Below are 113,271 nucleotides of genomic sequence, written 5' to 3' on the forward strand. Positions count from 1 at the left end.
CTCCTCGGTGATGATGCGGTCGAAGGTGGCGACCTCGGTGCGCCGGAAGGCGGGGGCGCACTGTTTGCGCTGGCGGGCCCAGTCGGCTCCGTTGCTGGTGAGCAGCCCGTTTCCGAGGAGGGGCCGCAGCATCGCGTCGTCGGGGGTGCCGGCCTTCGTGTAGTTGGCGGTGTTGTCCTTCAGTACGTGCCGGGCCAGCTCGGGCCGGTGCAGCATGACCACCCGCTCGCCGTCGCCGACATGGCTGGTGATGTCGCCGTGACGACGGTTCATCCCGGTCACGAAGGCCAGTGGGTCGGCACGCATGAGTGCCATGTCCACAGGGGTGTCCGGCCCCGGTGGGACGGTGCCCGCCGGTGCGGTGGTGGCTGTCACGTGAACCTCCGTGGATGGCTTGATCCGGTGTACGTACGCCCTCTACGCACACCGGTGCCGCGCTACGTACCGGCTGTCGGTAATTCCGTAATCGCGGCGGGAATTAACCCGGTTGTGCTCCCGGCAGGCGCCGTGCGGCACCCTGCGTGAGAACATGCCTACGCAGGCGGGGCAACCGGGCCTGCGGGCGCGGGTGGTTCGGTCACAGTAACTCTCGGAAAGATAAGCCTCAATGCTTATTGAGGGCGGCCGGATACTCATCGGCAGGGGGTCTTCGGATTACGTTTCCTTGCGTCTTGGCCGGGTGGTCGCCGCCGTGTGAATCTTGCTTCGTCGCCGGCTGGGCGATCGCACCGAATCCGCAGCAATTCGCATGGAACGGAGAGTCCACATGGCACTCGACCCGCAGCAGCGCGCTGAGTTCGTGAACTCCTACACCCGGGTTCTCATCAGCGCCTGGTCCGACGAGGCGTTCTCCGCCAAGCTCGCCTCCGAGCCGCGGACCGCGCTCGCCGAAGCCGGACTGGAGCTCCCGGCCGGCGCCGAGGTCGTCATCGTCACCCAGGCCCCCGAGGGCCACGAGCAGGGCAACCTGGACGTCCAGGTCGACCTGTGGGAGAAGGGCCTGGAGACCGGCCGCTACGAGTTCCACATCCCCGCGACCCCGACGGTCGACGCCGTGGAGCTCAGCGAGGGCGACCTGTCCGACGTCGCCGCCGGCGTGCTCGACGCCTGCAACTACTGCTGCTGCCCCTGCTGCTGCTGCACCTGACAGGTGCGCGCACCCATTCCGACTTCGCTGGAGCGTCCCATGCCCCCTGCGCCGACGGCACATCCCGTATCCGTACGCGGACTTTCCAAGCGGTACGGTGACGTCCAAGCCGTTCGCGACATCAGCCTCGATATTCATCGGGGCGAAGTCTTCGCACTGCTCGGGCCCAATGGCGCTGGAAAGACCACGACCGTCGACATTCTGACGGGAGTACAGAGGCGTACCGGTGGAGACGTGCGGGTCCTCGGCTGTGATCCGGCCGAGGACCCGCGGGAATGGCGGGCGAAGATAGGGGTGGTGCCCCAGACGTCGGGCGCCTACTCCGATTTGACCGTGAAAGAAGTCGTCACGCACTTCGCCGCCATGTACCCGGCCCCGCTGCCGGTCGGCGAGGTGCTGGGGATGGTGGGGCTCGGCTCCCTCCACTCCCGCCAGGCATCCGCGCTGTCCGGCGGCCAGCAGCGCCGTCTGGACGTCGCGGTCGGCGTCGTCGGCGATCCCGAACTGATCTTCCTGGACGAGCCGACCACCGGACTGGACCCGGTGGCCCGCCGGGAGGCGTGGGAGCTCGTCCGGTACTTCGCCGACCGCGGCCGTACGACCGTCCTGACCACGCACTACCTCGACGAGGCGGAGGAGCTGGCCCAGCGGGCCGGCGTCGTGGTGGGCGGCCGGCTCGTCGAGTACGGGCCGCTGGCCTCGTTCGGCGGCCGCGACCAGACCCCCTCCACCGTCTCGTTCCGCCGAGGCGAGGCACTGGCGGGCGTCGCGCTGCCCGCGCTGCCGCCCGGCACCGAGGTGGTGCCGTCCGGACCGGGGACGGTGACGCTGCGCACCGCGGCGCCCTCGCACGCGCTGAGCCTGCTGCTGCCCTGGGCGCGCGAGGCGGGCTCGCTGGAACTCGCCGACCTGCGCGTGCACCGGCCCACCCTCGAAGAGATCTACCTGAATCTGATCGACAGGGAGAGCAGGGAGACCGCCGCATGACCGCGACCGTGTCCGAAAGCAGTACCGAGACCCCGGACTTATCCGGTGACGGGGCGATGCACCCGGCCGAGTCCGCGCGCCCGGCCGCGCGCGGTGCGAGAGGGTACGCGCGGGCCTGCGCGGCGCGGTCGTCGGTGGAACTGAGAGCGTTCTTCCGCAACAAGCAGTCCCTGGTGTTCACCCTGTTCTTCCCGGTGATCCTGCTCGTCGTCTTCGGGTCGATCTTCGAGGGGAAGGTCGAGGGCACCGACACGGACTTCCGGCAGGTCTTCATGGCCGGGGTGATCGCGGCGGGCGTCATGAGCACCGCGTTCTCCGGTCTGGCCATCAACGTGGCCATCGAGCGGGACACCGGCACCATCCGCCGCCTGGCCCTGACCCCGATGCCCAAGTCGGCCTATTTCGTGGGCAAGATCGTCCGTGTGGTGGTCACCACCGTGCTGGAGACGATCCTGCTCATCGGCATCGCGGTGACGGCGTTCGGGCTGCCCCTGCCGCAGACCGCCGAGCGGTGGAGCACCCTCGTGTGGTGCCTGGCGCTGGGCACCGCGGCCTGCGCGCTGGCCGGCACCGCGTACAGCGCGCTGATCCCCAACAGCCGTTCCGCCGCGGCCGTGGTGACGCCCGTCTTCATGGTCATGCAGTTCATCTCGGGCGTGTTCTACCCGTTCGATCACCTGCCGGTCTGGATGCAGAACACCGCCGCCCTGTTTCCCGTGAAGTGGATGGCGCAGGGCTTCCGTTCCGTCTTCCTGCCCGACGGCTTCACCGTCGTGGAGCCCGCCGGTTCCTGGGAGCTGGGCCGCATCGCGCTGGTCCTGGCGCTGTGGGCGGTCGGCGGCCTGCTGGCGACCGGGTTGACGTTCGACTGGCGCGGCCCGCGGGTGCGCTGAGCGGGCGGGGCCCTCCGGGAACGGGGACAGCGGCCGGGCGGGAGCCGGGCGAGAGAAGTGCCGTGATGAGGAGAACGCGTACATGACCAAGGCTGCCGGGCTGCCCGCCCACCTGGCCCATCCCTTCAGCCCCGCCGGGCGGATCGACCCGTACCCGGCGTACGCGTGGCTGCGGACCCACGATCCCGTGCACCGCGATCCGATGACCGGCATGTGGCTGGTCACCGGGTACGCCGACTGCGCGGCCCTGCTCAAGGACCCGGCCTTCTCCGCGGCCTCGGGACAGCGCGAGCGGTCCCGGGACGACGACCTGCCGGTGTCCATGCTGACCACGGACGGCCTCGACCACACCCGGCTGCGCGCCCCCGGCGCCCTGCTGCTGGGCCCGGCCGCCCTGGCGTCCGTGGCGGACGCGATCGCCGCCGACGCCGACGCCCTGCTCGACCGGGCCGTGGAGCGCGGCGTGCCCGTCGACGCCGTGGAGGAGCTGGGCGCGCCGCTGGCCACCGCCGTGCTGGCGCGGCTGTTCGGCCTGTCCGAAGACGGGCGGGCAACGCTGGCCGCACTGGCCCGTGCCGCGTCCGTCAACCTCGATCCGCTCGCCCCGCCGCAGATCGCCCGGGTGGGCCGCGCCGCCATGGGCGAGCTGACCCGGTTCCTCGACGCCCACACCGACCGGGCGGACCCGCACTGCCCGCTCGGCCGGCTCGCCGCCGACACCCGGCTGACCCGGCAGGAGATGCTCGGCGTCCTCGGCCTGGCCGTCGTAGGAGGCTGGCAGCCGCTGGCCGAGGCCGTCGGCAACGCCCTGTACTGGCTGCTGCCGCGCCCCGAGGTACGCGCCGCGCTGCGCGCCGGCGGCCGGGACGCGGCCGACACGGCCGTGGACGAGCTGCTGCGCCTCGAAGCGCCGATCCCCTTCACCGCCCGCGTCACCGTCCACGACGCCGAGCTCCCCGGCGGCCGCGTCCCCGCCGGGCAGCGGGTCCTCGCGGTGCTCGCCGCCGCCAACCGGGACCCCGCCGTCTTCGCCGACCCCGACGGCCTGGTGTGGGACCGGCGGCCCAACCCGCACCTCGCCTTCGGCGGCGGCCCGCACTTCTGTCTCGCCGCCCGCCTGGTCAAGCAGTCCGGCGCGACGCTGCTCGGCAGGATCGTCCGCCGCTTCCCCGAGGCCGTCATCGCCGGCCCGGACCCGCGCTGGGCGCCGTCCCTGATCCCGCGCCGCCTCACCGCCCTCCCCGTCGACCTGGGCACGGACGTGCCGGACGCGGGCTCACGGGACGCGGGCGTGCCGGACGCGGCAGGGCTGCAGGACGCACATGCCTGAGGTGATCGTGATCGGAGCCGGGATCGCCGGGCTGGCCTGCGCCCAGCGCCTGGCACAGGCCGGCGTCGACGCCCTCGTCCTGGAGGCCCGGCCCCGGATCGGCGGCCGCGTCCGCACGTTCCGCCCGGCCGACGGCGGGCCCGCCCTCGAACTCGGCGCGCAGGTCGTGCACGGCGACCGGAACCCCGCCCACGCCGTCCTCGGCCCGCTGCCCGCCGCGCCCCGCCCGTCGGCGGCCTACGTCGTGACCGGGCGCGTCGCCCGCCCCATGGGCCTCCTCGTCCGCGGCGCGAACCCGCCGTGGCTGCTGGAGGGCCGGCTCGCCGGCTACGACCCGGCCCCCGGCGGACCCGACGCCGGGCTCAGCGTCGGCGACTGGCTGGCGGCGAGCGGCGCCGCGCCCGCCGAGGCGGCCACGGCCCGCGAATGGCTGCGCCAGACCTGGGCCGCGGACCCCGACCGGCTCGACGCCGCCGGGGTGGCGGCCGCGGTGCGCCGGGACGGCGGCGGCCGCGGCGAGTTCACCGTGCCCGGCGGCCTGGACCTGCTGCCCCGCGCCCTCGCCGATGGGCTGGACGTGCGCACCGGCACTCCCGTCCGCCGGATCGCGGCCGACCCCGGAGGCGGCGTGCGCGTCGTCACCGGCGACGGCGAACTCACCGCGGACCGGGCGGTCCTCGCCGTACCGCCCGCCGTGGTCGCCGGCGGCCTGCTCGCCGTCGACGGGCTCGGCCCGGAGAAGACCGCCGCCGCGAAGACGCTCGTACCCGGCGACGGCTTCTGCGCCGTGCTGACCCTGGCCGGCCCGGCCCCCGAAACGGCCGCCGTGTTCGACGCGGACGGGGTCGGCGGATTCGTCTCCTGCCGGCGGGGCCGCCCCGAGGTGCTGATCGTCGCCAAGTCCGCCGCGGCCGCGTGCGTCCGCGAGGCGGCCGGGTCCGCGGTCCACCTCGCCGGGCTGCTGGCCGTGGCCCTGCCGTGGACCAGGGGCGTGGCGGTCGTGGACGTCGAGACCGCCGACTGGGCCGCCGACCCGTACAGCGGCGGCGCGTTCTGCGCGCCGGGACCCGGCACGGACCGGGCGGCCCGGGCATGGGCCCGTCCCCTGCACGGGCCGGGCGGGCGGCTGTTCTTCGCGGGAGAGGCCGCCGTGACCGGGCGGGCGCTGCCGTGGCTGCAGGGCGCGTACGCCGACGGGCGACGCGCCGCACAGGAAGTTCTGGAGGCGGGAAAGCAGTGAGCGTGAACGTCCATTCGGGGTGGTACCTGGCCGCCTTCGCGTCCGAACTGGTCGGCGAGGTGGTTCCGTTGGACATCGGCGGGCGCCGTCTGGTGGCCGTGCGCACGGCGGGCCGCCTGCGCGTCCACGACGCCGACTGCCCGCACCGCGGCGCCCATCTCGGCTACGGCGGCCGGGTGGAGGGCGGCTGCCTGGTGTGCCCCTTCCACGGGCGGCGCATCGGGCTGGGGCAGCCCTCGGGCGAGGGCGGCCGGCCCTGGGTGCGCGAGCACGAGGTCGTCGAGTGCGGCGACGCCGTCTTCGTGCGCCTCACCGACGGGCCGGACGACGACCGCGGGCTGCGCACCGTGCTCAAGGAACTGGCCGGCTCGATGCCGCTGGTCAAGGCGGTGGAGCGGCCGGTGGCCGCGGCCGCGGACCTCGTCGTCGAGAACGCCTTCGACACCGACCACTTCACGGCGCTGCACAAGGTCCACCGGCTCCGCGGCATGCGGCACTCCACCGGTGTGCACGGCGAGTTGGTGATGGACGGGGAGTTCCCGATGTCGGCCTCGCCCTGGTCCGGCCGCGGCGCGCCGGCGCAGCCGTACGTCCCGCGCTTCCACGCGCGCGCGTACAGCCCCGGCGTGGTGGTGACCGAGTTCGGGCCCGCCGACGAGGTGCACGTCATCGTCACCGGCGCCGTGCCCGACGGGCGCGGGGGCTGTGTCGCCCGGGTCGCCGTCGGCGTGCGCGAAGGCCGCGAGAACCAGCTGCCCATGCTGGTCGCCGGCAGCGAGCGGGCCCTCGCCGAGGACATCACCGTCTGGGAGCACCTCAACCCGCGGGTGACGCCCCGCTACGACGCGGCCGACGCGGCCGTCGTCGCGTACCGCGAGTTCTGCGCGGGCTTCGCCGAACTCGGCGACGGGGAGGCACCGTGACCGGGACCGGGACCGGGACCGGGACGACGGCCGGAGCCGACCACCGCGGGGGCCGCACCGGCGGGGCCGGCGACGGGCGCCACGTCTCCCGCGAGCCGCTGCCCGGCGAGCGGGAGGGCGCGTACGACGGACTGCGCACCCTGACCTACGGCAGCGGCCCCACCGTGCTGTGGGTGCACGGCTACACCATGGACGCCACCCTGTGGCGGCCCCTGTGGCGGCTGCTCCCCGGGCTGCGCCACGTCGGCGTGGACCTGCCGGGGCACGGCGGCTCCGAGGCGCTGCGCCCCGGGCTGACCATGCCGGAACTCGCCGCGCGCGTGCGGGGACTGGCCCGTGAGCAGGAGGCCCGGCGGTGGGTGGGCCTGTCCTTCGGGTCGACCGTCGCGCTGGAGATGGCGCTCGCGTACCCCGACGAGGTCGACCGCCTCGTCGTGGGCGCGCCGACCCCGGCCGGCGGACCGCCCGACCCGGCGGCCCGCAAGCGGTACATCGAGATGCTGATGCTGCGCCGGATGCGCGGGGCGGAGGCGGCCGAGCTGCTGGCCGATCTGTGGATGGCGGCGCCGCCGGACATCTTCCGGGGCACCGAGGCCCATCCGGTGCTCCGCGCCGAGCTGCGGTCCGTCGTGGCCCGCCACTCCTGGGCCGAGCTGGACAACGGGGCGATGGCGGGGCTCAGCGGGCACGTGCACTCCGGGGAGGACCTGGCGCGGATCACGGCTCGTACGTTCGCACTGACCGGCAGCGCCGACATGCCCGTGTTCCACGACAATGCCGCTCTGTTGTCCCGGACGGTGCCCGGCTGCCGCGTGCAGGTGGTTCCCGACGCGGGTCATTTGCCCTTTCTCGAACAGCCGTGGGCCGTGGCGCCGCTGCTGCTGGAGCACCTGTTGGCCTGTTAGCCACTTAATGGCCCTCTCGGTGCCCGTATAAAGTGACCAGGGGAAGCAAATCGGGGGGCGGGGACATGCCGATATTCACGCTCGAGTTCTTTGGGATGATCCTCCAAGTTATGGGGCTGGTGGAGGAGTCTGACCTCGCCTTCTACTTCGGCCGCCACCTGCTGGAGGAACGGGCGGAGCCGGTGCGGACCGCGGTGAGCCTGCATTTCGCCCCGCACACCGGGGTGGGGCAGGTAGGGCGCGAGGTGCGCGTGCTCGACGGCGAGGGGCGCGTGCTGCGCCGCTGGGCCTACCACGGCATAGGCGGAATCCCGCCAGTCTTGCCGCCGTTCGCCGTCTTGGAGCACCCGTACGCGGTCGTCCAGGCAGCCGTGCTGGCCAAGGGAGCCGGCGTGGTGGCGCTGGTCGGCGGCATCGGATCGCCGCGCAACTCCGTGGCGCTCGCCCTGGGCGCACGCGGGTGGCGCATGGTTTCCGGCCAATACCTGATCGTCGACCGCGTCACCGGGGAGACACTTCCCTACCAGTTGCCCCTCGAACTGCGCGGCGCCGCCCTGGAGGCCGCCCCGGCCGCCGGCCTCACCGACGGCTCCGGCAGTGACGTGCGAACGGTCTGCTCGCCGCTGACCGGCCCCTCCGTCCAGGTCCGCCCGGAGCGGCTGATCGCCACGGCGGGCATCCGCGAACGGTTCGGCCCGGCCACGCTGGTCCGGCTCTGCAGCAGGGGCACGCAGCGGTCCCGGCTGGAGGACTGGAACTTCGCCGCCTCGGTCTGGCCCCCGGACGCCTCGGCGGACCCCGCCTTCGCGGCCACCCCCCGGATGCGCCTCCTGCTGCCCGAATCCGGCGCCGCCGAAGAGGCCGCCGACGTGCTCGACCGACGACTGACCGCGACCACCCCGAAGGGAACCGCGCCGTGCCCCGCCGCACCTCCTACGTTGACGGAACTCCTTGCTGGATCGACCACGTAGGCGTCGACCCCACCGGTGCCAAGGACTTCTACGCGGCCCTCTTCGGCTGGGAGTTCCGGCCCGAGGGCGGCCGGGGCTACCACCTGGTGCTGCTCGGCGGCGAGATCGTCGGCGGCCTCGGACCGAGCCCGGCCGGGCCGCGGTTCGGCTCCGCGTGGACCGTGTACCTCGCGGCGAAGGACCTCGACGCCGCGGTGCGGCGGGCCGAGCGGCACGGCGGCCGCGTGGTGGTGGCGGGCGTCCCGGCCGGCGGCAACGGCCGCCTCAGCCTCGCCGTGGACCCGCTGGGCGCGGCCTTCGGGCTGTGGCGGGGCGCCCACGACGAGGGCGTGGTGGTGGTCGACGAGGCCGGCGCGCTGACCGGCGCCGCCCTGCACACGCCGCGGCCGGGCGAGTCGGGCGACTTCTACCGGGAGGTCTGCGGCGCCCGGCCGGAGACCGAGGAGGCGGCGGCGGGGACCGACGCACGCTGGGTGCCGCGGTTCGGGGTGGCCGACACCGGTGCCTTCGAGGACCTCGCCCGCGCGGCGGGCGCCCGCGTCCTCGCCCCGGGACTGCTGGGCGATCCCTGGGGAGCGGTGTTCGGCGTGACGGACGGCTTCGGCGCCGCCTAGAACCGGTCCCCCGGACCGCCCTCACCGGCCGCTCCGCACCGGCCGCTCCTGACCGGCCGCCGCCTACGCAATCCGCCGGATACGTAATCCCTCGCTGCGCATCGCCTCCTGTTCATTCGTCCCGCCCGTCGTGCGAAGGTCGATTCGGCCGAAGAAATCCGATGCGAGACATCCGCTGTGAAGGATTCCCGCGCTCGCGCGTGACGCGTGGAATGCGGTGGAATTCCGTCGGGGGAACGGAAAGGCAAAAGCGATGGCATCCGAGATCGTGGTCATGGGCGGTGGGCCGGCCGGCTCCATTGCCGCGGCGCTGCTGGCCCGCCAGGGCGCGCGCGTGAAACTGCTGGAGCGCGCCCATTTCCCGCGCTACCACATCGGGGAATCCGTGGCGACGTCCTGCCGGTCCATCATCGAGTTGGCCGGTGCGCTGGAGAAGGTGGAAGCGCGCGGCTACCAGGTCAAGGAAGGCCTGCTGCTGCGCTGGGGCGCCGAGCGCGACTGGGTCGTCGACTGGCCCGAGATCTTCGGCACCAACGCCCAGACCTCCTGGCAGGTCGACCGCGCGGACTTCGACGAGGTCCTGCTGCGCCACGCCGCCTCCCAGGGCGTCGAGGTCGTCGAGGGGGCCCAGGCCCGCAGGGTGCTCTTCGAGGACGGCCGCGCGGCGGGCGTCGAGTGGACCCACGAGGGCCGGGAGCACACCACCCGCGCCGACTACGTGATCGACGCGACCGGCCGGGCCGGCCTGCTGTCGGTGCGCCACCTCGACAACCGCACCCCCCACGACGTGTTCCGCAACGTGGCCGTCTGGGGCTACTACCAGGGCGGCGCGCTGCTGCCGCGCACCCCCCGCGGCGGCATCAACGTCATCTCCGCCCCCGAGGGCTGGTACTGGGTCATCCCGCTCAAGGACGACGTGTACAGCGTCGGCTTCGTGACCCACCAGGACCACTTCCTCAAGCGGAAGCAGGGCTACCCGGCGGGCGCGGCGGGCATGGAGGCCCTGTTCCTGGACGCCGTGCAGGAGTCGCGGACCGTGCGCGAACTGGTGGCGGAGGGCGTGTTCCAGCACGACGTGCGCGTCGAGCAGGACTTCTCGTACACGGCCGACAGCTTCTGCGGGCCCGGCTACTTCCTCGCCGGCGACGCCGCGTGCTTCCTGGACCCGCTGCTGTCGACCGGCGTCCACCTCGGCATGTACAGCGGCATGCTCGCCGCCGCGTCGATCACGGCGGCCGACGCGGGCGACGTGACCGAGGAGGAGGCGCTGTCCTTCTACGAGGCGCTCTACCGCAACGCGTACGCCCGCATGTTCTCGATGGTGGCCGGGTTCTACGAGCAGTACCGCGGCAAGTCCACGTACTTCTGGCTCGCCCAGCGCCTCGCCCGCGGCCGCCACCCCGAGCTGATGGGCCGACGGGAGAGCCCGGACCCGATGCGCTCCGCGCCGGACAGCGAGGCGTTCGCGGCGCTCACCGCCGGGGCCCTGGACCTCGACGACGCGCAGCGGGCGGGCGGCGCCGGTCCGCTGCCGGCCGACGTCCTGGCCGACCGGATGTCCGGGCAGCACGACATCGGCGGCCACGACACGGCGACGGGGCTGTACCTGACGACCGCTCCCCGGCTGGGCATAGGCCGGGCCGGCCGGTCCGCGGAGGCGGCGCCCGCCTGACGCGGCGGGCGGGCCCGGCGGCTGCGTCCACCGCCCGGTGTCACACCGGCAGTTCCTCGCCGATCGCGCCCGCCAGCTCGTGCCGGCTGTGGATGCCGAGCTTGCGGTAGATGCGGCCCAGATGGGTGTCGACGGTGCGCTTGCTGAGGAACAGCTTCTCCGCGACTTCCAGGCTGGAGCTGCCCCGCACCACCAGCTCGGCCACCCGCTGCTCCGCCGGGCTCAGCAGGGTGCGCGCGCGCTCCGGCTGCCGGGGCTGCGGCCGGGGCCGCGGCGCCGTGCCCCGCTGCCGGGGCGCGCCGTCCAGGATCGTGGCCGAGGCGGCCTCCTCGCCCAGGGCCCGGTACGAGGCGGCCGCCTGGGCCCGCCAGGTCACGCAGCCGGGGTGGGTGATGCCGCGCAGTGCGAGCCGGTGGCCGCAGTCGAGGAACAGGCGCACGGCGGCGGTGTGGTCGCCGAGGGCCGCGGCGACCGTGCCGTGTGCCTGGAGGGACAGCGCCTTGATGAACGGGTGGGCGTCCCCGGCCGCCGGTTCGCCGGTCAGCAGGGCGGCCGCTTCGGCGACCCGGCCCAGGCCCACGAGGGCGCGGGCCGCGGCCGCGGCGGCCGCGCCGGCCAGGGCGGGGGCGTTCAGCCGGCGGGCGAGGTGCAGCGCGGCCTCGGCGTCGGTGTGCGCGTCGGTGTGCGCGTCCCGGCGGTGCCGGACCTCGCTGCGCACGAGGTGGGCGAGCAGGGTGGTGGCGTGGTCGTCGGAGGCGCGGGACATGCTGATCAGCCGGTCGGCGAGGGCCGCGGCCCCGTCGAGGTCGCCGGTCCAGGTCAGGGCCAGGGCGGCGCCGACCGGGCCGGCCGTCGACGCGGGCGCCGTCCCCTCCGGCGCGCCCGCCGGGCCGGCCGCGACCCGCAGGGCCATCCGGCGCGCGGTGCCGAGCCGGCCGCTGGCGGCGGCGGCCGCGGCGAGCGCCCCGGCGAAGACGTGCGCGGCCGGGTCCCCGGGGTCGGCGGCGGCGAGCCGGGCCGCCCGGCGCAGACCGGAGCGGTGCCCGGTGAGCAGGGTCTGCGCGGTGAGCCGCAGCAGGTGCTCGCGCGGCGGAGCGGGCAGTGCCGCCAGCTCGCCGCAGACCCGGACGAACGGCTGGGCGCCCTCGATCCGGGAGACGAGCGCGGGAGAGGCGAGCCGGGCCAGGGCCTCGGCGCGCCGGACCGGGCCCAGCGGGCTGTCGGCCGCGGCCGCGGCCTGCCGGGAGCAGGAGTCGAGGTCGCGGTGGAGTTCGACGGCGCCGAGCCGCACCGTCAGGTCAAGAAACGATTCTTCGCGTTCCCTGGCCTCCTTCGCCGCGTTCTCGTCGCCCTCCGCCCCGGGCGCGCCGCGCTGCTCCAGCAGGGTGAGCGCGCGCCGCAGGTAGCGGGCCGCGGACTCGTGGTCGCCGACCCCGGCCGCCTGGATGCCCGCGCCGCGCAGCACGTCGATCCCCCAGTCGCAGCCCGCCAGGATCAGCTGGTCCGCGGTCTGCCGGGCCGGGGCGCCGAGCCGTGCCAGTACGGCCGCGGCGCGCCCGTGCAGCACCAGCCTCTCGTGCGCCGACACCCGGGCGAGGACCGCGGGCCGGACCGCCGTGTGCGTGAAGCGGCCGGGCGCACCGGCTTCCAGGAGCCCGGCCCGCACCAGCGTTTCGCGGGCCTGCTGGTCGTGCACCTCGCCGTGCTTGGAGAGCGCGGCGGACACGGCCGGCTCGGTGTCGGGGCCCAGGACGGCGAGCTGCGTGAGCAGTTCGCTCGCGCACGGGTCGTCCTCGTCGAGCCAGGCCAGCACGGTCTCCGAGAGGGCCTGCGCCCCGATCGGCAGCACCTGCTCGGGGTCGGGCGAGCCGGGCGGCACGTGGGTGCGCCGCAGCCGGGTCACCAGGTCGTGCAGCACGAGCGGGTTCCCGTGCGCGAGGGTGTGGCAGAGCGCCGCCAGCTCCTGGTCGACGGGGCTGTCGAAGGCGCGGTCGACCAGCTCGGTCGTACAGGTCGGACACAGCGGCTCCGGCCACAGCCGCAGCAGGTAGGGAAGCGGGCCGAGCTGCTCCGCCACCTGCGCGGCGGCCGAGGCGGGCAGCGTGGCCACCATCAGCACCGGCAGGTCGTCGAGCCGCCGGGCGATGTAGGAGAACCAGCGCAGCGAGTGCGGGTCGGCGTTGGTCAGGTCGTCGACGAGGATGGCCACCGGCCGGTCGACGGCCAGGGAGCGGGTGGTCCGCAGGAGGCCCAGCAGGGCCTCGTGGGTGGGGCCCGCCTCCCCGAGCCCGGGTCCGGGCGTGCCGGGGCCGCCGGCGCCGCCGAGGACCGGGTCGAACAGCTGGCTCACCATGCTGTAGGGGAACTGGCTCTCGCTCGGATGGCAGCGCGCCCGCAGCACCAGCGTCCCGGGGGGCAGCAGCCGGGGCACCGCGTTCAGCAGGGCGGACTTACCGATTCCGTGCGGCCCGTGAATAGTGGCCACCGTCGGCCGTCCCAGCGCGAGTTCACCGACGGCACCCTGGAGGAGGCCCATCTCACGCTCGCGGTGGTACAGATCCCCGTTGGGTGAATGCATGGGGTCAATGTCGCATTCCGCTGGGTGCAGATCAAGCCAAAGTGCAGTCCTGCAAGCCCAGTTGGGCCGACGTTCCCGCGAGGCAACCGGACGATTGAATTCCGTGCGCGCCGCCTCGCGCACCGCCTCGCGAGCCGCCTCGCGTCCCGGTACGTATGAAACACCGCCGGGCTACGTATTCGGGGGCCTTCCTGCGTATCAGGTGAAGCATTTACCCGGGGTCGGCCCCGTGTTTTGGTTGCCGCGGTGATGCCACGTCAGGGCTGACCGCGAGAAGCAAGGGGGACAGATGGAAAAGCCGCGCCTCAAGGCCCACTTCCACGTCGAGGTGGTGGAGGGCGAGCGGGTCTTCCTCTACGCGGAGGGCCAGGACTACCTGGTGCCCGGCAAAGCGGCCGCGGCTGTGCTCCCGCACCTGGACGGCCGCAAGACCGTCATGGAGATCGTGCAGGCGCTCGCCGGCACGCTGCCCATCCCCACCGTGCTCGCTGCGCTCACCCGCTTCGGCGCCGCCGGTCACCTGGCCGAGGGCCGGCCGGACCTGCCGGAGGCCACCCTCGCGTACTGGGACGCCCTGGGCATCGATCCCGCCCGTACCCTCGGCACCGCGCCCGTCACGGTCTGCGCGGCCGCCGGCGTCGACCCCGAGCCGGTCCTCGCGGCGCTGCGCGCCCTCGGCCTGGACGCCCGCACCGGCGCCTTCGACACCGTGCCCGAAGAGGGCATCTCGGTCGTCCTCGTCGACGACTACCTCGACCCGGTCCTCGAAGCCCGCAACGAGCGCCAGCTGGCGGCGGGCAAGCCGTGGCTGCTGGCCCGCACCGGCGGCATCTCGCCCTGGATCGGCCCGTTCCTCGACCCGGACCACACCGGCTGCTGGACCTGCCTGGCCCAGCGCCTGGCCGGCAACCGCCAGCTGGAGCGCTACCTGGCCGGCAAGCGCGGCGACGGCGTGCCCCGCCACCCGTCCCGCGCGGGCATCCCCGCCGGACCGCTGGCCGCCGCCGGCCTGATCGCCGCCGAGGCCGCCCGGATCGCCGCCACCGGCGAACCCGGCGCCCTGTGCGGGCAGATGGTCACCCTCGACCTCGCCACCCTCACCACCGACCGGCACCCACTGGTCCGCCAGCCCCAGTGCCGTTCCTGCGGAGACCCGTCCCTGGTCGGCGAGCGCAGCCCCAAGATCGTCCTGGCCTCCGGCGACGCCAGCCACACCAGCGACGGCGGCTACCGCGTCACCAGCCCCGAGGCCACCCTCGCCCGTCTGGAGCGGCACATCAGCCCGCACCTCGGTGCCATCACCAAGCTGGTGTCGCACACGCCCGAGTCCAACACGCTGACCTACAGCTACGCCGCGGGCCACAACTTCGCGATGGTCAACGACAGCATGGACCTGCTGCGCCGCAACCTGCGCGGCCAGAGCGGCGGCAAGGGCCGCTCCGAGATCCAGGCCAAGGTCAGCGCCGTCTGCGAGGCCATCGAGCGCTACGCCGGCGTCTGGCGCGGCGACGAGGCCGTGCGGCGCACCGCCTACCGCGACCTCGACGCCGACACCGTCGTCCACCCCGCCGCCCTGCTGCACTTCTCCGAAGCGCAGGTCGCCGCCCGCGACACCTGGAACCAGGACCCCGCCAACCGCCTCCACAAGGTGCCGGACCGGTTCCCCGAGGACGTCCCGATCGACTGGACCGCCGGCTGGTCCCTCACCCACGACGAGGAGCGCCTGATCCCGGCCGCCTACGTCTGGTACGGCCACCCGGACCTCCAGGACCACTTCTTCTGCATCGCCGACTCCAACGGCACCGCCGCCGGCAACTCCCTGGAGGAGGCGATCCTCCAGGGCCTGTGCGAGCTGACCGAGCGCGACGCCGTCGCCGTGTGGTGGTACAACCGGCTGCGCCTGCCGGCCTTCGACATGGACTCGCTCGAAGACCCGTACGTGGACCAGCTGCGCGCCTACTACGGAGCCATGGACCGCGACCTGTGGATGATGGACCTCACCACCGACCTCGGCATGCCGGTGTACGTGGCCGCCTCGCGCCGCCGCCACAGCGTCGAGGACATCATGGTCGGCTTCGGCGCCCACCCGGACCCGCGCGTCGCCGCCTTCCGCGCGCTCACCGAGCTCAACCAGTTCCTTCCGATGATCGAGAACCGCGACGCCGACGGGAACACCTCCTACCTCGTCGGTGACCTGGAGACCCTGACCTGGCTGAAGACGGCCACCGTCGCCGCGGAGCCCTGGCTGCTGCCCGACCCGGAGCTGCCGGCCACCACGGTCGGCCCGCAGGCCGGGTTCGATCTCGCCGCCCGCATCCGCGAGCAGGTCGAGCGGATCAAGGAGGCCGGTTCCGAGGTCATCGTCGTCGACCAGACGCGCCCCGACCTGGAGCTCAACGTGGTCAAGGTGATCGCCCCGGGCCTGCGCCACTTCTGGCGGCGGCTGGGCCCCGGCCGGCTCTACGAGGCTCCGGTCCGCATGGGCCGCCTCGCGGAGCCGCTCCCCGAGGCCGGCCTGAACCAGTGGAACGTCTTCTTCTGAGCCGCCGAGCCCGCTCCCCGCGGGTGGATCGCGCTGATCGTCCGTCACACCCGCGGGCCGGACACGCTCCGGCCCGCGCCTCATCAGGGCTGGAGCCATGACCAGTACGAGCACACTCCCGGGCGAGGCGCCGCCGGCGTCCGCGGCGTCCGGCACGTACACCCTGACCAGCCGACTGGCCCGGGGCGGCGCCTTCCGGGACGGGCAGCTCACCACCCGCTACGGCGCCGTGCGCCTGGGCGCCCTCACCCCGGGCGCCGAGGCCGCGCTGCGCGCCCTCGGCGAGGACGACCACGACGAGGCCGCGATCGGCGCGCTCATCGTGGCCCACGACGGCGAAACGGGCCTGCTGCGCTGGCACATCCTGCGCTCCAGGCTCGAAGCCGCGGGCCTCGTCGAGCACGCGGTGGCCGGCCCGGACGGTGCCGCCGTCGCCCGCCTGGTGACCGTCGGCCGCGGCGCCACCACCCTCAAGCCCGCCCCGCGCGGCCCCGTACGGCTGAGCCGGCACGCCCTGCTGTCGCCCGCCGAGGGCACCCTCGCGCTGCGCGCCCCCGGCAGCCCGCTCGCCGTGGAACTGGGCGCCGGCGCCACCGCCCTGCTCCCGCTGCTGACCACCTGGACGCGAGAGGCCCCCGCCCCGCTGGTGCGGCTGCTCGCCACCGCCGGCGCGCTGGCCCCCGGCGGCCCCGACGCCGACCCGCAGGCCGAGGAGCGCGGCAGCGTCCAGTGGCACCCGCTCGACCTCGCCTTCCACGCCCGCACCCGCGTCCCGGCCTCCGCGCCCGGCTACGGCGGCACCTACCGGCACAGGGAGCGCTTCGGCCCCGAGCCGGTCGCGGCGCCCGCCGCCGACGGCCCGCGCGTGGCCCTGCCCGTGCCCGACCTCGAAGCCATCGCCGCCCGGGACCTGAGCCTCACCGAGGCCATCGAGCAGCGCACCTCCACCCGCGCGCACGACCCCGAGCACCCGCTGACGCTGGCCCAGCTCGCCGAGCTGCTCTACCGGACCGTCCGCATCCGCGGCACGTTCACCGGAAGCGACGGCCAGGAACTCGCCGACCGCCCGCTGCCCAGCGGCGGAGCCGTGCACGAGCTGGAGGTCTACCCGCTGGTCACGCGCTGCGAGGGGCTGGAGCCGGGGCTCTACCGGTACGCGCCCGACCGGCACGAACTGGAGCGGGTCGGCGCGCCGGGCCCGGCCACCGCGACCCTGGTCAAGGAGGCCCGCGGCGGCACGATGATGGACGGGGACCCGCAGGTCGTGCTGCTGGTGGCCGCCCGCTTCGGCCGTGTGATGTGGAAGTACGAGACGGTCGCCTACCCGCTGATCCTCAAGCACGTCGGCGTGCTCTACCAGACCGTCTACCTGGTGGCCACCGCCATGGGCCTGGCCGTGTGCGGACTGGGCGGCGGCGACACCAGCGCGTTCGCCGCCGCCACCGGCCGCGACCCGCTGCTGGAGGGCACCGTCGGCGAGCTCGTCATCGGCAGCCGCCCGGCCGGGCCGGCCGCCACGGACACGGACACGGCCGCCGCCACCGCCGCCGCCACCGGAGCCGCCGCGGCCCCGGCCGCCGAGCGCGCCACCGAGCCCGCCGCAGCGGACTTCTGACCCGGCAAGGGGGGAACACCACCATGAAGTTCCGCTACCAGGCGCTCCAGCGCAAGCGGGAGCCGGACGAGCTCGACGCCGCCGTCATGCTCGCGGCCCCGCGCGGCTGGATCGCCGTCTTCGTCGTGCTCATCGTGATGGTCGGAGCCTGTGTGTGGGCGGTCCTGGCCCGGCTCGACGTCACCGTCTCCGCGCCGGGCGTCCTGACCCACCCCGGCGGCACCAGCCAGGTCCAGAGCCCGTACACCGGCATGGCACAGGACCTCCTGGTCCGCCCCGCCGACGAGGTCCGCGCCGGGCAGCCCGTCGCCCGCCTCGCCGACCCGTCCGGGGAGATCCGTACGATCACCAGCCCGTTCGCCGGCAAGATCATCAGCGCCACGCTCACCACCGGCCAGTTCGTCCCGGCCGGCGCCACCGTCGCCACCGTCGAACGCACCGACCTCCCCGGCGACCGCCTCGTCGCGCTCGTCTTCGTACCCGCCGACCGGGCCGCCCGCCTGGTGCCCGGCCGCCCCGTCGACCTGAACGTGTCGACCGCGCCCCCGGCCGTCTACGGGCTGCTGCGCGGCACGGTCACCCGGGTCGACCCGTACCCGCTGACCCGCGAGGGCCTCGCGGCGATCGCCGGCGGCGAACTGGCCGCCCAGAGCTTCCAGCAGGACCAGGCCCCGCGCCTGGTCACCGTCGACCTGATCCCCGAATCGGGCTCCGCCTCCGGCTACGCCTGGAGCTCCGCCAAGCCTCCGCCCATCCGGCTCAGCTCGCAGACCTCCGTGTCCGCATCCATCGAGCTGCGCACCCAGTCGCCGTTCGACCTGGTGCTGGGGCGCTGAGCGGCGCCGACGCCGAGCCACCCGACGACAAGCTGAGGAAACGGCAGCCATGAGCGACACGAAGACCCGACCCCCCGTGGCCGCCTCCCGCCGGGACGCCCGCCGCACCAAGCGCACCGCGGCCCGCAACCGCCGCTGGGCCCGGCGCCGCGCGCACCGGGTGCCCACCGTCCTGCAGATGGAATCGGTGGAGTGCGGCGCGGCCAGTCTGTCGATGATCCTCGCCCACTACGGGCGCCACGTCCCGCTGGAGGAGCTGCGCGCCCTGTGCGGCGTCTCCCGGGACGGCGCCCGCGCGAGTTCCGTGCTGGCCGCGGCCCGCTCGTTCGGGCTCGTCGCCAAGGGCTTCCAGGCGGAGACCGACCAGCTGGAGGAGAAGCTCCGCAGCGGGCCGGTCATCATCTTCTGGGCATTCCAGCACTTCATGGTGGTCGAGGGCATCACCACCCGGTTCGGACGCACCCAGGTCGCCGTCAACGACCCGGCCAGCGGCCCCCGCCTGATGGAGTGGTCCGCGTTCGACTCCGGGTACACCGGCATCGTCCTCACCTTCGAACGCGGCCCCGACTTCACGCCCGGCGGCCGCCGCAGCAGCACCGCCGCCGCCCTCCTGGACCGCCGCCTGCCGTCCGGGCGCGCCCTGCCCCTGGTCCTGCTGGCCAGCCTGCTGCTGGTGGTGCCGGGCATCGTCGGGGCCGCCTACTCGCGGGTCTTCCTCGACCGCGTGCTCGTCTCGGACTCGCCCACGGCCGTGCTGCCCCTGATCCTGGCGATGGCCGTCACCGCGCTGATGGTCTTCGTCCTCACCTCCGTGCAGCAGCACTACCTGCTGCGCATGGAGATCCGTACCGGGCTGGTGGCGTCGGCGCGCTTCTTCCGCCATCTGCTGCGGCTGCCCATCGAGTTCTTCCTGCAGCGCCGCCCGGCCGAGGTCGCCCGGCGCGTCGCGAGCAACGACACCGTCGCGATGATCCTCTCGCGCGACGTCGCCGCCACCACCATCAACATCGCGCTCGTCGTCTTCTACGGCGGCCTGATGGTCCGCTACGACGTCCTGCTCGGCCTGCTGGGCCTGGCCACCGCCGCCTTCAACGTGCTGGTCCTGCAACTGGTGTCGCGCTCCCGCAAGGACGCCGTGGACGCGCTGCGCGCCGACCGCGGCAACCTGATCGGCACCACCTTCGCGACCCTCTCCACGATCGAGTCCGTCAAGGCGACCGGCGCCGAGCCCGACGCCTTCACCCGCTGGGCCGGCTTCCTCGCCAAGGTCACCACCGCCCAGCAGCGGCTCGGACAGACCACCGCGGTACTGACGGTCCTGCCGCCCCTGCTGGCCGTCGTCAACATCGGCGTCATGCTGCTCGTCGGCGGCCTGCGGGTGGCCGACGGCACCCTCAGCGTCGGCATCCTCGTCACCTTCCAGACCCTGCTGGCGGCCCTCAGCCGCCCCGTCACCCAGCTCACCAACCTGGGCAGCCGGCTCCAGGAGATGAACGCCGACCTCAAGCGCATCCACGACGTGGAGAAGTACCCGCAGGCCCGGGGCTTCCAGCCCGCCGCATCCGCACGGGGCGCCCTGACGGACGACGCCACCGCCGGCCGGCCCGACGCCCCGGCCAACCGGCTCGACGGCGAACTCACCCTGAACGAGGTCACCTTCGGGTACGGCCCGCTCTCCGACCCCGTCGTCACCGCGCTCACCCTCACCGTCACCCCCGGTTCCCGCACCGCGATCGTCGGCGGCTCCGGCAGCGGCAAGTCCACCGTGGGCCGGCTCGTGACCGGCCTGTACGAGCCGCGCTCGGGGCAGATCCTCATCAGCGGACAGCCCCGCGAGGAGATCCCCCGCACCGTCCTCGCCGCCTCCATGGCCTACGTCGACCAGGACGTCGCGCTCTTCGCCGGCACGGTCCGCGACAACCTGACCCTGTGGGACGACACCGTGCCCGACGAGGTCGTCCTCGCCGCCCTCCAGGACGCCGCCGTCTTCGACGAGGTCATGTCCCGGCCCGGCGGCATCAACGCCAAGGTGTGCGAACAGGGCAGCAACTTCAGCGGCGGCCAGCGCCAGCGCCTGGAACTCGCCCGCGCGCTCGCCGCCCGCCCCACCCTGCTCGTCCTCGACGAGGCCACCAGCGCGCTCGACCCGGCCACCGAGCGCACCGTCATGGACAACCTGCGCCGTCGCGGCTGCGCCTGCCTGATCATCGCCCACCGGCTGTCGGCCGTGCGCGACGCCGACGAGATCATCGTGCTCGACCGGGGCGTCATCGCCGAACGCGGCACGCACGACGAACTGCTGACCGCCCAGGGCCGCTACGCCGCCCTGTTCGACTCCAGCCGCTCCGAGGAGAAGGACACCCTGTGAGCACTCCCTCCGCCGCGGCCGGCCCCGCCCGGACCGTCTGCCTGGACGACCCCGCGACCCTGCTGTACGTGGAATCCGGCGCGGCCGACCTGTTCGCGGTGGACCGCGGACGGGACGGCGGCGACGGCGAGGAGCACGGCCGGCGCTACTTCCTGTGCCGCGCCGAGGCCGGCATGCTCGTGGTGTGCGGCACCGGCGGCGAGAGCCGCCACACCGTCATCGCCCGGCCCGTGCTCGACGCCCGGCTCACCCGGCTGCCGCTGTCCCTCCTCGACCAGATACGCCAGGGCCGGGCCACCCTGCCCCGGTCGGCCGGCGACGGTCCCGCCGGGCTCGACCACGCCCGGCTCCTCGCCGGCCTCACCGCCGGGCTCACCGCCCTCGCCGAAGCACTCCCCGGCGCCCTCGCGCCCCGCCAGTTCACGTCCCTGAACACCACCGACGCCACCGCACTCGACAAGGGCGACGTGGCCCGCTCCGTCGACGGGGTGCAGTTCGTCCGCGTGGAGTCCGGCCTCCTCGACCCGGGCGACCCGGCCACCGAGGGCGCCGCCGAGGGCCCTGACGGGGAGGAGGACACCGGTGCGCTGGAGCCCGTCGGCCCCGGCGCCGAGCTGGTCCTGACCGAGCAGGACTGGGTCCGGGCCCGCGGCCCCGCCCGTCTCGCCACCGCCTCCCTCCTCTCCGTCTACCGGGAGGGCCGGCTGACGGAGGCGCTGACCGAGCACTCCGCCCGGCTGCGCGCCACCGTCGACCACCGCATCGCCGTCCATCGGGCCCGCGAGCGCGCAGAGCTCGCCGCGCGCCGCGCCCAGGACGGCAGGGTCCTGTCGTCCGCCGTCCGCACCTTCGACGCGGTCCTGCACGACACCGGCACCCGTCTGAAGCTCGCGGACGTCGCCGACGACGAGCCGATGCTCGCCGCGGTCCGGCTGGTCGCCTCCCGGCAGGGCTTCTCGGTCCGCCCGCCGCTCCGGAGCCCCGGCCCGGGCCGCCGCAGCCCCGCCGCGGACCTGCGGGCCATCGCCCTCGCCTCCGGCTTCCGCACCCGGGGCATCCGGCTGGAGGGCCGCTGGTGGACCCGCGACGTGGGGCCGGTGGTCGGCTACCACGTCACGGGCCGGCCCGTCGCGCTGCTGCCCCTCGGCCACGGCTACGTCCTCGTCGACCAGGGCAGCGTCTCCCTGCTCGACGCCGAGACGGCCGGCCGGCTGCGGCCCGCCGCCGTCGTGCTGTACCGGCCGCTGCCCGCGGCCGTGCGCGACGTCCCCAGCCTGCTGAGGTTCGGCCTCTCGCCCTCCCTGGGGCACGGCCGGGACCTGGCCCGGCTCGCGCTCACCGGCGTGCTCGTCGCCCTGATCGGCCTGATCATCCCGGTCATGACCGGCAAGGTGCTCGGCGAGTTCGTGGCCGACGCCAACCGGAACCTGATCGTGCAGGGGTCCCTGGTCGTCATCGGCTCGGGCCTGGTGACCGCCGCGCTGTCCGTCGTACAGAACCTCGCCGTCCTACGGCTGGAGAGCCGCACCGGCGCCGCCATGCAGGCCGGGCTGTGGAACCGGCTGCTGTCCCTGCCGGCCGCGTTCTTCACCCGTTACTCCACCGGCGAGCTGGGCACCACCGTGCTCGGTGTCACCGCCGCCCAGGAACTCCTGTCCGGGATGCTCACCACGGCCACGCTGGCCCTGCTGACCGGCCTCGCCAACCTGGCCCTCGTCTTCTGGTACGACCTGACGCTGGCCCTGGTCGCCGCCGGCCTCACGGCCGTCGGCGTGCTGTTCGCCGCGGCGGCCGGCCGGCTCCAACTGCGGTGGGCGCGCAACGAGTACACGCACGAGCAGGCGATGTCCGCGATGGTCTTCCAGATGCTCACCGCCATGCCGAAACTGCGGGTGGCCGCCGCCGAGGAGCGGGCCTTCGCCGAGTGGACCCGGCTGGCCGCCCGCGGCCACGGCCTGTCCGCCCGCGTCCGCCGGGTGCAGAACAGCGTGACGACCTTCAACGCCGGCTTCCCGCTGGTGTGTTCGGCGGTCGTCTTCGGCGTGACCGCGGGCCCCCTGCACGGGGAGGTCCCGCTCGCCGTCTTCCTGCCGTTCTTCGCGGCCTTCAACCTGCTGCTCTCGGCGGGCCTGCAGTTCACCGCCTCCGCCGTGACCGCCATCGGCACCGTCCCGATGCTGGAGCGGCTGAAGCCCATCCTCGAAGCGGAGCCGGAGAACGACGGCACCAAGGTCGACCCCGGCGACCTGTCGGGCCGGATCGCCGTCTCGCACCTGTCGTTCCGCTACGGCCAGGACGGTCCGCTCGTCCTCGACGACGTCAGCCTCGCGGTGTCCCCGGGCGAGTTCATCGCCGTCGTCGGCGCCTCCGGCAGCGGCAAGTCCACCCTGCTGCGGCTGCTGCTCGGCTTCGAGACCCCCATGTCCGGCAGCCTGCTGTACGACGGGCAGGACCTCGCCGAGCTGGACGTCTCGGCGGTCCGCCGGCAGTGCGGAGTGGTACTTCAGAACGGCGCGCTCCAGGCCGGCGACATCCTCGCCAACATCGTCGGCTCCGGCGGCCACACCCTCGACGACGCCTGGGCGGCCGCCGAGATGACGGGCCTGGCCGACGACATCCGGGCCATGCCGATGAGCATGAACACCGTGCTCTCCGAGGGCACCAACACCCTCTCCGGCGGCCAGCGCCAGCGCCTCATGATCGCCCGCGCCCTGGTGGCCCGGCCGCGCCTGGTCTTCTTCGACGAGGCCACCAGCGCCCTCGACAACCCCACGCAGGGCCTGGTCGCCGAGAGCACGCGCCGCTTGAACGCCACCCGGATCGTCATCGCGCACCGGCTGTCCACCGTGGTCGACGCGGACCGCATCGTGGTCATGGACCGGGGCCGGATCGTCCAGCAGGGCACGTACGAGGAGCTCATGGCGGACGCGGACGGACTCTTCGCCCGGCTGGCGGGCCCGCAGATGTCCGATGCCGCCAACAGGTCCTGAGACAAGGAGATGTGACGGACAATGAGCCAGGACGGCGGTGGCGGTCGAAGGGTGCGGAGCGCCTCCGTCCGACCGCCCGCGGCAGCCGCCGTCAGGTGAGATGATCCTTCCGGAACGATGCGCCCCACGACCAACCCGCCCGCCGCTCACCTGGCGTGCGGACGGGTACGACCGATCCACCGAACCACCGAGCAGGGGGACCCACCCATGTCACAAGGCCCGAAGACAGCCGCCACCAACCTGAACGTACTGCTGCCCGTGGCGTACGCCCTGGCCGTCGTCGTCACCGCGACCCTCGCCTCCGGCAAGGTCACCACCGTCGTCGCCGTGGGCGGCGGAGTGCTGCTGGGCCTCTGGTTCGCCTTCGGCCGCCGCGCCGCCCGCGGCTGACGGACCCCTTCCACGGCGGAGCGGGCCCGGCGCTGACGCCGGCCGCTCCCCCCGCTCCCCAGAAGGCCCGGGCCGACGACCTGGGCCTTCCACACCGTACGGACCCGTCCGGCGGTCCGGCGCCGCCTCCGCACCCCCGTTGCCGGCACCTCGGTCACGCCGGGCCCGGTGCGGGGGTCACGTCACGCGTCGAATTCGCCGCGCCAGGCGAAGTCCAGGAGCGCCTCGGGGAGGTAGCCGGACTCGGTCTCGACCGCGATGCCGTTCGCCTTCGCCAGGCAGGCGATCGCCAGGGGGGCGAGGGCCACGACGCCCTGGATGTTCTGGGAGCGGTCCTCGTCCGCGGTCCAGTACTCCTTGTGCCAGCGGACCGCGTCGGCCAGGGCCTCGTTGAAGCCGGCGGCGTCGTTGCGCAGGTAGCGGTAGAGCATCATGATCGGCGGGTACCGGAGCTTGCCCATGGTCTCCGCGTCGACGACGCGTGCCTTCTCCGGCGCGCTCAGGTCCACGGCGCGGACCAGGTGCGTGCGCAGGTCGTCGCGGCGGAGCCAGAAGCTCTGGAGGGTCTCCACCCAGGCGTAGGTGTACTCGTCCAGCGCGCCGCCGAAGTCGCGCAGCAGCGACACCGGGATCCGGGCCAGCATGTCGAGGCGGGCCGCTTCGCGGCAGACGACCGCCAGGTAGAAGGCGTCGAGCCAGGTGTCCGCGTTGAGGTAGGTCTGCGGCCCGGTGGTGGCGAGGTGGCGCTCCTCCTGGCGGATCTTGCAGGTGACCGCCTCCCCGCCGGGTACGGCCGCGGCGAAGACGGCCGTGTGGACCTGCATGGCCAGCAGCCAGGACTCCCAGGTCTCCAGCATGACGGCGTCCGGGTCCCCGACGCAGCGCACCAGGGCGACGTTCAGCGACTCCGCGAGCGCGCCCGACCGGGACACGTGCGAGGTCTCGATCTCCTTCAGGGAATCGGACAGCGACACCTCCATGACGGGCACCACCGCCGCCATCGCGTCTTGCGGATAGTCCTGGCGCAGCACGATCACGGACGCCGTCTCCTTCGTCAGATCTTGAAGTGTTCGAGGACGGCCCCAGCGTACTGAGCGCCGCCGTCCTTGGCCTTCACCATGGCGTACTCCAAGTTTCCACCGTCCAGGGCGGTCTTGAGCTCCAGGGCGAGCTCCGCGTTGGTCCACACCCTGCCCCCGGCGTCGGTCACGTGGAGGGTCGGGCGCAGCTGCATCTCGGCGATGATCGTCCGGAGGTACGGTTCGGTGCCCTGCTTCACCATGAAGCCCTTGGCCGGCCCGACACCCTTGCGCCACATGAGGCCGGAGGAGGGCGCCTTGGCTTCGATGATCACCAGCTTGCCGTCCGGGGTGCGGTACATCTGGTCGAACATGTTGGCGCCGTTGGGCGTCTTCGGCAGCACCTGCTCCACGGCGCCGGGGAACCGTTCCGGTACGACGTGCAGGCGGGCCGCGTCCTCGCCCAGGCGTTCCGAGAAGGAGGTGTTGTTGGAGGTGTTCTCGCCCCACCGCGGGGTGATGCGCTCGTCGAAGCGCTTCTGTGCGTCCGCCAGCCTCTCCAGCGTCTCGGCGGTGGGAGACGCCTTGTGCAGGCGCTCGGCGTTGGCGAGATCCACCGAGGCCTTGCGGTCCCTGGCGACGTCGTCGAGGTCGTCGATCTTGGGAAGGGTCTCGCTGCGGCCCAGTTCGGCGCGGCCGAACCTGGTCTCGGAGGTGGCCGAGGGGAGGCTGTTCTTGGAGATCCAGGACCCGTCGCCGTCCTTCGCCAGGATCGGCAGCTCGACGTCGTCGATCTTGGTCTGGACGCTGAGGCGGTGCCCGTCCGACCGGTAGTACTGGTTGAACCAGGTCTTGTCGGGGTCGTTGGCCCGCTGTACGAACCCGTCCTGCTTGGCCTTGACCTGCTCGGGCGTCAGCTGCGAGCCGGGCGTCGGGTGCGCCGGCTGCCCGTCGTGGCCGCCCGCCGGGTTCGTTCCGTCGCCCGCGCGGGCCGCGTCGTCGCCGAGGCCCGGGATGTCGTCGAGCCCCGGAATGCCGTCGAAGCCGCCGGGTCCGTGGCCGCCCAGGGGGTTGTGCGCGCCGCCCGAGCCCGGTCCGTCGGGGTGGCCGCCGCCCGAGCCCGGTCCGTCCGGACGGGAGCCGCCCGGGCCCTGGGAGTCGGTGCCGTGGGTGGCGGGGGTGGCCGGGGAGTCGCCGTGGCCGCCGCGCGGGGGCTGGTTCAGGTCGTTGCGCGGTGTTCCCTCCGGGGCGTGGCCGCCCGGGGTGGCGGGGTCGCCCGCGCGGCCCGTGGGGGTGTGGTCGACGCCGTGGGCGCCGTTGTGGGCGGCGTTGTCCACCGTGTGCACCGGGGCCTGGGCGTCGCTGCCGAGGCGGATGACGTCGTCGCCGCCGCGGGCGCCGACGCCGGCCAGCACCGGGACCTCCCGGCGGACCGGCGCCTGCGTCCCGGGGGTGTGCGCGCCCGCCTCGGGCTTCGGGGAGGGCTCGGGCCTGGCCTCGTCGGCCCGCTGGTAGAGGCTGCCGTCCTCCTTGTAGAGGTTGCCCGCCTCGTCCGCGTACGTCGCGGGGCCGTCGAACGGCAGCTTCACCGTGCCCGGGGGCAGCGCGGCGGTGCCCTCGGGGAGCCTGATGGTGTCGTCGGAGACCTTGACGGCCCCCTCGGGTATCGGGGTGTCCTTGGGCAGCTGAATCGTTCCGTCGGGCAGCTCCACGGCGCCCTCGGGAAGGCTGAACGCGCCCTCGTCGATCCGCGGGACCTCGACCCTGCCCATGCCCTTCAGACCGGCCATCACGTCGCCGATCTTCGAGATGCCGGCGCCGGCGCCCTTGAACACGTACGTCATCGGATCGATCGCCCGACCCGCCTTGCCCGCCAGCGAGATCGCCTTCGCCGCGATCCCCGCCTTGCCCGCGCCCGCCGCCGCGCCGCCGGCGCCGCCGGTGAACACCGTCGTCAGCACGTTGAACGTGACCGCGCCCGCCGCGCGGGACGGGTTCGAACCCCACTGGTCCCAGGCGAGGAGCGCCTTGCCGGTCTCCTTCATCGCCGTCCGCGAATCGCGGATCCACGACGGCAGGTCCTTGTCGTCCGCCGCCCAGAACACCGCCGCCGCAGGCGTCGCGGTGATCACCAGGCCCGTCGCGAGCTTCCCCAGCCCCGTCCACGCCTGCCCGGCCGCGTCCCAGCCGTCGAAGCCGACCAGCGTCCCCAGGCCCTTGATCGTGCCCCAGACGCCGTCGACGATCAGACCCTTGCCGAAGTCCCAGGCGTGCTCCCACACCTGCCACGCCGGAACCGACTCCTCCACCGCGTCGCCCCACGGCAGGGACTTCGCGTGCTTGAGGGCCTCGGCGTCGTAGCCGTACATGCCCTCGGCGTTGGAGCCGTCGTTCACCTTCAGCGGCGCACCGCACACCAGCGCCACGATCTTGTCGTGCGCGGTCCGCTCCGCCGCCTGGAACCGCGTCCACACCTCGGCGATCTCGTTGCGGCGGTCGAGGTTCTCCTCGATGAGGTCCCCGTCCTCGATCCAGTCCTCGTCGTGCGAGACCTTCGACCGGAACGCCGCCGCGTCCGCCTTCAGCTCCTCCAGCTTCTTCACCAGGGGCCGGATCTCCTGCGCGTACGTGCCCAGGGCCCCCGCGATGGTGCACATGTCGCCGCTGAACGACAGCGTGATGTCCACGACCGGCTTCGTCACCGCGAAGAGCTGCTCCGCCTCGGGAGCCTGGTAGTACGCCGACATCCCGCCGAAGGTCGTGTGGACCGACGAGCCGGCGTTCGCCAGCGCGCCGCCGTCCGCCGACAGGGCCTTGACCTTCTCGTCCAGCACCGACAACTGGCCGGTGAAGACGGGCACGTTGGCGGGATCGACCGGTGCGTTGCTCACTTGGCGCCTCCCGCGGCGTCCTTCAGCTGGTCCAGGCGCACGCTCTTCGCCGCGTCCTGGGCCTCCTTGGCCGCTTCCAGGTCGCCCTGGACGTACTCGTTCGTCGCCTTGGCCGCGCCCAGGACCGCGGCCTGGATGCGGTTGACCATGGCCGTGAGGTCCGTCTGCCGCTTCTCCAGGTACTGGCTGAGCGCCGCGCCCACCGGGCCCGTGCTGCCCCGGTGCGACAGGGGCACCTGCCCCGTCGCCACCGGCCCCTGCATGGCGGGCGAGGGCACCTTGGCCGCCGAGCCGGGAATCGCCGTGCCGGCCGCGTACGCGGCCTCCGACATGTCCGACATCAGCTTGTTCAGCGCCTTCTCCAGATCACCCGCCCGCTCACCGGTGAGCTTGAGCTGGCTCTGCACACCCTGCGGCTTGATGTCCCACGACGTCATGGCTCCCCCGAAGCTCCGACAACCCGCTCAGCCGATGTTGTCGACCGCGGCCTTGGCCCGCGCCAGCGTCTGGTGCGCCGTCGCGTCGTTCTTCTCCAGCGTCGTCTTGAGCAGCCGGATGATGTTCTTCACCTCTTGCGAGGCGTTCTTCCACCGCAGTTCCTTGGCGTGGTAGTCGTCCGCCACGCCGTCCGCGGCGAAGTCCGACATCGCCGCGGTCACCTGCGCCTCGCGTGCCGCGATCACCTGCTCCAGCTGGCCGATGACCACCTGGATGTTGCCCTGTGCCTCGGTCGACGCACCCACGTCGTAGGACCGACGGTCCGTGTCACCGGCCATCACGCATCACACTCCCCGTGTGGTTGAAGGGTTTCGGAAGGCGGTCAGCGGCCGGAGAACCGGGCCGCGTCGAAGTTGCCCGCGCCCATCTGCGTGCGCGCGTTGTCGCCCTGCTCCTGGTCGCCGGTGCCGAAGGCCTGCTCCATGCCGGACTGGCCGCCCAGGATGGCCGACAGCGAGGCGTTCAGTTCCTTCGTGATCGCGTCCGAACGCAGCTTGAAGGAGTCGAACGCGACCTTGCCCTGGCCGTTGAACTTGCCCTCCAGGGGCTGCGCCGCGTTGATCAGCTGCTGGATCAGCGTCCCCAGGTCGGTACTCGAGTTCCGCGAACCCGACATCAGGCTCGTCAGCACCTGCGTCCCCATGTCGAACTTCATTCCACTCCCCCGCACGCTCGAACGATCGTAAGTATGTTCATTTCTATCAACTCTCATCGCTAGTGCAACCAGCAACCGCACGGCTGTGACAAAGACCTGACAAACTCTCGGCCCCCTCACTCGCCCTTCAGATGGCGCACCAACCGCTCGAAGTCGCTCCACCCCGACAGGTCCGAGGGATCCCCCGGGAACGGGTAGTAGAGCGCCGGGCGGGTCTTCGGTCCCAGTGTGACCGGCCCCACCGACAACGGGGTGCGCCGGGCGCGGTCGCCCGGCATCGCCCGGACCTCCTCGCTGCCCAGGACGAAGGCCAGCGGCACCCCCGGCCCCTCGAACCGGGCCGGTACCGCCAGGTCACGGCGGGCTTTGCGGAGCTGTACGAGCATGGAGCGCAGGGGGTGGCGGGTGGCGAGCACCTCCGCGAGCCGCGGCAGCGCGTCCACCGGCGGCTCCTCGTCGGCCCCGTAGCCGAACGCGAGCGTGACGTCCTCCTCCACGCCCGCCTTGGTACGGGTCACCCGGACCCCGGCGAGGCCCGGCCGCTCCGGGCTCCCGACGACCACGAACCAGCTCGGCTCGGGCGAGCGCGCGTGGGCGACGTCGGTCAACCGGGCGGGCGACCACGGCAGGTTGGCGGGCTCGGCGGTCGACCAGCCGGCCGGCGCCGCACCGGTGAGCTCGCGCCAGACCGTCTCCAGGGCCCCGCCGAGCACCAGCCGGTCGTCGGCGGGGTGCAGCGTGCGGAAGGAGACGGCCAGTTGGCGTTCGCCCGGGCCGCGGAACCGCTCCGGCGCGACCTCCCGGAACGCCGCCGCGACCGGGGTGCGCGGGTCGTCCGCGGTCGCCTCCGGGTGCACGACGGTGGAGAACATGCCCTCCTGCCAGCGCAGCACGGCGCCCGTGCGGCCGTCGTAGTAGCCGTCCCGTTCGTCCTGCACGACCCAGCGCGAGGGCCAGCCGGGCAGGGCGTCGCGCACGGCCGGGGTGAGGGTGCTGCCCGCCGGGCTGACGATCTGCAGTCCGCGCCCGGAGGCGGCGGCGGCCCGGAAGGCGTCCGAGAGCCAGGCCGTCATCGCGACGGCGGGCCGGTCGGTGATGACGACGGCGACCTTGTCGGTGAGCACGTCCACGGCCGGTTGCGCGGCGGCCGGCGCGGGGGCGACGCCCACCCCCTCGGACGGGACCACGGCCACGGAGAGCGCGGCCCGCGGCGGCCAGGCCGTGCCGCCGTTCAGCGCGGCGACCCGGGCCGCGAAGGTGCCCGCGAGCCGCTCGGCCTCCGCGACGCCGGTGGTGGCGCGGGCCTCGGTCCACCAGAACGGCACCGGCGGCTCCACGGCCCCGAACAGCCGCGCGGCCTCGCCGGGCACCTGGACGAGCACCGGCGCCTCGACGGCCACCAGCGGCCGGCCCCGCGCGTCGCAGAGCTGGACGACGGCCCCCTCGCCCGTGGTGTCCACCAGCTTGTCCGGACCGCCGGAGAGCAGCCCCGCGAGCACGCTCCAGGCGTCGGGCATCCGCGGGGTGAGGGCGATGACGTCCTTGGTCATGGGGTCGTACGGTCCTTACTGGCCGGCGGTTTCATCAGGCGGGCGTGTAGACGGTCTGGATCAGGCGGTTGCCCTGCCCCCGGCGGACGAGCACACCGCGTCCGGCGGGCTGCTGGGCGGCGTACACGCCGGGGAGGAGCTGGCCCTCGCTCCGGTCGCCCGCCATCACCACGGCCGAGGCACCCGATTCGCGCAGCGCCTGCACCAGCGGCTCGTACATGCCGCGCGAGGCGCCGGCGACGCGCCGCGTCAGCACGAAGTGCAGGCCGATGTCGGCCGCCGACGGGACGTACGGCAGGAAGGGGGCGAGCGGCGACTGCCCGGCGGTGGTGAGGACGTCGTAGTCGTCCACGAGGACCACGATCCGCGGGCCGCCGCCCCAGCTGCCGGGTTCCAGGTCGTCCAGGGGTGCGCCGTCGTCGGGCATCCGGCGTTCCAGCTCGGTGGCGATGCCCGCGGCCAGGCCCGCGCACATCCGCGTGTTGTACGCGTAGCCCCCGTTGAACTCCTCGGGGACCGCGCCGCGCAGGGAGCGGCGCGGGTCCATGACGGCGAAGACCAGCTCGTCCTCGCCGTAGCGCTCGACGAGTCCGGCCGCGATGGTCTTCAGCAGGTTGGTCTTGCCGCACTCGCTGTCCCCCAGGACCAGCAGGTGCTGGTCGTGCGCGAAGAGGTCGAGCAGGACGGGCGCCAGCGCCGTCTGGTCGAGGCCGATCGGCACCCGGCGGGGTTCGGCGGCGGGTCCCGGCAGCAGGTGCGGCTCCAGGACGTGCGGCAGCACCCGTACCGGCTGGGCGGCCTCTCCGCTCCAGGTGGCGCGGATCTGGCGGGCCGTGCGCTCCAGTACGGCGCCCAGCTCGGCCTGGTCGGCGAGGCCGTCCGTGCGGGGCAGCGCCACCTGCGCGAACAGCTTGCCGTCGGTGAGGACCCGGCCGGGCTCGTCGGGCGAGAGGGTCTGGGCGAGCTTGCGCTCGATGCTGGACTCGCCGGGGTCGTTGAGGCGCAGCTCGACCCGGGTGCCGAAGTTCGACTGGGTCGCGATGCGCACGTCGTTCCAGCGGAGCATGCCCGCGACGACGTGGATGCCGTAGCCGCCGCCGCGCTTGAGGATGTCCGCGACGGCGTCGTCGAGCGGCTCGAAGTCGTCGCGCAGTGCTCCGAAGCCGTCGATGACCAGGACGATCTCGGCGGAGGCCAGCTGCGGCAGCCGGCCGGCCGCGTGCAGGGCGCGCAGCTGCTCGACGGAGTCGATGCCGTGGTCGCGGAAGAGGTCCTCGCGGGTGGCGAGCATGGTGCGCACCTCTTCGACGGTGCGGGCCGCGCGCTCGCGGTCGGCGCGGCCCGCGATGCCGCCGACGTGCGGCAGCCCGGACAGGGCCTGCAGCCCGCCCCCGACCAGGTCGAGGCCGTAGACGCCGACCTCGCGCGGGGTGTGGGTCAGCGCGAGGGACAGGACGAGGGTGCGCAGCAGGGTGGTCTTGCCGGACTGCGGCCCGCCGATGACGGCCGCGTGGCCGCCCGCGACGGTCAGGTCGAGGTACCACTCTCCCTGCCACTGCTTCGTGGGGTCGTCGAGCAGGCCGAGCGGCACGCTGAGCCGGCCCCTGCGCCTGGCGAGCTGCATCCCGCGCGGGCCCGCGTCCAGCGGGCCGGCGACCGTGTCCAGCGCGACGGCGGTGGGCAGCGGTGGCAGCCAGATCCGGCGCACGGGTGGGGCGGCGTGCTCCAGCTGCCCGACGACGACGCCCAGCTCGGTGGGGCCGGTCTCGCGGCGCCGGGCGGACGGCTCCCGCGGTCCCTGGTTCTCCGGGCCGGCGAGGGTGTTGAACGCCTCGTACTCCAGGGCGAGGGGACCGGTGTCCTCCTCCTCGGTCCGCCGGACGGGCCCGCGGTAGCCGCCGGACACGTAGCTCGCCTTGAAGCGCTCGTAGTGGGTGGTGTCGACCTTGAGGTAGCCGAAGCCGGGCAGCGGGGGGAGGTGGAAGGCGTCGGTGGTGTCCAGGACCGTGCGGGACTCGTCGGCGGAGAAGGTGCGCAGGCCGAGCCGGTAGGAGAGGTAGGTGTCCAGGCCCCTGAGCTTGCCGCCCTCGATGCGCTGGCTGGAGAGCAGCAGGTGCACGCCGATGGAGCGGCCGATCCGGCCGATGGACAGGAACAGGTCGATGAAGTCGGGCTTGGCGGTAAGCAGTTCGCCGAACTCGTCGATGACGACGAACAGGTGCGGCAGCGGTTCGAGGTCGGGCCGCCGGTCGGCGCGCAGCGCGGCGTAGTCGCCGATGTCGGCGACGTTGCCCGCGTCCTTGAGGACCTGCTGGCGGCGCTTGACCTCGCCGGCGAGGGAGGCGTGGACGCGTTCGACGAGGCCGGCCTGGTTCTCCAGGTTGGTGATGACCCCGGCGACGTGCGGCAGGTCCGCGAACGGGGCGAAGGTCGCGCCGCCCTTGTAGTCGACCAGGACGAGCGCGAGGTCCTCCGGCGGGTGCGTGGCGGCCAGGGCGAGGACCAGGGTGCGCAGCAGTTCGGACTTGCCGGAGCCGGTGGCGCCGACGCACAGCCCGTGCGGGCCCATGCCCAGTTCGGAGGACTCCTTGAGGTCGAGCAGGACCGGCTCGCGGGAGTCGCTGACGCCGATGGGCACGCGCAGGAAGGCGCGGTCGCCGCGCGGCGCCCAGAGGCGGTCGAGGTCGAGGCGGGCCACGTCGTCGATGCCGAGCAGGTCGGCGAAGTCGACGGGGCCCGAGAGCGGGGCGTCGATCAGGGACTCGGCGGACAGCCGCAGCGGCGCGAGCATCCGGGCGAGCCCTTCGGCGAAGGGGATGCCGGCCTCGTCGACGGTGCCCCGGGCGCTGATCGGCTCCTGCTCGCGCAGGTCCTCGATGAGGACCCGGTCCCCCTCGACGGTGATCCGCACGCCGACGTGGCCGGGCTCCTGGATCCGCCGGTCGAGCAGGTGCAGGACGGTGACGCCCATCTCGCGCAGGCCGACGGCCTCGTCCGGGCGCGGCAGCTCGACGGCGTCCTCGCCGTGTCCGTCGGCGACGACGAGCAGCCGGGAGGTCATCGACAGCGCGTCCTTGCCGGACAGTCCGCGGCGGACCTCGGCGGCGTAGGAGGCGCGGCGGCGCAGTTCGGGGCCGAGCCGGCGGGCGAGCTGCGCCGTCGAGGGGGCGATGCGGCGGGCGGCGACGGGGCCGTCGAGCTGCTCGGTGTCGAGCAGGTGCGGCAGCCACTTGGCCCATTCCCAGTCGTCGAGCCGGTCGCCGGGCACGGCCAGGGCGAGGGCCACGTCGTCGGGGGCGTGGGCGGCGGCGGTCTGCACCATCAGGGCCCGGGCGACGCGCAGGCAGTCCTCGCGGGGGCCGATGACGGTGACGTTGCCGACGCGGTCGAGGGGGACGGTGAGGGGGAGTTCGGTGCCGTTGCGGAACCGGGTGGTCAGGGCCGAGGCCTCGTTGAGCATGAAGAGGTCGGGCGGGGTGAGGACGGTGGAGCCCTGCTCCGCGATCCGCAGGTCGCGCACGGGCATCTCCCCGGTCCCGACGCGCACGCGCAGGAAGTCGGCGTCGACCCGGCGCCGCTCCCACAGCCGGGCGGGGTCGCGCACGATGTCGTAGAGCGCGTGGGGCGGCGGGTTGAGCACGTCGGCACGCTCGCCGCGGGCGCGTTCCTCGGCGGCGAGCTCCTCGCGGAGGTCCTCCAGGTAGGCGAGGTAGGCCTCGCGCTGGGTCCGGCGGGTGCGCTGGGCCTTGCCGCGCTGGGAGAAGACGAGCCCGACGGAACCGACGACGGTGACGACGAGGATGAGGGCGCCGAGGGCGGCGAACTGGCTGTTGCGCACGACCGTCATCATCACGACGGACGACATGACACCGGCCACGGGCAGCAGCGACATGGCGATGTTGCCCGCCTTGCCCTCGGGCAGGTTGGGCGGTGCCTCTATGACGCGCGCCTCGGAGGCGGCGGGCGGGCGGACCGTCCGGGCCGGGCGGTGGATCAGTCGGGTGGTCATCTTCGTCGTCCGTCGTCGTCCGTCAGTGGCGCTTCTGGGAAAGCCGGAACGCGTCCGCCGCGATGCGGGTGGCGGCCGTCCTGGTCGCCCGGGCGAGCAGGTCGGTGCGGATCGGACCGCCGTCGGCGAGGTGGCGGTCGTACGGCAGGACGTGGACGCTCGTCCCGGTGGACCGCAGCGTGCGCACCGCCTCGCCGGTGTCGATGCCCGAGTGCGGGGCCTGCTCGGTGAGGACCACGACGGTGCCGCCGATCACGTGCGGGGGCAGGCCCCGCATCCACTGGAGCACCGCGTGCGTGCTGGCGATGCCGTCGAGGGTCGCGGGGGTGGTCAGGACGCAGGCCTGGGAGGCGGTCAGCGCGACGCGGGCCACCTCGGCGGGGAGCGTCTCGCAGTCGACGACCGTGACGCCGAAGTAGCGGCGCAGGGCGACCATCGCGCGTTCGTACGCGCGGAAGTCCAGCATGGCGCCGATCTGGCCCTGGCTGCCGGGCAGCAGCCAGGCGTTGTCGCGGAGCTGGACGAGGTAGCCGGTGACGTCGAGCAGCGACATCTGCGGCTGGACGATGTCGGCGACGTCCCCGGTGGTCCAGCGCAGGGACTCGGCGCCGAGCCGGATGGGCAGCGATCCGAGGGCGGGGTCGGCCTCGACGAAGAGGACCGGGTCCTGGCGGTAGTGGGCGTACGTGGTGCCCAGCAGGGCCGCGACGGTGGACTTGCCCGCGCCGCCGCGGATGGAGGTGACGGCGATCTGGCGGCCGGTGGTCACCGGCTGCTGGAGCGCCTCGGCGATGCGGGAGAGGTCGGCGACCTCGCGGGCCACCGACGAGGAAACGATTCGCCAGACCGCCCGGGCGGCCCGCGCCGCCAGGGGTTCGCCGCTGCGGGGCTTGCGGCTCGCGCCGGCGAGGCTCGGATCGACCGCGGGCCGGGAGTCGGGGGTGCGGGGGGCGCGGGCCCCGGCGGCGGCATGGCCGGGTCCCGGGGCGCGGCTCTGCGGCTGCCGGGGGGCGGGCGCGGCCTCGGGATGCGCGGCCTCGGGATGCGGGGCCGCGGGATGCGGGGCCGCGGGGTGCGAGGGGGCGGGATGCGGGGCGGGGTGCGTGGGGTCCGGGCCGGGGGCCACGGGCGGGGTGCCGCCCCGACCGGCGGGTCCGGGTACGGGTACAGGTCCGGGTACGGGTACGGGTCCCGACGCGGGCCCCGACGCGCCCGGGCCGGCGGGCTGCGGGCCGGCGCCCCTCAGGTCCCGCAGGACGTCGCCCTGCCAGTTGTCCGCGTTCGACATGTGCCCCTGCCCTCTTCTTCCGACCTGCTGCACCGCGCGGAGCGCCCCCGCGTGGAGCGCCCGCGCCTGGACCTCAGAATTTGTCGAGCAACTGCCCGTAGATGCCGAACACCCCGACGGCCAGCGGGAACAGCCCCACCACCCCGACGGACTCGACGAAGTCGGCCGTCCTGCGCAGCCGTACCTGTACGTGGTCCGGCGGCTGCATCGCGAGCCCGAGCAGCGGCAGCAGCGCGGCCGCGCACAGGACGGCGAGGGCTCCCGCGCCGCCGCCGTGTCCGAGCCACAGCACCACCAGGCGTACGAGGAGCAGCCCGGCCGCGGCGATCAGCGCGACGACCTCCGCGAGCAGCGGGAACGCCCGCGCCCTCGACAGCAGCACCACGGCGACGAGCGCCGGCAGCACCACGGTCCACGCGCTCGGTTCGCCGGCCAGCGTGAGCAGCCAGCCGGCCGCCGCGGCGGAACCGGCCGTCGCGATCGTGGCGAGGGCGAGGCCCCGGTGCGTGGCGGCGAGCGCGTTGCCCACCTGGTGGCGGCTCACGGAGGTACCGCCGGAGCGCCGGTCGTCGAGCGCCGTCAGCCCCGACCCCATCAGCGCGAGGCGGGGCAGCAGGCCGAGCAGGACGACGGAGAACACGGCCATGACCGCACCGAGCCGGGCCGGGTCGCCTTGGACGGCGGCGGCCGCCTCCCACACCGCGGTGATCGTGGCCACGGCGGCGGCGCCCATGAATCCGCCGCGGCCGAGCGGCGAGAACCAGCCGAGCATGAGCAGGGTGAGGACGACCGCGGCCGCGACCGCGGCCAGTCGGGCGGTCCACGCCCACTGGTGGGCGTCGGCGGCCGTCCACGCCGTGAGGACGCCGAGTCCTCCGGAGGCGAGCAGGAGGGCCGTGGCCAGGCCGCGGTTCCCCACGCCGACGCGGGCGCCGACGGCGCCGGCGGCGAGCAGGAGGACGGTGACGGCCAGCAGCGCGCCGGCCAGGGCGTCGAGTGCGAACTCGCGGCGGGCGAGCAGGGCGGCGGTCACCGCGAAGGCGACGGTCGCGACGCCCGCACTGCCCCGGCGGGCGGCGGGACGCCAGCGCCAGGCCCGGAGGTCGAGGTCGTCGGCCACCAGGTCGACGACGTCGTGGACGACGGGGGCGGGCGGCGCGGAGTGGGTCCTGACCAGCCGCAGGACCGCGCCGTCGGCTATCCCGGCGCCGGCCAGCGTGCTGTCCTGCGGCAGCGCCGAACCGTCCGGCGTCACCAGCTGACGGGTCATGGGGCGTGCGGCGGCCCGGTCGTCGAGCAGCTGCAGGACGTCCGGGAGCAGCTGACCGATGGGCGTGTCCGAGGGCAGGACCACGTCGGCGCGGCGTCGCTCGCCGACCAGGGTCACCCGGGACAGTTGCGCTCGGGACGTCTTCGCTGTGCTCACCACGTGCGGGAACCTATCATCGCGGCGTTGCGGCCCTTCGGCGTCGAGGTCTCTGTGAACGGGGCGGTCCGGGCGGCCCGGTGTCCTACGGCGGCGGTGACGTGGGGGCCTTGGACGGGCGGGGCGACTTCGACGCGGCGGCCGGCCCGGCCGGGGCGCCGGCCTTCGGGTGCGCCGCGGACGGCGACCCCGACGCGTGCCCGGACGCGTGCCCGGACGGCGCCCCGGAGGCCTTCTTCGACGGGGCGGACGCCTGCGGGGAGGCCGGGTCCGGAGTCGCCGACGCCGACGACTGCGCGTACGGCTGCACGAGTCCCTGCTGCTGCGTCTTCTGCTGCTGCTGTTCGGCCTTCTGCTTCGCCAACGTGGCCTGGATGAAGGACCATCCGACGCATCCCGCGCACAGGACGGCCGCGATGGCCAGGCCCGCGAACACCTTCCCGAGCCGTTCGTCCGCGGTGCGCCGGGCCCGCCCCGCCCCGAAGAGCAGCGCGTCGCGGATCCTGCGACGGCGTACCGCCACCGACTCCAGCAGCTGACTGTCGTAGTCCCGTGCCATGTGCCGTCCGTCGCCTCCCCCGCCGTTTCGCCACTGCAACATAGAACATCTGTCGGGTCGCGGCACACCCCGAGGGCTCCGCGCGTCAGGTTGCAGGTCACGCCGGGGAGGTGCCGGCCCGGCCGGTATACGCCGCGACGGCCGCCCCGGACCTCCCGCCGCGCTGACACCTGCCCGGACTCCGCGCCGGAAGCCGAGCCGTACGCGGGTCGGCCCGGCTCCGGGTGGACGTCGGAGCGGCGGGCGTCCCGCCCGTCCGACGGGACCCTCACCGGCTGCGTACGGTCGGCCGGCCGCGGAGGCGGATCAGAGCCAGCCCCTGTGGGCGGCTTTGATCCCCGCCTCGAAGCGGCTGCTGGCGCCCAGCCGTTCCATGATCGAGGACATGTGACGCCCGACGGTGCGCGAGGAGGAGCCCAGTCGCTGGCCCACCGCCTCGTCGGTGAGACCGGTGCCGAGGAGGCGCAGGATCTCGCGTTCCGTGGCCGTGATGCTGGTCCGGTGATCCTCCGGGCGGGTGGCTCCGAGCGGTACCGCGGTGGTCCATGCCTGGTCGAAGAGGTCGAGGAGCGCCGCGATGATGCCGGGTTCGGCGACATGCAGGGCGCCCTGACGGGTGTCGGCGGGGTCGATCGGGACCAGGGCCTGGACGCGGTCGACGACGACCATGCGCTGGGGAATCGTCGGTGCGGTTCGTACCTCGCCGCCCTGGCTGAGCAGCCAGTGGGCGTAGGTGGCGATGTGGGGCTGGTTGCGGGTGGAGTCCTGGTAGAGCGTGCGCATCGCGATCCCGCGGGCGAGGGCCGCGGCGTCGGCGGGCCGGCTGGCGGCCAGGTCTTCGGCACGCTGGATGCCGGGCTGACTGCTGAGGACCTCGACGGTGGCCGCGCGGCCCATGAGTTCGAGACGGCCGTGTATGGCATCGATGCCGCGGAGGCGCTCCCCGTGGTGCGCCTGCTGCTCGGCCCGCTCCGCGACCATGCGGGTCACGACCGCGCGGGAGGCGGCGAGACGGGCCTGGCGGGCTGCGAGTTCGGCCTCCTGCCGGGCGAGGATGTCCGCGAGCCCGACCTCGGGACTCACCGCGCGCATGCGGCCCGGCCGCTCGGCGGAGGCCCGTACGAGGGTGTGCCGGCTCAGTTCGTCGAGGTGCTCGTGCACCCGTGTCGGCGCCAGTCCACAGTGTGCGGCGATGTCCCCGACGCCGTATTCCGGATGGTCCAACATCACCTGATACACCGACATCGCGGCACGGGTCAGTCCCAGTACTTCGAGCATTCGGATCCCCCCAGATCACCGGCCGTATCTCGCTAGGCCGTTGGCTCCCATCCAAACAGGACCGCACCGAACGGATCAAGAACCGTCCCGGACATCACACGACGGCAGACCAGATCCCGTACCTGGCAGGTACATGACATGTCGTCCGGATCGCGACAGGCCGGTAGGAGACACCGTCAACTCCTTCCGCTGCCGACGACAGGCGGCGAGGCTGTGGATCGCCGCCAGGGAGGAAGACCAGGGCCGGCAGCCGGACGGGGCGTCAACCGCGGGGCCTCCGAACGGTGCAGGAACCCATTCCGTCAGCAGCTAAGGAAGCCCGTCGTGATCCGCACCCGCATCGCTCAGGCCGTCGCGGTCGTCTCCCTCTCCCTGACCGGGGTCATCCTCGTGAGCGCCGCCGCGTCGGCCGCTGCCGCCGAGGATCCGTCCGCCGCGGTCACCGCCCGGGTCTCCGACAGCCTCGGCTGGGGCTGAACGGCCCACGATGGAGATCGTCTACGCCAGCCTGACCCGCAGGCACACCGGCAATGCCCCGCACGAGAGCGATGCGGCCCGGGTCGTAGACGCCCTGTGGGCCCACGCACTGCCCGGCGACGGACTCCAGCACGCCAGCGCGCGCCCCGAACACGACCGGATCGACCTCCTGCTGTACCTCATGACCAAGGACGCCTCCACCGCGCCCGCCGCCCTGTGCCGCGCCCACGCCCTGATCGAGCGCAGCCGACGGAACTCACTCGGACTCCGACGGCGCTACCTGGCCTCGCCCCCGCACTCGCGGGAAGCGGACCACACCTGCTCGTGACCGGCGGTACCCGAGGTGGCCGCGGGCGCCCACCTCGACCCCGATGACGGCCCGTTCGGACGGAAGGGCCGCCCGGCGGCCCGCTCCTGGCGACCGACACGCGGCACCCGGCCCTGAGGCCCGGAACCGAGGGCGCGGAAGACCCGTACGACCCAGCTGTCTCCTCTGTCACCTGTCTCATCACCAGGAGTTGTGTTGCCCGTCAAGAACCCGGCCCTCCGTGCCGCGAGCATCGTCACCGCCGCCTGCGCCGCCTCGCTCGTCCTGACCGCCATGCCGGCCCACTCCGACCCGGTGCAGGCCCCGCCCGGAGCCACGGACACCGTGTCGCGGGAGACCTCGGCCGTCGAGCACCCCCAGGGCAAACCGGGCCCCCTCCAGGGCCCGCGCTCCGGGCGCTCCTCCGGCGCCCCTGCCGCGCAGACCCTCTCCCCGATCACCCGCAGCACGGTCATCGCCCGAGCCAAGACCTGGGTGGACGCCCAGGTCCCGTACAGCCAGAGCGACTACCGCGACGGCTACCGCACCGACTGCTCCGGTCTGGTGTCGATGGCCTGGAACCTCGGGACCAACGCCTGGACCGGCGACCTCGACACCTACGCCAACCGGATCACCAAGAGCGAGCTGCGCAAGGGCGACATGCTGCTCTTCCACAACGCGGCCAACCCGGTGAACGGATCGCACGTCGTGCTCTTCGAGAGCTGGACCGACTCCTCGATGACGTCCTACATAGGCATCGAGCAGACCAGACCGCACGGCCTGCGCCGCGTGATCCCCTACGCCTACTTCAGCAATTCCGGCTCCTACATTCCGTACCGGTACAAGAACATCGTCGAGGACGTCGTCACTCCCGGGGATGCGCCGGTGGCGGGGAACTGGGACGGCGGCCCGGCCGCGAACGTCGGCGTCTTCCGACCCTCCACCGGACAGTTCCACCTCCGCTACGACGACGGAACCCTCACCACCATCGACTGGGGACAAACCGGAGACCTCCCCGTCTCCGCCAACTGGGACGGAACCGGACCCGACAACCTCGGCGTCTTCCGACCCTCCACCGGACAGTTCCACCTCCGCAACGACAACGGCACCCTCACCATCCTCGACTGGGGACAAACCGGAGACCTCCCCGTCGCCGCCAACTGGGACGGCGGCGCTGCCTCCAACATCGGCATCTGGCGCAACGGAACCTTCCACCTCCGCAACGACAACGGAACCCTCACCACCATCGACTGGGGACAAACCGGAGACCTCCCCGTCACCGGCAACTGGGACGGAACCGGACCCGACAACCTCGGCGTCTTCCGACCCTCCACCGGACAGTTCCACCTCCGCAACGACAACGGCACCCTCACCACCCTCGACTGGGGACAAACCGGAGACCTCCCCGTCGCCGCCAACTGGGACGGCGGCAACGGCGCACCCGCCGCCAACATCGGCATCTGGCGCCCCTCCCAAGGCCGCTTCCACCTCCGCAACGACAACGGCACCCTCACCACCCTCGACTGGGGCCAGCCCAGGTGAGCACTCCCGGGAGTGCAGCCGGCCGCACCCCCGGGGCCCCAGCCTGATGCACCGTCATCGCCGTCCCGTCGAAGCGGAAGAGAGCACTCCCGTGAACCGAACCAAGCGCAGACACCTGACCGTGGCCGTCACCGCCGTCGCAGCACTGACCGCAGGCCTCGTCACCTCGGCCTCCGCGGCCGAGAAGCGCGAGGGTGACCGCCCCGCCCTCACGGCCCCGGCCGCCGACATCGCCGCGGCCCGCTCGCCCAACTACTCCTGCGGCACGGAAACCGGCTCCGACCGCGCCACCGCCGACCGGCTCAGCAGCGAGCTCACCGGGACCCTGCGCGGTTACCTGACGTCCTACCGGGTCTCCTGTGCTCGCGCGATCGTCAACGCGGTCCAGGCCCGCGGTCTCTCCCAGCGGGCCGCCGTCATCGCGGTGACCACCGCCATCGTGGAAAGCACCCTGTACAACAACCCGAACATGATCGACCTCGACAGCGTCGGCCTGTTCCAGCAGCGGGCCAGCTGGGGTTCGTTCGACCAACGGATGAATCCCGCCTGGTCGACCAACGCATTCCTGAACCAGCTGGTCAAGCAGAACAACTGGCAGACGCGCCCGATCGGAGAGCTCTGCCAGGCCGTGCAGATCTCGGCCTACCCCGACAGGTACCAGACCCAGGCCGCCGACGCCCAGCGCATCGTCGGCGATCTGTGGAGCCCGCAGACCTCCGGGGATGCGCCGGTGGCGGGGAACTGGGACGGCGGCCCGGCCGCGAACGTCGGCGTCTTCCGACCCTCCACCGGACAGTTCCACCTCCGCTACGACGACGGAACCCTCACCACCATCGACTGGGGACAAACCGGAGACCTCCCCGTCTCCGCCAACTGGGACGGAACCGGACCCGACAACCTCGGCGTCTTCCGACCCTCCACCGGACAGTTCCACCTCCGCAACGACAACGGCACCCTCACCATCCTCGACTGGGGACAAACCGGAGACCTCCCCGTCGCCGCCAACTGGGACGGCGGCGCTGCCTCCAACATCGGCATCTGGCGCAACGGAACCTTCCACCTCCGCAACGACAACGGAACCCTCACCACCATCGACTGGGGACAAACCGGAGACCTCCCCGTCACCGGCAACTGGGACGGAACCGGACCCGACAACCTCGGCGTCTTCCGACCCTCCACCGGACAGTTCCACCTCCGCAACGACAACGGCACCCTCACCATCCTCGACTGGGGACAAACCGGAGACCTCCCCGTCGCCGCCAACTGGGACGGCGGCAACGGCGCACCCGCCGCCAACATCGGCATCTGGCGCCCCTCCCAAGGCCGCTTCCACCTCCGCAACGACAACGGCACCCTCACCACCCTCGACTGGGGCCAGCCCAGGTAGTCCCGGCCTTGCCCAGCCCGCGCCCGGCGCGCCCACCAGCGGGCCGCCGGGCGCCTGCGCACGCCGACGGCGCAGCAGCCATACCCGTGCCCGTGCCCGCCGACCTCGTCCACCGCCGAATCTGCGTGCCGTCCGGGCACGAGGTCTACGCTCGCGGCATGGACCAGAACGAGGTCATCAAGAAGGTCGTCGGCATCCTGACCGAGGCCTACGCCGACGTCCGCCCGCGCGAGGGAGAGGACGAAGCCGACGCCGAGGAGCCGGGTCTGATCGGCCAGTTCCTCACCGAAGCCATGCCGAAGATCGAGCTCTCGCCCGACGACTCCCTGGAGGAGCTCGCCGACCAGGTGGGCCGCGAGATGGGCCAGGCGGTCACGCAGCTGGCCGCGGCCTTCGCCGCGGCGTACATCGAACTCGCGCTGGTCCACGACGACGGCGACCCGGCGGTGTCCTCGGCCGACGTGCTCCGCAACCTCGCCATCCGGGCCGAGGCCCAGGCCGCCGGCGACTGACCCGTACCGCCGCGCCGGACGACCCGCTCGTGCGGACCTCCGCACCGGGCGCGGCGGCTACGCGGCGCTGTCCTCGGCGAGGGTGTGCGCGACCAGGGCGTTGGCGTGCCCGTGTCCCAGGCCGTGCTCGGACTTGAGCCAGGCCACGAGTTCCATGTGCCGGGTCAGCGGCGAGGCGCGGATGAGGTCCTTCCACTCGGCGACCGGGCGGCCGTACTTCTTCTCGATCGACGGGAAGTAACTGGCAGGGCCCTTCACGGTGTCGGTCATGTCGTGTCCCGTTCCCTCGGTTCGGTGTGGCCGTTCGACGCGATGCGGTGCGGTACAGATGGTGTCGACCATGTCGATGATCTTGGCTGTGCCGATGATGGCCGAAGGATCAGCGGCCGGCCACCCGTTCGCCCCCTTCGCCCACGGCCGCCGGTCGGGCCGCCATCGCGGTCCTCGCCGTCATCGCGGTCAGCGCCGTCAGCCAGACGAGACCGAGTCCCGCTCCGGCGGTGAAGGCCAGGACGGACGCCGAGGAGCCCGCGAACCCGGCGAGCACCCCGACCGGCACGATCCGGGAGGCCACGGCCCGACCCCGTTGGCCCCGGGCGGTGAAGGCGCGGGCCAGGACGACGGACGCGGCGCAGAACGCGAGGTAGCCCACCATGCCGGCGACCATGTGGACGGCGCCGTGCGCGCTGAGCCGGGCGGCGTCGGGGGCCCCGACGGGGAAGCCGGCCCCGGCGTCGGCGCGGAACACCGCGGCCACCAGGAACGAGGCCCCGAACACCCCCACCAGGCGCGGACCCCAGGTCCCGCCGGGGCCACCGCCCAGCACCCGGTGCATCCCGACCGCGCCGGCGAGGACCGAGGCACCGGTGAGCAGGAAGCTCACCACCTGGATCCACCCCGGACCACCGAGGGCGAGCTGGCTGATGGCATTGCGGGTGAAGTCGAACCCGTCGCGCGAAAGCCCCTGCGCGACACCCGCCCCGAGGAACAGCGGCCCGGCCACGAGCCCGCCGGCGAGCAGACCCCGCACCCGCGGCACCGGCCGCGGCAGGGACAGGGCGCCGGAGCACCCGGATTCGGGGGCGGGGGCGGCGGGGGCGCTGAGCGTGCGGGCCATGACGAGCCTTCCTCGGTGGGGTTGGTGTCACTCCCTATGACCGGCCCCGGCCGGCGAAGTCATCGACCCGCCACAGTGACCCGGGTCACATGGCCGCGAGGGCGGCCGACGACGTGCGCGGCCGTCCGAAAATGCCTGCTCACACCGGTCAGAACCGGCCGGACGGGCGTAGAGTGAAAGCACCGGGAGCATTCCGCACACCGGCTTCCACGCGGGTGTCGTTTCCGGCGATCGCCGGAAAACCGGGCTGCCGACGGGCGGCCCGGGGGCAGGTCCACTCCATGACCAGCACCCTCGACCGGACCGCTCCCCGCGACCTCGCCGCAGCCCTCCCGGCCCGCTTGTCCCTCACCCCGAAGTCCTCGCTCGCCGGGCAGCTGGACGGGGCCTGGTGGCCCCGCTCCCGCGATCTCGCGGCCGAAATCCCCCCGCTCGCGGCCGCGCTGGCCGAGCCCTGGGGGCGCATCACCCGGGTCACGGTGAACCCCGCCCACTGGCCCTCCGTACCGCGCACCATCGCCGCGGGCGGGCACACACTGCACGTCGGCTGGTTCACCGAACAGCACCCCGACAAGCTGATCCTGCTCTCCTACACCGTCGGCCGCTGGGACCTCCTCGTCGTCCCGCCCGAGACCGAGCCGGGCGCCGCGGCCCGCCTGATGGTCGCCGCCGCGATCCCGGGCAGCGTCCTGACCGCCGGAGCCCTGATGGCCGACGAGGCCGCCATCGGGCGCGGCGTGCGCGACGCGGTGCGCCGCGAAACCACCTGGGAGAGCGAGGGCGGAGCGTGCATGTCCCCCTTCGGCGATCCGCTGCGCGGCGGTGCGCACCCCCTCGCCGGAAACGGCCGGTGGTGAGCTCCCGCACCGGCCGCCGCGGCGCCGCTGCGAAAAGGCTTCCTCGCGGGACGGGCAATATCTGTAGCCGCGGTATCAGAAAGAGCCGCGAGGCGCCGTGAGGGAATCTTGCGCACCAGTCGGAATGAATTTCGTCGCCGCGCAATGCCGCTGGGGCCGTGCTACTGTCGATAGAAGTTGCAGTTGTGGTTCCCAAAAACTTCAAGTGCCCCCGCCCATTCACATCGGCGGGAGCACTTTTGTATTTCCGGTCATTTCCGGGCGGGGCATCATCGCGGCGACACCGGAGTCCGCACGGTGCGGTCTCCGGGTACTGCCCCGAAGGAGATTTGACATGGCATCTGGCACCGTGAAGTGGTTCAACGCCGAAAAGGGCTTCGGCTTCATCGAGCAGGACGGCGGCGGCGCGGACGTGTTCGCCCACTACTCGAACATCGCCGCCCAGGGTTTCCGCGAGCTGCAGGAGGGCCAGAAGGTCACCTTCGACATCGCGCAGGGCCAGAAGGGCCCGACGGCGGAGAACATCGTTCCCGCCTGATGCACTGACGCGAAAGCGCACGGAGCCGGGGCCCGCACCACACGGTGCGGGCCCCGGCTCCGTCGTGTCCCCGGCCCTTCCCGTCGGCTCCCGAAAGAGACGGCCTAGCGGGCGAGCAGGGCCCGTACGGTCTTTCCGCCCGCCGGACGGCGGGTGACCACGGTGGCCCGGGCCAGCTGGTTGACCATCTGCCAGCCGAACCCGCCCGTGCCGCCCGTCAGGTCGGGGGTGCGCATCCGCGGCGGCCGGGAACTGGCGTCGTGGACGGCCACCTCGATGGCGCGCGGGTGCGCGGTCAGGCGCAGGGTGCAGGTGCCGCCGCCGTGGCGCAGGGCGTTGGTGACGAGTTCCGACACGACCAGGACGACCGTGTCGGCGGTGTCCGGGTCCACCGCCGGCTGCCGCAGGCCCTCCAGAAAGGTGCGGGCGGTGTCCCGCGCACCGGCGACCGCCGTCGTGGGGCAGACGGTCGCCGTGTCGAAATCGGCCGCGGCGTCGAAGCCCGCCGGGTCGTGTCCGGTCGTCGGCATCAGGCTCATCGGACTCATCGGGCTCACCCTGCTCTCTGCGTCGGCCACGCGTGGCGGCCGGTCAGCCGGTGGTGCGTCGGTAGGGGCCGGTACGCGGCTCGGGCACGGTCGTCAGACGGTGTGCGCCGCGCCGCGGCCGACGGGTCGTGAAGCGCTCGCGCCGCGTCGCGCGGCCGCCCTGCCGGGGAGGATTGACCGACGGAGCGAGTACGAGAGCGGCGACGATCGCCACGACCAGGCTCAGGATGATCACGGTACCCACGGACATGTGTCCCGCCTCTCTACGGTGACTGAGGTCTCTCCTCACCCAGTGTTACCGTTCGTCACCCGACTAAACACTTTCCGTGATCTCGGGCCCGGCCCGCGGGGCCGGCGCGGTCCGTCGGGGGCTCCGCGGGGGACCGCCGCGCGGAGAACCTGCGTTGAGTCGTCATTTCCTCTGGTGACGGTGCGTGCCGTCCGTGTAGCGTGCCGGTAGCTGTCGTGGTTCGAAGTGCCCGCTGCCCGCATCCGTTGGTGTGGGCAGTTCTGCTGAGTCGTGCCGATGGACCAAGGCGATCACCTCCGTCTCCCGCACCGGTGGGAGACGTTCATCGACTGGAAGGCATGACCATGGCCACCGGAACTGTGAAGTGGTTCAACGCGGAGAAGGGCTTCGGCTTCATCGCCCAGGACGGCGGCGGCCCGGACGTCTTCGCCCACTACTCGGCGATCAACGCCACCGGCTACCGCGAGCTCCAGGAGGGTCAGGCCGTGACCTTCGACATCACGCAGGGCCAGAAGGGCCCGCAGGCGGAGAACATCACCCCCGCCTGAGCTCCTTCCCCGTAGTGAACCGGCAGGGCCGCGCAGCACACGCTGCGCGGCCCTGCCGTGCTTCCGGGCGCCCGGACCCGCCCGGCCGGGGCGATGGTGTTGAATTTCCCCCGGGGCCGGTGCCGGACGGCGGCGCGCGGCCCTCGACGCTTTCCCACGAAGAGGTGCAGATGACAGCGGATGACGGGCTCGGCGGCCGGCTCGACGACGACGACTACCCCGCCTACACGATGGGCCGGGCGGCCGAGATGCTCGGCACCACCCCCGGTTTCCTGCGGGCCATCGGCGAGGCCCGCCTGATCACCCCGCTGCGCTCCGAGGGCGGCCACCGCCGCTACTCGCGCTACCAGCTGCGCATCGCGGCCCGCGCCCGCGAACTCGTCGACCAGGGCACTCCCGTCGAAGCCGCGTGCCGCATCGTCATCCTGGAGGACCAGCTCGAAGAGGCCCAGCGGATCAACGCCGAGTACCGCCGCGCCGCCGGGCGCCCGGACCGGGGCGGGGGCGCCGAGGGCCGGGGCTCCGACGGCTAGGGCTCCACGTTCTGGTTCAGGTGGAAGAGGTTGCCCGGGTCGTAGGCCCGCTTGACCTCGACGAGCCGGTCGTAGTTGCCCTTGTAGTTGGCGCGGATCCGGTCCTGGTCGTCACCGGCCATGAAGTTGACGTAGCCGCCCTCCTCCGAGAGCGGCGCGGTCGCCGCGTAGTAGTCGCGCACCCAGGCCGTGTTGGCCTCGTTGTCCGCGGGGTCGGGCCACATGCCCGCGATGACCGTGGCGAAGGCGGCGTCCCGGTAGGCGAAGGCGGTCGCGTCCGGCGCCACCCGGTGGCAGGCGCCGTCGACGGGGTAGATGTGCACCGCCGAGTTCACGGCCGGCACCAGCGGGCCGTGCCTCAGGTGGGCCTCGATCGCGGCGTCGCTGAGCTCGGTGACGAAGTTGGCCTTCCAGTAGTGCTGGAGGCCGGGCGGGACGAGGGCGTCGAAGGCGCTGTTCAGCGCCGGGTACGGCAGCGGGCCCACCTGCTCGGCGACCACGGGCGCGAGCGCGCGCAGCGGCCGCAGCGCCCGCTCGCCCTCCTCCACCGGTCCGGCCCAGCACGCGACGATCAGCAGGAAGGGCTCGCCGTGCCGGTCCTCCGGGATGAACGGGAGGGGCGGGGCGATCTGGAAGGCCGGGAAGGCCCCCAGCTCCTGCGGCGCCCCCGCGATGAACTCGCGGTAGCCGCGCAGCACGGCGCCCGCGTCGCGGAGCTCGTAGAGGATCGGTCCGCCGTAGACGTCCCCGACCGGTGCCAGCCGGAACTCCAGCGAGGTCACCGCGCCGAAGTTGCCGCCGCCGCCGCGCAGCGCCCAGAACAGGTCCGCGTGCTCCTCCTCGCTCGCGGTGAGCCGGCGCCCGTCCGCCGTCACCACCTCGGCCGACAGCAGGTTGTCGCAGCTCAGACCCTGTCCGCGGCTGAGGTGTCCGATGCCGCCGCCGAGGGTGAGCCCGCCGACTCCGGTGGTGGAGATGATCCCGCCGGTGGTCGCCAGACCGTACGGGTGGGTCGCCGCGTCGAAACCGCCCCAGGTCGCCCCGCCCCCGGCGCGCGCCGTGCGGCGCGCGGGGTCGACGTCGACGGTGCGCAGCGCGGTCAGGTCGGCGACGACGCCGCCGTCACAGGTTCCGAAGCCGGGCACGCTGTGGCCGCCGCCGCGGACGGCCAGGTCCAGCTCGTTCTCCCGGGCGAAGTCCACCGCGGCCGCCACGTCGCCCGCGGTGGCGCAGCGCACGACGAGGGCCGGCCTCCTGTCGATCATGGCGTTGTAGACCGTGCGCGCCGCGTCGTAGTCCCCGTCCCCGGGGGTGACGACCTCGCCGCTCACCCGTTCGCGCAACTGGTCGGTCGAGAGCCTGCTCATGGCCATCGCTCCTCGGCGCCCGTACGCGCACCGGCCGGGCCGGCCGGGGGGACCGGGCCTGCTCTTCACGCTACGCCGATGACGCGGGACCGGGGAGCGGGGAGCGGCGGCGGGGAATTCCTCCCGGCTCGCCGCGGCCGGTCCGAACGGAAATCGAGACCGGCCATCCGGCGGAAAACAATCCGACCGGCGAAGAAGTTGCCGCGCTCCTCCGGAAGAAAAGCTGCGATGGCGAGAGTAGACATGCCCGGGCATCGGCGTTAGCGTCTCTCGGGTGACCTCTGAGAAGTCCCCGCTCGCCGGCAGTCTCGACGACGACGACTACCCCGCCTACACGATGGGCCGGGCAGCGGAGATGCTCGGTACCACCCCCGCCTTCCTCCGCACCCTGGGCGAGGCCCGTCTCATCACCCCGCTCCGCTCCTCCGGCGGCCACCGCCGCTATTCCCGCTACCAGTTGCGCATCGCGGCCCGGGCCAGGGAGCTCGTCGACGGCGGTACGCCGGTCGAGGCGGCCTGCCGGATCATCGCGTTGGAGGACCAGCTGGAGGAGGCGCTCCGGCTGAACGAGGAGATGACCCGCCACCGCGCCGGCTCCTGAGGCGGCCGGTGCCGTTCGTATGACTTCGAGGTTCGGATACCTGTTCTTGCAGGTACAGAATTTCGAATGACCCCCGAAGACATTTCCTGAACCCACCCCGATCGCGCTGTCCCGCGCCGAGTGATGCGACAGGCCCGGCGAAGTAAATCTTCCGCGGTCCGCGGCGACCCCTGTGCTACTGTGCTGTCAGTTGCAGTTGTGGTTCCCAAAAAAACTTACAAGTGCTCTCACCGGTTTTTTCGGCGGGCGCACTTTTTCTTTACCGGATTTTTCCGGCGGGGCAATCATCGCGGCGACTCCGGTTTTCGCACAGTGCGATTCCGGGCATTGCCCCAAAGGAGAATTCATATGGCATCTGGCACCGTGAAGTGGTTCAACGCGGAAAAGGGCTTCGGCTTCATCGAGCAGGAGGGCGGCGGCGCTGACGTCTTCGCCCACTACTCGAACATCGCCGCCTCCGGCTTCCGTGAGCTTCAGGAAGGCCAGAAGGTTACCTTCGATGTCACGCAGGGCCAGAAGGGCCCGCAGGCCGAGAACATCGTTCCCGCCTGACGCTGACGCGTACACGCAGCTGGGGCCCGCACCTTGGGGTGCGGGCCCCAGCTCGTTGCTTTTCCCCTCCCGTGCCCTGCCGGTTCCCACCGGCCCGCACGGCGGCGGGTGACGGCGCCTCCGGCAGCCGGCCCGCCTCACCGTCCGGCCGGGCGGCCGCCCTTCCCACCGGGCACCGCCTCGCCCACCGCCCCGCCGACCGCCCGCCGTTTCCGGCAGGCCGGTGCGCAGCGCGGCACGCACTCCGCAGCAGACCGTCCCCGTGTGCGCACGGCACGGCTCTGCCCCGTCTTTTCTTCGGCTCGTTCTGGCGAATCCCCTTCCGGGAATTCCTCGATACGCGCCGCATCGAGGAAGGTTCTGCATGAACCGCACCACTCGCACGAACGACCGATCCTCCGCCCGCGGCCGCACCGGCGGCTCCGGCTCCTCCGGGGGCTCGGCCTCGTACGGCGGCTCCTCCGGGGGCTCGTACGGCGGCTCCTCCGCCCGCGGCAGCCGCTTCGGCTCGCCCGCGTCCGGCCGCTCCGGCGGGCCGGCCCGCTCCGGCGGCTCCGGCCGCTCCGGATACGGCGGACGTCGCCCGGCCGCCGTGCAGGGCGAGTTCGCGCTGCCGAAGACGATCACGCCGGCGCTGCCCGCGGCCCTGGCCTTCGCCGATCTCGACATGCCCGAGCAGCTGCTCGCCGCCCTCACCGCGCAGGGCGTGAGCGTCCCCTTCCCGATCCAGGGCGCCACCCTGCCCAACACGCTCGCGGGCCGCGACGTGCTCGGCCGCGGCCGCACCGGCTCCGGCAAGACGCTCGCCTTCGGCCTGGCCCTGCTGGCCCGCACCGCCGGCCAGCGCGCCGAGCCGCGCCAGCCGCTCTCGCTGATCCTCGTCCCCACCCGCGAGCTCGCCCAGCAGGTCACCGACGCCCTGACCCCCTACGCCCGCTCGGTCAAGCTCCGCCTGGCCACGGTCGTCGGCGGCATGCCCATCGGCCGCCAGGCCACCGCGCTGCGCGGCGGCGCCGAGGTCGTCGTGGCGACGCCCGGCCGGCTCAAGGACCTCATCGACCGCGGCGACTGCCGGCTGAACCAGGTCGCCATCACCGTCCTCGACGAAGCCGACCAGATGGCCGACATGGGCTTCATGCCGCAGGTCACCGCACTCCTCGACCAGGTGCGCCCCGAAGGCCAGCGGATGCTGTTCTCCGCGACCCTGGACCGCAACGTCGACCTGCTGGTCCGCCGCTACCTGACCGACCCCGTCGTCCACTCCGTCGACCCCTCGGCCGGCGCGGTGACCACGATGGAGCACCACGTGCTGCACGTCCACGGCTCCGACAAGCAGGCCACGACCACGGAGATCGCCGCCCGCGACGGCCGCGTCATCATGTTCCTGGACACCAAGCACGCCGTCGACCGGCTCACCCAGGACCTCCTCAACAGCGGCGTGCGGGCCGCGGCCCTGCACGGCGGCAAGTCCCAGCCCCAGCGCACCCGCACCCTGGCCCAGTTCAAGACCGGCCACGTCACCGTGCTCGTCGCCACGAACGTCGCCGCCCGCGGCATCCACGTCGACAACCTCGACCTCGTGGTGAACGTGGACCCGCCCACCGACCACAAGGACTACCTGCACCGCGGCGGACGCACCGCCCGCGCCGGCGAGTCCGGCAGCGTCGTCACCCTGGTCACCCCCAACCAGCGCCGCGACATGACCCGCCTGATGGCCGCCGCGGGCATCGTCCCGCAGACCACCCAGGTCCGCTCCGGCGAAGCCGAGCTCCAGCGCATCACGGGTGCGCAGGCCCCCTCCGGCGTCCCCGTCACCATCACCGCACCGGTCTCGGACCGCCCGCGGCGCAGCTCCGCCTCCTCGCGCGGGCGGCGCAGCCGTCCGGCGCAGGAGCGCCGCCGCTCCCAGGGCCTCGCCGCCTGACCGGGGGTCCGGCCGCCCGTCCGGCCGGGGGTCCCGCCCCCGGCCGGGCGCACCGCCGCTCCCCCGTACGCCCGGGGCCGCGCCCCGGCGTCCGCGTCCGCTCCCGCACGTCCCGTCCAGTCTGTGAGGCATCATGCGCTTCGTCATCGCCCGATACCCCTTCGACCTCGAGAAGAGCGAGGTCGAGCAGTCGATGAAGGGCGTCAAGCCCGAGCCGATCACGGGAGCGTCCGTGATCATCAGCCGCCGCTCGTACCCCGTCAAGCAGGTCGGCGAGGTCATCACCCGCCAGGACCGGCGCGACTTCACCGCCGCCGAGGTCACCCGGGCGCTGACCCGGCTCGGTTTCACCTGCCGCGACGTCAGCGCCCCCGTACCGGTGCGCGCCCTGACCCCGCTGCAGGAGGCCTCGGCGCTGCTGGGGAGCCCGGCCGGCGCGTGAGCGCTTGCTAGAGTCGCTGCCCATGTCGATCCCTGATGACCTGCTCGTCGATATCGCCGCCATGGTCGAGTCGGAGCAAACAAATCAGATGTCCCTGACCGTCGTGGTCGGCGGCGCCGTCCTCACCGGCCGCCTGGCGCCCGAGGGCGTCTGGCGCCAGCGCGTGGCCGAGGTCCTGCGGGACTCGGACCAACTGGGCCCGTTCGCCGACGTCTTCGGCTCCGCCGCGCGGTCCGCGGCCCCGTCCGCTCCCGCGGACCGGGCCGCTCCGTCGCACCTGCACTTCCACGTGGCGCGGATCCTCCAGGGCACCCTGGGCATCCCGGAGACCGGCGGAATGTACCGGATCGCGCTGGCGGACGTCAGCGCCTGGACCGTCGGGGACTTCAGCTACTCCGACAAGTGACCCGCCCGCGCGGCGCCCCGCTCCGGCGGGCGCTGCCGGTCCGAGCCCTTCCCGAGCCCCGCCACGGCCCCCGCCGTGGCCCCCGGGAGGGGCTCTGCCGTTCTCCGTCTGCCGTTCTCCGACCTGATACTCGGGTGACTCTTGGGTAGGGTATGGGTGAGTACGAGGGGGTATATCCCTTTCGAAACGCGACACCGCGCTCCGGGCACCCCGGAGCCCACCGTCGGGAGGCGCAGCGCCATGAACCGTACGGAATTGACGGACGTCGCCACCGACGAGGCCCGGGCCCTGTCCGTGGCCCTCTTCCAGCGCCTGTCCCTGCTGGAGCAGGGCGGCGCGGAGTACTCCTACGTCCGCAACACCCTCGTCGAGCTCAACCTCAGCCTGGTCAAGTACGCCGCCCGCCGCTTCCGCGGCCGCAGCGAGCCGATGGAGGACATCGTCCAGGTCGGCACGATCGGCCTGATCAAGGCGATCAACCGGTTCGACCCCGCGCGCGGCGTCGAATTCGCCTCCTTCGCGATGCCGACGATCAGCGGCGAGATCAAGCGGTTCTTCCGGGACACCAGCTGGGCGGTGAAGGTGCCGCGCCGGCTCCAGGAGCTGCGGATCGACACCGCCAAGGCCCACGACGCGCTGGAGCAGGACCTCGGCCGCGAGCCGACCGACACCGAGCTCGCCGGGCGGCTGCACGTGACGGCCGAGGAGCTCGCCGAGGGCCGCAAGGCCGCGCACGCGTACTCCGCGCGCTCCCTCGACGCCCCGGCCCAGGACGACGGCGAGCGCGACGCGCACGCCGCCCCGACCGTCCTGAGCACGGAAGAGGGCGCCTACGACCGGATCGAGTGCCTGGAGTCGCTCAAGCCGATGCTGGCCGGGCTCCCCGAGCGGGAGCGGACGCTGCTCGCGCTGCGGTTCGGGCAGGAGCTGACGCAGGCGGAGATCGGCGACCGGCTGGGCCTGTCGCAGATGCACGTGTCGCGGCTGCTGAACCGCACCCTGACCCGACTGCGCACCGGCCTGCTCACGGACGAGCTGCCGGAGGACGCCACCGAGGCCCCCGCGCACGCGGCCCACACGGCCCACACGGCCTCGGCGGCGTAGCGGGGCGTAACGGGGCCCAGGAGCGCCCCCGCGGGGCGTACGGGGCCCATGGGAGCCCACGGGGCGTACGGGCGGCCCGAGCGGGCTACGGCGCCCCCGGCGGGCCGGACGCTCCCGGCGCTGCCGTACGGCCGGCTCCGGCCGTCATCCCCGGGTCCCGTCCGACGCGATCTCCAGCCACACCGTCTTGCCGGGCCGCTCTCCCGCGAACGGCTCCGCGCCCCAGCTCCGCGCGAGGCGTTCCACCACGATCAGTCCGTGTCCGCCGGGCAGCGCCCGGTTGCCGGGCGGACGCCGGTGCGGGAGCTCGGGGCTGTCGTCGCTGAGCTCCACGCGCAGTCCGCCGGCCCCGTGCCGCAGCACCAGTTCCCGCGGCCCGCCGGCGTGCAGGCAGGCATTGGTCACCACTTCGGAGACGAGGAGCAGTACGTCCTCCACCGCCTCCGGCCCTCCGGGCCAACCCCAGTCGGCCAGCGCCAGGCGCGTGAAATCGCGGCAGCGGGCCACGACTCCGGTCGTGGCGCCCCCGAGGATCAGCCTCCGCGTCTGCTCGGCCACCGCTTCTCCCGTCTCCGCGCCCGTCCCGGCCGCACCTACCCCCGCCACAGTCGACCAATCTCGATGCCCTGACCCATTACACCCTCCAAGATTCCGCATCTCGAAAACCGCGCTCCGAGATGCGGCACAGCAAGATCCGCTCGTCGAATAGGACCAAGAAGTGCGGGAGGAGCGCAATGGCCGGGGCCCGCGTCCGCGGAGCGCGGCGCGGCGGACGCGGGTTCGAGGCCCCCGACCGCCGCGCCGACCGGAGGCGGCCCCGGGTCCACATCCTGGACAACTACCCTCTTTTCATGAACCCAGAAGCCGCTGCCCTCGCCGCCGTGAAAGACGCCGACCGGAAGCATGTCTTCCATTCCTGGTCGGCTCAGGAGCTCATCGACCCCCTCGCCGTCGCCGGGGCCGAAGGCTCGTACTTCTGGGACTACCAGGGCAACCGCTACCTCGACTTCTCCAGCGCCCTCGTCTACACCAACATCGGCTACCAGCACCCCAAGGTCACCGCGGCCATCGCGGACCAGGCGGCCCGGCTGTGCACCGTCGCGCCCGGCTTCGCCGTCGACGTGCGCTCCGAGGCGGCCCGGCTGATCGCCGAGCGGACCCCCGGCGACCTGAACAAGATCTTCTTCACCAACGCGGGCGCCGAGGCCGTCGAGAACGCCGTCCGCATGGCCCGGGTGCACACCGGCCGGCCCAAGGTGCTCTCCGCCTACCGCTCCTACCACGGCGCCACCTCCACCGCGATCAACCTCACGGGCGACGCCCGGCGCTTCGGCAACGACAGCGCCACCGCCGGCGTCGTCCACTTCTGGGGCCCCTTCGCCTACCGCTCGCCCTTCTACGCCGCCGACGAGGCCGAGGAGTGCGAGCGCGCCCTGCGCCACCTGGAGGACACGATCGTCTTCGAGGGGCCGCAGTCCATCGCCGCGATCATCCTGGAGACCGTGGGCGGGGCCCCCGGCGTGCTCGTGCACCCCGACGGCTACCTGGCCGGCGTGCGCGAGCTCTGCGACCGCCACGGCATCGTCTTCATCCTCGACGAGGTCATGGTCGGCTTCGGCCGCACCGGCCGCTGGTTCGCCTCCGAGCACTGGGACGTCACCCCCGACCTCATCTGCTTCGCCAAGGGCGTCACCAGCGGATACGTCCCCCTCGGCGGCGTCGCCATCTCCGCCGCCATCGCCGAGACCTTCGCCCGGCGCCCCTACCCGGGCGGGCTCACCTACTCCGGGCACGTGCTGGCCTGCGCCGCGGCCGTCGCCACCCTGAACGTCATGGAGGAGGAGGGCATCGTCGAACAGTCCGCCCGCACCGGCGCCCAGCTCCTCGGCCCGGGGCTGCGCGCGCTCGCCGAGCGGCACCCCTCGGTCGGCGAGGTCCGCGGCCTGGGCACCTTCTGGGCGCTGGAGCTCGTACGCGACAAGGGGACCCGCGAGCCGCTCGTCCCGTACAACGCCGCCGGGGCCGACAACGCGCCCATGGCCGAATTCGCCGCCGCCTGCAAGAAGGGCGGGGTCTGGCCGCTGACCGCCGGGAACCGCCTGCACGTAGCGCCGGCCTGCAACATCACGCCGCAGGACGTGGCCAAGGGGCTGGCCGTCCTGGACGAGGCCCTTTCGGTGGCCGACGCGCACACCACCTGACCGGCGGGTTTGTGGGGTCGTCCCATTCCGGGGTGGCGGTGTTCGGAGGATCCGTACGGTGGTCAACGCGCCGTGCGCATGCTGCAATCCGTGCAGGCCATGTCGTCAGAAACTGGCCGAAGCACCTACGGACCGGGATGCACGTCAGTCCCGGGGCGGCCCCCTGCGGGGTCGAACGGCGGGGAGCGGGACGTCTTCAATCCGGGCGGACGCTGGACGCCGGGCGTACGGGATCCAGACAACCGGACTCCGTGTTCCCGAGGACCCGAAGGAAGACATCATGAGCAAGCACGTCCTGGCCCAGAACCAGTACGGCAAGGCCGAGAACCGCATCGTCAAGGTGACCCGCAAGGGCAACGACGGTTCCTGGCACGAGATCCGCGACCTCAACGTCTCGGTCGCGCTCCGCGGTGAGTTCCGCGACGTCCACCTCACCGGCGACAACGCCAACTGCCTGCCGACCGACACCACCAAGAACACCGTGTACGCCTTCGGCAAGGAGCACGGCATCGCCTCCCCCGAGGCCTTCGGCATCCTGCTCGCCAAGCACTTCGTCTCCTCCCAGGACCCGATCCGCGAGGCGCAGATACGCATCGAGGAATTCGCCTGGGAGCGCATCCCCGTCCCGACGCGCAAGGAGCAGCACTCCTTCGCCCTCAAGGGCACCGAGGTGCGCACCGCCCAGGTCACCTACAGCGAGACCACCGGCCTCCAGGTCGTCTCGGGGCTGAAGGACCTGACGGTCATGAACTCGACGAACTCCGAGTTCCACGGCTTCATCAAGGACAGGTACACGATCCTCAAGGAGGCGTACGACCGCATCCTGGCGACCAAGGTGACCGCCCGCTGGGCGCACTCGGCGCTGGCCGCCGACGAGGCCGGGTACGACTGGGACCAGGCGTACAAGAAGGTTCGCAAGAACCTCCTGGAGGCCTTCGCGGAGACCTACTCGTACTCGCTCCAGCAGACCCTGAACCAGATGGCCGAGCGCGTCCTCGACAACTGCCCCAAGGTCAACGAGGTGCGCCTCAACCTGCCGAACAAGCACCACTTCCTCGTCGACCTGGAGCCCTTCGGCCTCAAGAACGACAACGAGGTCTACTTCGCCGCCGACCGGATGTACGGGCTCATCGAGGGCACCATCCACCGCGACGGCGTGCAGCCGGTGATCGCCACGTCCGACTGGATCGTCGCCTAGGCCGTCTCGCACCGCCTTCGGACCGGCCCGGACCCCCACGGAGGGGGTCCGGGCCGGTCCGCGTCCCGGGTCGGGTGCGCCGCGGGCTGGGGAAGGTCGAATTCCGGCCTGGCGTTCTGACACTTAGCCGATCGCTCACTTGTGCCCGCAGTGGCACCGAAGGAGGCTGTGCCACCGATCAGTTGACGACGAGGGGCAGTCAGGCATGCCGACGGCGATACGGGAATGGCGCGGTTGGACGGGCGCCGCACCGTTCTGGCTGAGCGCGCTCCTGCTGCTCGTGGCCCCCTTCACCGCCGTCACGCTGTTCGGGCAGATCGGGGTCATCGTCGCCCTGGCCGCGCTGGGCGGGCTGGCCCGGCACCTCTGGTCCGGCGACTACGGCCACCCGGCCATCCACCTCGCCGCCGTGCTGATGGGCGCCGCCGCCGTCGTGGTGTAGCGGCGGACCGCCGGACGTACCGTCCGGGCCGGGGCCGTCGGGTGGCGGGCGTACGGCGCTCACCCGATCGGGGGCACGCTCCCGCACGCCCGGAGGGACCCGCCGGACCCGCTGCGAGCTGCGCAAACGCGGACGGGCGGGGACGACACGCCGGTGTGCACCCGTCAGCCTCCGTTGTCGCGCGAGGTGTCCGGGGGAGAACGGGGTGTCCACTGCTCACATGACCCGGCCGTCCGAGCCGGACAGGAGGGATCCCCATGCCCCGCGCCAAGTGGGCCGTCGGCGCGCTGACGGTGACCGTGCTGGCGGGCGGACTCGGGGTGCTGCGCCACACCGAGGGCGCCCGGCCCGCGGTCGTCGCGTCCGCCACCGACGACGCCCTTCCCTCGCGCGCCCTGGGACTGTCCGGCCACCGCAGGCTCGTCCGGCAGCTGGAGCACTCCGCCGAGCACCGGTCCGGTGCGGGCGCCCGCTCGCCCGGGTCGGCCGCCGGGCCGCTGCGCACGGTGCGCGGTGCGCTCCGGCCGGCGCGGCCGCTGCGGCTGCGGATTCCCAGCCTCGGCGTCGACGTGCCGCTGAGCGGGCTCCGCGGCGAGGCCGACTGGGAGGCCACAGGACCGGCGCCGGGTGCGGCCGGCACCGCCGTGGTCACCTGGGCCGGTCTGGGGCCCGGCATGCTGCGGCGGGGGCGGACCATCGAGATCCCCCGGGCCGACGGGCGTACGGCCGTGTTCACCGTGGTCCGGGTCTCTCCCGGCCAGGCTCCCGGCCCCGGGGACGGCGGCCGGGAGGCGGACGGCCGGGGCCGGCTGCGGCTGGTCGGCGGCGAGACCGCCGTCCTGGCCCGGCTGACGGGGCAGCGCCGGACCCGCTGACGGGGCGGCGCCGGACCGGTGGACCCGCCGGGCGCCGGGTGCGGTGGCCGGCGCTCCGGACGGCGTGCCCGGGCGCGCGCGGGTGCCCGGGTGCGGGCCGGCGTGCACGTCGCGGGTGGGGCGGCTCCGGGCGGGCGGAGGCCGGGAGCGCGGCTTCCGGGGGCGTGTGCGGGGGCCGTGCGCTCGGCCGATTGTGGGCCGGGGGAGGTGACTTCGTCCCCCGGTCGGGGGCTTCTCGGTCTCCGGAGGGGAGCCTTCCGGCGTGTCGGGGCAGACCCCTCGCATGATCGGGAGGCGGCACGCTCGAACGACCTTCGCCGGGACCCTGAGCAGGGCCCTGACCGTGGTCTGCGTCGTCCTGCTGTCCGTCTTCGCCGCCGGTCCGGCCGCCGCGTCGGCCGCCGAGTCCCGGCCGGCGTCCACCGCGCCCGCGGAGCCCACCGAAGGCCAGTCCGACCCGGCCGCCGACCCCGAGGTCAGGGCCGCCGTACGGACCGCCCCGCGCGGTGTGACGGGCGTACGCCGCCTTCCGTCGGCGGTGTTTCACGTGAAACCCCCGCAGGCGCGGCCGGCTCCCGGCGCCCCGTGCACCACGGTCGAGGCGGCGCCGCCCCAGGGGGCGGTGCGGAGTGTGGTCCTGCGCTGCTGAGCGGGCCGAGCAGCAGCGCACCCCACACCCTTCGAACACCGTGAGGTTCCGCCATGCCCATCGACCCGTACGCCGCGCTGAACGCCATGATCCGCGCCGAGGCCGCCCGCTTCACCCCGCCGGCCCGCAAGGCCGAGCCCGTTGCGAAGCCGAAGGCCGCCGCCCCGGCGGCCGATCCCGAGAGCGAACCGCAGCGGACGACGACGGCGGACACCGCCGCGTAGTCGCACCGTGCCGGACGGCCCGCCGGATCCGGTCGCCGCCTCGGGCGGAAAGACCGGATCCGGCGGGCCGAAGGGCCGCTGGACCGCCGCGGGGCTCAGGCCTCGTGGGTGTAGTACCGGTAGAACGCCGCCAGGCCGACGCCCGCGCCGACGGCCAGCCCGACCGCCACGGAGCGGAGCACGCTGCCGTTGGTGAGGCTGTGGAGGTAGCCGGCGGCGACGCCCAGGAAGACTCCGTAGGCCGCGGCGTGGAGCTCGCGCGGCAACCGGGGGCCGATCCGCGCGAGGGCGAACATGATGCCCGCGAAGATCACGCCGCACAGGATGCCGTAGAAGACGTTGCCCGCGTCGACCGGGCCCGTCTGGCGCTGGATGAAGGCGGCCCAGACGCCGTAGACCAGCCCGGCGAGCAGCGGTCGCGCGTAGACGCTCGTGCTCGGGTGGTGGGCCGTGTCCGTCGTCCGCCGGTGGTGCCGCCCGGGGGCGGTGGGTGCCGCATGTGCCATGACGGGCTCCTCTCTCCCATCATCCAGAGCACACCCGCCGTCCCCGGGCGGCAAGTGGATCTACCGGGGGCGCGGCCCCGTCAGAGCGCGCGGACCGCGACCGCGTCGATCTCGAAGAGCATGTCCGGGAGGGCCGGGTCCGCCGACACCGCCCGGTCGGGTCCGCTCCAGGCCAGGGTGACGCAGCTGTGGAGCGCCCGTTCGACGCCTTCGCCCATCCTCATGACCCGGGCATCGAACGTCCGGATCGAGGAGGGCAAGGGCTCCGCGGGGGTGTCCCACCACCCGACCGCAGCAACACCGCTCGCGCGGCGCGCCCCGCGCCCGTTCCCTGGTGACGTGCGCACCATCCTGTCGGCGGTACTCATCGTGCTCGTGGCCCTCCTCGTGCCCGCGAGCGCCGTCGCGTACTGGGCCGACCACGAGCTGGGCGACGCCGGCCGCTACACCGCCGCCATGTCCCCGCTCGCCGAGGACCCGGCGGTGCAGTCGGTCGTGGTCACGCAGGCCGGCCGCGCGCTGGCGGGGCAGATCGACGCCGGGCCCTTCCAGGGCGGGGTGGACACCCTCCTCGGCGAGGCCCTGCGGTCCTTCGCCGGCACCCCCGCCTACCGCACCGCCTGGGACGCGGCCAACCGCGCCGCGCACGCCGCCTTCTTCAAGGCCCTCACCACGGGCCGCGGCGACGCCGTCACCATCGACCTCGCCCCCGTCATCGCCCAGGTCAAGGACGAGCTCGTCGGCAACGGCGTGCCCCTCGCCGACCGCATCCCGGTCACGCACGTCTCCGTCAAGGTCATGGAGTACGACGGCCTCGGCTCGCTCCGTAAGGGGTTCCGCATGCTCCAGGTCGCCGGCGTCTGGCTCCCCGTGCTGACCCTGGTGCTGGCCGTCGCGGCCGTGGCCGTGGCCGTGCGCCGGCGGCGCGCCGTGCTGGCCACCGGGCTGGGGGTGGCGGTCGGAGCCGTCCTGCTGTGGATCGCCGTCGTGGTGTGCCGCCGGCTGACCCTCGACGACCTGCCGGCCGACGTGGACCGGCCGGCCGCCGCCGCGGTCTACGACGCCCTGACCGCGTTCCTGCGCACGACCGCCTGGGTGGTGCTGGTGATCGGGCTGGTCGCCGCACTGGCCGCCTGGCTGACCGGCCGGGTCCGCCGGACCCCATAAGCTCGGAAGGTACCAACGTACGCATACCGTACGGATCACGGCTCATAAGAGCTCTGCAGAATCGATTCGCGAGTGGCGGCACGGAAGCGGGAATGAGCACCGAACGCACCGAAGGGATACCGTCCCGGAGATCCCGGAACCACCCCCTGGCACCGCCGTCCTGGCTGCTCAACGGCTTGCGGCCGACGGGCGCCCCGATTCCGTGGGCGGCCGCGGGGCGGGCCGCCGTCGCCCTCGCCCTGCCGCTCGCCGTCGGCTTCGCCCTCGACGAGCCCGAATACGGCGCGCTCGTCTCCATGGGCGCCCTCTCCGGGGTCATCGGCGACACCGCCGACGCCTACCGGATGCGCGTCCTCAACATCGCCGTCCCCCAGCTCTTCGGCGCCGTGGGCGTCGCCCTGGGCACGCTCGTCTTCGGCCACGGCTGGCTGGCCGTGGGCGCCCTCACCCTGATCGCCCTCGTCTCCGGGATGATCTCCTCCATCGGCACGGTCGCCTCGGTGTCCGGGCTGCTGCTCCTGCTCAACGCCGTGGTCGGCGCCGGCCTGCCGCTGCCCAGCCCGTGGTGGACGGCGCCGCTGCTGATGAGCGCGGGCGGCCTGCTCGTCCTCGCCCTGACCCTGCTGGGCTGGCCGCTGCGCGGGCGCGGACCGGAGCGGTCCGCCGTCGCCGCCACCTACCGGGCACTGGCCGACACCCTGGAGGCCGCGGGCGGCCCCGACTACGAGGAGCGCCGCCAGCAGGTCACCCACTCCCTCAACCAGGCCTACGACCTCGTCCTGGGCCGGCGGGCCCGGGTGCACGGCCGCAGTCCCTCGCTGGTGCGGATGCTGTCCCAGCTGAACGTGGTCATCCCGCTCGTGGAGGCCGCGCCCGCCGCCCACCTGCGCGGCCGGCCGCTCCCGCCCGAGATCCCGGCCGCCGTGCGGGAGCTGGCCGCCGCCGTCGAGGAGGGCCGCACCGGCAGCACCCCCGACCTCGCCCTGCCGCCGCCGCACGGCCAGTCCGAGCGGGCCATCGACGCCGCCCTGCGGCACGCCGCGTCGATCGTGCTGCTGGCCGAGCCGGACCCGTACAACGTGGACGACCGCCTGGGCCGGCCCGCCGCGCTGCGGGTGCGCGCCCGGCGGGCGGTGCGCGACATGATGCTGTCCCGGGCCTCCTGGCGGTACGGGCTGCGGCTCGCCCTGTGCATCGGGCTCGCGCAGTGCCTGGTGTCGCTGGTCGAGGTCGAGCGGTCGTACTGGATCGCGCTGACCGTCACCTTCGTGCTCAAGCCCGACTTCGGCTCCGTCTTCTCCCGCGCCGTGCTGCGCGCCCTGGGCACCGCGGTCGGTCTGGTGGTGGCCGCCGCCGTGCTCGCGGAGGTGCCGCGCGGCTGGTGGTCGGTGCCGGTGATGATGGTGCTGGCCGCGCTCATCCCGGCCTTCTCCGCCAAGGGGTACGCCTTCCAGACCGCCGCGATCACCCCGGTGATCCTGCTGCTGTCCGACCTGCTCAACCACCAGGGCTTCGACCTGATCCGCCCCCGGCTGCTGGACAGCCTGATCGGCTGCGCGATCACCCTCGTCGCGGGCTACCTGCTGTGGCCCGAGAGCTGGCGCACCCGCATCGGGGACCGGCTCGCCGACACCGTGCACGACGCGGCCCGGTACGTGGAGCGGGCCTTCGCGCCGCTCCCCGACCCCTCCGCGCTGTCCGCCGCCCGCACGGCCCGCCTCCAGGCCCGGCGGCGGATCTACCGCGACCTCTCGGGCGTGCGCAGCGAGTTCCAGCGGGCCCTGACCGAACCGCCGCCCACCGGGGCGCGGGCCGCGGCGTGGTGGCCGCTGGTGGTCGCCGTCGAACGGATCGTGGACGCGACCACGGCCGCGCGGGTCCGGGTCGACCACGGCGCCGAACCGCCCACCGCGGACGAGGTCGCGCGGGTGACGCAGGAGCTGCGGTCCCTGGCCGAGGGCGTGCGCGCCAGCCCCGTTCCCCTGCGGGTGGCCTTCGATCCCGAGGGCGACGAGTCGAGCGTGCTGGCCCCGGTACGGCACGAGGTCGCGGCGGCCCGTGCCCTCACGCACCCGCCCGCCTGAGGACCCGACCGGCCCGGCGGGCGGTGTTTCACGTGAAACACCGCCCGCCGGGCCGGGGTTGCGTACCGGGCCGGCCCGGTCAGACGCCGATGTCGCGGCCGTCCTTGCGCCAGACGGAGACGACCGACGGACGGACGATCTTGCCCGGCCCGTCCGGCCACACCGACTGCGGGTTGTCGACGGTGGCGCCGTCGATCTCGCCGGGGTGCTGGACGGCGACCAGCACGCGCTTGCCCTGGACCAGCGGGCCGCAGGTCTCGGCGCCGCGCGGCACGGTCAGGAACTGCTTGAGCTCACCGCGTCGGTCGCCGGCGGTCGCGACGCCGAACAGGCCGTCGTGGGAGCCGAGCTGGTTGCCGTCCGTGGAGATCCACAGGTTGCCGTGCGGGTCGAAGGCCACGTTGTCGGGGCAGGAGATCGGGCTGACCTTGTCCTTCGGGAAGCCCGCGAAGTAGGTGGACGGGTCGCCCGGGTCGCCGGCGACGAGGAAGAGCCGCCAGGCGAAACCGTCGCCGGCCGGGTCGTCGAAGTTCTCGGCGAGCTCCAGGATCTGGCCGTGCTTGTTCAGGTTGCGCGGGTTGGCCTCGTCCGCGCCCGCCTTGCCGGCCTTGCCGCGGTCGGTGTTGTTGGTCAGCGCGACGTAGACGCGGCCGGTGCGCGGGGACGGCTCGACGTCCTCGGGACGGTCCATCTTGGTGGCGCCCACCTTGTCGGCGGCCTGCCGCGTGAAGACGTAGACCTCCTCGGCGGTCATGCCCTCGACGTGCGAGACGTTGCCGGTGGCCAGCTTGATCCACACGCCGGAGCCGTCGAACTCGCCGTCCGAGGGGAGCTTGCCGGAGCCGTCGAACTGACCGGTCGGGGAGTCGCCGGTGAGCTTGGCGACGTACAGGGTGCCCTCGTCGAGGAGCGTGAGGTTGTGCTCCTTCGCGGCCCGGCTGTCGCCCTTCTTCATCTGCCTGGCGGAGACGAACTTGTAGAAGTAGTCGAAGCGCTCGTCATCGCCCATGTAGACGACCGGGCGGCCGTCCTCGGTGAGACGGGGCTGCGCGGCCTCGTGCTTGAAGCGGCCCAGCGCGGTGCGCTTGCGCGGGGTGGAGTTCGGGTCGTACGGGTCGAGCTCGACGACCCAGCCGAAGCGGTGCGACTCGTTGGGCTCCTGCGCCACGTCGAAGCGCTTGTCGAACCGCTCCCACTTGCGCTCGGTGGCGCCGGTGGTCATGCCGTAGCGCTTCAGGCGGGCGGCCTCGACCGGGTCGGTGACCAGGCCCGCGTTGGCGAAGTACTGGTTGAAGTTCTCCTCGCCGTGCAGGGTGGTGCCCCACGGGGTGGTGCCGCCGGCGCAGTTGTTGAGGGTGCCGAGCACCTTGGTGCCGGTGGAGTCCGCGGAGGTCTTCAGCAGGGCGCCGCCCGCGGCCGGGCCGGTCAGCCGGAACTCGCTGGTGGCGGTCAGGCGCCGGTTGAGCTGGTGGCGGGTGACGGCCGTCAGCTTGCCGCTGCGGTGGTCCTCCTGGACGACGACCACGGACAGGCCGTGCGCGGCCCAGGCGATCTCCACCTGCTCGCGGGTCGGGTTCGCGGGGTCGTAGCCCTTGAACATGAGGTTCTCGTCCGTGTACTCGTGGTTGGCCACGAGCAGCTGCTGGCGCTCGTAGTGGCCGCCGAGCGGGAGCAGGCTCAGGAAGTCGTTGTTGTAGCCGAACTGGCCGGCCTGGGCGGCGGCGGTCTGCTTGGCGGAGTTGAAGGCGGGCGCGCCCTTGACGATCGGGTCGCCCCAGCGGATGACCACGTTCTGGTCGTGGCCCGCGGGGACGGTGACCTTGTCGTCGGTGTTCGGCGCGACCGGCGTGAAGCGCAGGCCGCGCGCGGCCTGGCCGGAACCGGACCCCGCGCCGGCGCCCTGGGCGTCGGCGGTGGGCGTGGCGTTGGCGGTCTGCGCGCCGCTGCCGCCGAAGGCGACGGCGCTGCCGGCGGCGGTCGCGACGGTGACCACGGCGGCCGAACGGAGCATCGAACGGCGCGAGTAGGCGCGGGCTATGACGTCGCCGGCGTACTCGTTGTCGCTGGTGTTCGGCACCTCGTGGAAGCATGCGTCACCGCAGCGGTAGCGGCAGGTGAGAGCGGAACGGCCGCTCCCATGCGGGTTGCCGATGAGCGGCAGGAGCTTGCGCACGAGTGTCCTCCGGGGCTGGGTGGACGCCGACACCATGTCGGAATCAATCCAGCCGCGACGCTAGGCGCGGGTTGCGCCGAAGCGGCGGCGGCGGGATGAACGGCCGGTGAACCCGGCACGTCGGACGGGCAGTTCGGTGGCGGAGGATGGCTGAGTGGCCCCCGGGCGCCACGAATGGCGCCCCTGCCGAAGATCCAGCCGAGCGGCCGATAGCCTTACGTGTCCACTCTGGGCAGGGATCATCCGCGCAGCACGGACAAATGACTCACGCACTCATGCGAAAGGCCTGGCCCATGGGTATTCGGAGCTTGTTGCGCAAGGTGTTCGGACGGTCCGCGGAACCCGTTCCGGAGACGTCGGACGCCTCTTCCGCGGCCTTCCCGAGCCAGGCGGAACGCACCCCCCTGGACGTGGCGGCCGAACTGGTGGCGGCGTCCTTCGACAACCCCACCGTTCCCCCGCAGTCGGCGCCCCGCGACCGCGAACCGGGCACCCTGCTGACCGCCACGGCCCCGGACCCCACGGTCCCGGAGGCCCGCCGCCCGTCCACCCCGGCGGCGCACCCGACCGATCCGGCGCCGGCCGGAGCCGAAACCGGAGCCGGTACGGCTGCGGAGCCGGCTCCGGCTCCGGCCGCGGATGCCGGAACCCCCGTTGCGGAGGGCCCGGTTCAGGACCCGCGGCCCGAGTCCGCCGCGCCCGCTGCGGACACCGCCGCCGAACCGGCCGCCCCGGCGGAGCCGGTGGCCGTACCGGCCGACGCCGAGCCCGCGACGACGGCCGCCGAACCCGCCGCCGCTGTGGCCGAAGCCGGGCCGGCGGCCGTCGCGGTACCGGCCGAGGCCGAGGCAGCGCCCGTGGTCGCGGAGCCCGCCGCCGCTGTGGCCGAGCCGGAGCCGGTGACTGCCGAGCCCGCCGCCGTCATCGCCCAGCCGGAGCCCGAGCCCGTCGCCGTACCGGCCGAGGCCGAAGCCGAGGCCGAAGCCGAGGCCGAGCCGGTGGCCGCCGAGGCGGCGCCCGTGGTCACGGAACCCGCCATCGCTGTGGCCGAGCCGGAGCCGGTGACTGCCGAGCCCGCCGCCGTCATCGCCCAGCCGGAGCCCGAGCCCGTCGCCGTACCGGCCGAGGCCGAAGCCGAGGCCGAAGCCGAGGCCGAGCCGGTGGCCGCCGAGGCGGCGCCCGTGGTCACGGAACCCGCCGCCGCTGTGGCCGAGCCAGAGCCGGTGGGTCACGAGCCCGTCGCCGTGACCGCCGAGCCCGTGGCCGAGCCCGTGGCGGACGGGGGCGGGGCCGTCGGGGTGCTTCCCGTCGGGCCCGCCGTTGCCGCCGCCGTCGTGCGGCGGCGGGCGCCCGGGGTGGCCGGGGCTTACAAGGCCGCCGGCCAGGTGCTGCGCGCCAAGGGCCGGGCCGGTGCCCGCGCCAGGGTGTACCTGGTGCTCGACCGCTCCGGTTCGATGCGCCCGTTCTACAAGGACGGCAGCGCCCAGCACCTCGCCGACCACGCCCTGGCCCTGGCCGCCCACCTGGACGGGGCGGCCACCGTGCACACGGTGTTCTTCTCCACCGAGGTGGACGGCGCGGCCGACCTGACCCTCGACGCGCACGGCCCGTCCTGGGTCGAGGCCCGCCACGCCGAGCTGGGCCGGATGGGCCGCACCAGTTACCACTCGGCCGTCCAGGCCGTCGTGGAGCGCTACCAGAAGGACGGCGGCGAGGGCCCGGCCCTGGTCGTCTTCCAGGTCGACGGCGCCCCCGACAACCGCCAGCCCGCCCGGCAGGCCCTGGCCGACGCGGCCGTCACCGCCCCGGGCTTGCACTGGCAGTTCGTGGCGTTCGGCGACCACGACTCCAAGGCCTTCGACTTCGTGCGCAGGCTGGACGCGGGGAACACCGGCTTCTTCCACGCCGGCCCCGCCCCCGCCGCGCTGCCCTCGGCCGCGCTCCTCAAGGGCGTCCTGGACCGGTTCTGACCCTTTTCAACCCCCGCACCACACGAAGGCGCCCCCGCTCCGGAAGCCCGGAGCGGGGGCGCCTTCGTACGGGTGCCCCGCGGGCCGGCAGCCTCAGCCGCGCGGCGCACCGGCGTCCGGCGCCACCGCGTCGGACACCGGCCGCTCGGCCGCCTTGGTCTCCACCGGCTTGCGCAGCGCGATGTTCAGCTCGCGCAGGCGGGCCTCCTCCAGCACCGTCGGCGCGCCCATCATCAGGTCCTGCGCGTTGCCGTTCAGCGGGAAGGCGATGGTCTCGCGGATGTTCGGCTCGTCGGCCAGCAGCATCACGATGCGGTCCACGCCCGGGGCGATGCCGCCGTGCGGCGGGGCGCCGAGGCGGAACGCGCGCAGCATGCCGGCGAACTCGCGCTCGACGGTCTCGGCCTCGTAACCGGCGATCTCGAAGGCCTTCAGCATGACCTCGGGCTCGTGGTTGCGGATGGCGCCGGAGGAGAGCTCGATGCCGTTGCAGACGATGTCGTACTGCCACGCCAGGATGTCGAGCGGGTCCTTCTCCTCCAGGTCCTTCATGCCGCCCTGCGGCATCGAGAAGGGGTTGTGCGAGAAGTCGATCTTTCCGGTCTCCTCGTCCTTCTCGTACATCGGGAAGTCGACGATCCAGCAGAAGCGGAAGACGTCCTCCTCGAACTGGCCCGCGCGCTTGGCCGCCTCGACGCGGACGCCGGACATGATCTTGGAGACCTCGTCGAACCCGCCCGCGCCGAAGAACACCGCGTGCCCGGCCGCCAGGCCCAGGCGCTCGGTGAGGACCTTGACGTTCTCCTCGGTGAGGAACTTGGCGATGGGGCCGGTCAGGCCGCCGTCCTCGCCCACGCGGACCCAGGCCAGGCCCTTGGCGCCCAGCAAGATCGCGTACTCGCCGAGGCCGTCGAAGAACTTGCGCGGCTGCGCGGCGGTGTCCGGGACGGCCAGCGCGCGCACGTGCTTCCCGGCGAACGCCTTGAACTCCGAGCCCTCGAACACGTCGGTGATGTCGACGAGCTCCAGCTTGGCGCGCAGGTCGGGCTTGTCGTTGCCGTACTTCAGCATCGACTCGCGGAACGGGATCCGCGGGAAGGGCGAGGTGACCTCGCGGCCCTTGCCGAACTCCGTGAAGATCTCGGTCATCAGGCGCTCGATGGGCTGGAAGACGTCCTCCTGCTCGACGAAGGACATCTCCACGTCGAGCTGGTAGAACTCGCCCGGCGAGCGGTCGGCGCGGGCGTCCTCGTCGCGGAAGCAGGGCGCGATCTGGAAGTACCGGTCGAAGCCCGAGATCATCAGCAGCTGCTTGAACTGCTGCGGCGCCTGCGGCAAGGCGTAGAACTTGCCCGGGTTCAGGCGGGAGGGCACGACGAAGTCGCGGGCGCCCTCGGGAGAGGTCGCGGTGAGGATGGGGGTGGCCATCTCGTTGAAGCCGAGGGCCACCATCTTCGAGCGGATCGACGCGATGACGGCCGAGCGCAGCATGATGTTGCGGTGCATGCGCTCGCGGCGCAGGTCGAGGAAGCGGTACTCCAGGCGCCGCTCCTCGTTCACCCCGTCGTCGGTGTTGATGGTGAAGGGCAGCGGGGCGGCGGCGCCGAGCACCTCGACCTCGGAGACCTCGACCTCGACCTCGCCGGTGGGCAGCTCGGGGTTGACGTTGTCCGCGCCGCGCGAGACGGCCTTGCCGTCGATGCGGACGACCGTCTCCTTGCTGACGCTGCCCAGCGCCTCGTTCGCCGCGGTGCCGGGGCGGGCGACGAGCTGCGTGATGCCGTGGTGGTCGCGCAGATCGATGAAGAGGATGCCGCCCAGGTCTCGACGGTTGTGCACCCAGCCGCTCAGCCGGACGTCGGAGCCGACGTCGGAGGCACGGAGCTCGCCGCACGTGTGGGACCTGTACCGATGCATCAGTCATCCAGTTCTACGCGATACCAGGGTGGATTCAACCGTCCCAAGGTTACCGTCCGTGCGGGACCCCGCGCGGGCGCGGCCGCCGGGGCCGCCCCCCGGGGGCCCGCGGCGGGGGCGCTCGGGGGGTCGGGGCGGGGGCGCGCGGGGGCCGTTCGGGCGCCCGTCACCGGGTGCCGGCGGGGGTCCGCCGGCCGTCGCGAACAGGCACGTCGGGGCGATGACCTGTAAAGATGGCCGGGTGCGCACCGAGGACGTCCTGGCCGCCATCGCAACGGGTCTGTGGCGGTGGGACAACGCCCGCGGGACGGTCAGCCTGGACGGGGAGGCCGCCCGGCTCCTCGGGCTGCCCGCCGAGCCGGTGGTCCTGCCGGAGGTCGCCGTGCGCTCCCGGTTCCACCCGGTGGACTGGAACGAGATCAACGGGATCGTGAACCTGGCCGTCGCCGAGGACACCCTCGCCGAGGCCCGGCTGCGCATCATGGACGAGGACGGGCGCGTGCTGCGGACCGTGCGCAGCCGCTCCAAGCCCGTGGAGCGCCGGACGCCCGAAGGCCGCGTCGACTACGAGCTCATCGGCACCATCCAGGAGATCGCCGAGCCGCAGCCGGGCACCACGGCCGCCCACACCCCGATCACCGGCGACTGGCGGCGCTCCCGCGAGGCCTTCCTGCTGGACGCCGGCCGGGCGCTCGCGGAGGCCCGTTCGACGGCCGAGGTGCTGCGGGTGGCCGCCTCGCTGTCCATGCCGGGCTTCAACCCCGACGGGCTGGCGGTCTTCGGGGCGGCCGGGGAGCGGCTGTCGGTCATCGGGCACCACGGGCACGACCCGGGGGACGAGGGCCCCTTCGCCGAGATGCGGCTGGACACGGACTACCCGGCCGCGGAGGTGGTCCGCACCGGCCGCGCGATCTACCTGCCGAGCCCCGAGGACTACAAGCGGCGCTTCCCCGCCACCTGGCCGCTGGCCCGGCGCTTCGACCGCACCTCCTGGGCCTTCCTGCCGCTGATCGTGGCCGGGCGGACCATGGGGGCCTGGATGGCCGCCTTCAAGCACCCGGTGTCCTTCTCCCCCGACGAGCGCTCCGTCCTGACGACGGTGGCCCGGATGCTCGCGCAGGCCCTCCAGCGCGCCGGGGTCGCCGAGTCCGAGCGGGAGCTGACCACCGGCCTCCAGCGGTCGATGATGCCGCAGCTGGGACCGGAGATCCCCGGCATGTCCCTCGCCGCCCGCTACGTGCCGACCGGCGGCGGCCTCCAGGTCGGCGGCGACTGGTACGACATGATCCCGCTGCCCTCCGGACGGTTCGCCCTGGTCATCGGGGACGTGCAGGGGCACGACGTCCGGGCGGCGGGGCTGATGGGACAGCTGCGGATCGCCGTACGGGCGTACGCCTCCGAAGGGCACCGGCCCGACGCGGTGCTGTCCCGGGCCTCCCGCTTCCTGGCCGGGCTCTGCTCCTCCCAGGACCCGGCCGACTCCGGGGCCGCCCCGGTGTCCTGGGGCGACGCCGACTTCCAGAGCCCGCGCTTCGCGACCTGCCTGTACGTGGAGTGCGACCCGCGGACCGGCGTGCTGGAGGTGGCGCGCGCCGGGCATCCCGAGCCGGCGGTCCGCATGACGGACGGCACCGTGCTGATGCGTTCGACGGCGGGCGGGCTGCCGCTCGGGATCGTCCCGGACACCGACTACCCCACCACCCGCTTCACGCTGGAGCCGGGCGAGACGATGATGCTGTGCACCGACGGGCTCATCGAGACCGGCGGCCACGACCTGGACACCGGCTGGGCGCGGCTGCGCGCGATCCTGGAGTCCGAGCCGTCCCCGTCGGCGGAGCCGGAGGACGGGCACCTGGAGAAGCTGGCCGATCTGCTGGTGCAGGCCGTGCACGGGCCGTCCTCGCACCACACCACGGGCCCGCTGGCCGACCGCCGCGAGGACGACATAGCCGTGGTGCTGCTGTGCCGCGAGAGCGCGGAGTGCGGCCGCGGGACGACGGCCGCGCACCCGGCGCGTCCGGCCCGGCGCACGATGCTGACCGTGGCGCAGGCGGAACCGGAACGGATCGCGGGCGCGCGGCAGCAGGTGCGCGAGCTGCTGCACGACTGGGGCGACGCCGAGCAGCTGGACGCGGCGGTGCTGATGGTCTCCGAGATGGTGACGAACGTGCTGACGCACACGGACGGCGACGCGCTGCTGGTGGCGGAGGCCGTGGGCGAGCTGGGCGCGCGCCGGCTGCGCATCGAGGTCTCGGACGGCAGCGACGAGCTGCCGCACAAGCGGCAGCCGGGCGAGATGGCCTCCAGCGGCCGCGGGGTGCTGCTGATGGAGATGCTGGCCGACAGCTGGGGCGTGGACCCGCGCGGCGAGGGCAAGTGCATCTGGTTCGAGCTGTACGAACGCGCCAAGCCCGACCCGGACCCGGACGCCCTGGACTGAGACGGGGCGCGGGGGCGCGCGGCGCGGGCGGACGCGCCGCGGGCCCGGCGCGCCGCCTAAGCGGTGCCCGGGCCCGTCGCGCGCAGGCCGCTTCCTAGCGGGTGCGCTCCGTGGTGGGGATGGTGCCCAGCCGGCCGGCCTGGAAGTCGTCGAAGGCCTGCTGGAGCTCGTGCTTGCTGTTCATGACGAACGGCCCGTAGTGCGCCATCGGCTCCCGGATCGGACGGCCGCCGAGGAGCACGACCTCCAGGTCCGGGGCGTTGGAGTCCTGGGACTCGTCCGCGCGGACGGTCAGGGAGCCGCCCTCGCCGAACACCGCGGTCTGGCCCGTGTGGATGGGCCGGCGGTCCTCGCCGACGGAGCCGCGCCCGGCCATGACGTAGGCGAGGGCGTTGAAGTCCGAGCGCCACGGGAGGGTGATCTGCGCGCCCGGGGTGACGGTCGCGTGGATCATCGTGATCGGGGTGTGGGTGATGCCGGGGCCCTGGTGGCCGTCGATCTCACCCGCGATCACGCGGAGCAGCGAGCCGCCGTCCGGGGTGGACAGCAACTGCACCTGGCCGCCGCCGATGTCCTGGTAGCGCGGGGGCATCATCTTGTCGCTGGCCGGGAGGTTCACCCACAGCTGGAGGCCGTGGAAGAGACCGCCGGACACGACGAGGGACTCCGGCGGGGCCTCGATGTGCAGGAGGCCCGCACCGGCGGTCATCCACTGGGTGTCGCCGCCGTTGATGACTCCGCCGCCGCCGTTGCTGTCCTGGTGGACGAACGTTCCGTCGATCAGGTACGTGACGGTCTCGAAGCCGCGGTGGGGGTGCCAGGGGGTGCCCTTCGGCTCGCCCGGCGCGTACTCCACCTCGCCCATCTGGTCCATCATGATGAACGGGTCGAGGTACTGGTAGTTGATCCCGGCGAACGCGCGGCGCACCGGGAACCCCTCGCCCTCGAAACCACCCGGGGCGGTCGTGACGGCCAGCACCTTGCGGGCGGCGGTCTCCTGGGCGGGCTCCGCGACGCGGGGGAGCGTCAACGGGTTCTCCACAGTCACTGCAGGCATGGTCGGGACCTCCTTCTGGCGCCGAGTTTAGTTGAAACTCGAACTTTCTGCCACTGCCCACAGAACAGCGCCCCGCCCGCCGGCATTCCCGCCCCGCCGCCGCGTCCGCCGCGGCCGGTCGGCTTCGGCCTCGTCGGGCAGGAAGGCCGCGGTCAGCAGCCCGTAGGACAGGGGGGCGGACAGGGGCGGGACCACCTCGCGGGGGTCGGTGCCAGCGGGCGCGAGCGGTACGCGGCCCACCAGGGGTTCGGGGCGCTCGTGTGGAGCCCGCTCGGCCGGGCCGCCTCGACGGCAGGATCCGCCGGGGCGGTCCGCTGCCCACCGACAGCCGCCCGCACGGCACCGACGACCGACCACGGGCCGCCGGTGGAGGACGCGCACCCGTACCGGGTGGTCGACGCCTCGGACGAGGTCGCCGGGGAGACCGGGAAGGCGGTCCCGCAGATCGCCCTGCGGTGGCTGCTCCAGGCGGCCCACCGTCTCATCGGTGATCATCGGCGCCCGCACCGAGGAGCAACCGCGGCAGACGCTGGGCGCGGCCGGCTTGACGCTCACCGACGGCCAGACGGCCAAGCTCGACGCGGCGAGCGCGCGGCCGGCCCCGTACCCGTACTTCCCCTACGAACGCCAGGAGGGCTTCGCCCGCCTGAACCCGCCGGTGGTCGGGCGGGCAGCTCCGGTCGCGGGCCAGGTCGTCTCTTTCGGATCGTGCCGGTTGAGCCCGCGTCGTCCGGTGCCGTGCATCGGCGCCTCGGCGGGACGCCGGAGCACTGGACGTACGTGGTGTTCCGCCAAGGCGGCGAGGTGCGCTGCCGGGCGGCGCGGGCCCGGCACGATCCGGAAGAGACGGCCTAGCCGTACATCCGGCGCATCGCGAAGTCGACCATCTGCTCGACCGCCTTCGCGTCGAAGACCATGCGGTGGTCGCCCTCCATGTCGAGGACGAAGCCGTAACCGGTCGGCAGCAGGTCGATGACCTCGGCGCCGCTGATCACGAAGTACTTGGATTCCTTGCCCGCGTACCGGCGGAGCTCCTTGAGCGTGGTGAACATCGGGATGACCGGCTGCTGCGTGTTGTGCAGCGCCAGGAACCCGGGGGTGTCCCCGCGCGGGCAGTAGACCTTCGAGGTGGCGAAGATCTGCTGGAAGTCCTCGGCGGCGAGCTGCCCGGTCGTGAAGGCGCGCACCGCGTCGGCGAGCGACGGCGGCGAGGGCTCGGGGTACAGCGGCGGCTGCTGGGCGTAGCCCTGCTGGGGCTGCGCGTACTGCTGCTGGGCGCCCGGAGTCTGGTCGTAGCCGTACATGCGCCACAGACTACCGAGCGGCCGGGCCGCTACCGTCGGGTACGGGCCACCGCCCGGCTCAGCGGCCGAAGCCGCCGGCCTTCACCGCCCCGAGGAACGGCGCCCACGCCCCCGCCGACACCACCACCACGGCCCCGCCGGGCACCTTGGAGTCCCGGACGGGCACGACCCCCACGCACCCGTCGGCCACCTCGACGCAGTCGCCGCCGGTGCCGTTGCTGTAGCTGCTCGTGCGCCAGATCGCGGCACCCAGGTCAACGCCGTTGGTCACCATTTCGGTAGTCCTCTGCCGCAGCGTCGATAAGGGCCAGGGACGCCTCCGGCGGCAAAGCGGCGGCCCTCAGCAGATCGTAAGACCTGCGGTACTGCTTCACGAGGGCCGGAAAGTCGATGAGTTGTCCGCTGTGGAGGCTCTCCACATAGACCACGGGCGGTGCGTCCGAGAAGGTCATGACCTTGACCATCCCCATCATGAGGGAGTGGGCGGCGGCCGTTTGCGGGACGACCTGCAAAATGGAGCGGGTCCGGCGCACCACGAGGAGGATGTGCTCCAGCAGTTCGGCCATCTGCGGCCGAGGAAGTACGGGGCGACGGATCAATGATTCGTCGAGCACCGCCCAGAACTCCGGCGGACGCTCGCCGTCGAAGAGCTTCGACCGTCCCATCCGAGCAGCGACCATCCGCTCGATCGTCGCATCAGCCGCACGGGGCATCGCCGCACGCCCGATCGCCCGCGCGTAGTCGGGCGTCTGCAGCAGACCGGGAACGAGCATCGGCGCCCATTCCTCGATCGTCTCCGCGTAGGGCTCCATCTCCGCGACGTCCGCGAAGTATTCGGCGTGATCGGACTGCCTCGCCTTGCGCGCGTCTTCACAGCGGCGCTCGAAAAAGCCGTCCGTTCCCAGTTTTCCGTCCACGTGCTGCGCCAGGTCCAACGGCATCCGACGCTCGCCCCGCTCGATCTGGCTGAGGAACGGGACCCCGCGGAAGCTGCCCTCCGCCAACTGTTCCAGCGTCAGACCGGCGCATTCCCGCTTGTAGCGCAACTCCGCGCCGTAGAAGGACGGGACGTTGGCCGATGCGTCCGGATCCTTACGAGAGGGCACAACCCACCACCACCATTTGCCACTTGCCCAGCGCAACGGAAACCCCTTCCCACCGTACGCACCGCGACCCCAGCCTGTGAGGAGTTCGTCACACTCCGCACACCGAAGGGTTCGCCGCCATGACCTCCCCCACCCCCGAAGCCGCCTCCCGGGCGGCCCTGGCCGTGTTGCGCGGGGCGCTCGCCGTGCACGGGATCGTGCTGCCCTCGCTCGACCTGCACCTCATGTCGTACGCCGGGAGCTGCGGCACCCCGCCGCTCATCGCGCTCGGCAACTGCAACCCCGCCACCGCGCTCCGCCTGGCCGAGGCGCTGGCTCCCGGGGCGGCCGGGTGAAGCCGTTCCGGGCGGAGCTGCTCGCGCTGCCGAAGGAGGTGTCCGCGCTGCGGCGGGCGGTGCGGGCGCACGTGGGGGCGCCCTGCGACGACCTCCAGCTCTGCGTCGGCGAACTCCTCGCCAACGTCATCGCGCACGTCGGCGAGGGCGCCCCCGCGACGCTGACGCTCACCCGAACGGCCGACGGCGGCACCCGCGTGGAGGTCGGCGACCCCGGTCCGCGGGGGTGGCCCGTGCTGCGCCGGGCCGCGGGCGGCGACGAGGGCGGCCGGGGGCTGGCACTGCTCGACGCGGTGGCCGGCCGGTGGGGCGTACGGGCCGGGCCGGGCGCCGGGAAGACCGTGTGGGCCGAGCTGCCCCCACCCCTGGACCGGGGGGCCCGCGCACTTGATGCTGGTCACAGTCACCAGTGAAGGGTTGCCGTTATTACCGGTGGGTAGCATCATGAGGTTACCGATTGGTATGTACGAGGAACCTGTCTCCCCGAGCCTTAACGGAGCCGTCGCCATGGGGCACTACAAGTCGAATCTCCGCGACATCGAGTTCAACCTCTTCGAGGTGCTCGGCCGCGACAAGCTGTACGGCACCGGCCCGTTCGGTGAGATGGACACCGAGACCGCCAAGACCATCCTCGGCGAGATGACCCGGCTCTCCGAGAACGAGCTGGCCGCCTCCTTCGAGGACGCCGACCGCCACCCGCCGGTCTTCGACCCGGCCACCAACACCGCGCCCGTCCCGGCGTCCTTCAAGAAGAGCTACAAGGCCTTCATGGACTCCGAGTACTGGCGCCTGGGCCTGCCCGAGGAGATCGGCGGCACCACCTCGCCCCGCTCGCTCATCTGGGCCTTCGCCGAGACGATCCTCGGTGCGAACCCGGCCGTCTGGATGTACTCATCCGGCCCCGCGTTCGCCGGCATCCTCTACGAAGAGGGCAACGAGGCGCAGAAGAAGGTCGCCGAGATCGCGGTGGAGAAGCGCTGGGGCTCCACCATGGTCCTCACCGAGCCGGACGCCGGCTCGGACGTCGGCGCCGGCCGCACCAAGGCCGTGCGGCAGGACGACGGCTCCTGGCACATCGAGGGCGTCAAGCGCTTCATCACGTCCGGTGAGCACGACATGGAGGAGAACATCCTCCACTACGTCCTCGCCCGCCCCGAGGGCCACGGCCCGGGCACCAAGGGCCTGTCGCTCTTCCTCGTCCCGAAGTTCCACTTCGACTGGGAGACCGGCGAGCTGGGCGAGCGCAACGGCGTCTACGCCACCAACGTCGAGCACAAGATGGGCCTCAAGGCCTCCAACACCTGCGAGATGACCTTCGGCGACCAGCACCCCGCCAAGGGCTGGCTGATCGGCGACAAGCACGACGGCATCCGCCAGATGTTCATGATCATCGAGTTCGCGCGGATGATGGTCGGCACGAAGGCCATCGCCACCCTCTCCACCGGCTACCTCAACGCGCTGGAGTACGCCAAGGAGCGCGTGCAGGGCCCGGACCTGGCGAACTTCATGGACAAGACCGCGCCCAAGGTCACCATCACGCACCACCCCGACGTGCGCCGCTCGCTCATGACGCAGAAGGCGTACGCCGAGGGCATGCGCGCCCTGGTGCTCTACACCGCCTCCGTCCAGGACGAGATCCAGTTCAAGCAGGCCGCGGGCGAGGACGCCTCCGCCCTGATAGGCCTCAACGACCTGCTGCTGCCGATCGTGAAGGGCTACGGCTCGGAGAAGTCCTACGAGCAGCTCGCCCAGTCGCTGCAGACCTTCGGCGGCTCCGGGTACCTCCAGGAGTACCCGATCGAGCAGTACATCCGCGACGCCAAGATCGACACCCTCTACGAGGGCACCACGGCCATCCAGGGCCAGGACTTCTTCTTCCGGAAGATCGTCCGCGACCAGGGCGCCTCCCTGAACGTCCTCTCCGAGACGATCAAGAAGTTCCTGGCCGAGGCCGTCGGCGGCGAGGAGCTGTCCGGCGCCCGCGACGCGCTGGCCCAGGCCGCCGTCGACCTGGAGGCCATCGTCGGCCAGATGATCGTCGACCTCACCGCCACCGGCGAGGACGTCAAGAACATCTACAAGGTCGGCCAGAACACCACGCGCCTGCTCATGGCCTCCGGTGACGTCGTCGTCGGATACCTGCTGCTCAAGGGTGCGGCCGTGGCCGCCGAGAAGCTCGCCACCGCCTCCCCGAAGGACGTGGCCTTCTACACCGGCAAGATCGCCGCCGCGAAGTTCTTCGCCGCGCAGGTCCTGCCGGGCGTCTCGGTCCAGCGCCGGCTGGCCGAGGCCGTCGACAACTCCCTCATGGAGCTCGACGAGGCCGCCTTCTAGGCCCTGCGCACCACCGGGCGGCGCCGCGCGAGCGCGGCGCCCCCACCGCAGCACCCCCGCCTGCCACCGCGGCCGGGTCCTCCGCACGGGGACCCGGCCGCCGGTGTACGGGCCCCCGGCCGCGGCCCTGTCCTGCGGCTTTCCCCGTTGTCGGTCGTTCATGGGACGCTCGTACGCATGAGTCCACAGGATCAGCACGGCGGCAGGGGGTACTCCGTCCCCACCGGGCGCCCGTACGCCCTCAAGGAGCTGCAGGCGAGCCTGGGCAGCCTGGGCGACCACCTCCGGGAGCTGTACGACGGCGCGCACCCCGCCGAGTACGACGGCATCGCCGACGCCCTGTACGTGGCCTTCCGGACCGCCGCCTCACTGGCCCCCGCCAAGAGCTACACCGGCTGCTCCGAGCACCCCAACGGCGCCCTCGACCCCGAGGCCCCCGACGGCTGGGGCCGCTGCCTCCTCTGCAACGACCGGCGGCGCCTGGGCCTGCGCGGCGGGGCCGGCCGGCCCGCCGCCCCGGCGGCCGGCGAGCAGCGCCGGCTCGGCTACCCGGTGCCCGAGCCTCCGTACACCCTCCAGGCGCTGCGCACCGGCCTGCGCACCGTCGAGGACCAGCGCTTCCACCTGAGCCTGTCCTCGCCCGCCGACGACTTCGTCCGCATCGCCGACGACCTGCACCGCGCGTTCATCGTCGCCCGCGAACTGTCCCGGCCCCGCAACGCCTCGGGATGCTCCGAGCACCCGGGGGCGCCCATCGACCCGGACGCGCCGCCCGGCGAGGCCTGTATCTTCTGCGCCGGACGCAAGAGACGCGCGCAGCGCTCCGCGCAGACCCCGGAGATGCTCCCGCGCATCCGCCGGGGCGAGCGCAGACAGCTGCAGCGCCGCTTCGAGCGCCCGCCGGGCTGAACCGGCGGGACCGCTGACCACACGCCCCGCGGTCCCCGATCCCCCGGCCATCCGCCGCAGTCCCGGCCATGGCGAACACGACCGTCGTTAAGGTGAACCACATGAGCTCTCCCGCCCGCTTCGACCGCGGCCACACCGACGATCTGATGACCTTCCTGACGGCCAGTCCGTCGCCGTACCACGCCGTGGCCAACGCGGCCGAGCGGCTGGAAAAGGCAGGCTTCAGGCAGTTGTCGGAGACGGACGCCTGGGATTCGAGCACCGGGGGCAAGTTCGTGCTCCGCGGCGGAGCGCTCATCGCCTGGTACGTCCCGCAGGGCGCGGCCGCGCACACCCCCTTCCGCATCGTCGGCGCCCACACCGACTCCCCGAACCTGCGCGTCAAGCCGCTGCCCGACACCGGTTCGCAGGGCTGGCGGCAGATCGCCGTCGAGATCTACGGCGGCACCCTGCTCAACACCTGGCTCGACCGCGACCTGGGCCTGGCCGGGCGGCTGACCCTGCGCGACGGCAGCGAGCGGCTGGTGAACGTGGACCGCGCGCTGCTGCGCGTCCCGCAACTCGCCGTGCACCTGGACCGGTCGGTGAACAACGAGGGCCTCAAGCTCGACAAGCAGCGCCACATGCAGCCGATCTGGGGTCTGGGCGACGTGCAGGAGGGCGACCTCATCGCCTTCCTGGAGGAGGAAGAGGGCCTGCCCGAGGGCTCGGTGGCCGGCTGGGACCTGATGGTCCATTCGATCGAGCCGCCGTCCTACCTCGGCCGCGACCGCGAGCTGGTGGCCGGCCCGCGCATGGACAACCTGCTGTCGGTGCACGCGGGCGTCGCCGCGCTGGCCGCCGTCTCCGGCGCGGACCGGCTCGACCACATCCCGGTGCTGGCCGCCTTCGACCACGAGGAGAACGGCTCCCAGTCGGACACCGGCGCGGACGGCCCGCTGCTGGGCAACGTGCTGGAACGTTCAGTCTTCTCCCGCGGCGGGTCCTACGAGGACCGCGCCCGGGCCTTCGCCGGCACGGTCTGCCTGTCCTCGGACACCGGGCACGCCGTGCACCCCAACTACGCGGAGCGGCACGACCCCTCGCACCACCCGCGCGCCAACGGCGGCCCGATCCTGAAGGTCAACGTCAACCAGCGGTACGCGACGGACGGCAGCGGGCGCGCGGTGTTCGCGAGCGCCTGCGAGCGGGCCGGGGTGCCGTGGCAGACCTTCGTCTCCAACAACTCGATGCCGTGCGGCACGACGATCGGCCCGATCACCGCCGCCCGGCACGGCATCCAGACCGTGGACATCGGCGTCGCGATCCTCTCCATGCACAGCGCCCGCGAACTGTGCGGCGCGGACGACCCGTACCTGCTGGCCAACGCGATGGTGGCCTTCCTGGAGGCCTGACGCCCCGGCCCGTACGCACCCCGGCGGACCCCGCCCGCCCGGACCCGGTGGTCCGGGCGGGCGGGGTCCTCGCGCACCCGTCGGGCGGCCGCCCGACGGCTACGCGCCGTCGAGTCCGGCCAGGACGAGCGGGAGCCGGGGCGCGCCGCCCGCGACGACCGTCACCGGGACGCCCCAGTCCTGCTGGTGCACGTGGCAGGCCGGGTACGCGTTGGCGGGGTCGTCGTCGCAGGAGGCCGCCATCGCGGACACGTGCAGCACGCCCTCGGTGACCTCCGGGTTCAGCGCCAACTCGCGGAAGAGGTCGGTGCCGGGGCCCGCGCCGTCGGCGAGCAGCGCGGGCGGGGTCGAGGAGACCAGCAGCCGCGTCGAGGGGCCGTAGCGGGTGTCCAGCTTCTGGCCGGTCGGGGCCTGGAAGACCACGTCGAGGCGGAGCGTGCCGGGTGCCACCTCCGTCGCGGCCCGCCGGGTGCGGTGGGCGACGGCGTCGACCCGTACGGCCTCCTCGGGCAGGCGCAGCCGGGTGAGGCGGTGGCGGGCGGACTCGACGACGACGATCTCCTCCCCGTCCAGGACGGCGTCGCTCGGCTCGCGCAGGTCGGTCGCCAGGGTGGTGACCTGCCCGGTGGCGGGGTCGTAGCGGCGCAGCGCGTGGTTGTAGGTGTCGCTCACCGCGACCGAGCCGTCGGGCAGGGCCGTGACGCCCAGCGGGTGCTGGAGCAGCGCCTGGGCGGCGTCCCCGTCGCGGTGTCCGAAGTCGAACAGGCCGGTGCCGACGGCGGTGGTGACGGCGAGGCCGCCGTCCGCGTCGCGGTGCAGGCAGCGCAGGGCGCTGTTCTCGGAGTCGGCGATCCACAGCCGGTCCCCGGCGGCCGCGAGCCCGGACGGCTGGGCGAACCAGGCCTCGGCAGCGGGCCCGTCGAGGAGGCCCTCGCTGGTGGTCCCGGCGGCGACCTCGACCGTCCCGGCCGCCGGGTCCCAGGTCCACAGCTGGTGGACGCCGGCCATGGCGATCCACACCCGGTCCTCCCACCAGGCCACGTCCCACGGCGAGGACAGGTCCACCTCCAGGGCCGGACCCGAGGTGGGCGTGCCCTGCCACCACTGGCGGCCGGTGCCGGCGACGGTCTCCACGGCGCCGGTGGCCGGGTCGAAGGTGCGCAGCGCGTGGTTGACGGTGTCCGCGACCACCACCCGCCCGTCGGGCAGCAGCGCGATCCCCTGCGGCTCGCTGAAGGCGTCCGGGCCGAAGCCCCGCTCGCCGCTGCCGATCCGGCGCACCACGCTCTCGCCGTCCGCGGCGAGCTCCACCAGCCGGTGCCGGGTGGTGTCGGAGACCAGCAGGTTCCCGGACGGCAGCCGCAGCGCCTTCCCGGGGAAGCGCAGGTCGCCGGCGACCGGCTCGGGGGCCACGTACGGACCGTCGCCGCGGCGCAGCGTGCCCTTGGCGGCGTGCTCGGCCTCCAGCTCCTCGACCAGGCGCGCGATGGCGTGCGCGTGGCCCTCGCCGGCGTGCTGGGCGACGATGTAGCCCTCGGGGTCGATCACCACGAGGGTGGGCCAGGCGCGTACGGCGTACTGCTTCCAGGTCGCGAGCTCGGGGTCGTCCAGCACCGGGTGGTGCACCTCGTAGCGCTCGACGGCGTCGACGACGGCCGCGTGGTCGGCCTCGTGCACGAACTTCGGCGAGTGCACGCCGACGATCACGACGGTGTCGCGGTGCTTCTCCTCCAGCTCGCGCAGCTCGTCGAGGACGTGCAGGCAGTTGATGCAGCAGAAGGTCCAGAAATCCACAACAACGCACTTACCTCGCAGGTCAGCGAGGGTGAGCTCCTTCCCGCCGGTGTTGAGCCAGCCGCCCTTGCCGATCAGCTCGGGGGCACGGACACGGGCACGGCGGGGCGCGGGCGCGGGGGTGGGCGCCGGGGCTGCATCGTTCATGCTTCCAGCTTGCCACCCGCGTGCGAACGCCCCGTCACGGCCGTACGAAGCCGGGCGTGACGGGGGCGGGCGGGGGCGGCGGGCGGAGGTCAGGCGCGGCCGTGGGCCCGGCCGGTGTCCTTGATGAAGAGGCCGGCCACCGCGCCCAGGACGAGCAGGATCGGCATCATCAGGAGGGCGTGGCCGTAGTCCGCGAGGTCCGGGGCGTCGGGCAGGATGCGTCCGGGCACGGCCTGGAGGATGCCGCCGATGATGAAGCAGACCCCGTTGACGATGGCCGCGGAGCTGCCGACCAGGGAGCCGGGGACGGACTCGCCGGCGACGGTGAAGCCGAGCATGTGGGCGCCGGCGAAGAGGCCCACGGCGAACATGGTGACCACGGAGACGCTGTTGGTCTCCTTGGGGAGGTAGATCAGCAGGCTGATCGCGACGGCCTGGAGCAGCACGCCGACCACGGCGGGCACCCGCCGGTTGTTCCAGTGGTCGGACAGCACGTTGAACAGCGGGGCGCCGAAGGCCAGGCCGAGCCAGGACATGGCGGACAGCACGGCGGCGAGGGAGGCGTCGGCGCCGCGGGCCTCCATCACCCGGGGGCCCCACAGCACGCCCATGGCGAGCATGGAGCCGAAGGACACCCCGGCCAGCAGCGAGGAGAGCACGACGTTGCGGTTGCGGAAGCAGCTGCCGAGGTCGTGGAAGATGCCGGACAGCAGCGGCCGCCGCGCGGCCGGGGTGCCCGTGGTGGGCGTGGTGCGGGCGAGCTGCTCGGGGCCGGGCGACGGATTGCGCACCATGAGGGCGAACAGCACGATCAGGACCACGCCGGCCGCGCCGAAGCCGTTCAGCAGCTGCTGCCAGCTGACCATGGTGAGCTGCCAGGAGATGGCCGGCTGCCCGAACGCGGAGCCCAGCGAGGCCAGCGACTGCACCAGGCCGAACATGAGCCCGTAGCGGGCGGCGGGGAACCACTGGCCGCCGATGTAGCCGGCGCCGACGAAGCCGAACGAGGAGCCGATCGCGAGGACGATCTGGGCGGCGATCAGCGTGGCCATGCTGGTGGTCTGGGCGTAGAGGAACGCCCCGGCCGTCACGAAGGCGACGGCGATCGCCAGCAGCGGCCGGGAGCCGAAGCGGTCGAGCAGGGCGCCGGAGAAGAACTGGCAGAGCGCGAACGCCCAGGTGTAGATCGACCCGGCCAGACCGATCTGGGCCACGCTGAGCGCGGCCGTCTTCTGGATCTCCGGGGAGACCACGGCGTAGCCGGTCTGGATGGCGAACAGCCAGATGACGAAGACCGTGCACAGCCCCCAGACGACCCACGCCTCGACGCCGCCGATGGTCTTGTGCGGGCCGTGCAGCATCCGGGCGCCGGGGTGTTTGCGGTACTCGACGTCCGGAGCGGACGCCGGGCCCTGCGGGGTGGCGGTGGCCATGGTGGCTCTCCTCTGGTGGGCGGCGGCGGTCAGGCGGTGGAGGGCCCGGGGGCGGCGTCGCGGTCGTGGGCGAGGGCGCCGTTGACGTAGGTGGCGCGCACGGTCCGGTCGTCCCCCATCACGGCCAGCACGAAGAGGAGCTCCTCGATGTCCCCGACGCGCGAGGTGCGCTGCGCCAGCAGCGGGGTGGCCCGGGGGTCGAGGACGACGAAGTCGGCTTCGTGGCCCGCTTCGAGCGAGCCCACCTGGTGGTCGATCCCCAGGGCCCGGGCGCCGCCGAGGGTGGCGAGGAAGAAGGCCTTGACCGAATCCAGCGGGTAGTTGCACAGCTCGGCGACCTTGTAGGCCTCGTTCATGGTGGCCAGCAGGGAGAAGCTGGTGCCGGCGCCGATGTCGGTGCCCAGGCCGACGTGGATCGGGTGCCGGCCGTCCTTGGCGTCGTGGACGTGGAACAGGCCGCTGCCCAGGAACAGGTTCGAGGTGGGGCAGTGCGAGATCGCCGTGCCCGTCTCCGCGCACCGGTCGCGCTCACGGCGCGTGAGGTGGACGCCGTGGGCGAGGACGGCGCGGTGGCCGAGCAGGCCGTAGTGGTCGTAGACGTCGAGGTAGCCGGCGCGGTCCGGGAACAGCGAACGCACCCAGGAGATCTCCCCGGTGTTCTCGGACACGTGCGTGTGGACCAGCGCGTCCGGGTGCTCGCGCCACAGGGCCCCGGCCGCCTCCAGCTGCTCGGGGGTGCTGGTGGGGGCGAAGCGCGGGGTGATGGCGTAGAGGTTGCGGCCCTTGCCGTGCCAGCGCTCCAGGAGGGCCTTGGAGTCGTCGTAGCCGGAGCGGGCGGTGTCCAGCAGGGGCTCGGGGGCGTTGCGGTCCATCAGGACCTTGCCGCCCGCCATGCGCATGTCGCGCCGGGTGGCCTCCTCGAACAGGGCGTCGACCGAATCCGGGTAGACGGCGCAGAAGGTCAGCGCGGTGGTGGTGCCGTTGCGCAGCAGCTCGTCGCAGAAGGAGGAGGCCACCGTACGGGCGTATGCGGCGTCGGAGAAGCGCTGCTCCTCCACGAAGGTGTAGTGGTTGAGCCAGTCGATCAGCTGCGAGCCGAAGGCGGCGATGATGCCGGTCTGCACGTAGTGGACGTGCGTGTCGACGAACCCGGCGGTGATCACGTGGTCCGGGTAGTGGACGACCTCGGTTCCCGGCGGGATCAGGTGGCGCAGCGCGGCGTGGTCCCCCGCCGCGGTGATCAGCCCGTCCTGGCAGATCAGCAGTCCGTCGCTCTCGTGGACGAACGTCTCCTCGCGGCCCGCGAGGAAGGGGTCCCCCCGGAACCAGACGAGCGGGCCGCGCACCGCGGTAGCCGTCGATGACATCGCCACCTCCAGAGAAGGGCGCGCCGCCGTGGCGGAGCGCCCTCCCAGTCGACCGCGCGCCCCGCCGCGATGCCTGCCGGAGCTAGCCCGTTCGGGTGAGACCCGGGGGGCGGGGCGCAGGTCGCGCGGGGGCGAGGGGCGTGACGGCGGGGGCGGGGGCGGGGGCCCGGCGTCAGTGGAGGAAGGAGCGCAGGGAGGCGGTCAGGGCGGTGACGAAGGCGTCCTGGACGGCGGGCGGGAGCAGGTCCAGGGACAGGTACGGGTTCAGGTCCTCCAGCTCCACCAGCAGCAGCTCGCCCGAGGGCGCCCGGCAGGCGTCCACCCGCTGGATGCCGTGGTCCAGGGTGTTCCAGGCGATGAACGCGCGGGCGAAGTCGAGGTCCGCAGCGGTCGGCTCGTACGGCACGAGCTCCCAGCGGCGCGCCGGGTCCGGGGCGTACAGGGCGTACTGGAAGGCGTCGTCGACGAAGTCGAACGACACCTCGTACGCGAAGTCGACGCGCGGCTGGACCAGGACCTCGCCCGCCGGGCCCTGGGGGTCCGCGGTGAAGACGAGGCCGATGGAGTCGGCGCCCTGCTTCGGCTTGACCGCGTACTCGGCCGCCCGGGGCAGCTCCGCGAGCCGGGCCGGGTCGTCGATCGTCGGGATCACCGGGTAGCCGGCGGCGGTCAGGTCGAGGAGGTACTGCTTGCCCGCCATGTCGCCGCGGCCGCAGAGCGGGTTGTAGACGCGGGTCCCGGCCGCGAGCGCGGCGGCGCGGAAGGCGTCGTACGCCTCCTGGTAGTGCAGGACCGGGCCGCTGTTGCGGACGACCACCGCGTCGAACCCGGGCATCAGCGCGACGGCGTCCCGGGGGTGGCACAGGGCCAGCGGGAGGTGCTCGCGCAGCCGGGAGGTGAGGAATATGTCCTCGTCGCAGTAGCGGCGGCCGCGCGCCGGGTACGCCAGGTCGGTCACGTAGAGGAGAGGCATGGCAGCAACCTATCGCGGGCACGGATGAGCGCATGAAATACCTCGTACGGGACAAATTGCTGGCCATCGGCGACGACTACTGGATCGAGGACGAGGACGGCCGGCACGCCTTCCTGGTCGACGGGAAGGCGCTGCGGCTCCGGGAGAAGCTGGAGCTCAAGGACCCGGACGGGCAGATCCTGATCACCCTGCGGGAGAAGCTGTTCGCCTTCCGCGACGCGATGACCCTGGAGCGGGACGAACGGCGGCTGGCCGTCATCCGCCGCAAGCGGTTCTCGCTGCTCCGCAACCACTTCCGCGTGACGCTGGTGGAGGGCACGGAGCTCGACGTCAGCGGCCGCGTCCTGGACCGGGAGTTCAAGGTCGAGTACGAGGGCGAGCTGCTGGCCCTGGTCTCGCGGCAGTGGTACCGGCTCCGGGAGACGTACGCGGTCGACGTGGTCCGGGAGGACGCGGACGCGGCCCTGCTGATCGCGGTGGCGGTGTGCGTGATCCGCATGGCGGAGAAGGAACGCGACGGCGACGGCGCCGACGAGCCGTAGGCCCGCCGGGGCCGGCGGGGCGGGCGTGGCCGGGCGGCCGGCCCCGCTCCGCGTCCGCCGTTCGGTCGCTAGCCGTGCATGCGGCGGTCCTTCAGGGCCGGGAACTGGTCGCGGGTGTCCGGGACCTTCGCCGGGTCCAGGTCCACCGTCAGCACGGCCTCGCCGGGCCCCGCCTCCGCCAGGACCTCGCCCCAGGGGTCCACCACCAGGCTGTGCCCGGCCTGCTCCACGCCCGCGTGGGTGCCGGCCAGCCCGCACGCCAGGACGTACGCCTGGTCCTCCACCGCGCGGGCCCGGTTCAGCAGCGTCCAGTGCGACCGGCGCCGTGCGGGCCAGCCCGCCGCGACCACCATCGTGGTGGCCCCGGCGTCCACCAGGCCGCGGAACAGCTCCGGGAAGCGCAGGTCGTAGCAGGTGGCGAGGCCCAGGGTCTGCTCGGGCAGGGCCACGGTGGTCAGGGAGTCGCCCGCGGCCATCAGCACCGCCTCGCCCTGGTCGAAGCCGAAGCGGTGGATCTTGCGGTACGTGGCGGCCAGCTCGCCCTCCGGGGAGAGCACCAGCGCGGTGTTGTAGAGCGAGCCGTCGCCCGCGCGCTCCACCACCGAGCCCGCGTGCAGCCACACCCCGGCATCGCGCGCCGCCTTGGAGACGGCCTCGAAGGTCGGGCCGTCCAGCGGCTCCGCCTCGGTCTCGAACCGCTCGTAGGCGAAGGCCCCGACCGTCCACAGCTCCGGCAGGACCACCAGGTCGGAGCCGGCCTGCTCCCTGACGAGATCGGCCACCCGGGAGCGCCGGGAGGCCACCGACTCACCATCATTCACCGCGATTTGGATCAGCGAGGCGCGCACACTACCACCGTCCTGGCATTCAAGCCGTCAACTCGGGCCTACGATCGTCACACGAAAGCACTGCCGGGGTGCTCACCGGCAGCGTAGTTTTGGAAACCAAGCCCACACCTTCCACAACGCGCCACTGAACAGCACCGCGAGGGGTCCCGTTGACCGTCCATCCCAGCCTTCAGCCCTATGCCGACGCGTGGACGCATTCCATCGAGGCGATATCCGAGCTGGTCCTCCCGCTGCCGGAACGCGAGTGGAACCGGGCGACGCCGTGCCCGGGCTGGTCGGTCCGTGACGTCGTGTCACACATCATCGGCATCGAGTGCGAGCAGCTCGGCGACCCGCGCCCGATCCACACCGTGGCCCGGGACCTGCGGCACGTGGTGGACGAGTTCACCCGGTACATGGAAGTGCAGGTCGACGTACGGCGCCACCACACCGCGCCGGAGATGACCTCGGAGCTGGAGTACACGGTCATCCGGCGCATGCGGCAGCTGCGCAACGAGAAGCGCGATCCGGGCGCCACCGTGCGCGGGCCGCTGGGCGAGCAGGTGACCCTGGAGGAGGCGCTGCGGCTGCGCGCCTTCGACGTGTGGATGCACGAGCAGGACCTGCGCCACGCGCTGGCCGCGCCGGGTAACTGGGACTCCCCGGGGGCGTACGTGGCCCGCGACGCCCTGCTGGCCGGGCTGCCGAAGGTGGTCGCGAAGAAGGCGGGCGCCCCGGCGAACTCGGCCGTCGTGCTGGACGTGCACGGCCCGCTGGAGTTCATGCGGACGGTACGGGTCGACGCGCAGGGCCGGGGCACCCTCGACAAGGCGCCCTCGCTGGGCCCGGCCGTGACGCTGGTGCTGGACTGGGAGACGTACGTCCGGCTGGCGGGGGGCCGGGTGCGGGCGCACGCGGTCGCCGACCGGGTCAAGGTGGAGGGCGACCCGGAGCTGGCGGAGGCGATCCTGACGCAGTTCGCCGTCACCCCGTAGCCGCCCGGACCCCGCCCGGCCCGCACCCGCGACACCCGCACCGCCCGCGACATCCGCAACCGCCCGCACCACCTTCGCCGTCCGCACGCGCCGGGTCCTCAGGCCGAGGCCGGTTCGGGGGCCGGGGCGGTGGGGCCGCTCGGGGCGGGGGAGGCCGCGTGCGGCTCCCGGAGCCGCTCCCGTTCGCGTTCCCGGGCCAGGGCGCGCGGGCGCAGCCGCAGGATCTGGGTGAGGCCCAGCACCTCCAGGAAGAACACCGTGGAGAAGGCGATGCGGTAGTTGTCGCCGGTGGCGTCGAGCAGCACGCCCACCGCGAGCAGGGTGGTCATGGACGCGAGGAAGCCGCCCATGTTCGTGATGCCGGACGCGGTGCCCTGGCGTTCCGCCGGGTTGGCCGGGCGGGCGAAGTCGAAGCCGATCATCGAGGCGGGCCCGCAGCTGCCCAGCACCAGGCAGAGCGTGACGAGCAGCCACATCGGCGCCCGGTCCCCCGGGTAGGCCAGCACCGAGGCCCACAGCAGGGCGGTCACCGCGACGGTGCCCAGCGCCAGCGGGATCCGCGCCGACTGCCGGCGGCCGACGACCTGCCCGTAGACCAGTCCGAGCGCCATGTTCGAGGCGACCACGAGGGTCAGCAGCCCGCCCGCGGTGGTGCGCGACAGCCCCTGCGCCTCGACCAGGAACGGCATCCCCCACAGCAGCAGGAAGACCATCGCCGGGAACTGCGTGGTGAAGTGCACCCACAGGCCGAGCCGGGTGCCGGGCTCCCGCCAGGACTCGGCGATCTGCCGCCGTACGAAGCCCCCGGAAGCCCCGGGCCCGCCGGCCGTCCCGGCCGCCGCGGCCGCCCCGGCCCCGGGCTCCGACGCGGACGCCGAGGCGGGCGCGGGCGCGGCTTCGGGTGTCGGCACGGGTACGGGTGCGGCGGTCACCGGGCCGTGGCCCTCGGGGTGGTCGCGCAGGAACAGCACCAGCGGGACGAGCACGACGAGCCCGGCCACCGCGCTGCCGGCGAAGGCCGGCACCCAGCCGACCCCGTGCAGGACGGGCGCCAGCACCAGCGTGGAGACGAGGTTGCCGGCCATGCCGACCAGCCCGGCGAGCTGCGCCATCAGCGGCCCGCGCCGGGCCGGGAACCAGCGCGTGCCCAGCCGGAGCACGGAGATGAAGGTCATGGCGTCGCCGCAGCCCAGCAGGGCGCGGGCGGCCAGCGCCATCCCGTAGGACGGGGACAGCGCGAAACCGAGCTGGCCGGCCGTGAACAGGACGGCGCCCAGCGTCAGCACCTTCTTGGTGCCGAGCCGGTCCACCATCAGGCCGACGGGTATCTGCATGCCCGCGTAGACCAGCAGCTGGAGGAGGGAGAAGGCGGCCAGCGCGGAGGCGTTGACGTGGAAGCGGTCGGCGGCGTCGAGCCCGGCCACGCCCAGACTGGTCCGGAAGATCACCGCGACGAAGTAGACGGCCACGCCGATCGACCACACGGCGACGGCCCTGCGCCCGCCCGGCGGGTCCTTCACCACCGCATGCGCACCGGCGCTCATCGGCCCGCTCCGCGCACCAGCGCCTCGACCCGGCCGATGTGGCCGCGTACGGCGGCGGCCGCGGTGTCCGCGTCACCGGCCCGCAGCGCGGCCAGGATCTCGGCGTGCTCGGCGAGCGTGCGCTCCACCCGGTCGGGGTGCGCGTGCAGCAGGGCCACGCCCATCCGCAGCTGCCGGTCGCGCAGCTGGTCGTAGAGCCGGCACAGGATCTGGTTCCCGGCGCTGCGCACGATCTCCGCGTGGAAGCCGCGGTCGGCGGCCATCATCGCGGCGAGGTCGCCCGCCTCGGCGTGCCGGCGCTGCTCGGCGACCAGCCCGGCGAGCCGGTCCAGCAGTCCGGGCGGCGCCGGGACGGCCCGGCGGACGGTGAACTCCTCGACCAGCAGCCGGGTTTCGAGCACGTCGGTGATCTCCTGCGCGGACACCGCGAGGACCAGCGCGCCCTTCTTCGGGTACAGCCTCAGCAGCCCCTCGGTCTCCAGGCGCAGCAGCGCCTCGCGGACCGGGGTGCGCGAGACCCCGACGGCCTCGGCGAGTTCGCCCTCGGTGAGGAGGGTGCCGCCTTCGTAGCGCCGGTCGAGCACGCCGTGCTTGACGTGCCGGTAGACGCGGTCGGCGGCGGTGAGGGTGGTACTGGCGGACGGCATGCGCACAGCATAGATACAACATAGGTGCACGTCTGACCGCGTCCAGGATGTGGAACGGACGGCGCGGCCTCAGCGGCCGGGCGGCCCGCCATCGGGGGCCGGCGGGCCGGTCCCCACCTCCACGTCGAGCACGAACTCGTCGTACGGGGCCTCCTGCGGGTAGGCCGGCCGGACCTGCGCGAAGCGGATGCGGGCCCGGCCGCCGCCGGGCGCGCGCCCCCGCACGACGTACGCCCGCTCCACCACGGCCCCCGGGAGGGCCTCCGCCGCGCCCGTCCCGCGCGGCGCGGGCTGCTCCTCCACCCTCACGACGTCCGCGTCGCCCGTCACCTGCCAGGTCCACACGTACCCGCGCGCCCCCCGCCCGGCGAGCCGCAGCTCGTACGGCTCCCCGGGATCGAGCGCGATGCTCCGTACCTCCACCTGGTGCCCCGTTCTCCGCGGTCCGCTAGGCGGGGCCGATCACGGCCCCCTCGTGCCAGCCCGAGCCGTCCCGCCAGTAGTGCCGGAGCAGGCGGTCGGTGCGCAGGGCGACGACTTCCAGGTTGAACCCGAAACTGCCCTGGAGCATCCCGGTGACCGCGAGCACGTCGCGGCCGAAGACCGCGCCGCGGCTCCAGCCCGACCCGGAGGCGTTGCCGCGCCACCAGTGCTCGACGCGGCCGCCCGCGACGGCCACGCACAGCTCGTAGTTCCCCGCGGTGTGCTCGTCGGCCGCCCCGTACTGCCCCTCGACGAGGCAGGGCGCGGACACCGCGCCCGCGCCGAAGACCTCCCCGGGGCGCCACGTGAAGCCGTTCGCGTCGTCGCGCCACCACAGCTGCATCCGGCCGTCCTCCAGGGCGGCCACCAGCTCCAGGCGGCGGGAGCGGGTCTGGACGAGGGCGGGCCCGTAGTGGGCGACGCCGGAGGCGAAACGGCCGCCGTCGTACCAGGTCCAGGGGGCGCCGTTGATCCGCCACCAGTGGTTCAGCCGGCCGTCCGCGGTGCGCACCACCGCCTCGAAGTTGCCCGGTTTGCCGTAGTCGCTCTGGATCAGGGCCGGGGTCGAGCCGACCGCCGCGTCGCCCGGGCCGAAGGCGCCGCCGTCGCGCCAGGCGCCGCCGGACTGCTCGTAGTACCAGTGGCGCAGCCGGCCGCCGGTGGTGACGTGCAGGGACTCCATGTTCCGGTTGTAGGTGCTGCCGGTGAAGGCGGGCAGGCCGGAGGCGTCCTGCGCGAACTCCCCCGAGCGGGTCCACGCGAAGGGCGCGTCGCCCTCGCGCCACCAGTGCCGCAGCCGGCCGTCCGGGGCGGTGGCCACGAGCTCGAAGTTGCGGTGGGCGCGGCCGTTGCCGCTCTCGTAGACGTTGCCCGCGTGCAGGCGGCGCTTGCTCCACGGGTCGATGTTCGTGCCGTACAGGCCGCACTTGGCCCAGCGGTCGATGCCCGCCTCCCCGTAGGCGATCCGGCCGTACCCGCCGACGTGGTGGCCCGTCCCCCACGAGTTGCGGAACAGCCAGCAGCCGGCCGCGTCGTCGTAGCCGACGATCAGCACGCAGTGGCCGCCCGCGTACGGGCCGACGGTGTGGTGGTAGACGCCCGAGCCCAGCGCGAAGAAGTCCTCGTACACGTCGAAGCAGGCCGTCAGCGGGCCCACCGCGTCCAGCCACACCTTCTGCTGCTCCACGTCGCCGAGCCGGACGGGGGCGCCGATCCGCACCGTCCGGCCCGACCGGTCCCAGCTCGGCGTGTACTCGGCCCGCCAGGCGTCGCGGCGGGCGGCCGGCAGCCCGGCGGGCGGGACGCCGTACGGCCAGCAGTCCGGATCGGCGAGACCGCCGTTGGCCCTGATCCAGTCGAGGGCGCTCTCCGGGTCGCCGCCCTGCCCGCAGGCGCACTTCAGACCGTCGTGCACGTCCCCCGCGGAGCGCTCGGCCCACACGCAGTGCTCGATCCGGGCCATCGACTCCACCAGGCCGGCCGCCCCGAACGCCCAGCAGGAGCCGCACGGGTTCTGGTCCTTCACCCCGGTCAGCCACGGCCACCCCCAGCGCCCGCGCCAGTCCACCGCCGCGGGCCGGGCCGCCGCCGCGGCCGCCCCCGGGAGCAGGCCGTGCGCGGCACGACGCCGGGTGAGGTGCGGATTGCCGCTCTCCCGCCCGATCAGCGCCCGCAGGTCCACGGTGCCCGCGGCGGCCGCCGTGGTCAGCTCCGCCCCCGGATCCAGGCCCAGCGAGGGCCGCGGCAGCGGCTCGGCGTCGGCCAGGTGCTCCACGGCCGTCCACCGCGCCCCGTCCGCCGCGAGCCGCGCCCGCAGCTCCCCCACCGTCCCGACGGACTCCTCCGGCATGGCGGCCCCCCAGCTGCAACCGATCGATCCGAGATCCGCGAGCGTCCCTCCCGCGCCGGGGGGCGTCAAGGGGGTCCGCGCGGTCGCGCGGGTGCACGGGGGGCGTGCCGGGCGGACGTGGCGCGGGGGCCGGACGGGGCCGGGGTGCGGGTGGGGGCGGGGTGCCGGTGGGGGCGGGATGCCGGTGGGGGCGGGGTGCGGCCCGTCAGGCGCGGGCGGCCTCGCGGACCCTGCGGAGCGACGGGTTGACCATGGCCGGGCCGTCTCCGACGACCACGGTCGGCACGGTCTCGTTCCCGTCTGCCACGCCCCGCACGAAGGCCGCCGCCCCCGGGTCCCGCCAGATGTTCACCTTCCGGTACGGGACACGGGCGACGCGCAGGCGGAGGCGCAGCCTGACGCAGTACGGGCAGCCGGGCCGCCAGTACACGGTCACCGGCTTCACCGGACCGCGCCCGTCGGGCCGCCGGCGCGGCCGCACCGGGTGAAGACGTACGGGTTCATGTCCTGGCTCCCTCTGCCGATGGCTCCGATCGGCCCCGCGCGGGCGCGCCGCCCTGCGCCCCCAGTAGACGCGACACCCCCGGAGCGGTCAACGCGCCGGCCGCCGCCCGCGGCGCACTGCGCACCGCACCGCACCGCACTGCGCACCGCGGCGCGGTGCGAACTACCCTCCCCGACATGCCCGTTGACTGAACGGCATCTCCGAGGACACCGGCCGCACGGTCGCCGCCCGCGTCGCCGAGGACGCGGCGCACACCGGAGCCCGGCCCACCCGCTCGACTGACCCCGGCCCCGCGCGCGCCCCTCCCGCCCGGAGGGGCAGGGCGTGGGCTAGGCCGTCTCTTTCGGATCTTGTCGGCCGAGCCCGCGGCGTCTGGTGCCGTGCCTGGGCGTGCTGCCGGGGCGCTCGCGTACGGGACGTACGTGGTCGCCCCGGCAGTGCGGCCAGGCACGGTGCCAGGCGTCGCGGGCCCGGCAAGATCCGAAAGAGACGGCCTAGGCGCTGTTTCTCGGATCTCCTGACGTGAGTGGGGTGTTGGGGTCAGGCTTGCCGTATGGGTCGTGGGGATCTGACGAACGCGGAGTGGGACCGGCTGGTGTCGTTCCTGCCTCCTGGTGGTGCTCGTGGGGGCCGGTGGAGTGATCACCGCCGGGTGATCAACGGGGTGCTCTACCGGGTCCGGACGGGTGTGCAGTGGCGGGATCTGCCGGAGCGGTTCGGGCCGTGGGAAACCGTCTACAAACGTCATCGCCGCTGGTCAGCGGATGGTACGTGGGCGATGCTGTTGTCTCGGATCCAGGCCGCCGAGGACGCGGAGGGCCGGATCGACTGGGACGTGTCGGTGGACTCGACTGTTGTGCGGGCCCACCAGCACGCCGCCGGCGCGAGGAAGACACTGGCGGCCACTGATCCTCAAAAGGGGCACGTTCGGGGGACGAACCGGGTCGATCCGGTGTTGCGGAGACTGGTGGTCCGGCTCGAGGAAGTGGTCAGATCGGCGAGTGCCTGGGACGTTCCCGCGGCGGATTCACCACCAAGATCCACCTCGCCGCGGACGGGCGATGCAGGCCTCTCGCCCTCGTCCTGACACCCGGACACTACGGCGACGGGCCCCAACTCGAGCGGGTGCTGGAGCAGGTCTCCGTGCCCCGTCTCGGGGTCGGCCGGCCCCGCACCCGCCCCGACCATGTCCTGGCCGACAAGGCCTACACATCCCGGAGGAACCGCCGTTACCTGCGACGACGCGGAATCCGCCACACCATCCCCGAACGCCTCGACCAGCAAAGACACCGCAAGAACCGCGGTTCACGCGGCGGCCGGCCCACCGGCTTCGACAGCCAGCGATACAAGAAACGCAACACCGTCGAACGAACCATCAACCGCCTCAAGGGCTTCCGCGCCGTCGCCACCCGCTACGAGAAACGCGCCCACATCTACCTCGGCACCGTCACCCTCGCAGCCCTCATCATCTGGCTCCGCACATGATCCGGGAAACAGCGCCTAGGGGAGTCGGGGGCGCACCGCCTCCCACGCGTCCGCCGCCGATGCCAGGGGGTCGTCGTCCGCGAGATGGGGGCGTACGAGGGCCAGCCAGGGCAGCAGGTGCTTGATGCGGCGCAGGTGCAGGATGCGCGGGCGGGGCAGCTCGCGCCAGGCGCCGGCCTCCGCCAGGGCGGCCTCGGGGGTGCTGCCGAGCAGGGCCAGCACCTCGCGGCACAGGGCCGCCGGGTCGCCGCCGCGGCCCGGGCCGAACTCCCGCAGCAGGTAGCCCCGTACGGCCACCAGCTCGGCCCCGCGGGACGGTTCGTCCGCGCCCTCCGCGTCCGCGCGGCGCAGGGCGGCGGCCAGGGCCACCCGGCCCCAGCGCAGCCGGATACCGTCCGGGGCCCGCTCGTCGCGCATCCGGGCCGCGGCCAGGGTGTGCAGGGACCGCGGGCGGGGCTCCTCGTCCAGTGGCGGGCCGGTCGCGAGCCACTGCTCCAGCAGCTCCAGCGAGTGCCCGTCCGGCGGCACCGAGGTCAGCACCTGCCCCCGGCTGAGCAGGGCCACCACGGCGCCCGTCAGGTGGACCCTGCCGACGTGCCCGGCGCCGAGGGACGCGACCGGCCGCCCGTACCGCTCGATGCGGCGCAGCCCGAGCCGCAGCTCCCCCGCCGCGTAGACCTGTCCGGTGTGCGCGGTCCCGCCCACGCACCGGACCACGCACACCCCGCCCGTCACGTCGGCCTCCTCGACGGAGTACACCTGCAGTTCGGCGATCGGCACCCGCGCCCCCTTCCCGGCGGGGAGGCTACCGCCCCGGGGCCGGTGGCCGGCAGGCGGTCAGCCGGACTCTTCCTCCAGGACCAGGCGGACCTCGGTGGCCTCGTACCCGGCGCGGTCGAAGGCGGCGGCCATCGGGGTGTTCACGGTGTCCGTGGTCGCGGTGATCCGCTCGGCGCCGGCGGCCGCGTGGAAGCGGGTGATCTCGGCCAGCACCTCGTCGATCAGGCCCCGGCCGCGCTGCTCCGGTACGACGCCGAGGTAGCCGACGTTGCGGTGGTAGGGGGTGGCGGAGGGGATGGCCAGCCCCGCGAGGGTGCCGTCCGGGAGGTGGGCCAGGCGCCACCAGGAGCGCTCGCCCGGGCAGTCGCGGTAGAAGGCGAAGTCCGCGCGGGCGACCTCCTCGGGGGTCGCCGTGCGCAGTTCGTCGCGGGTGGCCAGGTCGAGGCTGCCGCGGGACAGCCGCACGAAGGCGTCGAGGAACTCCTCGTCCCCGCCCTCGCGGAAGACGAGCCGCCCGGTGGGCGGGGCGGTCCCGGCGGACGGGGTCCACTCGTAGCGCAGGCGCTCGATCTCCCGGGTCGGTCCGCAGGCGTGCGCGGCCTGCCGGCGCCAGGCGACCGCCTCGACGGCGGCCGGGTCGGCCCGCCAGTCGCGGGGCAGGGTGACGGTGTAGCCGGGGCGCGTGCCGAAGGCGGTGTGCCCGGCTTCGAGCAGCCCGGCCGCCACCGCGGCCGGGTCGGAGGTGCCCGCGCGGACGTGCAGGCAGTCCAGGGCGATCGGGTGCCCGCTGTCGGCGCGGCCCCACCACAGGGCGCGGGCCAGCACCTCCCCGTCCTCGTCCTCGGCGAACCAGGTCCACTCGGGGCGCATCCGGCCGGCGGCGAACTCCCCGCGGATCGTCGCGGGGGCGAGGAGGCGGACGGGCCCGCCGTCGCCGGGAAGGGCGGTGGCGCGGTCGAGGTCGGCGGGGTCGGCGGTGGCGGGACGGAAGATCATCCGCCGATGGTCACACGGGCCCACCCGGCCCTGCCAGGGGTCTGCGGGCGGCCCGCCGCGGGTGCCGGTGGCCGCGCGCGGCCCGGAACCCGGGCGGAGCGGCCGTTGCGCGCGGACGGCCGTTGCGCGCGGGCCGTTGCGCGCGGGCCGTTGCGCGCGGGCCGTTGCGCGCGGGCCGTTGCGCGCGGACGGCCGTTGCGCGCGGGCCGTCGCGCGCGGGCCGTTGCGCGCAGGCCGTTGCGCGCGGGCCGTTGCGCGCCGATGGCCGGCCTCCTGGTGCGGAGGCCGGCCATCGGCGGGTACGGCTACGGCTGCCGCTACGACCAGGTGACGAGGCGGCGGGGGTGCTCCAGGACGGCCGCGATGTCGGCCAGGAAGCGGGAGCCGAGCTCGCCGTCGATCAGGCGGTGGTCGAACGACAGCGCCAGGGTGGTGACCTGACGCGGCTTCACCTTGCCCTTGTGGACCCAAGGCTGGAGCTTGATCGCACCGACCGCGAGGATCGCGGACTCGCCGGGGTTCAGGATGGGCGTACCGGTGTCGACGCCGAAGACGCCGACGTTGGTGAGGGTGAGGGTGCCGTTCTGCATGTCGGCCGGCGAGGTCTTGCCCTCGCGGGCCGTGGCGACCAGCGAGGACAGCGACTGCGAGAGCTCGCCGAGGGTCTTGGCGTGGGCGTCCTTGATGTTCGGGACGATCAGCCCGCGGGGGGTGGCCGCCGCGATGCCCAGGTTCACGTAGTGCTTGAGCACGATCTCCTGGGCCGCCTCGTCCCAGGAGGCGTTGACCTCCGGGTTGCGGCGGACGGCCACGAGGACGGCCTTCGCGATGAGCAGCAGCGGGTTGATCCGCAGCCCCGCGAGGTCCGGATCCTCCTTGAGCTCGGCGACGAGCTTCATCGTCCGGGTCACGTCGAAGGTGATGAACTCGGTGACGTGCGGCGCGGTGAAGGCCGAACCGACCATGGCCTGGGCGGTCACCTTGCGGACGCCCTTGACCGGGACGCGGGTCTCGCGCGCCGACGGATCGACCGCGGCGGCGACCGCGGCCGGCGCCGGAGCCTGCGCCGCGGCCGGAGCCGGGACGGCAGCCGCGGCCGGCTGCGGGGCGAGGGCGGCGGCTGCCGCCGCGTGGACGTCCTCGCGGGTGACGACCCCGCCGTCCCCGCTGGGCACCACGGAGGCCAGGTCGATGCCGAGGTCCTTCGCGAGCTTGCGCACCGGCGGCTTGGCCAGGGGCCGCTCGGCGGACCCGGCGCCGTCACCGTCGTACCGCGCGCTGCCGTTCCGTGCGGTGCCGTTCTGGGCCGTGCCGTTCTGGGCCGTGCCGTTCTGCGCCGTGCCGTTCTGCGCCGTGCCGTTCTGCGCGGGCGCCGCGGGCGCGGGCGCCGCGGGCGGGGCCGCCGGAGCCGGTACCGCGGCCGCCGCGGGAGCACCCGCCGGGACCTTGCGCGGGCGGCGCTTGGTGGAGGCGGTGGAGACCCCGTACCCGACCAGGACGGGCTGCCGCGCCTCGGGCGCCGGCTCCGCCCGGGCGGCGGCCGGCGCGGGGGACGCGGCGGCCGGGGCCGCGACGACGGCCTCGGCCGGGGCCTCGCCGCCCTCCGTCCGCACCGAGATGATCACCTGGCCGACGTCGACCGTCACGCCCTCCTCGAAGAGGAGCGCGTGCACGACGCCGTCGAACGGCACCGGGAGCTCCACGGCCGCCTTGGCCGTCTCCACCTCGCAGACGACCTGCCCGTCGGTGACCGTGTCACCCGGCTGGACGTACCACTTGAGGATCTCGGCCTCGGTGAGGCCCTCGCCCACGTCGGGCATCTTGAATTCACGGATGGTCATGAACGTGGCTCCTCAGTACGCCAGCGAGCGGTCGACGGCGTCGAGCACCCGGTCCAGGCCCGGCAGGTACTCGTCCTCCAGGCGGGCCGGCGGGTACGGGGCGTGGAAGCCGCCGACGCGCAGGACCGGCGCCTCCAGGTGGTAGAAGCACCGCTCCGTGATGCGGGCGGCGATCTCCGAGCCCACACCGAGGAAGACCGGCGCCTCGTGGACGACCACGAGCCGGCGGGTCTTCTCCACCGACGCCTGGATGCCGTCGAAGTCCACCGGGGACATCGACCGCAGGTCGACGACCTCGACCGACTTGCCCTCCTCGGCGGCGGCCGCGGCGGCCTCCAGGCAGACCTTCACCATCGGGCCGTAGGCCGCCAGGGTGACGTCGGAGCCCTCGCGGGCCACCCGGGCCCGGTGCAGCTCGCCGGGGATGGCCTCGACGTCGACCTCGCCCTTGTCCCAGTAGCGCCGCTTCGGCTCGAAGAAGATCACCGGGTCGTCGCTGAGGATGGCCTGCTGGAGCATCCAGTAGGCGTCCGAGGCATTGCTCGGCGAGACCACCTTCAGGCCCGCGACGTGCGCGAACAGCGTCTCCGGGGACTCCGAGTGGTGCTCCACCGCGCCGATGCCGCCGGCGTACGGGATGCGGATGACGACCGGCATCTTGATCTTGCCGAGGGAGCGCGCGTGCATCTTCGCGAGCTGCGTGACGATCTGGTCGTACGCGGGGAAGACGAACCCGTCGAACTGGATCTCCACGACCGGCCGGTACCCGCGCAGGGCCAGGCCGATGGCGGTGCCGACGATGCCGGACTCGGCGAGCGGGGTGTCGATGACCCGCTCCTCGCCGAAGTCCTTCTGCAGCCCGTCGGTGATGCGGAAGACGCCGCCGAGCTTGCCGACGTCCTCGCCCATGATCAGGACCTTGGGGTCGGTCTCCAGGGCCTTGCGCAGCGAATCGTTGAGCGCCTTCGCGATGGTCAGCTTCTGTACGGCCACGGCGGTCACTCCCCACCCTCGAAGGACGCGAGGTAGGCGGCGAACTGCGCGCGCTCCTCGTCGACGAGCGCGTGCCCGTCCGCGTAGACGTTCTCGAAGATCGCCATGGTGTCGGGGTCGGGCATGGCGCGCACGGCCTCGCGCACCCGCTTGCCCAGCGCCTCGCTCTCCGCCTCCAGCTCCGCGAAGAACGCCTCGTCGGCGCCGCCGCTCGCCAGCAGGTGGGTCTTCAGGCGCAGGATCGGGTCCTTGGCCTCCCAGGCCGCGGTCTCCTCGTCCCGGCGGTACTTCGTCGGGTCGTCGGAGGTGGTGTGCGCACCCATCCGGTACGTGAACGCCTCGACCAGCGTGGGGCCCTCGCCGCGGCGGGCGCGGTCCAGCGCCCAGCGGGTCACGGCCAGGCAGGCCAGCACGTCGTTGCCGTCGACGCGAACGCCGGGGAAGCCGAAGCCCTGGGCGCGCTGGTAGAGCGGCACGCGCATCTGGCGCTCGGTCGGCTCGGAGATCGCCCACTGGTTGTTCTGGCAGAAGAACACGACGGGGGAGTTGTAGACGGCCGAGAAGGTGAACGCCTCGGCGACGTCGCCCTGGCTGGACGCGCCGTCGCCGAAGTAGGCGATGACCGCCGAGTCGGCGCCGTCCTTGGCCACGCCCATGGCGTAGCCGGTCGCGTGCAGCGTCTGCGAGCCGATGACGATCGTGTACAGGTGGAAGTTGTTGGTGTTCGGGTCCCAGCCGCCGTGGTTCACGCCGCGGAACATGCCGAGCAGGTTCGTCGGGTCGACTCCGCGGCACCACGCGACGCCGTGCTCGCGGTAGGTCGGGAAGACGTAGTCCTCGTCGTTCAGCGCCCGGGCGGAGCCGATCTGCGCGGCCTCCTGGCCGAGGAGCGAGGCCCACAGGCCCAGCTCGCCCTGCCGCTGCAGCGCGGTGGCCTCCCCGTCGAAGCGCCGGGTGAGCACCATGTCGCGGTAGAGCCCGCGCAGGTCCTCGGTGGTGACGTCGGCGACGAACGGAGCGAATTCCGCGACGTCGGGATGGTGCGCGGCGTCGACCCGGTCCCCTTCGGGCGTCAGCAGCTGTACGAGCTGGGGTGCGTCCTGCGTCTGTGCGGTGGCAGCGGCGGTCTTGCGGGCGGTCGCCCCGCCTGCCGCCCGCTTGGTGCCGCTGCTGCGTCGCGGCTTGCGCGCGGCAGTGCTCTCCACGGTCACGTGTGCTCCTCCGTCGGTCCGGCACCCGGGTTCTCCGGGGTCCAGTGCGGCTCACCTGTATCCGTACCCGCGCACGGGGTGGGTGCGCGTCGAGTACGGGATTCAGGCGTGACAGGTGCCCCGGCGCGTGCCCTGCGCAATGCACGTTACCCAGTGCGCCGCATAACTGCGAAACCCCGTTTGACCTGCGATTTTGCTTGGATTTCCAAGTAAATCCGCGGAAGCGGGAACAACCACTGGTCACAGCCTTGCAGGGGGCCGGAACAACGGCACGTTATCCCGGGTAACCCCGGCAGGGAAGGGGTGAGTGTGTGAAACTGACTTCGTGCGCGAAGACGGAAAAATCAAGGTATTCCTCCTGGACGACCACGAAGTGGTGCGTCGGGGTGTTCATGAGCTGTTGTCGGTCGAAGAGGACATCGAGATCGTCGGCGAGGCCGGTACGGCCGCCGACGCCCTGGTCCGCATCCCCGCCACCCGCCCCGACGTGGCCGTCCTCGACGTGCGCCTGCCGGACGGCAGCGGCGTCGAGGTGTGCCGCGAGGTCCGCTCGCAGAACGAGGACATCAAGTGCCTGATGCTGACCTCGTTCGCCGACGACGAGGCGCTGTTCGACGCGATCATGGCCGGCGCCTCGGGCTACGTCCTGAAGGCGATCCGCGGGAACGAGCTGCTCAACGCGGTGCGTGACGTCGCGGACGGGAAGTCCCTGCTGGACCCGGTCGCCACCGCCCGCGTGCTGGAGCGGCTGCGCGACGGCAAGAACGGCAAGGGCGACGACCGTCTGTCGAACCTCACCGACCAGGAGCGCAAGATCCTGGACCTGATCGGGGAGGGCCTGACCAACCGGGTCATCGGCGAACGGCTGCACCTGGCCGAGAAGACGATCAAGAACTACGTCTCCAGCCTGCTCTCCAAGCTGGGCATGGAGCGCCGCTCGCAGGCCGCCGCCTACGTGGCCCGGCTCCAGGCCGAGAAGCGCCGCTGAGCGGGGCCGCGCGGGCCCCGTCCGGCGCGGGCCGGGCGCGGGCCGGGCGCGGGTCGGTGCCATACGGCGCGGCGCGCCACTCGGGACCAACGTCCCCGATCATGGGGGCGGGCTCCTCTTTCCCCGCACGGGGCCGGTGCCCGACAGTGGACGGCATGTCCCCAGAGGAACTCCACGCCATCGAACTGCTGCGCCGGGTGCCGTACGGCCGGGTGGCCACGAGCATGCGCGCGCTGCCCTTCCTCGCCCTGGCCCGCCACATCGTGGTGGACGGCAGGGTGGTGCTGAGAATGCATTCCGGTTTCGGCCACCACCAGGCCTGCAACGGCAGCGTCGTGGCGTACGGGGCGGACAACTTCAATTCCCGGGACCCGCGGCTGTGGTCGGTCCAGTTCACCGGGACCGCGCGGATCGTCGAGCCGACCAATGCCGAACTGGAGCTTTTCGGTCCCGGTCCGCATTTCGTGGACGGCGCCGTCTTCGACCCGGTCTACATGCGGATCGAGCCCCAGTTCGTCACCGTGCACTCGCTCGCCGGGAATCCGGACCGCGTGTACCAGCACGCGCTCTGAGGGGCGCGCGCCGCCGGTCCGCCCGTCCGCGCCCGCGCGCCCGGGCTGCCCGTACGGGAAGGGCCCCGCGGAATCGCCTTCCGCGGGGCCCTTCCCGTACGCGCACCGCCGCCGCTCATTCGCCGGACGCGGGCTCCTCGGGCGGAGCCGACTTCGTCGGCGGCGGGGTGGTCGCCGGCGGCGTGGTCTTCGACGGGGTCGGGGTCGGGGAGGTGGACTTCGACGCCGTCGCGGACGGCGTCGGGCTGGCCGACGCCGACGGGGTGGGGCTGGTGCTCTGCGTGCGGTTGGTGCGGGTCGGCTGGGGCGACTGCTCGGAGTAGGTCCGCGACCCCTCCGTGCTGGGCTCGGCCGCCGTGCTCTGGTCCGGGCCGGGCGTGCTCTGCTGGCCGCTGGGGGCGCTCTGCGAGGTCCCCGGGGCGGGCGTCTTCTCCTTGCCGCTGCCGCCCACGCCGTTGAGCGCGTACGCCACGCCGCCCGCCACCGCGATGACCGCGAGCACCGCGAAGAGCCACATCTTCCAGCGGCCGCCGCCGTGCCCGCCGTCGTCGTAGCCGTCGCTGTGCGCGCCGTGGCCGCCGCCGCCCGGGAAGGCGGAGCCGTCGTCCGGGTTCAGCGGCGGCACCATCGGCTGCTGGAACTGCGAGGTCGTGGCGTGCGCCGCGTACTGCTGCTGGCCGCCGGACCCGCCCATGGGCATGGCCGTGGTGGCCGCCGGGCCCCGGCCGTGCGGCAGCGCCATGGTGACCGGGCCGGTGCCCCAGGTGCCGGTGTTCGGCCCCTGGTCGTGGAGCATCTGGAGCGCGTACTGGACCAGCCCGCGCATCTCCTCGGCGCTCTGGAACCGGTCGTCCGGGTCCTTGGCCAGGGAGCGCATGACGAGCCCGTCGAGCTCCTGCGGGATGTGCTGCCCCTCGGGCAGCTGGGAGGGCGGCACCGGCGCGTCCTGCACGTGCTGGTAGACCACCGACAGCGGGGTCTCCCCGGTGAACGGGGGCCGCAGCGCGAGCAGTTCGTACAGCAGGCAGCCCGTCGCGTACAGGTCGGAGCGGTGGTCCACGGCCTTGCCGAGGGCCTGCTCGGGCGACAGGTACTGCGGGGTGCCCATGACCATGCCGGTCTGGGTCATCGTCGACTGGACGCCGTGCAGGGCGCGGGCGATGCCGAAGTCCATCACCTTCACCGCGCCGGTCTCGGTGATGATGACGTTGGCCGGCTTGATGTCGCGGTGCACGATGCCGTGCTGGTGCGAGTACGCGAGCGCTTCGAGCACGCCCGAGACGATGATGAGCGCCTGGTCGGGGCCGGGCGCCTCCGCGCTGAGCAGCAGTTCGCGGATGGTGCGGCCCTCGACCAGCTCCATCACGATGTACGGCACGGTGTTGGGGCCGACCCGGTCCTCGCCCGAGTCGTACACGGCGACGACGGCGTGGTGGTTGAGCCCGGCGACGGACTGCGCCTCGCGCGTGAACCGGGCCTTGGACACCGGGTCCTCGGCGAGGTCCGCGCGCAGCAGCTTCACGGCGACGGTGCGGCCCAGGCGCACGTCCTCGGCGGCGAACACCTCGGCCATGCCGCCGCGTCCCAGGCGGTGGGTCAGCCGGTAACGGCCGTCGCCCACCAGGCCGCCGGCGCCCCAGTGCTCAGGACCGTCGGCCATCCCGGCGCCGTTTCCCTCGGGTTCGGGTGCCATCAGTCCTCGCCGTCGTCTCTCTCGGCCGCCGCTCAGCGGTGTCCTCTTCTTCGATGCTCCGGTGAACGCTACAGCCTCCGCACCGGTCACCGTTTGGACTAGGCCGCGCTGTGCCCGTGTGGTCACGGATCGGGCACCCCGCTTGACGTGTGCTTGCCCTCCGGCAGACTGGGCGCCACCTGCGCCCGGCCGGCGGCGCGGGCACACATCCCGAGGGGAAGCACCAGTCATGAGCCAGGACGGCACTCAGGGCCAGTACGCGGGCGGCTCGCTTGCCGGTGGCCGTTACCAGCTGCGGGACCTGCTCGGCGCGGGCGGCATGGCCTCCGTGTACCTCGCGTACGACTCGGCGCTCGACCGCCAGGTCGCCATCAAGACGCTGCACAGCGACCTCGGGAGGGAGCAGTCCTTCCGCGAACGCTTCCGGCGCGAGGCCCAGGCTGTAGCCAAACTGTCGCACACGAACATCGTCTCGGTGTTCGACACGGGCGAGGGCGAAGTGGCCTTCGCCGGCTCCGCGGCCGGCGGGGCGGTGATGCCGTACATCGTCATGGAGTACGTGGAGGGCATGCCGCTCGGCTCGGTGCTGGAGGCGGACGTACGGCAGTACGGGGCGATGCCGGCGGACAAGGCGCTGAAGGTGACGGCCGACGTGCTGGCCGCGCTGGAGACCAGCCACGAGATGGGGCTGGTCCACCGCGACATCAAGCCCGGCAACGTCATGGTGAACAAGCGCGGCGTGGTCAAGGTGATGGACTTCGGCATCGCCCGGGCCATGCAGTCGGGCGTCACCTCGATGACGCAGACCGGCATGGTCGTCGGCACCCCGCAGTACCTCTCCCCCGAGCAGGCGCTGGGGCGCGGCGTCGACGCCCGCTCCGACCTCTACTCGGTCGGCATCATGCTGTTCCAACTGCTGACCGGGCGGCTCCCCTTCGACGCCGACTCTCCGCTGGCCATCGCCTACGCGCACGTGCAGGAGGAGCCGGTCGCCCCGTCCTCCGTGAACCGCTCGGTGACCCCGGCGATGGACGCGCTGGTCGCGCGCGCGCTGAAGAAGAACCCGAACGAGCGCTTCCCCACCGCCGCGGCCATGGGCGACGAGGTGGCCCGGGTGCTGGGCTCGGGGCGCGCCGCGGCGCCCGCGATCGTGCCGGGCGCGACCGCGGGCGGCAGCGGCGCGGGCGTCTCCTCGGCGGTGTTCCCGCCGGTGGACGCGGGGTACTCGGCGCCGCCGCAGCACGCGGTGCAGCAGCCGTACCCGGCGCAGCACACGCCGGCGCCGTCCCCGTACGCCCCCCGGCACACGCCCGCCCCGCAGGCGCACGCCCAGGGCGGGTACGCCTACCCGCACGCCCCGGCGCCCGGGCCGCAGCAGTCGTACGGGCCCCAGACCCCGGCGCCGTACACGGTCTCCCCCGTGACGGGCTCCCGGGGCCCGGCGGGCGGGTCCGGCGGGCGGCGGAACGTTCCGGTGGTCGTGGGCGCGATCGCGGTGGCGCTGCTGGCCATCGGCGGCCTGGTGGCGGTGCTCACCAACCGCGGCGGGGAGGAGCCCGACGCGAAGGGCGGCTCGCCGGAGACCTCGGCGTCCGCGCCCGCGTCGGCGGCCGCGCCGGCCAGGGCCGGGTTCAAGGGGCCGGACGTCTCGCGCACGATCGACCCGGCCAAGTGCAAGGAGCCGACGAAGCACTACAGCGAGGCCGGCAAGTACCTGGCCCCGGACCTGAAGTACAAGAACCTGCGGTCCGTGAAGGAGTGCATCCAGGCCTCGGGCGGCAAGTACAAGATCGTGGAGAAGGACGAGGCGGTGTTCGGCAAGGACACCGTGCTCTCGCAGAACCCGAACGCCGGCGACAAGATCGACAAGGAGGGCACGGAGTACACGCTGACCGTGTCCACCGGCTACCCGGAGTAGCCGGCGGCGGGACGCACCGAACCCGCGCGACGGCGCGGAATCTGACACACCGGCATCCCGGGGACCCCGATGGGGCACCCGGGATGCCGGTTTTGCCCCACTATGTAAATCTGAGCGAGACATCTCGGTCGCTCGGTACGGAGGGGCTCCGTGAACGAAGGCTTCCGCCCGCCGCGACCGGCGCCCACGGCCCGCCCGGCAGGCACGGCCGAAGCGGTGCCCGCGGCCGAAGCGGCACCCGAGGCCCGTCCGGACCGCACGGCCCCGGCGCCGCGGGCGGCCGGGCGCGGCCGGAGGGCGCCGCTGGCCCTCCCGGCGCGCCTGCTGGCCTGCGCGGCCCTCGGCGCCGCGGCGTTCACCGCCGCCGCCCCCGCCCTCGCCACCCCCGTTCTCGCCGCGCCCGTTCTCGCCGCGCCCGCGTTCGCCGCGCCCGCGGCCGCTCCCGCCGACGACGGGCACGGGGAGCTGGCCGGCAGCGCCGCCGGCGTCGGCCGGGAGCACCCGGGCCGGCCCGCGGGGGCCCCGGTGAACCGCGAGGCGGTGGTCGCCTCGCGGCCCCTGACGGAGCGTGCGCCCGCCGACCGCCCCGAGGCCGTGCCGCCGTACGGCCTGACGCCCGCCGAACCCCGGCCGCAGGACCGGCCCGAGGCCGACCGGCCGCCGGGGACCGCGCCCCGGACCCCGCCCGGTACGCGGCCCGAGACCCGGCCGGAAGCCCCGCCCGAGGCCCGCGCCGAAGCCCACGCCGAAGGCCGTCCCGAGGCGCGCCCCGATGCCCGCATCGAAGCCAGGCCCGAAGCCCGGCCCGAGGGGCGGCCCGAAACCCGGCCCGAAGCCAGGCCCGAGGGGCGGCCCCGGGACCGGCCCTCGGGGACGGACCGGACGCCGGGCCCGCGCCCCACCGCGACCCCGGACCCGCTGCCGCGGCCGAGCCGGTCGGGGAGCACGCTCGGTACCGCCCCTAACGACCGGGCCGCCGACCTGGCCGCGCACATACTGCCGCTGGGCACCGGATTCGCCCTGATGGGACTGGGGCTGGGCTACCTGGGAGTGCGCCTGCGCCGCGGCCTGTGAGCCGCCCGCCCACCCGTCGACGGCCCGTCTCCCCCGGGAGGCGTACGTCCCGCGACGGTTGCGGAGCGTGAACATACTCGGTATACATACCCGGTATGTCGATCCGTCACGGCCTGCTCGCCCTGCTGGAACGGGGCCCCCGCTACGGCTCCCAGCTGCGCACCGAATTCGAATCCCGCACCGGCTCCACCTGGCCCCTGAACGTCGGGCAGGTGTACACGACCCTCGCCCGACTGGAGCGGGACGGACTGGTCGCCCCCGGCGGCGAGGACCCGGCCGGGCACACCCTCTACGCCATCACCGACACCGGGCGCGCCGAACTGCGCGCGTGGTACGAACGCCCCGTCGACCGCGCCCACCCGCCGCGCGACGAGCTCTCCATCAAGCTCGCCATGGCCGTGGGCGCCCCCGGCGTGGACATCCGCGCCGTCATCCAGTCCCAACGGCACGCCACGATCAGGGCGATGCAGGACTACACCCGGCTCAAGGCCCGGGCCCTCGCCGCCGTGGAGGGCGGCCGCGCCGGGGAACGGGACGACGTGGCCTGGCTGCTCGTCCTGGAGCAGCTCATCTTCCAGACCGAGGCCGAGGCCCGCTGGCTCGACCACTGCGAAGCCCGGCTCGTCCGGCTCTCCCTCCCGGCCGACGGGAGGGCCGCGGCGCCCGGAGCACCACAGGCCCCGCGGAACCCCGCCGGCACGGCCGCGGACCCCACCGCCCCGCACACCGCCGCGAGCGCCGGGAACACGGCAGCCGCCCCGACCACCACCGCCACGACGACGCCCCGCACCGCCCGCACGCGGCGGGGCTGAACCACCGTTCCAGGGGGAACCCTCATGCCCGACCAGCACCAGTCCCCGCCGCCCGTGCTCCAGTTGGACCGACTGGTCCGCACACACGGCAGCGGCGCCACCGAGGTGCACGCCCTGCGCGGCGTCGACCTCTCCGTCCATCCCGGCGAACTCGTCGCCGTCATGGGCCCGTCCGGCTCCGGCAAGTCCACGCTCCTCACCCTCGCCGGCGGACTCGACACCCCGACCAGCGGCCGGGTCCTCGTCGAGGGCACCGACATGACGGCGGCCAGCCGCAAAGAACTCGCCGCCCTGCGCCGCCGCAGCATCGGGTACGTCTTCCAGGACTACAACCTGATACCGGCCCTGACCGCCGCCGAGAACGTGGCGCTGCCCCGCGAACTCGACGGCACCTCGGCCCGCAAGGCCCGCGTCTGCGCGCTCGCCGCGCTGGAGGAGATGGGCCTGGGCCCGCTCGCCGACCGCTTCCCCGACGAGATGTCCGGCGGTCAGCAGCAGCGCGTGGCCATCGCCCGCGCCCTGGTCGGCGACCGGCGTCTGGTCCTCGCCGACGAACCCACCGGCGCGCTCGACTCCGAGACCGGCGAATCGGTCCTCGCCCTGCTGCGTTCCCGCTGCGACGCGGGCGCGGCCGGCGTCCTCGTCACCCACGAACCCCGTTTCGCCGCCTGGGCGGACCGCGTGGTCTTCCTGCGCGACGGCAGCGTCGTCGACGAGACGCTGCGCAGCCACGCCGACTCGCTGCTCTCCGGGCGGGCGGGCGGACAGTGATCTCCTGGTACCACTCCTGGATCGCCGCGATCCGGATAGCCCGCCGCGACGCCTGGCGCGCCAAGGGCCGCAGCGCCCTCGTCCTCGCCATGATCGCCCTGCCCATCCTCGGCGTGAGCGCCGCCGACCTCACCCTGCGCAGCGCCGACCTCTCCGCCGCGCAGGAACTGGACCGCCAGATCGGCTCCTCGGCGGCCAAGTTGTCCGCCGCGCACGTCGGAGGCCCGGTCCACCAGCATCCGGACGGCTCGAACTACGAGCCCGTCGGCGGCTACGACGACTTCACCCCGCAGGGCCGCAGCACGACGGACGGCACACCCGACCCCGTCCTCGCCGCGCTGCCCGCCGGGGCCGAGGCGGTCCGCGACTCCCAGGCGTACGCCAAGGTCCGCACCGCCCACGGGCTCCTCGACACCCAGCTGCGCGAACTCGACACGCACAGCCCGCTGGTGCGCGGCATGATCACCCTGGACCGCGGCCGGCTGCCCGCCGCGGCGGGCGAGGTCATCGCCACCAACGCCTTCCTGGAGCAGTCCGGACTCTTCGTCGGCTCCCGGGTCACCCCGCGCGGCGCACCGGCGCCGTACCGGATCGTCGGCGCCTACGAGCTCCCCTCCGAGCTCGGCAAGGCGGAGATCATCGCCCCGCCCGGCAGCCTGCTGGCCCCGCTGAGCACGGCGATCCGGGCCACCGGCGGCATCGACCTGCGGGCCCAGGACACCTACCTGGTCGCGGTCGGCGGCGACGGTTTCACGTGGAACATGGTCAAGGAGGCCAACGCCAAGGGCGTCCTGGTCGTCTCCCGCGCCGTCGTCCTCGACCCGCCGGCCGACTCCGACGTGCCGTTCTTCTCGCGGAACCCCGACCACGCGAACGCGAGCGACTCCGCGCGCACCGAGGAGGCGGCCATCGTGGTCACCGTCGTCGGCCTCGCCATGCTGGAGATCTGCCTGCTGGCCGGACCGGCCTTCGCCGTGGGTGCCCGCCGCTCCCGCCGCCAGCTCGGCCTCGTCGGCGCCAACGGCGGCGACCGCCGCCACATCCGGGCCATCGTGCTCTCCGGCGGCCTCGTCATCGGCGCCGCGTCCGCCGTCGTCGGCACCGCGCTGGGCATCGTGCTCACCATCGTGCTGCGGCCCGTCCTGGAGGACCAGCTCGGCGTCCGCTTCGGCGGCTTCGACTTCCGGCCGCTGGAACTGGCCGGCATCGCCCTGCTGGCCGTGGTGACCGGCCTGCTCGCCGCGATCGTGCCCGCGGTCACCGCCTCCCGGCAGACCGTGCTGGCCTCCCTGACCGGCCGCCGCGGCGTCCGCCGCGCCAACCGGGTGCTGCCCTTCATCGGCCTGACCGCCGTGGCCGCCGGCGCCGCCATCGCCCTGTACGGCACCTCCGCCCGGGCCGGCTCGACCGTCGTCGCGGGCGGCAGCGCCCTCGCCGAGCTCGGCATCGTCGCGCTCACCCCGACGCTGGTCGGCCTCTTCGGGCGGCTCGGGCGGTGGCTGCCGCTGTCGCCGCGGCTCGCCCTGCGCGACGCCGTCCGCAACCGCGGGCGCACCGCCCCGGCCGTGGCCGCCGTCCTCGCCGCCGTCGCCGGCACCGTCGCGGTCGCCACGTACGAGCACAGCAGGGACGTGCAGATGCGCCACGAGTACGTGGCCGACCTCCCGCACGGTGCGGGCGCCCTCGGTGCCGAGAGCAGCGCGTACAAGGAGGTGCCCGCCCTGCGCCAGGCCCTCGCCAAGCACCTCCCGCTGGCCCGGCAGGCCGACGTGGAGCGCATCGTCGTCGGCAAGCCCAGCTGCGAGGCGTACTCCACGGAGCCCGGCTGCGGCAAGGCGGAACCCCTCACGCCCAAGGACCAGCGCTGCCCCCTGTACGAAGCCGAGAACGGGCTCGCGTCCTTCACCCCCGACGAGGCCCGGAAGCTGCGCCGCGACTGGCGGTGCGCCCCGGACGAAAACGGCGGCGGGGGCGGGGGCGGGGCGGCCTACAGCGCGTACGGGACGGTCGTCGCCGACGCGAAGCTGCTGGGCGTCCTGGCGGTCGCCGACCCGGGCGCCGCGTCGGCCCTCGCGTCGGGCACGCCCGTCTCCTTCGACAAGCGGCTCGTCAAGGACGGCAAGGTGACCCTCCGGGTGGTCACGGACATGGCGGCGGCCGACGCCGCCCAGATGCGGCGCGAGGACCCGCCCGGCCAGGACAAGGTCCTGCCCGTCCACCAGGTCCCGGACGGCGTCGAAGGCTGGGGCATCCAGCTGGTCCTGCCGCCCGCGGCCGCCGAGGCGGCCGGCCTGGCCACGGTGCCGTCCGGCACCTTCTTCAGCCTCGACGGCGCGGCCACGGGCGAACAGCGGCAGCGACTCGACGCGGAGATCGACCGGCTGGGCGTACAGGCCGACGTCCGGATCGAGGCCGGTTACCAGAGCACCGACAATCTCGGCCTGCTCGCCCTGACCGTCTTCGCCGGCCTCGTCACCATCGGTGCGGCCGGCATCGCCACCGGTCTCGCCCAGGCCGACGCCGAAGCCGACCTCAAGACCCTGGCCGCGGTGGGCGCCGCCCCCCGCGTTCGGCGCACGCTCAGCGGCTTCCAGTGCGGGGTGGTCGCCCTGATGGGCGTCGTCCTCGGCTCGGCGGCCGGCATCCTCCCGGCGGTCGGACTGCGGCTGGTCCAGCTCCGGGAGCAGGAACACCTCCTCTCCGTGGGCGAGGAGATGGGCTACGGACCGCTCGACGCCGTCCCGTACGTGCCCATCGCCGTGCCGTGGGAGACCCTCGCCGGACTGCTCGTGGTGGTCCCGCTGGGCGCGGCCCTGCTGGCCGCCCTGGTCACCCGCTCCAGCGGCGCGCTGGCACGGCGCGCGGCCGGCTAGGCACGCGGAGTGATGCAGGTGCCCCCGTACAGGGTGGATCACGCCCGTACGGGGGCACACCGTGTGAGTACGAAGGTGTGCGAGACAATGACGGCATGGAGATGCCGAGGAGTGAACGGTCGCAGGACAGCCCCCCGCACGTCCTGATCGTGGGACAGGACGGGTCGGCGGTCGGCGGCGCCGATGACGAGTCGCGCGAGGTCCCGGTGACGGAGATGGTCGAACAGCCCGCCAAGGTCATGCGCATCGGAAGCATGATCAAGCAACTCCTGGAAGAGGTGCGCGCCGCGCCTCTCGACGAGGCGAGCCGGGTCCGGCTCAAGGACATCCACGCAGCATCCGTGAAGGAGCTGGAGGACGGCCTCGCCCCCGAGCTCGTGGAGGAACTGGAGCGCCTGTCCCTCCCGTTCACGGAGGAGGCCATCCCGTCCGAGGCGGAGCTGCGCATCGCGCAGGCCCAGCTCGTCGGCTGGCTCGAAGGGCTCTTCCACGGCATCCAGACGGCCCTGTTCGCGCAGCAGATGGCGGCGCGGGCCCAACTGGAGCAGATGCGCCGCGCCCTCCCGCCCGGCGCCTCCCACGAAGACGACGAGGACGCCGCCCACGGCGCGGTCCGCTCGGGCCCCTACCTCTGACCCCCACCCGGGAACAGCCCCCTCCTCCCGGGCCGCCCCGGCCCGGCCCCGCCGGCGTGTGAGCCGGTTTCGGCCCCACCCGGCACCGCCCGCGTTCGAGCCGGGCCCGCCCCCACCCAGCGCCGCCGGCGTGTGAGGCGCGGGGTCCGGGGCGGAGCCCGGGCGGGTCCGGGGCGGAGCCCGGGCGGGTCCGGGGCGGAGCCCGGGGAACGGCGGAAGGGCGGGGCGGGGAGACGGCCCCGCGCAGCGGCACCCCACCGCCCCGCACCGCGCACCCAGGGCACCGGGCCGGCCCCCCGGCACCGCACGAACCCGGACAGGCACAACGCCCCTCCGCAGGAGCCCCGCCGCCCCATACTCGTGGGCATGACCTACGACGCCATCGTCCTCGCCGGCGGCGCCGCGCAGCGGCTCGGCGGGGCCGACAAGCCCGCCCTCAGCGTCGGCGGACGCACCCTCCTCGACCGGGTCCTCGACGCCTGCCCGGACGCCCGCGCCACCGTCGTCGTCGGCGGCCGCCGCCCCACCGCCCGCCCGGTCCGCTGGACCCGCGAGGACCCGCCCGGCGGCGGCCCGGTGGCCGCGCTGGACGCCGGGCTGCGCGAGACCACCGCCGAGCTGGTCCTCGTACTCTCCGCGGACCTCCCGTTCCTGGACCGGGACACCGTACGGACCCTGCTGACCGCCGCCGCACCGGCGGCCCCGACCCCGGCCCCGCACGATGGCGCCCTGCTGCGCGACCCGGCCGGCCGGGACCAGCCCCTCCTCGCCGTCTACCGCGCCGCCCCGCTCCGCCGCGCGCTCGCGCACCTCTCCGCCGGCCGGCCCGACGGCCTCGGCGGCCTCCCGCTCCGCGCGCTGACCGCCGCGCTCGGCCTGGCCCGCGTCGCCGCGCAGCCGCTCGCCTCCTTCGACTGCGACACCTGGGAGGATCTCGCCGTCGCCCGCGCCCGGATCAGGGAGCATGGAACCGTGCTGGACCAATGGATCACCGCCGCCAAGAACGAGCTGGGCATCGACCTCGACGTCGACACCCGAACCCTGCTCGACCT

At 73.6% G+C, this 113,271-nt stretch carries 100 protein-coding genes and 2 pseudogenes (2 of these 102 running past the window's edge); 59 read left to right on the top strand and 43 right to left on the bottom strand.

Going from position 1 to position 113,271, the window contains the following annotated elements; translation table 11 throughout:
* A protein-coding gene (locus CP968_RS15905) for a cytochrome P450 (RefSeq protein ID WP_150518644.1) crosses the window boundary here: on the bottom strand, window positions 1-315 show its 5' end (the start). It extends 969 nt beyond the left edge of the window; 315 of the gene's 1,284 nt are visible here — the first part of the coding sequence; its start codon is at window positions 313-315; the stop codon falls past the left edge of the window.
* Window positions 316-766: 451 nt separating this feature from the next.
* Here CP968_RS15905 and CP968_RS15910 point away from each other — a divergent pair, with 451 nt between their 5' ends.
* The 10 genes from CP968_RS15910 (at window position 767) to CP968_RS15955 (ending at window position 10,682) form a co-directional block, all read left to right on the top strand.
* On the top strand, window positions 767-1,147 hold the full coding sequence (locus tag CP968_RS15910; RefSeq protein WP_150518645.1) for a hypothetical protein: 381 nt from the start codon (window positions 767-769) through the stop codon (window positions 1,145-1,147).
* 39 nt (window positions 1,148-1,186) lie between these two features.
* Window positions 1,187-2,134, top strand: a complete 948-nt coding sequence (locus CP968_RS15915) for an ABC transporter ATP-binding protein (RefSeq protein WP_150518646.1) — start codon at window positions 1,187-1,189, stop codon at window positions 2,132-2,134.
* A complete protein-coding gene (locus CP968_RS15920; protein WP_229886772.1) occupies window positions 2,131-3,027 on the top strand; it encodes an ABC transporter permease in 897 nt (298 codons plus the stop codon). Before CP968_RS15915 ends, CP968_RS15920 begins: the two co-directional genes overlap by 4 nt.
* A gap of 82 nt (window positions 3,028-3,109) precedes the next feature.
* The gene (locus tag CP968_RS15925; protein WP_150518647.1) at window positions 3,110-4,357 is read left to right on the top strand and encodes a cytochrome P450; all 1,248 of its coding nucleotides are present in this window, start codon (window positions 3,110-3,112) and stop codon (window positions 4,355-4,357) included.
* Window positions 4,350-5,597, top strand: a complete 1,248-nt coding sequence (locus CP968_RS15930) for a flavin monoamine oxidase family protein (RefSeq protein WP_150518648.1) — start codon at window positions 4,350-4,352, stop codon at window positions 5,595-5,597. Before CP968_RS15925 ends, CP968_RS15930 begins: the two co-directional genes overlap by 8 nt.
* Window positions 5,598-5,599: 2 nt before the next feature.
* Window positions 5,600-6,520, top strand: coding sequence for a Rieske 2Fe-2S domain-containing protein (locus tag CP968_RS15935; protein ID WP_167536808.1), 921 nt, complete (start codon window positions 5,600-5,602; stop codon window positions 6,518-6,520).
* Window positions 6,517-7,425: an alpha/beta fold hydrolase gene (locus CP968_RS15940; protein ID WP_150518650.1), complete on the top strand. Its 909-nt coding sequence runs from the start codon at window positions 6,517-6,519 to the stop codon at window positions 7,423-7,425. Before CP968_RS15935 ends, CP968_RS15940 begins: the two co-directional genes overlap by 4 nt.
* A gap of 95 nt (window positions 7,426-7,520) precedes the next feature.
* On the top strand, window positions 7,521-8,396 hold the full coding sequence (locus tag CP968_RS15945; protein WP_150518651.1) for a hypothetical protein: 876 nt from the start codon (window positions 7,521-7,523) through the stop codon (window positions 8,394-8,396).
* Window positions 8,342-9,010, top strand: a complete 669-nt coding sequence (locus tag CP968_RS15950; protein ID WP_150518652.1) for a VOC family protein — start codon at window positions 8,342-8,344, stop codon at window positions 9,008-9,010. The genes CP968_RS15945 and CP968_RS15950 overlap by 55 nt, the downstream gene beginning before the upstream one ends.
* Window positions 9,011-9,263: 253 nt before the next feature.
* Window positions 9,264-10,682 (top strand): NAD(P)/FAD-dependent oxidoreductase, encoded by a 1,419-nt coding sequence (locus CP968_RS15955; RefSeq protein WP_150518653.1) that lies wholly within the window; start codon window positions 9,264-9,266, stop codon window positions 10,680-10,682.
* Between the two features lie 40 nt (window positions 10,683-10,722).
* Here CP968_RS15955 and CP968_RS15960 read toward each other — a convergent pair whose 3' ends face one another.
* Window positions 10,723-13,260 carry a helix-turn-helix transcriptional regulator gene (locus CP968_RS15960; RefSeq protein ID WP_150518654.1) on the bottom strand — a complete coding sequence of 846 codons (2,538 nt, stop codon included), beginning with the start codon at window positions 13,258-13,260 and terminating at the stop codon, window positions 10,723-10,725.
* Window positions 13,261-13,549: 289 nt separating this feature from the next.
* Between CP968_RS15960 and CP968_RS15965 the strand changes: the two genes are divergently transcribed.
* The 6 genes from CP968_RS15965 (at window position 13,550) to CP968_RS15990 (ending at window position 24,001) form a co-directional block, all read left to right on the top strand.
* A complete protein-coding gene (locus tag CP968_RS15965) occupies window positions 13,550-15,802 on the top strand; it encodes a TOMM precursor leader peptide-binding protein (protein WP_150518655.1) in 2,253 nt (750 codons plus the stop codon).
* A gap of 97 nt (window positions 15,803-15,899) precedes the next feature.
* Window positions 15,900-17,417, top strand: coding sequence for a SagB family peptide dehydrogenase (locus tag CP968_RS35365; RefSeq protein ID WP_150518656.1), 1,518 nt, complete (start codon window positions 15,900-15,902; stop codon window positions 17,415-17,417).
* 23 nt (window positions 17,418-17,440) lie between these two features.
* Window positions 17,441-18,253 (top strand): HlyD family efflux transporter periplasmic adaptor subunit, encoded by an 813-nt coding sequence (locus CP968_RS15975; protein WP_150518657.1) that lies wholly within the window; start codon window positions 17,441-17,443, stop codon window positions 18,251-18,253.
* A 49-nt stretch (window positions 18,254-18,302) separates the two neighbouring features.
* Entirely contained in the window at window positions 18,303-20,621 is a 2,319-nt protein-coding gene (locus CP968_RS15980; RefSeq protein WP_150518658.1) for an NHLP family bacteriocin export ABC transporter peptidase/permease/ATPase subunit, read from the top strand.
* Window positions 20,618-23,611, top strand: coding sequence for an NHLP bacteriocin export ABC transporter permease/ATPase subunit (locus tag CP968_RS15985; protein ID WP_150518659.1), 2,994 nt, complete (start codon window positions 20,618-20,620; stop codon window positions 23,609-23,611). Before CP968_RS15980 ends, CP968_RS15985 begins: the two co-directional genes overlap by 4 nt.
* A gap of 207 nt (window positions 23,612-23,818) precedes the next feature.
* Window positions 23,819-24,001 (top strand): hypothetical protein, encoded by a 183-nt coding sequence (locus CP968_RS15990; protein WP_150518660.1) that lies wholly within the window; start codon window positions 23,819-23,821, stop codon window positions 23,999-24,001.
* 182 nt (window positions 24,002-24,183) lie between these two features.
* On the opposite strand, the gene CP968_RS15995 is transcribed toward CP968_RS15990, so the two are convergent.
* The 11 genes and pseudogenes from CP968_RS15995 to CP968_RS16045 all read right to left on the bottom strand — a co-directional run bounded on the left by CP968_RS15995 (window position 24,184) and on the right by CP968_RS16045 (window position 39,174).
* Window positions 24,184-25,038 carry an immunity 49 family protein gene (locus tag CP968_RS15995; RefSeq protein ID WP_229886771.1) on the bottom strand — a complete coding sequence of 285 codons (855 nt, stop codon included), beginning with the start codon at window positions 25,036-25,038 and terminating at the stop codon, window positions 24,184-24,186.
* Between the two features lie 17 nt (window positions 25,039-25,055).
* Window positions 25,056-27,911, bottom strand: a complete 2,856-nt coding sequence (locus CP968_RS16000; RefSeq protein ID WP_150518661.1) for a hypothetical protein — start codon at window positions 27,909-27,911, stop codon at window positions 25,056-25,058.
* Complete coding sequence (locus tag CP968_RS16005; protein ID WP_150518662.1) at window positions 27,908-28,348, bottom strand: DUF6507 family protein; 441 nt, start codon at window positions 28,346-28,348, stop codon at window positions 27,908-27,910. Before CP968_RS16005 ends, CP968_RS16000 begins: the two co-directional genes overlap by 4 nt.
* Before the next feature lie 27 nt (window positions 28,349-28,375).
* Window positions 28,376-28,687 (bottom strand): pore-forming ESAT-6 family protein, encoded by a 312-nt coding sequence (locus CP968_RS16010; protein WP_150518663.1) that lies wholly within the window; start codon window positions 28,685-28,687, stop codon window positions 28,376-28,378.
* Window positions 28,688-28,731: 44 nt separating this feature from the next.
* On the bottom strand, window positions 28,732-29,064 hold the full coding sequence (locus CP968_RS16015) for a hypothetical protein (RefSeq protein WP_150518664.1): 333 nt from the start codon (window positions 29,062-29,064) through the stop codon (window positions 28,732-28,734).
* Window positions 29,065-29,180: 116 nt separating this feature from the next.
* Window positions 29,181-30,614: a DUF6177 family protein gene (locus tag CP968_RS16020; protein WP_150518665.1), complete on the bottom strand. Its 1,434-nt coding sequence runs from the start codon at window positions 30,612-30,614 to the stop codon at window positions 29,181-29,183.
* A gap of 34 nt (window positions 30,615-30,648) precedes the next feature.
* Window positions 30,649-34,623, bottom strand: a complete 3,975-nt coding sequence (eccCa, locus tag CP968_RS16025; protein ID WP_150518666.1) for a type VII secretion protein EccCa — start codon at window positions 34,621-34,623, stop codon at window positions 30,649-30,651.
* A gap of 22 nt (window positions 34,624-34,645) precedes the next feature.
* Window positions 34,646-35,911, bottom strand: coding sequence for a CpaE/TadZ family protein (locus tag CP968_RS16030; protein WP_150518667.1), 1,266 nt, complete (start codon window positions 35,909-35,911; stop codon window positions 34,646-34,648).
* 73 nt (window positions 35,912-35,984) lie between these two features.
* The gene (eccD, locus tag CP968_RS16035; RefSeq protein WP_150518668.1) at window positions 35,985-37,340 is read right to left on the bottom strand and encodes a type VII secretion integral membrane protein EccD; all 1,356 of its coding nucleotides are present in this window, start codon (window positions 37,338-37,340) and stop codon (window positions 35,985-35,987) included.
* Window positions 37,341-37,623: 283 nt separating this feature from the next.
* Window positions 37,624-37,896 (bottom strand): annotated as a pseudogene (locus CP968_RS16040) (hypothetical protein); the annotation flags it as partial.
* Window positions 37,897-38,202: 306 nt separating this feature from the next.
* The gene (locus CP968_RS16045; RefSeq protein ID WP_150518669.1) at window positions 38,203-39,174 is read right to left on the bottom strand and encodes a helix-turn-helix transcriptional regulator; all 972 of its coding nucleotides are present in this window, start codon (window positions 39,172-39,174) and stop codon (window positions 38,203-38,205) included.
* A gap of 324 nt (window positions 39,175-39,498) precedes the next feature.
* On the opposite strand from CP968_RS16045, the gene CP968_RS34090 reads away from it, so the two are divergent.
* The 5 genes from CP968_RS34090 to CP968_RS16065 all read left to right on the top strand — a co-directional run bounded on the left by CP968_RS34090 (window position 39,499) and on the right by CP968_RS16065 (window position 43,399).
* Complete coding sequence (locus tag CP968_RS34090) at window positions 39,499-39,651, top strand: hypothetical protein (RefSeq protein WP_167536809.1); 153 nt, start codon at window positions 39,499-39,501, stop codon at window positions 39,649-39,651.
* Window positions 39,652-39,661: 10 nt separating this feature from the next.
* Entirely contained in the window at window positions 39,662-39,979 is a 318-nt protein-coding gene (locus tag CP968_RS16050) for a hypothetical protein (RefSeq protein ID WP_150518670.1), read from the top strand.
* A gap of 195 nt (window positions 39,980-40,174) precedes the next feature.
* Complete coding sequence (locus CP968_RS16055; protein WP_150518671.1) at window positions 40,175-41,500, top strand: NlpC/P60 family protein; 1,326 nt, start codon at window positions 40,175-40,177, stop codon at window positions 41,498-41,500.
* 91 nt (window positions 41,501-41,591) lie between these two features.
* Entirely contained in the window at window positions 41,592-42,887 is a 1,296-nt protein-coding gene (locus CP968_RS16060; protein WP_150518672.1) for a hypothetical protein, read from the top strand.
* Between the two features lie 158 nt (window positions 42,888-43,045).
* The gene (locus tag CP968_RS16065) at window positions 43,046-43,399 is read left to right on the top strand and encodes a hypothetical protein (RefSeq protein ID WP_150518673.1); all 354 of its coding nucleotides are present in this window, start codon (window positions 43,046-43,048) and stop codon (window positions 43,397-43,399) included.
* Window positions 43,400-43,456: 57 nt separating this feature from the next.
* On the opposite strand, the gene CP968_RS16070 is transcribed toward CP968_RS16065, so the two are convergent.
* Together CP968_RS16070 and CP968_RS16075 are read right to left on the bottom strand one after the other, a co-directional pair.
* A complete protein-coding gene (locus CP968_RS16070) occupies window positions 43,457-43,669 on the bottom strand; it encodes a DUF4287 domain-containing protein (protein ID WP_150518674.1) in 213 nt (70 codons plus the stop codon).
* Window positions 43,670-43,778: 109 nt separating this feature from the next.
* Window positions 43,779-44,516: a DUF998 domain-containing protein gene (locus CP968_RS16075; RefSeq protein ID WP_150518675.1), complete on the bottom strand. Its 738-nt coding sequence runs from the start codon at window positions 44,514-44,516 to the stop codon at window positions 43,779-43,781.
* Window positions 44,517-44,797: 281 nt separating this feature from the next.
* Between CP968_RS16075 and CP968_RS16080 the strand changes: the two genes are divergently transcribed.
* A complete protein-coding gene (locus CP968_RS16080) occupies window positions 44,798-45,373 on the top strand; it encodes a DUF5994 family protein (protein ID WP_150518676.1) in 576 nt (191 codons plus the stop codon).
* Between the two features lie 334 nt (window positions 45,374-45,707).
* Window positions 45,708-45,911 (top strand): cold-shock protein, encoded by a 204-nt coding sequence (locus tag CP968_RS16085; RefSeq protein ID WP_019056860.1) that lies wholly within the window; start codon window positions 45,708-45,710, stop codon window positions 45,909-45,911.
* A 104-nt stretch (window positions 45,912-46,015) separates the two neighbouring features.
* On the opposite strand, the gene CP968_RS16090 is transcribed toward CP968_RS16085, so the two are convergent.
* Both CP968_RS16090 and CP968_RS16095 read right to left on the bottom strand, forming a co-directional pair.
* Complete coding sequence (locus CP968_RS16090) at window positions 46,016-46,450, bottom strand: ATP-binding protein (protein ID WP_229886779.1); 435 nt, start codon at window positions 46,448-46,450, stop codon at window positions 46,016-46,018.
* Between the two features lie 52 nt (window positions 46,451-46,502).
* A complete protein-coding gene (locus CP968_RS16095; protein ID WP_150518677.1) occupies window positions 46,503-46,709 on the bottom strand; it encodes a hypothetical protein in 207 nt (68 codons plus the stop codon).
* A 344-nt stretch (window positions 46,710-47,053) separates the two neighbouring features.
* Here CP968_RS16095 and CP968_RS16100 point away from each other — a divergent pair, with 344 nt between their 5' ends.
* Complete coding sequence (locus CP968_RS16100) at window positions 47,054-47,257, top strand: cold-shock protein (protein WP_150521945.1); 204 nt, start codon at window positions 47,054-47,056, stop codon at window positions 47,255-47,257.
* 170 nt (window positions 47,258-47,427) lie between these two features.
* Window positions 47,428-47,790 carry a helix-turn-helix domain-containing protein gene (locus tag CP968_RS16105; protein WP_150518678.1) on the top strand — a complete coding sequence of 121 codons (363 nt, stop codon included), beginning with the start codon at window positions 47,428-47,430 and terminating at the stop codon, window positions 47,788-47,790.
* Here CP968_RS16105 and CP968_RS16110 read toward each other — a convergent pair.
* Window positions 47,787-49,163, bottom strand: a complete 1,377-nt coding sequence (locus tag CP968_RS16110) for an FAD-binding oxidoreductase (RefSeq protein ID WP_208835988.1) — start codon at window positions 49,161-49,163, stop codon at window positions 47,787-47,789. The two genes, CP968_RS16105 and CP968_RS16110, sit on opposite strands and share 4 nt — an antisense overlap.
* Before the next feature lie 331 nt (window positions 49,164-49,494).
* Here CP968_RS16110 and CP968_RS16115 point away from each other — a divergent pair, with 331 nt between their 5' ends.
* The 6 genes from CP968_RS16115 (at window position 49,495) to CP968_RS16140 (ending at window position 54,186) form a co-directional block, all read left to right on the top strand.
* Window positions 49,495-49,758 (top strand): helix-turn-helix domain-containing protein, encoded by a 264-nt coding sequence (locus CP968_RS16115; RefSeq protein WP_167536933.1) that lies wholly within the window; start codon window positions 49,495-49,497, stop codon window positions 49,756-49,758.
* Window positions 49,759-50,106: 348 nt separating this feature from the next.
* Window positions 50,107-50,310, top strand: a complete 204-nt coding sequence (locus CP968_RS16120; protein ID WP_073917174.1) for a cold-shock protein — start codon at window positions 50,107-50,109, stop codon at window positions 50,308-50,310.
* A 364-nt stretch (window positions 50,311-50,674) separates the two neighbouring features.
* A complete protein-coding gene (locus CP968_RS16125; RefSeq protein ID WP_150518681.1) occupies window positions 50,675-52,234 on the top strand; it encodes a DEAD/DEAH box helicase in 1,560 nt (519 codons plus the stop codon).
* Window positions 52,235-52,367: 133 nt separating this feature from the next.
* Window positions 52,368-52,676 (top strand): SCO5918 family protein, encoded by a 309-nt coding sequence (locus tag CP968_RS16130; RefSeq protein WP_150518682.1) that lies wholly within the window; start codon window positions 52,368-52,370, stop codon window positions 52,674-52,676.
* A gap of 22 nt (window positions 52,677-52,698) precedes the next feature.
* Entirely contained in the window at window positions 52,699-53,082 is a 384-nt protein-coding gene (locus CP968_RS16135; protein WP_150518683.1) for a hypothetical protein, read from the top strand.
* 240 nt (window positions 53,083-53,322) lie between these two features.
* The gene (locus CP968_RS16140; RefSeq protein ID WP_150518684.1) at window positions 53,323-54,186 is read left to right on the top strand and encodes a SigB/SigF/SigG family RNA polymerase sigma factor; all 864 of its coding nucleotides are present in this window, start codon (window positions 53,323-53,325) and stop codon (window positions 54,184-54,186) included.
* Window positions 54,187-54,330: 144 nt separating this feature from the next.
* On the opposite strand, the gene CP968_RS16145 is transcribed toward CP968_RS16140, so the two are convergent.
* On the bottom strand, window positions 54,331-54,744 hold the full coding sequence (locus CP968_RS16145; protein WP_229886916.1) for an ATP-binding protein: 414 nt from the start codon (window positions 54,742-54,744) through the stop codon (window positions 54,331-54,333).
* Window positions 54,745-55,037: 293 nt separating this feature from the next.
* Between CP968_RS16145 and CP968_RS16150 the strand changes: the two genes are divergently transcribed.
* The 6 genes from CP968_RS16150 to CP968_RS34095 all read left to right on the top strand — a co-directional run bounded on the left by CP968_RS16150 (window position 55,038) and on the right by CP968_RS34095 (window position 59,775).
* Window positions 55,038-56,387: an aspartate aminotransferase family protein gene (locus CP968_RS16150; protein ID WP_150518686.1), complete on the top strand. Its 1,350-nt coding sequence runs from the start codon at window positions 55,038-55,040 to the stop codon at window positions 56,385-56,387.
* Between the two features lie 280 nt (window positions 56,388-56,667).
* Window positions 56,668-57,585 (top strand): factor-independent urate hydroxylase, encoded by a 918-nt coding sequence (gene pucL, locus CP968_RS16155; protein WP_150518687.1) that lies wholly within the window; start codon window positions 56,668-56,670, stop codon window positions 57,583-57,585.
* 205 nt (window positions 57,586-57,790) lie between these two features.
* A complete protein-coding gene (locus CP968_RS16160; protein ID WP_150518688.1) occupies window positions 57,791-58,027 on the top strand; it encodes a hypothetical protein in 237 nt (78 codons plus the stop codon).
* A 257-nt stretch (window positions 58,028-58,284) separates the two neighbouring features.
* Window positions 58,285-58,902, top strand: a complete 618-nt coding sequence (locus CP968_RS16165) for a class F sortase (RefSeq protein ID WP_150518689.1) — start codon at window positions 58,285-58,287, stop codon at window positions 58,900-58,902.
* A 283-nt stretch (window positions 58,903-59,185) separates the two neighbouring features.
* Window positions 59,186-59,551: a hypothetical protein gene (locus CP968_RS16170; protein ID WP_150518690.1), complete on the top strand. Its 366-nt coding sequence runs from the start codon at window positions 59,186-59,188 to the stop codon at window positions 59,549-59,551.
* Window positions 59,552-59,604: 53 nt separating this feature from the next.
* Window positions 59,605-59,775, top strand: coding sequence for a hypothetical protein (locus CP968_RS34095; protein ID WP_167536716.1), 171 nt, complete (start codon window positions 59,605-59,607; stop codon window positions 59,773-59,775).
* 95 nt (window positions 59,776-59,870) lie between these two features.
* Here the strand turns inward: CP968_RS34095 and CP968_RS16175 are convergent, their stop codons facing one another.
* Window positions 59,871-60,281: a hypothetical protein gene (locus CP968_RS16175; protein WP_150518691.1), complete on the bottom strand. Its 411-nt coding sequence runs from the start codon at window positions 60,279-60,281 to the stop codon at window positions 59,871-59,873.
* A gap of 80 nt (window positions 60,282-60,361) precedes the next feature.
* Window positions 60,362-60,505: a hypothetical protein gene (locus tag CP968_RS34405; protein WP_189829163.1), complete on the bottom strand. Its 144-nt coding sequence runs from the start codon at window positions 60,503-60,505 to the stop codon at window positions 60,362-60,364.
* On the opposite strand from CP968_RS34405, the gene CP968_RS16185 reads away from it, so the two are divergent.
* Together CP968_RS16185 and CP968_RS16190 are read left to right on the top strand one after the other, a co-directional pair.
* On the top strand, window positions 60,504-61,448 hold the full coding sequence (locus CP968_RS16185) for a hypothetical protein (protein WP_229886917.1): 945 nt from the start codon (window positions 60,504-60,506) through the stop codon (window positions 61,446-61,448). The genes CP968_RS34405 and CP968_RS16185 overlap by 2 nt on opposite strands.
* Before the next feature lie 92 nt (window positions 61,449-61,540).
* Window positions 61,541-63,532, top strand: coding sequence for an FUSC family protein (locus CP968_RS16190; RefSeq protein ID WP_150518692.1), 1,992 nt, complete (start codon window positions 61,541-61,543; stop codon window positions 63,530-63,532).
* A gap of 79 nt (window positions 63,533-63,611) precedes the next feature.
* On the opposite strand, the gene CP968_RS16195 is transcribed toward CP968_RS16190, so the two are convergent.
* Window positions 63,612-65,705: a PhoX family protein gene (locus CP968_RS16195; protein WP_150518693.1), complete on the bottom strand. Its 2,094-nt coding sequence runs from the start codon at window positions 65,703-65,705 to the stop codon at window positions 63,612-63,614.
* A gap of 293 nt (window positions 65,706-65,998) precedes the next feature.
* On the opposite strand from CP968_RS16195, the gene CP968_RS34100 reads away from it, so the two are divergent.
* Window positions 65,999-67,675 carry a VWA domain-containing protein gene (locus CP968_RS34100; protein ID WP_167536810.1) on the top strand — a complete coding sequence of 559 codons (1,677 nt, stop codon included), beginning with the start codon at window positions 65,999-66,001 and terminating at the stop codon, window positions 67,673-67,675.
* A 93-nt stretch (window positions 67,676-67,768) separates the two neighbouring features.
* Here the strand turns inward: CP968_RS34100 and aspS are convergent, their stop codons facing one another.
* Entirely contained in the window at window positions 67,769-69,592 is a 1,824-nt protein-coding gene (gene aspS, locus CP968_RS16205; RefSeq protein WP_150518694.1) for an aspartate--tRNA ligase, read from the bottom strand.
* 241 nt (window positions 69,593-69,833) lie between these two features.
* Between aspS and CP968_RS16210 the strand changes: the two genes are divergently transcribed.
* Window positions 69,834-72,032 carry a SpoIIE family protein phosphatase gene (locus tag CP968_RS16210; RefSeq protein WP_150521948.1) on the top strand — a complete coding sequence of 733 codons (2,199 nt, stop codon included), beginning with the start codon at window positions 69,834-69,836 and terminating at the stop codon, window positions 72,030-72,032.
* 94 nt (window positions 72,033-72,126) lie between these two features.
* Here the strand turns inward: CP968_RS16210 and CP968_RS16215 are convergent, their stop codons facing one another.
* Entirely contained in the window at window positions 72,127-73,089 is a 963-nt protein-coding gene (locus tag CP968_RS16215; protein ID WP_150518695.1) for a pirin family protein, read from the bottom strand.
* A 174-nt stretch (window positions 73,090-73,263) separates the two neighbouring features.
* Here CP968_RS16215 and CP968_RS34845 point away from each other — a divergent pair.
* Window positions 73,264-73,756, top strand: a pseudogene (locus tag CP968_RS34845) (aldo/keto reductase); the annotation flags it as partial.
* 184 nt (window positions 73,757-73,940) lie between these two features.
* Here the strand turns inward: CP968_RS34845 and CP968_RS16225 are convergent.
* Genes CP968_RS16225 through CP968_RS16235 form a run of 3 tightly spaced genes read right to left on the bottom strand, consistent with a single transcriptional unit; the run spans window position 73,941 to window position 75,499 of the window.
* Window positions 73,941-74,393 carry an SseB family protein gene (locus CP968_RS16225; RefSeq protein ID WP_150518696.1) on the bottom strand — a complete coding sequence of 151 codons (453 nt, stop codon included), beginning with the start codon at window positions 74,391-74,393 and terminating at the stop codon, window positions 73,941-73,943.
* A gap of 58 nt (window positions 74,394-74,451) precedes the next feature.
* Window positions 74,452-74,667: a DUF397 domain-containing protein gene (locus tag CP968_RS16230; protein ID WP_150518697.1), complete on the bottom strand. Its 216-nt coding sequence runs from the start codon at window positions 74,665-74,667 to the stop codon at window positions 74,452-74,454.
* Complete coding sequence (locus CP968_RS16235; RefSeq protein ID WP_150518698.1) at window positions 74,648-75,499, bottom strand: helix-turn-helix domain-containing protein; 852 nt, start codon at window positions 75,497-75,499, stop codon at window positions 74,648-74,650. Before CP968_RS16235 ends, CP968_RS16230 begins: the two co-directional genes overlap by 20 nt.
* 119 nt (window positions 75,500-75,618) lie before the next feature.
* Between CP968_RS16235 and CP968_RS16240 the strand changes: the two genes are divergently transcribed.
* From CP968_RS16240 to CP968_RS16260, 5 genes are all read left to right on the top strand, one after another.
* The gene (locus CP968_RS16240) at window positions 75,619-75,834 is read left to right on the top strand and encodes a hypothetical protein (RefSeq protein WP_150518699.1); all 216 of its coding nucleotides are present in this window, start codon (window positions 75,619-75,621) and stop codon (window positions 75,832-75,834) included.
* Entirely contained in the window at window positions 75,831-76,247 is a 417-nt protein-coding gene (locus CP968_RS16245) for an ATP-binding protein (RefSeq protein WP_150518700.1), read from the top strand. The genes CP968_RS16240 and CP968_RS16245 overlap by 4 nt, the downstream gene beginning before the upstream one ends.
* A 94-nt stretch (window positions 76,248-76,341) precedes the next feature.
* A complete protein-coding gene (locus CP968_RS16250) occupies window positions 76,342-78,168 on the top strand; it encodes an acyl-CoA dehydrogenase (protein ID WP_150521949.1) in 1,827 nt (608 codons plus the stop codon).
* Window positions 78,169-78,345: 177 nt separating this feature from the next.
* Window positions 78,346-79,077, top strand: coding sequence for a hypothetical protein (locus CP968_RS16255; protein ID WP_150518701.1), 732 nt, complete (start codon window positions 78,346-78,348; stop codon window positions 79,075-79,077).
* Window positions 79,078-79,178: 101 nt separating this feature from the next.
* Window positions 79,179-80,471 (top strand): M18 family aminopeptidase, encoded by a 1,293-nt coding sequence (locus CP968_RS16260; RefSeq protein WP_150518702.1) that lies wholly within the window; start codon window positions 79,179-79,181, stop codon window positions 80,469-80,471.
* A gap of 99 nt (window positions 80,472-80,570) precedes the next feature.
* On the opposite strand, the gene CP968_RS16265 is transcribed toward CP968_RS16260, so the two are convergent.
* The 4 genes from CP968_RS16265 to CP968_RS16280 form a co-directional block, all read right to left on the bottom strand.
* On the bottom strand, window positions 80,571-82,412 hold the full coding sequence (locus CP968_RS16265) for an NHL domain-containing thioredoxin family protein (RefSeq protein WP_150518703.1): 1,842 nt from the start codon (window positions 82,410-82,412) through the stop codon (window positions 80,571-80,573).
* Between the two features lie 89 nt (window positions 82,413-82,501).
* Complete coding sequence (locus CP968_RS16270) at window positions 82,502-83,845, bottom strand: MFS transporter (RefSeq protein WP_150518704.1); 1,344 nt, start codon at window positions 83,843-83,845, stop codon at window positions 82,502-82,504.
* A 29-nt stretch (window positions 83,846-83,874) separates the two neighbouring features.
* A complete protein-coding gene (guaD, locus tag CP968_RS16275) occupies window positions 83,875-85,212 on the bottom strand; it encodes a guanine deaminase (protein ID WP_189829164.1) in 1,338 nt (445 codons plus the stop codon).
* A gap of 172 nt (window positions 85,213-85,384) precedes the next feature.
* Window positions 85,385-86,185: a hypothetical protein gene (locus tag CP968_RS16280; RefSeq protein ID WP_150518706.1), complete on the bottom strand. Its 801-nt coding sequence runs from the start codon at window positions 86,183-86,185 to the stop codon at window positions 85,385-85,387.
* Window positions 86,186-86,217: 32 nt separating this feature from the next.
* Here CP968_RS16280 and CP968_RS16285 point away from each other — a divergent pair, with 32 nt between their 5' ends.
* A complete protein-coding gene (locus CP968_RS16285; RefSeq protein WP_150518707.1) occupies window positions 86,218-86,727 on the top strand; it encodes an LURP-one-related/scramblase family protein in 510 nt (169 codons plus the stop codon).
* Between the two features lie 68 nt (window positions 86,728-86,795).
* Here CP968_RS16285 and CP968_RS16290 read toward each other — a convergent pair whose 3' ends face one another.
* Window positions 86,796-87,575 carry a carbon-nitrogen family hydrolase gene (locus CP968_RS16290; RefSeq protein ID WP_150518708.1) on the bottom strand — a complete coding sequence of 260 codons (780 nt, stop codon included), beginning with the start codon at window positions 87,573-87,575 and terminating at the stop codon, window positions 86,796-86,798.
* A 149-nt stretch (window positions 87,576-87,724) separates the two neighbouring features.
* Here CP968_RS16290 and CP968_RS16295 point away from each other — a divergent pair, with 149 nt between their 5' ends.
* On the top strand, window positions 87,725-88,549 hold the full coding sequence (locus CP968_RS16295) for a maleylpyruvate isomerase family mycothiol-dependent enzyme (protein ID WP_150518709.1): 825 nt from the start codon (window positions 87,725-87,727) through the stop codon (window positions 88,547-88,549).
* A 98-nt stretch (window positions 88,550-88,647) separates the two neighbouring features.
* Here the strand turns inward: CP968_RS16295 and CP968_RS16300 are convergent, their stop codons facing one another.
* The 5 genes from CP968_RS16300 to CP968_RS16320 all read right to left on the bottom strand — a co-directional run bounded on the left by CP968_RS16300 (window position 88,648) and on the right by CP968_RS16320 (window position 93,508).
* A complete protein-coding gene (locus CP968_RS16300; RefSeq protein ID WP_150518710.1) occupies window positions 88,648-90,093 on the bottom strand; it encodes an MFS transporter in 1,446 nt (481 codons plus the stop codon).
* Entirely contained in the window at window positions 90,090-90,740 is a 651-nt protein-coding gene (locus CP968_RS16305; protein WP_189829165.1) for a GntR family transcriptional regulator, read from the bottom strand. Before CP968_RS16305 ends, CP968_RS16300 begins: the two co-directional genes overlap by 4 nt.
* A 69-nt stretch (window positions 90,741-90,809) precedes the next feature.
* Window positions 90,810-91,163, bottom strand: coding sequence for a protease inhibitor I42 family protein (locus tag CP968_RS16310; protein WP_150518712.1), 354 nt, complete (start codon window positions 91,161-91,163; stop codon window positions 90,810-90,812).
* Window positions 91,164-91,188: 25 nt separating this feature from the next.
* The gene (locus CP968_RS16315) at window positions 91,189-93,072 is read right to left on the bottom strand and encodes a C1 family peptidase (RefSeq protein ID WP_150518713.1); all 1,884 of its coding nucleotides are present in this window, start codon (window positions 93,070-93,072) and stop codon (window positions 91,189-91,191) included.
* A 205-nt stretch (window positions 93,073-93,277) separates the two neighbouring features.
* Window positions 93,278-93,508 carry a glutaredoxin domain-containing protein gene (locus CP968_RS16320; protein ID WP_150518714.1) on the bottom strand — a complete coding sequence of 77 codons (231 nt, stop codon included), beginning with the start codon at window positions 93,506-93,508 and terminating at the stop codon, window positions 93,278-93,280.
* Window positions 93,509-94,130: 622 nt separating this feature from the next.
* Here CP968_RS16320 and CP968_RS16325 point away from each other — a divergent pair.
* Window positions 94,131-95,062, top strand: a protein-coding gene (locus CP968_RS16325) for an IS5 family transposase (RefSeq protein WP_425282245.1) whose coding sequence is annotated in 2 segments (ribosomal slippage) — window positions 94,131-94,487 and window positions 94,490-95,062 — 930 coding nt in all. Because the reading frame shifts where the segments join, the coding sequence is not laid out codon by codon here.
* 15 nt (window positions 95,063-95,077) lie between these two features.
* Here CP968_RS16325 and CP968_RS16330 read toward each other — a convergent pair.
* The 5 genes from CP968_RS16330 to pdhA form a co-directional block, all read right to left on the bottom strand.
* Entirely contained in the window at window positions 95,078-95,842 is a 765-nt protein-coding gene (locus tag CP968_RS16330) for a hypothetical protein (RefSeq protein WP_150518715.1), read from the bottom strand.
* 57 nt (window positions 95,843-95,899) lie between these two features.
* The gene (locus CP968_RS16335) at window positions 95,900-96,838 is read right to left on the bottom strand and encodes a GNAT family N-acetyltransferase (RefSeq protein WP_150518716.1); all 939 of its coding nucleotides are present in this window, start codon (window positions 96,836-96,838) and stop codon (window positions 95,900-95,902) included.
* Window positions 96,839-97,155: 317 nt separating this feature from the next.
* Complete coding sequence (locus CP968_RS16340; protein ID WP_150518717.1) at window positions 97,156-98,679, bottom strand: dihydrolipoamide acetyltransferase family protein; 1,524 nt, start codon at window positions 98,677-98,679, stop codon at window positions 97,156-97,158.
* Between the two features lie 12 nt (window positions 98,680-98,691).
* Window positions 98,692-99,672, bottom strand: a complete 981-nt coding sequence (locus CP968_RS16345; protein ID WP_150518718.1) for an alpha-ketoacid dehydrogenase subunit beta — start codon at window positions 99,670-99,672, stop codon at window positions 98,692-98,694.
* Window positions 99,673-99,677: 5 nt separating this feature from the next.
* Window positions 99,678-100,883, bottom strand: a complete 1,206-nt coding sequence (gene pdhA, locus CP968_RS16350) for a pyruvate dehydrogenase (acetyl-transferring) E1 component subunit alpha (protein WP_150518719.1) — start codon at window positions 100,881-100,883, stop codon at window positions 99,678-99,680.
* Window positions 100,884-101,208: 325 nt separating this feature from the next.
* Between pdhA and CP968_RS16355 the strand changes: the two genes are divergently transcribed.
* Both CP968_RS16355 and CP968_RS16360 read left to right on the top strand, forming a co-directional pair.
* On the top strand, window positions 101,209-101,871 hold the full coding sequence (locus CP968_RS16355; protein WP_150518720.1) for a response regulator: 663 nt from the start codon (window positions 101,209-101,211) through the stop codon (window positions 101,869-101,871).
* 155 nt (window positions 101,872-102,026) lie between these two features.
* Window positions 102,027-102,443 carry a pyridoxamine 5'-phosphate oxidase family protein gene (locus CP968_RS16360; protein WP_150518721.1) on the top strand — a complete coding sequence of 139 codons (417 nt, stop codon included), beginning with the start codon at window positions 102,027-102,029 and terminating at the stop codon, window positions 102,441-102,443.
* 115 nt (window positions 102,444-102,558) lie between these two features.
* On the opposite strand, the gene CP968_RS16365 is transcribed toward CP968_RS16360, so the two are convergent.
* Complete coding sequence (locus CP968_RS16365) at window positions 102,559-104,136, bottom strand: protein kinase domain-containing protein (RefSeq protein ID WP_150518722.1); 1,578 nt, start codon at window positions 104,134-104,136, stop codon at window positions 102,559-102,561.
* A 229-nt stretch (window positions 104,137-104,365) separates the two neighbouring features.
* Between CP968_RS16365 and CP968_RS16370 the strand changes: the two genes are divergently transcribed.
* From CP968_RS16370 to CP968_RS16400, 7 genes are all read left to right on the top strand, one after another.
* A complete protein-coding gene (locus tag CP968_RS16370; protein ID WP_150518723.1) occupies window positions 104,366-106,054 on the top strand; it encodes a protein kinase domain-containing protein in 1,689 nt (562 codons plus the stop codon).
* A gap of 150 nt (window positions 106,055-106,204) precedes the next feature.
* Window positions 106,205-107,128: a hypothetical protein gene (locus tag CP968_RS16375; RefSeq protein ID WP_150518724.1), complete on the top strand. Its 924-nt coding sequence runs from the start codon at window positions 106,205-106,207 to the stop codon at window positions 107,126-107,128.
* A gap of 95 nt (window positions 107,129-107,223) precedes the next feature.
* Entirely contained in the window at window positions 107,224-107,940 is a 717-nt protein-coding gene (locus CP968_RS16380; RefSeq protein ID WP_150518725.1) for a PadR family transcriptional regulator, read from the top strand.
* Between the two features lie 24 nt (window positions 107,941-107,964).
* Window positions 107,965-108,711: an ABC transporter ATP-binding protein gene (locus CP968_RS16385; protein WP_150518726.1), complete on the top strand. Its 747-nt coding sequence runs from the start codon at window positions 107,965-107,967 to the stop codon at window positions 108,709-108,711.
* Complete coding sequence (locus CP968_RS16390) at window positions 108,708-111,584, top strand: ABC transporter permease (RefSeq protein ID WP_150518727.1); 2,877 nt, start codon at window positions 108,708-108,710, stop codon at window positions 111,582-111,584. Before CP968_RS16385 ends, CP968_RS16390 begins: the two co-directional genes overlap by 4 nt.
* Window positions 111,585-111,679: 95 nt before the next feature.
* A complete protein-coding gene (locus CP968_RS16395; RefSeq protein ID WP_150518728.1) occupies window positions 111,680-112,219 on the top strand; it encodes a bacterial proteasome activator family protein in 540 nt (179 codons plus the stop codon).
* 366 nt (window positions 112,220-112,585) lie between these two features.
* Window positions 112,586-113,271, top strand: the 5' portion of a protein-coding gene (locus CP968_RS16400; RefSeq protein ID WP_150518729.1) for an NTP transferase domain-containing protein. The gene runs 253 nt beyond the window's last position; 686 of the gene's 939 nt are visible here — the first part of the coding sequence; it begins with the start codon at window positions 112,586-112,588; its stop codon lies off the right edge, out of view.

It is taken from the genome of Streptomyces subrutilus (assembly GCF_008704535.1).
GTDB classification, from domain to species: Bacteria; Actinomycetota; Actinomycetes; order Streptomycetales; family Streptomycetaceae; genus Streptomyces; species Streptomyces subrutilus.

Excerpts from the sequence above, each read along its gene's own strand:
- CP968_RS16250 (WP_150521949.1), top strand. The coding sequence starts at position 76,342 with ATGGGGCACTACAAGTCGAATCTCCGCGACATCGAGTTCAACCTCTTC.
- CP968_RS15930 (WP_150518648.1), top strand. The coding sequence starts at position 4,350 with ATGCCTGAGGTGATCGTGATCGGAGCCGGGATCGCCGGGCTGGCCTGC.
- CP968_RS16020 (WP_150518665.1), bottom strand. The coding sequence starts at position 30,614 with ATGACCAAGGACGTCATCGCCCTCACCCCGCGGATGCCCGACGCCTGG.
- CP968_RS16105 (WP_150518678.1), top strand. The coding sequence starts at position 47,428 with ATGACAGCGGATGACGGGCTCGGCGGCCGGCTCGACGACGACGACTAC.
- CP968_RS16285 (WP_150518707.1), top strand. The coding sequence starts at position 86,218 with ATGAAATACCTCGTACGGGACAAATTGCTGGCCATCGGCGACGACTAC.
- CP968_RS16255 (WP_150518701.1), top strand. The coding sequence starts at position 78,346 with ATGAGTCCACAGGATCAGCACGGCGGCAGGGGGTACTCCGTCCCCACC.
- CP968_RS16225 (WP_150518696.1), bottom strand. The coding sequence starts at position 74,393 with ATGTACGGCTACGACCAGACTCCGGGCGCCCAGCAGCAGTACGCGCAG.
- CP968_RS15910 (WP_150518645.1), top strand. The coding sequence starts at position 767 with ATGGCACTCGACCCGCAGCAGCGCGCTGAGTTCGTGAACTCCTACACC.
- CP968_RS16165 (WP_150518689.1), top strand. The coding sequence starts at position 58,285 with ATGCCCCGCGCCAAGTGGGCCGTCGGCGCGCTGACGGTGACCGTGCTG.
- CP968_RS16260 (WP_150518702.1), top strand. The coding sequence starts at position 79,179 with ATGAGCTCTCCCGCCCGCTTCGACCGCGGCCACACCGACGATCTGATG.
- CP968_RS34405 (WP_189829163.1), bottom strand. The coding sequence starts at position 60,505 with ATGAGGATGGGCGAAGGCGTCGAACGGGCGCTCCACAGCTGCGTCACC.
- CP968_RS16335 (WP_150518716.1), bottom strand. The coding sequence starts at position 96,838 with ATGATCTTCCGTCCCGCCACCGCCGACCCCGCCGACCTCGACCGCGCC.
- CP968_RS16110 (WP_208835988.1), bottom strand. The coding sequence starts at position 49,163 with ATGGCCATGAGCAGGCTCTCGACCGACCAGTTGCGCGAACGGGTGAGC.
- CP968_RS16115 (WP_167536933.1), top strand. The coding sequence starts at position 49,495 with ATGGGCCGGGCAGCGGAGATGCTCGGTACCACCCCCGCCTTCCTCCGC.
- CP968_RS16265 (WP_150518703.1), bottom strand. The coding sequence starts at position 82,412 with ATGAACGATGCAGCCCCGGCGCCCACCCCCGCGCCCGCGCCCCGCCGT.
- CP968_RS16015 (WP_150518664.1), bottom strand. The coding sequence starts at position 29,064 with ATGAAGTTCGACATGGGGACGCAGGTGCTGACGAGCCTGATGTCGGGT.
- CP968_RS16240 (WP_150518699.1), top strand. The coding sequence starts at position 75,619 with ATGACCTCCCCCACCCCCGAAGCCGCCTCCCGGGCGGCCCTGGCCGTG.
- CP968_RS16125 (WP_150518681.1), top strand. The coding sequence starts at position 50,675 with ATGAACCGCACCACTCGCACGAACGACCGATCCTCCGCCCGCGGCCGC.
- aspS (WP_150518694.1), bottom strand. The coding sequence starts at position 69,592 with ATGCATCGGTACAGGTCCCACACGTGCGGCGAGCTCCGTGCCTCCGAC.
- CP968_RS16315 (WP_150518713.1), bottom strand. The coding sequence starts at position 93,072 with ATGCCGGAGGAGTCCGTCGGGACGGTGGGGGAGCTGCGGGCGCGGCTC.
- CP968_RS16050 (WP_150518670.1), top strand. The coding sequence starts at position 39,662 with ATGGAGATCGTCTACGCCAGCCTGACCCGCAGGCACACCGGCAATGCC.
- CP968_RS16365 (WP_150518722.1), bottom strand. The coding sequence starts at position 104,136 with ATGGCACCCGAACCCGAGGGAAACGGCGCCGGGATGGCCGACGGTCCT.
- CP968_RS16170 (WP_150518690.1), top strand. The coding sequence starts at position 59,186 with ATGATCGGGAGGCGGCACGCTCGAACGACCTTCGCCGGGACCCTGAGC.
- CP968_RS16070 (WP_150518674.1), bottom strand. The coding sequence starts at position 43,669 with ATGACCGACACCGTGAAGGGCCCTGCCAGTTACTTCCCGTCGATCGAG.
- CP968_RS34100 (WP_167536810.1), top strand. The coding sequence starts at position 65,999 with ATGGGTATTCGGAGCTTGTTGCGCAAGGTGTTCGGACGGTCCGCGGAA.
- CP968_RS16080 (WP_150518676.1), top strand. The coding sequence starts at position 44,798 with ATGACCAGCACCCTCGACCGGACCGCTCCCCGCGACCTCGCCGCAGCC.
- CP968_RS16010 (WP_150518663.1), bottom strand. The coding sequence starts at position 28,687 with ATGGCCGGTGACACGGACCGTCGGTCCTACGACGTGGGTGCGTCGACC.
- CP968_RS16065 (WP_150518673.1), top strand. The coding sequence starts at position 43,046 with ATGGACCAGAACGAGGTCATCAAGAAGGTCGTCGGCATCCTGACCGAG.
- CP968_RS16130 (WP_150518682.1), top strand. The coding sequence starts at position 52,368 with ATGCGCTTCGTCATCGCCCGATACCCCTTCGACCTCGAGAAGAGCGAG.
- CP968_RS16135 (WP_150518683.1), top strand. The coding sequence starts at position 52,699 with ATGTCGATCCCTGATGACCTGCTCGTCGATATCGCCGCCATGGTCGAG.
- CP968_RS16270 (WP_150518704.1), bottom strand. The coding sequence starts at position 83,845 with ATGGCCACCGCCACCCCGCAGGGCCCGGCGTCCGCTCCGGACGTCGAG.
- CP968_RS16300 (WP_150518710.1), bottom strand. The coding sequence starts at position 90,093 with ATGAGCGCCGGTGCGCATGCGGTGGTGAAGGACCCGCCGGGCGGGCGC.
- CP968_RS16140 (WP_150518684.1), top strand. The coding sequence starts at position 53,323 with ATGAACCGTACGGAATTGACGGACGTCGCCACCGACGAGGCCCGGGCC.
- CP968_RS16385 (WP_150518726.1), top strand. The coding sequence starts at position 107,965 with ATGCCCGACCAGCACCAGTCCCCGCCGCCCGTGCTCCAGTTGGACCGA.
- CP968_RS16045 (WP_150518669.1), bottom strand. The coding sequence starts at position 39,174 with ATGCTCGAAGTACTGGGACTGACCCGTGCCGCGATGTCGGTGTATCAG.
- CP968_RS15955 (WP_150518653.1), top strand. The coding sequence starts at position 9,264 with ATGGCATCCGAGATCGTGGTCATGGGCGGTGGGCCGGCCGGCTCCATT.
- CP968_RS15945 (WP_150518651.1), top strand. The coding sequence starts at position 7,521 with ATGATCCTCCAAGTTATGGGGCTGGTGGAGGAGTCTGACCTCGCCTTC.
- CP968_RS16280 (WP_150518706.1), bottom strand. The coding sequence starts at position 86,185 with ATGCCTCTCCTCTACGTGACCGACCTGGCGTACCCGGCGCGCGGCCGC.
- CP968_RS16305 (WP_189829165.1), bottom strand. The coding sequence starts at position 90,740 with ATGCCGTCCGCCAGTACCACCCTCACCGCCGCCGACCGCGTCTACCGG.
- CP968_RS15925 (WP_150518647.1), top strand. The coding sequence starts at position 3,110 with ATGACCAAGGCTGCCGGGCTGCCCGCCCACCTGGCCCATCCCTTCAGC.
- CP968_RS16150 (WP_150518686.1), top strand. The coding sequence starts at position 55,038 with ATGAACCCAGAAGCCGCTGCCCTCGCCGCCGTGAAAGACGCCGACCGG.
- CP968_RS16160 (WP_150518688.1), top strand. The coding sequence starts at position 57,791 with ATGCCGACGGCGATACGGGAATGGCGCGGTTGGACGGGCGCCGCACCG.
- CP968_RS15920 (WP_229886772.1), top strand. The coding sequence starts at position 2,131 with ATGACCGCGACCGTGTCCGAAAGCAGTACCGAGACCCCGGACTTATCC.
- CP968_RS16380 (WP_150518725.1), top strand. The coding sequence starts at position 107,224 with ATGTCGATCCGTCACGGCCTGCTCGCCCTGCTGGAACGGGGCCCCCGC.
- CP968_RS16075 (WP_150518675.1), bottom strand. The coding sequence starts at position 44,516 with ATGGCCCGCACGCTCAGCGCCCCCGCCGCCCCCGCCCCCGAATCCGGG.
- CP968_RS16215 (WP_150518695.1), bottom strand. The coding sequence starts at position 73,089 with ATGCCTGCAGTGACTGTGGAGAACCCGTTGACGCTCCCCCGCGTCGCG.
- CP968_RS16185 (WP_229886917.1), top strand. The coding sequence starts at position 60,504 with ATGACCCGGGCATCGAACGTCCGGATCGAGGAGGGCAAGGGCTCCGCG.
- CP968_RS16120 (WP_073917174.1), top strand. The coding sequence starts at position 50,107 with ATGGCATCTGGCACCGTGAAGTGGTTCAACGCGGAAAAGGGCTTCGGC.
- CP968_RS16370 (WP_150518723.1), top strand. The coding sequence starts at position 104,366 with ATGAGCCAGGACGGCACTCAGGGCCAGTACGCGGGCGGCTCGCTTGCC.
- CP968_RS16190 (WP_150518692.1), top strand. The coding sequence starts at position 61,541 with ATGAGCACCGAACGCACCGAAGGGATACCGTCCCGGAGATCCCGGAAC.
- CP968_RS16175 (WP_150518691.1), bottom strand. The coding sequence starts at position 60,281 with ATGGCACATGCGGCACCCACCGCCCCCGGGCGGCACCACCGGCGGACG.
- CP968_RS15960 (WP_150518654.1), bottom strand. The coding sequence starts at position 13,260 with ATGCATTCACCCAACGGGGATCTGTACCACCGCGAGCGTGAGATGGGC.
- CP968_RS15980 (WP_150518658.1), top strand. The coding sequence starts at position 18,303 with ATGAGCGACACGAAGACCCGACCCCCCGTGGCCGCCTCCCGCCGGGAC.
- CP968_RS15975 (WP_150518657.1), top strand. The coding sequence starts at position 17,441 with ATGAAGTTCCGCTACCAGGCGCTCCAGCGCAAGCGGGAGCCGGACGAG.
- CP968_RS16005 (WP_150518662.1), bottom strand. The coding sequence starts at position 28,348 with ATGACGTCGTGGGACATCAAGCCGCAGGGTGTGCAGAGCCAGCTCAAG.
- eccCa (WP_150518666.1), bottom strand. The coding sequence starts at position 34,623 with ATGACCACCCGACTGATCCACCGCCCGGCCCGGACGGTCCGCCCGCCC.
- CP968_RS16090 (WP_229886779.1), bottom strand. The coding sequence starts at position 46,450 with ATGAGCCTGATGCCGACGACCGGACACGACCCGGCGGGCTTCGACGCC.
- CP968_RS16030 (WP_150518667.1), bottom strand. The coding sequence starts at position 35,911 with ATGTCGAACGCGGACAACTGGCAGGGCGACGTCCTGCGGGACCTGAGG.
- CP968_RS16360 (WP_150518721.1), top strand. The coding sequence starts at position 102,027 with ATGTCCCCAGAGGAACTCCACGCCATCGAACTGCTGCGCCGGGTGCCG.
- CP968_RS16395 (WP_150518728.1), top strand. The coding sequence starts at position 111,680 with ATGGAGATGCCGAGGAGTGAACGGTCGCAGGACAGCCCCCCGCACGTC.
- CP968_RS16340 (WP_150518717.1), bottom strand. The coding sequence starts at position 98,679 with ATGACCATCCGTGAATTCAAGATGCCCGACGTGGGCGAGGGCCTCACC.
- CP968_RS16095 (WP_150518677.1), bottom strand. The coding sequence starts at position 46,709 with ATGTCCGTGGGTACCGTGATCATCCTGAGCCTGGTCGTGGCGATCGTC.
- CP968_RS16230 (WP_150518697.1), bottom strand. The coding sequence starts at position 74,667 with ATGGTGACCAACGGCGTTGACCTGGGTGCCGCGATCTGGCGCACGAGC.
- guaD (WP_189829164.1), bottom strand. The coding sequence starts at position 85,212 with ATGTCATCGACGGCTACCGCGGTGCGCGGCCCGCTCGTCTGGTTCCGG.
- CP968_RS15965 (WP_150518655.1), top strand. The coding sequence starts at position 13,550 with ATGGAAAAGCCGCGCCTCAAGGCCCACTTCCACGTCGAGGTGGTGGAG.
- CP968_RS15915 (WP_150518646.1), top strand. The coding sequence starts at position 1,187 with ATGCCCCCTGCGCCGACGGCACATCCCGTATCCGTACGCGGACTTTCC.
- CP968_RS15990 (WP_150518660.1), top strand. The coding sequence starts at position 23,819 with ATGTCACAAGGCCCGAAGACAGCCGCCACCAACCTGAACGTACTGCTG.
- CP968_RS16085 (WP_019056860.1), top strand. The coding sequence starts at position 45,708 with ATGGCATCTGGCACCGTGAAGTGGTTCAACGCCGAAAAGGGCTTCGGC.
- CP968_RS16100 (WP_150521945.1), top strand. The coding sequence starts at position 47,054 with ATGGCCACCGGAACTGTGAAGTGGTTCAACGCGGAGAAGGGCTTCGGC.
- CP968_RS35365 (WP_150518656.1), top strand. The coding sequence starts at position 15,900 with ATGACCAGTACGAGCACACTCCCGGGCGAGGCGCCGCCGGCGTCCGCG.
- pucL (WP_150518687.1), top strand. The coding sequence starts at position 56,668 with ATGAGCAAGCACGTCCTGGCCCAGAACCAGTACGGCAAGGCCGAGAAC.
- CP968_RS34095 (WP_167536716.1), top strand. The coding sequence starts at position 59,605 with ATGCCCATCGACCCGTACGCCGCGCTGAACGCCATGATCCGCGCCGAG.